This window comes from Paenibacillus paludis, from assembly GCF_042610515.1.
Lineage (GTDB): Bacteria > Bacillota > Bacilli > Paenibacillales > Paenibacillaceae > Paenibacillus_AQ.
Map to the genome: position 1 here is coordinate 346029 of NZ_JBGJZP010000006.1, position 96437 is coordinate 442465.

Sequence of the window (96437 nt, forward strand, 5' to 3'; positions counted from 1 at the left end):
CGTTGCACGTTTGCTTGCTGCACAGGAACTGCAACCGCATAAAGTTCGGAACTACTTAGAACGTCGTGATGCCAAACGAGCGGATGTCCTATGTGTTTTATCTACGATGTAATAATGCTTGGAAATAAGAGTAACACCTAACAAAATTATAACAAATTCAAAAGAGCTGCATTTGCGCAGCTCTTTTGTTGTTCATAAGGCATTCTAGGATTGAGTCGTGTGTATTATAGAGGTTTTAAGAAATACATACTTTTTTAGAACAATCTTCAAACGTTTCGCGTGCGTAATTAAGATATGATCATAGTGTAAGAAAATTGGATAGGGAGGTAGGGCATCATTGCATATTGTACTTTTAGGAATCAAACCTGAACTTAGTGATCCGCGTTTCAGATTTCATGAGTGCGGAACGTGCGAGGAAGCACAAGAAGTATCATCTATTATTAAGCCCAAAATAATCCTGGTGGTTGAAGATTTGGCCCAGGAATTCCTACCGTTCGCCCTGAGTTTAGCTGTGAAGATGGTGGTGATTAGTGAGGCTTATCCGTTGTCACTGACAGCGGTGCGGAGCTGGACTGCACTCGGAGCTGCCGATGTGTGGGCNGTTGAAGATTTGGCCCAGGAATTCCTACCGTTCGCCCTGAGTTTAGCTGTGAAGATGGTGGTGATTAGTGAGGCTTATCCGTTGTCACTGACAGCGGTGCGGAGCTGGACTGCACTCGGAGCTGCCGATGTGTGGGCAAACCGGGAATGGCCAGTGCGGCTCCGGGATTCCCTGGATGAGCAGAAGATCAGCGCTGCTGGGATGACGATTCATGAACACCACGAAATGAATAGAGCTGGAGAACGAACAGTGATTGCGGTAGGAAGTGTCTTTGAAGGTGCTGGAAGCACCCACACCGCCTTGCTTATTGCGGAGTACCTGGCACGGGTCTCCAAAACGAAAGTGGCCGTGTGGGAAGGCGGAAGCCATCCTTGCTTTTCTTTTTTGGAGTATATTAGGCAAGGTGAATTTTCGAATAGCCCCCGTTATGAAGTCAACTCGTTATCCCTGTTCAAGGGAGAGTTGTCTGAGCACTGGGTACACTCACTGATGAATGAGTATCGGTATACGGTTCTGGATTTAGGGAGTTTGCACACCAGCTCACAAGCGGAGTTATTCGTACAGTCCCGGTTGCCGGTGCTTGTCGGCTCAGGCAGTGAGTGGCGGACGAAGGAACTGATCTCCTTTTGCCGGGAGCATCAGCGAGTACCTCAAGATTACTGGAGGATTGCTCTGCCACTGGCGAGTGAAGAGAATCAGGAAATCATAGCCGGATGCTTAAGCGGCAGACCAGTCTTTGCCATTCCGTATCACCCAGACCCGTTCAAATCAGACCCTAACACGGATGAATTACTGGAAGGATTACTCTCTCCGATCCTGGATAAGCCCAAGAAGAGAGGACTCGCCCGTTTCTTCTGAGTAACAAGTCATAACGAAGGCCGCACTGCTTCAGCACCTGAAGCGGTTATTTGTCGTTTCGGAAGGAGGTGATGAAAAAAATGAATAAAAAGGGACATGTAGCTGTAGCTGTGCTAACCGGATCGGCTCTCGCTGCACACCTCACCGAGCTGAGGGTCACGCCAGTCTTACTCTTAGTAGTCGCTGCAGGTGTGGCGGGTTTGCTGCCGGATTTAGACCACAAAACCAGTACAGTTAGCAATACCATGCAGTTTTCAGCCAAAACCAGAAAGAAGCTGCGGTGGGCATCAGGAATGGCGGTAGGAGCTGGCGCTATTCTATTTTATTTACAACAGGGTTTTCCACTATTGTGGATCGGTACTGGCTTATGCCTTGCTGTGGCAGCTAGACTTCGGACATTGATTCTTAGTGGAGCTGGACTACTGATGGTTGGAGCGTATCTACATTATCACGAACACTGGCTATTGCTATTAGCGGGGCTGGCGTTATTGATCATGCCCTTTGTGAAGCACCGGGGACTGATTCACAGTCCGGAATTCGCCGTTTTGCTTAGCGCAGCGGTGATTACTTTTACCGAATCACAGTCGCCGCTGGTGTACGCGACGGGGCTGGGTGTTTTAGCCGGTTGGTGGTCACATCTACTCGCTGATTCGGTGACAGCAGAAGGAATCCACTCTGCACTGCTACCCAGGCTGAAAGTTGCGCTAAATGTCATTCGTAACGGCGGTGCCACTGAGCGCTGGGTGGCCAGGATCTGCTGGGCTGCGAGTGTGGTGCTGTGGATCAATCTATTTTATGTGAAGGGATGAATGTAATGAAAAAAACAATAACTGTTTTGATGATGTTCTTTAGTGTGTTCCTCTTGCCAATCATGGCCTACGCCGATGATAATCCGATCACGAAGATCAAGGAGAAAATGAAGTTTAACTGGAAGGTGCTTGACGGACTGGACTTTGTGTTTACGCCGATTGGGTTGTTCATCTCATTACTCACCATTGCAACACTGATTTTTGTGGTGGTCAAAGTCATTGTCAAGCTGGTCAAACTTAGTACGGGTAAAGGAGGCAGCATCAAAGACAAGTGGTTTTGGATTGAGGCCGGTCTGATTGTATTTATTGTATTCCTCTTCATCAGCGGCGCATTCTTCAGCTTTTTGGAGAACATTTATAACTGGACCTCCACGCAGGATCTCGGGGGGAAGACAACGTTCATCCAGTCCATGGATCATAACCATAAGTTGTCATAATGGCCCGGCTGATGATTGACAACGATTATATTTCAAAAATGAAAAAAATGTATAAAGTAGATCCGGATGTGGTGGACGGCATGAACTGGTTTTTGGTCTTGGCCGGAGCTGCTGGGACAATTCTTTGTGTGCTCGCTCTCTCCTATTGGCTAATACGTTTCTTTGGATTTTTGTTATCCGCAAGCCGGGGCGCTAAAAGTATAAAAGATATTCGCTTTTGGCGGAACATGGGTGTGGCGCTCTTGATCATCATTTTGATTATGACCGGATCGGTTTTCACCTTGCTTTCACAGTTTTATGATTACATGGCCTTATGGGGGTGGGGAAGTTGAGAAGGCGTATTTATATGCTGGTCGTCATACTCTTTATGTTTGTGGGGTTGAGTGTCAGTGTGCCAGATATAAAGGTTCAGGCTGCATCTAGTCAGGTCGCCGCCTCATCTGGAGGTAGCATGGTGACACTGGCTTCCGCAGGGCCTACACCTACAGCCTCCCCGCCAGTGGAGCGGGAGACGAGATGGTATATTCCCGATTGGGTAGATGACATGATTCATAAAGTCGATGATATGATTCAGTCGTTTAAAGACCTCATGTCCGGCAAGCTGATCAAAGATGCCATTGAAGGTTTAGTTGTTCTGTTGGTGGACGAGCTCATGTCACCGCTCTATGATGCCTTTGCTAAGAGCTACTTGTTTACTCCGCAGATTGCTGAAATCGATCTGGTACAGTCGGGCTGGTCCATCTTTATGATTGTCGGCCTTGTGTCGCTATTTATCGGGATTTCGTGGTTGGCGTTCAAAATTATTCGAGGCAAAAAAGACCTGAGCAGTTTGCTCAAGGTCTTTCTTCTTTGCTTTGTCGCTACCTACCTTTCGCTCACGGTCCTGAATATCGCCAATGTGGGGATTAACTGGATGGCCAGCAAGATGTTCGAAGGCATTATCGGCACGAGTGGCATCACGTATGAGGGTTTGGATGGTCAACAAATTCTAAAAGCTATGATTGTCGGTGCAGCTGGGATTACGGAGGCCTCTTACGCAGCGCAGACACTGGGAGAACTGACGGTGTCCACGAGTGGGGGGATTTTTAATCTGCTTGGTTATCTGATACTGGTGGTGCTGCCTTTGTATGTGGTAGCGGTGGTAAAAACGTTGGTTCTGATGTTTATGGCCATTCTGGTCAATCTCTGGATTACACAGTCTGCCTATACAGGAAAGTTTGAGACGATGCTCGGGTTTGCCAATTTGTATGTGCGGACTTTAATCGTAGGCTTGATCTGCGGTCTGCATTGGGCCATTTTTGTGAAAATGCAAACGGATTATGGTGAGGGGACTGGATTTTGTGCGGCGATTGGCATACCTCCGATCATTTTCGCCATCCTCAGTGCTGTCGTTTTGATTGTGTTCTTCTTCTTTTTCTGGATCAAACCGCTGATGAGAGCGGCTCAAAATCCAATGACCCTGAATGGAGCCAATGTGGTGGAATCGATGGGGAAATGGGGAGAGAAGACCTCGACTACTTTGGATTCCATGGGGAAACGGATGGGTTCTGAAGGCGTGCAGAAGAAGGCGCTCAGTATGAAAGAGGCCAGTAAACGAATGCAAGGTGCTGCAGATCGCATGCGTACGCAGCGCAGTGTGGGCAAGGATAAACTGGCATCAACGCTCAGCGGGGGACTGTCTGAATCATTTCAAGGGATTGTTTATCAGGAACCCGAGCAGTGGCTTGAAGAAGGCGGGCAGGTCCATGTCGATGTGGACCATGAACTGGCCTTTGGGGAATCGGAAATTAAATCCTCGGCGCTGAACATTTCAGCGGTCTTGGGAGAGGAAGGATTTCGAAGTGTTTCCCTCCTGCAGGCACCTGTTGCCCAGCGGAAAAAACTGACCCAGAAGCTAAGTTCACTCAAGAAAGAATACAAAGAAGATGTTACATGGGACGAGAGTACCGGAGAGCTGATTCTGGCCGGAGAAACACTCGATATGCTGCCGCAGCTGGAGAAGGATGGTTTTGATGTATCAGCTGTACGTGAGGGCATGTACAAGGATGGGGCATTTGTGGATCTAAACCATGCGCCAAAGATTACGCAGCTGAAAGATTCTGCCGAGGCCAAGCAAGCAGTGGAACAAATTAAAGAGGCTCTGCCGCTATATACGCGAGCGAACCTGCCTGAGGCACAAGCCTCTGCTGCGTACCATGCGCTAAAGGACCGTGCGTATGAATACCCATGGGTCAAAGATTTGCTGCTGGAGCAGGGAGCGTTGTGGCTACCGGATGATGATTTAGAAGAAGCCACAGAAGTGCTGGAGGGGATGATGGCCCAAACCACCCGGAAGATCCGGTATAACTTCCCGCGCTACTCTCAGTTTGCTGCCAGCATGCTGGAGGAGTGGGAACGTTCCAGTACATTGGAAGCGCTGGCCAAAGTGTTGGAACTTGCTAACGATGAGTCTCATGTCTATGTCCCCGAGGAATATTTAAACGAATTCCAGAAGGCTTATGACACCTATCGGAAAGACCGCACACCATACTGGCGTGCTAAAGACGGCGCGGTCTATGTCATTAAGGATCGGGTACCGGTCAACTATGGACAGCCACCACTGCATGGACTCGATATGGGGGGCTTTGAAAGACTGCAAAAGGAAATGCTGCATCGACATGAGACGCAGCGAGACAAGCAAAGTCAAGCGACTAAAACAGTGGCGAAAGCTCAAGCGGCGAGAACACCAAAAGACAAAGGGCAGGTGAAAGGAAATGGATAAGGAGAATCAGGACCGGGAAGATGAGCTCTTGCGGGCAAGCTTTATGGGCGATATTCGTGAGGATGTACAATTTTTGGGACTGTCCCTGGGAGATATCGTCTGGATTGTAGGGACGACACTCGTGATCGGGGGATTCCCCTTTCTGCTTCCGTTGCCAGTCGTGTTCAAGATGGCATGGATTGTGGCGATTTTTATACTTAGCACTTTTGGGCATATGCTCAAGTGGCCCTATCGCATGAAGCGTTATGTCCATGATCAACAACAAAAGAAAGACGGTACAGGGGAAGACATTGGGTCTTTTTTGGGCGTGGAGGAGGATGGCTGGCTCTATCGCAGCGGGAAGACCTTACATGTCGTCTCCTCCTTAACGGCAGCTCCTTGGAGAACGGCTGTATTTGCGCAAAAACGATCACGAATTGGGGGATTTGAGCAATTTCTGCGTGCCATCGTGCAGGAAGGCTTTAGTGCCCAAATTTCAGCAGAACAAATTCCGGACGTGCGCCATGAACTCTGGAACGAGAAACGCAGTCGCCTTGCTGCAAGTGAAGGCATTCAGCAGATGAAGCTGAATCGGCTGGAGATGTGGGAGCGGCTGGCCCAGAAGGGTGAGGCGCTGCGCAGTGAGTACACGCTGACGCTCACGACATCCGAATCCAAAATCGATATCAGGGAACGGGAAGATGAACCTGCAAACCTGAATACGGAGGAGATGAAGCGTTTCCGATTACTATGCGAACTCCAGGAGAAAAAAGATCGTGTATTGAACACGCTCACGGCTCATGGAGGGCACACCACAGCGCTCTTATCCGGTTTTTCCCTACCGGAGATCCTGGGACGCTGGTGGGACCGAACATCGTGGGAGGCATGGAAAATGGCTGAAGGAACATGGGCGGAAGAACCCGAAGAGGTGACAGATCCGGAAGAACAGAAAGAGCAAGAAGAGCAAGAAAAGGCTCAATCGATCTTTAGTCCCCTGCTTCTGAAAGTCATCCAAGAGGATGAATACGGAGGGGATGAATCCGGAGGGGATGAAGCAGAGAATACAGAAGACCTGGAGATCGAGGATGAGTCCATCGTGGGGCCATGGATCATTGAGGAAACCGCTGCGGATGCAGGGCGATTTAATAAGTTGAAGCTGAGCAAAGGGCTCATCGGAAATGGATGGCGTAGCTGTAAAAAAGTCATCCCCATTCTCCTAGCGAAGTGGAGGCAATATATCCGTCCTCGTTTTAGTTCGTGGGCGTTGAAATGCCGTTTGGGGTGGCAGAAGTTAAGAACCCGAAAAGATATAGTGCCAGAAGAGGTAGTGGAGCTTACGCATGAGAACAGAACTGGAGAAGAAGGGTTGGAGTTTCCTCATCCTCCCGTTTCCATTGCAGAGTATCAGGAGCAGACACAGGTAAAGACAGGACAACAAAGTCCAAAGGGGTTAAAAGGAATCGTTCTCCTAACCTCGCCAGTACCCAGCGGCAAGTCATTTCTGGCTGCCAATCTTGGGGTGGCTGCAAGTCTGTCTGGAACCACGGTGAGCATTATGGATATATCGCTGGACCAGGGGACGAAGACGGTGCTGAATCCATTGCAACATCCTTTGAAGCTAGAGAATTGGGACACATGGTCCGGCAAGGAAACGGACTGGCTGTTGTTTACACCTTCGTGTTATCCATCGTTGCAGCAGGTGGAGCAGCTGCTCCAGCGCCGATCAGCAGAAGATGGACTGGTCATTGCCGAGATCCCGTGGAACTACCCCGAACGGGAGGCGCTCATGCAGCGACATCGTTCCATTGCTATCATGGACTGTGATTATCATCATTGGCTCCGGTTTACGGACGCTGCCCCCCGCTGGGAAGGAGAGATCTGGCTTAACCAGAGCACACCAGAGTTGGCATCAAAAATGGCCGCACTGCTGAGGGAGCAATATAAACAGTCCTTCGCAGCGGTCTACCCCTATTTTCCTACGGCAGGGTATTGCTTGTTCCAGGGAAGGCCTCTGGCTCTTGATCCGCTGCTGCGTACACCGCTGATTGCCCAGTTGCATGGAGAGGAGGATGCTGATGAGCCTGTTAAAGCATACGAATCGGTTAGTTAAGCGGTGGATGAAACATCCACGACATATCGTAGTCAATACGTTGGATGGGAAAGACGGAAAAACGGGACATTTTGTCCGGGTGCTCATGGTGCAGGAGTATCCCCCGGAGATTATTGCCGGGTATCTCGATCAATTGGATGGGGTCGTTACCGATGCCGGAGCCACCTTGCGCAAGACGATACGTTATGCGCAAAGCGACATCAAGTTTAACACCCGAATGAAATATAAGTTGAATCGGCTGACGGCCAGCATCAACGATCAGAGCGAAACTGATCCAGCCCGTAATGCAGAGATCGCGGCGAAGGAAACCATTCTCGCCTTAAGAGATTCGACGCTGTCAAATGACCATAAGCTGGTGGAAGTTCAAACCTTCTTGACGCTATCCGCGCCCAAACTGCATCAAATTGAAGCGGCTGAGGCGGGGCTGAAGCTTTGGTTTGATAACATGTCCGGGAAATTAAATGAATTGAAACGTGAGCAGCGAGAAGCGATGAGGCAAACGGCCCCTGCCTCTGATCCTTACGTGAATCATAGTGAGTTTTTTAACAAAATGCATTATGGGCGTGTCACGACAGACTCTGTTGCAGCGCGCACCTACCCGATGACACGAGGCTCGTTTTCGGATGCAGAGGGAGCATATTTTGGTCGCCGGACCGAGGACGGCGGCTTTTGTTTTGTCAATCTTTGTGATCCGGATGATCCCCGGGCGCAAAACGTCACTGTGTTCGGTAAAACCGGAGAAGGGAAAAGTTACTTTCTCAAGGCGCTTGTGGTGTCACTTTTGGAAGAAGGCGTGCATGTTTTTGTATTTGACCTGGACGGAGAGTGGCGTGATCTTTGTGAGTATGTGGGTGGCGTATACATTGATCACACCACAGAAGAAGGACGTTATTTTGAACCGCTGACCATCATGCCTGCAATCACCGAGATCGATGAGGACTGTGTGCAGTATAATCGCTCACGGTACAAGATGGCTGAAAAAAGTGGTGTACGAACCTTTTCCTTACTTGGTGAGAACTTAACCCGCACGGAAATTTTTGAAGTAGGTGAAGCAATCCGTAGAGTGTACCGAGCTGCAGGAATTGATAAGAAAAAGCCGGAAACCTGGAATGCTCCCACGGGTCCCAAGCCGACGATCCACGCCGCCTTCGCAGAAATTGAAGAGGCTTCTCGCAGTAATGCCGATGCCAAGAGCTTGTACGACAAAATCAAAATTTATTTTATAGGCATTTACGATGATATTTTTCAAATCGAGGAAGCTACTAGCTTTGAACATAAAGCTCCCCTTGTAGTGTACCGGGTAGGTTCCGGTGAGGAGGATGAGTCCAAAAAGGATGAGTCGGCCAAACAAGCGCAGATCAAGATGTCGATGGCCTTTGAACAGGTTAATGCCAACATCCATCTACTGAAAATTGCTGGAGCTCACTTTTCTGCTGTGCTAGTGGACGAAGGTCAACGGCAATTGCAGAATCCGGAGCTGCGCAGTTATGTATTTGGCTGGTACACGGCCATTCGGAAACAGAACGGGATGATGATTCTGGCAGGGAATTCCCCGGCGATTATGCTGGATACCGCCAAAGGTGTGGGGATGTGGGAGAACACGAGTGTACGTGTGTATTTTTATATGGAGCAATCTGCTGTACGTTTACTCTCCTCTCATGCGGATCTGCCAATTGAGATTCAGGAACTCATTACTCAAAATGAAGGTACGCAGCGTTACATTTTGGAAAATCACAAAAGGTACGATGAACTGATCATGCATGTCCCTCCTGAAGAACATGTTCTGTATAAAACGCGGGGACTGAAAACCGCAGGGTAGGGGGGATTCTGTTGGAAGTCGTCAAAAAGGCCAAGGATCTCAAGAAAATGATTGCACTGATTTCGGCACTGAGCTCCCCGGGAATCGGGTTGGTGTTGATCCTTTTTGGACTCGTGGCATTAATTGTTTTGTTTGTGTTTTTGCCGTTCATGATTTTTTCGGATGCTGATAGCTATAAGCCACAAGCATCAGGGGAATATGCATGGATGGCTCCTGTACAACTGGATGTGGATGGCACGGCATACGTGTGGCCAGTGCCTACGATTAGCCGAGTATCCTCCCCTTTTGCCTTGCGGGATTTGTTTGGAACGACTCGAATGCACAAGGGCATTGATATTGCGAATGGAGCCGCCAACACAGAGCTGCAGCCGGTTTATGCAATGGCTGAAGGCACGGTGACTTTGGCGGGAGCAGCCAGTGGTTATGGTCAAGCGATTATTATAAATCACGGGAACGGACTGGTCACTACCTACGGACATCTTTCTGCTCAGATGCATGTCTCTGTGGGTGACAGGGTGAGCAAAGGACAGTTGATTGGACAAATCGGACAAGGGATTGTTGGGCGATCTACCGGTTCACATTTACATTTTCAGGTGGAGCTGAACGGAGCAGCCGTTGATCCACTCAATTATGTATTCGCCCCAGGCTCAGAACTGCCAAGTTTGCCAAGTGAGCTAGGGTATCAGCCCTTAAATGTGGATTACGTCTTGCAGTTTTTAAATAAACGAAAATCCGCGCTGGCTGATCGCAGCCTGCTGCAGATGATCGATGACGCGGGACGGACTAAAAATGTATCCCCCTATCTCCTGATCGCCATTACTGGTCAAGAACAATCTTTCGTACCGAGAAACAATAACCATGCTTCGGAGATTATCCGAAATCCGTGGAATGTATTTGGATGCTGGTGCAAGGGGAAAGGAGCGCAACTAACGACCGGAGAATCGGCCCAGATTGCGGCCAATACCATTATCAAGTTATCACAGGATCTTCCTGCTGGTCGAGATCCGATTCAATGGCTGTCGGCCAAAGATAACCCTCGTGGTTACTATGCAGAACATAACGGTTGGTGGATTGGCGTATCCAAATACTTCAAATTGTTATTAAGAGGGGGCGGTTAAGTGAATTTAACGGTTGTCATTATTGCGATCATCCTGTGGGTCTTTTACAAGAAAGGCAGCAACGGATTACCGACCTGGCTGGTCAAAGCTTTAGGTGTATTTTTAGTAGTTATGCTGCTTCGCAATTTAAATGAGGTCTATCATTTCATATTCGATGAATCAGATGCTTGGTGGCCACTGGTGAAAGAAAATGCCGCACGTTTTAATCAGCAATTGCGAGATTTAATCCGGACCATGATGAAGGGAGGGTGAAGGCGGTGAGCCTGCCGGAACCACAATCAAAAGAGAGCTTTTCACAATTTGTGAATCGAATCACCCTCATTGCTGCAGCAGGAAGTGCTGGTGTCCGGATGCTGAATCTATTTCCGGAACTAAATGATCTGGCAGGGACGATCTTAAGATATTCAATCATCCTTTGGTTATCGTTGGTGGCCGTACCTACTGCAGTACGATTGGGATGGAAGCATAAGTTGAAAATGATGGCGGGATTGGTCATTGTTAGGCAAATCGTGCGTGAAAGAGAGTGGAAATGGAGTTTGCCTTCTGCTGATTTATCTCAAGGGAAACTCGAAGCGGGAGGTGCGATTGGATCAATACCGGAAGTACCGGATGGAAAAAGGAATGGGATCATAAACATGACGAGTCCGGACATATGTCTTTCAGCAGAAAGAGGCCCATATGCTTTATTTCCGATCAATCCCCGGCCTCACTCCTCTTCTGTACTGTCACCTGCCCAGGCATCGGAGCTCATCTTCAACACGGTGCAATTAGCTGGAATGAAAATGGATGAACCACCTGAAATTTTGTCCATCGATGCGGGTCCAACATTACAAACCATTTCATTTCGACTACCGGCCCGGCTGCAGCTGAGTGACCTTGTAAAGAAGAGGGATGATCTAGCTAACCATATCGGGCATGACCGGAGTTTCGCGGTGACATCTTCCCCTTTTTCAAGTGCAGCCGCTTTTATACTGCCCCATGCAGAACGAGCATTTGTGTATATGAGAGACATGGCACAGGAACTGATGGTGTTTGCTCAAAAAGCTCAATTACCAATGGTGTTCGGGAAGGATATGGAGGGCAAACCGATTCTTGTGGACTTGGCGAAATTACCGCATTTGCTCGTGGCAGGGGCAACCGGCTCAGGAAAGTCTGTTTTTATAAATGGGCTGCTGACCTCATTAGCTTCTACACGTTCACCGGAACAAGTTCAGTTTCTGCTTATTGATCCTAAGATGGTCGAATTTACGATGTATACCGGTTTGCCGCATTTAATCTCCCCGCCAGTCACTGATCCGAAGCGGGCAGCACTGACGCTCAAAAAGCTTGTAGTGGAGATGGAAAAGCGATATACGCTTTTTGCTGAAGCGGGTGTACGCAACTTACTGCAGTATAACCGGAATTACCCGAAGGATCAGATGCCTTCTATCGTCGCGGTCATTGATGAATATGCCGACCTGATGGTTATTGCTCGGGATGATGTGGAGGACACGGTGCAACGATTGACGCAAATGGGACGAGCCGCTGGAATCCATTTGATTTTGGGTACTCAGCGGCCTAGCGTGGATGTTGTAACCGGCGTTATCAAATCGAATCTTCCGTCCCGGGTGGCCTTCCATTTACTCAGTGTCTATGATTTTAAAACAGTCATGGATACAGGTGGTCCACATTTGCTCGGTGGTGGAGACGGAATCTGCATGCTGAACGGAGGAGGGCAGAAGAGATTCCAGTCTGCTGCAATCAGTGCGGATGACGATGAAACTACTCGTTATATTGAGGAACTGAAACGATATTGGAGGAATGAAGAGAGCCTTCGGAAAGAGAATAAGAAGGCAAACGAGGATTTTTCTTCGCTCAGTGAATTACCCGATGAGGAAGAGAATGAGCCTATGGAAGTGGAATCTGATTTAACCGGGCAGACATCGATCAGTGTGTTCCATTCACAGGAGTGGATGGATCTGGAGGAAGAGGGAGATCCGGCTATAGACGAAAGTATGTATGACCAGGTGATTCGCTTGGCGCGCGAGCATAACGGTGTATCCGGTAGGCTGCTCCAGCATGAGCTTAACATTGATTATGTAACAGCGGCAACTTATGTAGAACAACTGAGTAGAGAAGGGAAAGTCGCACCTGATTATGATCCGAAAACAGGTCTTAAGCCTTGGCTTGCAGATGTACGGGAGAGTGATGAAGAACTGCTGCTACGAGTGCAGAGGATGATTTGCGAGACAGGCTCAGCTAGATCTGCTGAGCTTCAGCAAGAACTTGGTATACGTAAAGTAAAGGTTTTAAAGCTGATGAGCCAACTGGTGGAAGTGGGCTTCTTGTCAGCGCCAACCAGTTCTAAAGCAGGGTACACCATTGCCTGGAGCGAGGAGCAGATTGATGATTTTATGAAGCATCAAACTGAACGCTAATTTATAATTCTCATTACGGTTCCCATTCAGGATTCCGTTTGAGAGCTGGAAATCCTTGTGTTTATGGGCTTTTTTGTTTTCTTTACGAGTATTCTAACAGGGAACTAAAGGTGGGAACTGTAACGGGAACCATAAACCAATCAGGGAGGACGTATAACCTCTTGTAAGAACGTGTGTTTAAATATGTATTATATACTGAAGAAACACACGTTCTTACTATCTGATTGAGATTTCTCGTTACTCTTATAGGTCTGTATTAAGCATTTGGAAAAACAAAACAACGGATGAATCAGCGTAAAAGCGTGTGCCGATTAATTCCACTTCATAATAATTAAACTTCGGCTTTTTTATTAATTTAAAACTAATCTTGTTGGTAATTATGTTCTCAAAAAGGCTCTTCAATCCGTTTAGAATAATATTCACAAACCAGTCGATCTCTAAGATATCTGGGTCTACAGTAAATTCAATGTGACCTATTTCGACTTTAGGCTGCGCAATAATCGTAAACTTGTCCTCTGACATAGGAAGTAATTTGAAATTTTGAAATTCTACAAATGAACTTTGTAGCTCTACTTTTACGGAAACACTGTGTTTATACCTATCTTCACCTAGAACTTTTTGTGCCACATATGCACTTCCACCAGCACTAATAGTACCTAAATCACAGTAAAATCCATTGTCTGTTATTTTGAAATTACTTAATCTTAGATTAACCCAGTAATCAGCTTCAGCTCGAATTCCTAATCCTTTCTTTTGAAAAGGTGTTTCATGTATTACTATATCTATATATGGTTTAATAATTTCTGACATTGCCCCCTGAGTTATTCCGATTGCAGCCCATCTTCTTGTATCAAGGGATGCGATTGTTTCTGACCCCATAATGTTTTCAGATAAACATTCGGGTGTTAAGTTCGAGCTTTGCACAGTGAATACTATAAATATACATCCTCTTTCCATTCCATTAATCTGTACATCTCTATAATAAAATTGCATAAAATTGAAAGTGACTCCTTCTATATATCGCCAATCATCAGGTAAATCAATGATGTTAACAATGCCAGGTATTATATCGTTTAACTCCGATGAGTTCTGATTTCTTCCGTCCATCGGTTGAATAATATCTGTATCAACATAATTTTTGAAAAGATCTGTTCCTCCATATTCCTCGTCAATTATATTTTGGTTTTGTATTTCAAAATTCCCAACAGTTATTTGAATTTGGAAATTAATGAACTCCAAATAATCAGCATTCAAATTAGGTTTACTGTTTACGGAAAAAGTAGCTTCACAAGTTGCAAACTTTGTATCTTTATAAAAGCTTAGGCGGATAACTCCCTTAAACTGAATCAACTCTGTTACAGGATCAATTTTGACTGTCACTGGTGTTGGAGAGTTGAAAACATCATCAATGATGTAACCTTCTTCGATTTGCATGTATATCTGTCTTTCTTCATCTAAATTATATGTGTGTTTATAACGTAAAGATATTGAAAAATAGCTTAGCAATGTATCGGTGAGCGCTACACAAATTGAATTTTCTAGTTGAAGTTCGTCTAAAAGTTCTCGACACTTACATTCCAAATCATTCCCATCAGTAAATATACAGTTATCAACGTTAAGATTCATTTCATCATCTCCTGAAATTTGTTTCGTATAGTATTTCCAATTACACTGAAATATTCAATAGAAATTGAATTATTAATCAGGCCATTAATACGAGAAAATTGAGTTCGATGGAATCCTGAAGAAGTATAGTCGGGCGAAAAAGAGCCATTTAACTATGATGAGGCAGCGTTTATTAGAAAGTGAAAACACATACTTTTTCCGTACTTTTTGAGTACGTTTGAGTAGATAATTTCAGGTAATCTTATATCATGCAAGAAAACAAAAAAGACCGCTTCCGTGTACATGCCGGAGCGGTCTTTGTATTTCAAGGAGGGAGTGTTGTGCAGGAAGTAGGGTTTAAAGAAGCGGGGGAAATGTTGAATACACCGGTAAGCACTTTGCGGCGCTGGGTCGTTCTCTTGGAGGAGCAAGGTTATACCTTTAACCGGGACGGCAAACGCCGACAGCTGGATTGGCAGGATGTTGGCGTGCTGCGGGAAGTCAAACTTAGGCTCCAAGAAGGAACGCTGGGAGAAGCGTTTCTTCATGCCATTTCTGTATTAGTGGCTCCACAGGAAGTATCTAAACTGGTATCACAGTCTGTGATCGACACGAAAGAATGGGAAGCCTTTGAATCCGAAATCAACAGCCTGTCAGAAAACTTGTTTTGGAACGGCCAGGCTCAGGCTGTGAGCACTTTGCTTACGGCTTGGACAGGATTAAAGAACTCGATGGGGAGGGAATAGAGATGGCGAAAACGTACTCACTTGGTGAGTTAAAGGCACTGCCTACTTTGCGTCAATCGCATACTGATGAACTTAAAGTGGAGATTGGCAATGAACGAATCTGGTTGTCCAGAATGACAGTGAGTGATGGCATGCTGTACAACAATCAGGTCACTGTGGAAGTTTACACAAACGGGAAGTGGAACACAATTGATACCTATCAAGCTCGATAGAGGAGGAGTCATGTCATGGTGAAAACCTATGAAAACTGGAAAGGGAATCTAAAAGATTACCTTCAACCCGGGGATGTAGTGGATGAGGAAATATCGGAGCACTTCTTGAATGTCATGCCTCCGGCATTTTGGAGAGCGAATCTCATCCAAATGGGTGAATCCCCTGTTGATTATGTAGAGGGCAAAGGAACCTATCACACCTTAGAAAAAACACTGGAGGGTTGGGTGTACCGTGGAACCTGTCACAAAGGAGAAACCAGGCACCGTAGCAACTAAGAAAGGGGCGATCCACATGAATATGAAAACCAAGGCGCAGGTCATTGCCTTTGCCAATATCGGCGGTGGTGACGCGATTCAGGGCGTGTTGAAGTTGATCCGCACCTATCCGAAGGAGCAACGGATTGTCGTAGTAGAATTGCCTTGTGTCGGCTTGCCGCGCATGGCCTATACATTTGATCAACAAATTGCGGATCTTAGTAAAGAACGTACCGTCGATCAGTTTCTACTGGATCTGGATCGCAAGGAGCTAAAACCGATGCAATCCTACATGGTGCAGCGTAGTGGGATAGATTATGTACTCGTTAATCCGCGCTCTCAGCCGGAGGCACCGGTTATTCGCAAACTCTCGTCCAACCAGACGCTTATTTCAGCACCTACTGTGCTGCGGCAACAGTTGGAGGACTCGTATGATGTGATCATTCTAGTGCTACAAGGTTCACTCATTCAACCCACCACGCACTTTGCACTCCGGACTTCAGATGCCATGGTGCTGTATAGTGCCGATGCGATTGATTTTGTCGGTAACTATACCCATTATCGTCGATTGATCGAAGTGTTCGGTGTAGAACGGGAACGGCTATTTCTGTTTACAGCCGAGTCCAACTTCAAAATAGAGGAAGCGCCTGTTTACTCCAAATTCGGCGATTTGCTCAAGCGCTGGAAGGAGCTTGCGCCGAATGCGTTCCCTGTACGTGAGGGAAGCGAATCTTCTGTCAGGGAGGGGGAGACGGTGGGCATCATTGAACCCCTTGAATACCTGGATGTACACGTATCCATACAGCCCGTGGGCACCGAATACTCGGAAGGAGATTTCAAGAAGCTCGAATCCCTGAAGAACTATGTACGCTATCGTCTGCAAGAGGTTCACCTGGACGAATATGTACAGTCTCTAACCCATGAACCATCCCGACAAAAGATACGCTATTACATTTCCGATCTCGTGCGGGAACAGACCGAATATGCCCTCTCTATACCGGTGAATGAAGCGGTGGAATGGGTACAGAAGGAAATTACGGAGCTGGGCGTGCTACAGGGGATTTTGGATGATCCGAGTATCAGTTCGATTGAAATCAATGGACTGGACCAAGTGATCGTGGAGCAAGGGGGGCAGGACAAGCATTTGCCGGAGATCCGGTTTCAAAGCATCACCCATCTCTATGAAGTGATCAACAAGATGCTCATGCCAATTGGGAAACCCATATCCAGTACCGATCCGATTGTGGATGCGAACTACCGTGGATTCCGGATTTGCGTGGTGGCGGATACGAAAGAATTTCAAGGTGTAAGTGCGAATGCGCCCTTGATTAGTATCCGAAAGTTTCCTCCTGATGTGTTCACGGATGCGCAGTGTATTCAGTACGGAAACATCTCAACCGAGATTTCCGACTTCCTGAAATTTATTGTACCCAAGGGAGCCAACATTGTAATTGGTGGCGGGACGAACAGTGGAAAGACCACGCAACTGATCCGTCTACCCATGTATATGGAGCCGATTACTCGGATCATTTCCATAGAGGATTCCGAGGAAATGCTACTGGCCAGCAAGACGCAATATCAGCATTATCCGAACCTGCCGTCCCTGCTTGTGAAAGAGCTGGAGGACGAGAAGAAAAGTTATGGCATCGCTAAGCTGATCAAAGCCTGCCTGCGGCTGCGGCCTACTGTCATGGGCATCGGAGAGATCCGGGATGAACCGGCAGCACAGCAAAGTCTGATCGGGATGAATACCGGACACACCGTCTGGACGACGATCCATGCGAATAGTGCCCGGGAAGCAGCCACGCGGTTTTTACAGCTGAATGGAAATACAGCGGCAGCGGCCAGTCAGATTTCGGGATCGATTGACCTGATACTCTTCCAGAAGAAACTGCGCAGTGGGGTGCGGGTCGTGACAGAAATCTGTGAGCTCATTGGGTATAGAGGCACAGAGGAACCGATCCTGAATCCGATTTTCAAATATGAGCATCACTTGAAAAAGCAGGTGAAGGTAGGCCGGATCAAATCTGAGGCGTTGTTGGAGAAGATTTACCTGCAGGAGCCGGGGCCGGAAGAATTGCGGCGCTGGTGTGAGGTCAAGGAGTTGAAAGCTGCTTTATGATGCTGAGTTATTGGATCGTGGCGGGGCTGTTGATTTCCTTCGGACTTTTTTCACTGGCACCTATACCTGTCAACCGTTCGAAACGGATGAGGTTGGCTTTCGGCTTTGAACAGACAGAAGCAGAGGCGAAGGCAGCTGGAATTCGGCTAAATGGCAAGCGATTGATCCAGGTGTTGTTGGTGGCCGTCGTGATCGGTGTGGCGATTGCTTACTTTACACGAAATATCTGGTTTGTCGGAGTCGGCGGGGCGATGGGGATTATTGTGCCTAAGATGATCATCTCAGCAGTCACGTTCAAACGCCGAATGGAGATCTTAATGAACCTGCCGGGTAATTTGCGGCTACTGTCCTCCAAGTTTCGGGACTGTAAATCCCTCGAGAAATCACTGGAAATGTCGCTATCCATGATGAGCGGTGTCACCGTCCCATTATTTGAGCAATTATACGCTTCGCTGCGAATCGGTCTGGATGTGCCAACGGCACTAGAGAACATGAAGCGGGAGATTCGTTTCAAGAAATTTGATGATTTCTGTGAAAAGGTGATCGCCGGAAACAAGGATGGCTTTCACCTGCGGTCTGTGGAAGGGATTCGGGAAAGCATTGCCGATTTGTCATCCGATATGAATTTGCTGCAGGAGATTGATCTGGAGAATGAAAAGAAACGGATCGAGCCTTTTGTGGTGTTCGGATTCAGTTTGGTGTTTCCGTTCCTCTTTGGATACTTGGAGAGTCAATTGGTCCAGGAGTTCAAGCTGGCGACGACGCTGCAGACTGGCCTTGGCAAGCTGCTGCTCGCGAGTATGATCGTTTCCATACTGATCGGGCTATGGAAGAAGGATAAACTGCTGCGGCTGAATCTGGATGATCTATGAACACAGACGTTAGCAAGAAGGGAGGTGGTGAAATATGCTTACGTCCATTTTATTTTTCCTGGCGGCGGGTTGCATCACTGTTCCCATCCTTAGGTTAGTTCTCCCAGGATTCCAGAGGCAGAAGCAATTGGTGCGTTTGGCTGCGCTGGTCAATCAGACCGAAGCGCAGCGCGTACGAAACGGGCAAAATGCCATTGTGCGATCCTTTGCGGATCGGATGGCTAAAGGAAACGGGGAGCGGCCCCTGAGTAAGCGGCGACAGATGTATCAGGTGCTGGCTCATGCTGAAAGTTATGAAATGTATATGGCCAAAGTGGTCGTACAGTCGCTATTGCCCGGCCTATTCGCATTAGCGCTGGCCGGGATGGTTCAGCATTTCTTTTTTCTGCTCGTGGCCCCCGTTCTTTCCGGACTATTCTTCTGGATGTCCTTACGGCGGATTCCCCAGGCATACCAAAAACGGCAAGATCGGCTGATCGCGGACTTGCCGTTTTTAATTAGCAAAATGATTACGGCACTTGAAGTGGGCAAACCGCTGAACGTGATCTTTCAAGAGGTCAGCGCCCGGTGCGGTCCAACTCTTTCGGCACTACTCAAGCGTCTGGTCGCTAACATGGGGACGACGTCGCAAAAGGATGCCCTGCAATTGTTTGCTCAAGAAGTGAATGTCCCGGTAGTATTTGACTTTATCTCTGTCGTCAATATCGTCGCAGAGAAGGGTTTCCATGAGGCCGAGGATGATTTGAATCATATCAAAAATGATCTGCGCACTCTAAGTAAGTTGGCTTTGAAAGAGCGCACCCGAGGCAATCCGGCGAAGATGAATCTGTATTACGGAATCGTCATTGCCCATGTAGCCGTGTTCTTTTTTTTAATGCTCATCAAGATGTTTGCTGCCTTTAATGCCTTGTAGTACCCAAATCATTTAATTTGAGAGGATGTATTTATTAATGAAAAAGCTGCTGAACAAAGTGAAACGTGAAAGTCAACAAACGATGCTTCTTGCCACCTCTGTCTTTTATAACCGGTTGGATCGATTTCGAAAAGAAGAACGTGGGGATGCGATGCAGTGGGTCATTGGTATCTTGATTACATTGCTGCTGTTTATTGCGGTGTACATTCTGTTCAAGGCTCAAATCGATGTCTTTGTCAAAGATAAAATCTTCGGCAAAATGAATTCCTTAACCTAAGGCTGTCTATGAAGCACAGGCTGAACACCTTTAGGAAATCGGAGAAAGGGGACGCGCTTATTGGCGTCTTCTTTTTTCTGATGATTACACTGATCGTTGCACTACTCGCTGTAACCATTGTGCAGTATGTCATGATTCGCTCTAACCTTCGCACCGCCTCGAATGAAGTGCTGCAGGTGATGAAAGTAGAGAATGGTGCAGATGCCATAACCCGGCAGCGTTTTGATGGCTTGCTTCGGAGCATGGAGATGGACCCGGGAAAAGTCAGTTTTACGGCCACGCCCAAGCCGGTGCAGCGCGGAGATGTACTTGAAGTAACGGCGGTCAGGGAATATGAAGTTTTTGCGCTCAAGGCGGTTGGTGTGTACTACACGGTGCCGATCAAGGTACATGTATCCGGCCTGGCACATAAGTTTTACCGAACGGGGGACTAGCCGATGTGGGTCAAGGTATGCGGGTCTATTTTGTTTGGTCTAATTCTGATCGTACTGATCATGGATTTGCTGGTCATAGACAGTGTGTATGATTCTACCGGCCGGGCCATTGAGCACTCCATTGATGCAGGGATTGTGCGCTCAGGGATTGTGACGGATGCGCAGCAAGGTAAAGTACAGCTCGAAGAAAGCGCATTGCGCTCAAGTACACGTGAAGCTTTTCGGTACGCGCTAAGTCTGAACAGTGCCCTTGAGAATCCAGTCATGAAGAATAGTCAATTTGAACTGCAGCTACGGTATGATACCGATGAGGTGCCGTGGATTGATGTGGTGTTCCGTACTCATGTTTCTTTTGCTCTTCCGGGGGTACAATATCCGGTTACGATTCACCGTAATATACCGTATGAGAGTGTCTTTAAGTAAGCAGGGAGGGAAATCAATCATTGAAAAAGTTTTGGAATAAATATACCCGTAGCGCACTCATCGTCCTCCTCGGACTGGTGATTGCGCTTGTTGCATTTAACCTGAATAACAATCAGATTGCCAAGCAGGTGAAGACTAAGAAAATTATTGTGGTCAAAACAGATATTGCACCTTACGCAGCCATCACCAAAGATATGCTCAAATATCGGGAGGTCGTACTTAGTGAGGTGCCGGAGGATGCACTGGAGTCCCCAGATGAACTGGATTTCAAGGATGCTTATGCTTCGAAGTACGGTTTCTTGGAAGAAGCGCCTTTGCGCAAATCGTTGATCACGACAGCGGCGACTTCAGGGATGGGCGCAGCAGTTTCGCTGAAACCGGGGATGCGCCAAATCGGGGTTAAGACCGACTTGACGATGTCTGCTGGGGATGAAGTCAAGCCCGGCATTGTGATCGATGCCTATGCCTTTGTCACCGATACGGCTACAGGGCAGTCCGAACGCATCGTTCTTCCGGAATTAGCTGGACTTAAGGTTGTGAAACGCCTGAATGCGGAAGGCAAGGTCCCCGATCCAGTGGACGGCGGGAGCTTAATTCCTGCAGTCGTTGTCCTTGAGGTCACGCCAAAGCAGGCGGAGCTGCTCATGGAATATCAAGAATCCGGGAAGGTGTACCTGCTGCCTGCAGGAACGCTGAAGCCGTAAAGGAGGGATACCATGAAGCGGTATTTCTTTCTGGCCGCGATGCTCATCCTTCTGGGAACCGTACAATCTCCGGTTACACATGCGGAGCTGGGTGATTCTGAAGGAGATGCTTCGAAAACGGTAGTTTCAGCCACCTATGCGGTTTATTCTGCGCAACCACTTGGTGCAATGCGTATAGCTGGTGAATCCACGCCGATAACACTGAATACTTCCGGAAACCTACAGTTCTCCAAGCATCTGAAGCTGGAGGTTGAACATGAGGGAGACACGGGATGGCAATATGCCGTGCGATTGGATGAATTCACGGTCCGGCATACGCTTGCGCAAGGCAATATTCGGGCGAAGATTCCTGCAGGATATGCTTCATATCAAGTATCGGGAATTACCTCGGAGAACGAGACAAACGGGATGATAACCGGGGCGGGGGTATTTGCCTCGGGAAGTTCTCAAGTGGTGCTAGAAGTTGCTGATGGTTCCGGACATGGTCGTTTTAGTGCGGATCTGATCCTGCAGGTGGATCTTCCCGATCTTCTGGAGGTGGCTGAAGTGAATGACACGGATCGGTTTACCCCTGGAGAAAGGGTGGGCTTACTGGCCGGAGAGTACCGCGCAAGCTTAACCTATACCCTGGTTACCGGGCTATAAGAATAGAATAGAGGTTATGACATGGAGAGAAAAAAGGTTAGAAAGACCCTAACCCAGTTCAGTTTGTTGTTGCTTTGCTGTCTTGGGCTGTCTGGCGTGGCCAGTGCAGATAGTTCCTTTGTATTGTCTCCAGTCAAGGCAGTAGAAGAGGGCCGAGGGTATTATAAAGATCAGGTGAAGCCGGGTGATTCCAGAGAATACACCTTCTTTGTGCGGAACACGAAAAACGAACCTGTAGAGATTAAACTGTACCCAGCTGACGCACTACCGGCTCAGAATGGAGGGCGAAGTTTCTCGGAGAAAGAACAGAAGCTTTCTCATGTCGGGGCATGGCTGGACCCGCAAGGGGTCCAGCGCTTCACACTGAAGCCGAAGGAGGAACGCAGCTTTAAGTACCAGGTCTCTGTTCCGGAAGAGATCACGCCCGGACAGTATGTAGGTGTGATTGCTGCCGAGGAACTGATCCAGGCAGAAAATAATGAATCGAATGTGCAAGGTCAGCAGGCTTCGGTGGCCATTGATGTGGTCAATCGTAGCGGTGTGCAGATGGTACTGGAATACAAGCCTGAACAGGCGGTGCATGCGATGAGCATCGACGACTTCCATCACGATTATATCAGCACCGGATATTCCAGACTGACCCTTAAATTAAGAGATCGGGGGACCATTTTAGAGAAACCCACTGGAAATATCACAGTAAAGGACAGCAAAGGCCAGGTCATGTATCAGCAGGCCTATCGTGCGGATTCCATTTATGCGGGTACAACCGCAGATATGGTCTATATCTTGGATAACAAGTTACTGGTGCCGGATACATACGAGGTTACTTATAATGCAACGTTCTCTGGGCAGACCATTAGCAGAACCTTTTCGTTTTCAGTCACTCCTGAACAGTCCAGAGCTTCCCAGGCGTCATTAACAGAGGCAGGGAAGATTGAAGTGACTCAGACCTTCTGGGATTGGCTAGAGCTGCACGTATGGGTTGTGGTGATCGTGTTAGTAGTCATTATTTTCATTTTCGTCTTCTTGTTCTGGCTCCTGCTCCTGCTGTGGAAACGTAAAAAAGAAAAGGAAGAGCAGAAGACACCCCCTGTACCATCCAGCGCAGATCCGGGTGGCAACGAGGTCAACCTATAGAGAGCAAATTCCAATCCTGGAGTTTGCTTTTTTGTTTCTTATTTTCAGAACGTTTGAAGGGAGGTGGTTGTCCAGAACCTGTTCACTTGGTTGATTGACTCAGAACAATAAATAAGGAGGAATAGCAAAACATGAAAAAATGGATAATGTCGATGCTGATGGCCATGCTCGTAACGCTCCCGTTCTCCTCTGCCTTTGCTGCAGATGAATCGGAGGTTGTGGTCACTGGTGCAGGTCTGCAAATGACTCAGACGAAGCCGATCTTTACCGATATCACACTGGACTTAAAGCAAAACCAAACGTCAGCAGCGACCAGTAATTTGAACGTATTGGATGCGAGAGGGACTGCAGCGGGTTGGGGGATTGTGCTACGGGCCACCGATTTTAAACTGACGAAGATGGTTAGTGGAAAAGCGATTGACTTTGTCATTCCGGCATCTTCGGTATCCTTCTCTACCCAGTACAAGAATGCTGTTGTTGGAACACCTATTGATTTTAAGGCCGCAAAGGGAGAACTAGCAAGTCACCAGGTACTCTCTGGAGAAGACAGTCGGATCGTAGGGGTGATCCCTTCGGAGGGGGCAGGAACGCATCAGTTCGGGGTGTCGTACGTGCTTAACGTACCCAAAATTATTGAGGGCAGTAACGGCCAGAACGTGGGTCTACTCCAGGGTACGTATACATCAACATTTACCTATACGGCAACGGTAGGATTATAAGGAGGCGAAAGCATGACTACGAGATCGACTCAAGCGTCAACTAAAAAGCACAAACGATGGGGAGCGTTGGCATTATCTTTGGTTCTGCTAGTTCCCGGATTATTCATTTCCGGCGAGACAACCAAAGTCGAAGGTGCTGCGTACAATGAAATTGTAAAGGTGGAAAACTTCTCAAGTAATAGTACTGCTTATGAGGCTGCATACAACACTAACATAACCGCATTTTACAATAAAGTAACTCTTAGCAACGGAAGTGTCTACTACCTCGACGGAGATTCCATCTTCGTGAAGTTCGAGCCTGGAGAAACTCCACTGTTTCCTACGTATGCGAGTAGAACAGAGATTAACTCTTATCCTTTTATAGGTGCGGATGGATACATCTACAGGAGCAAAGGATACCCAACAACTAAAATATTTGAAACAAAAGTTAAAAATGCAGTAATTGCAGCTAACCCTACTAATTATCAGTCAGGCACCAGTTATTTTGCAATTGGGGAAGATGGTATGACATGGGCTTGGGGAACAGGATCAGGAGGTCAGTTAGGTAGTGGAGAGAAGCTGGATAGAGCTATTCCCATAGAGGTCGTTGATCCAGCTACAGGCGATCCTATCTTAGGCGTCAAGAAAATAATTCCAGCACCGGAGCAAGGTGTGGTACTTCTTACTAACACTAAGGCTTATCTTGTGGGCTCTTCTTTTGGATTATCGTCTCTGGACTCAGCTAAGCCGGTTGCGATTGATAATTTCCCAGCGTATAGTGACCCTTTGAACGTTGATGTTTCTTATCTTGGTGATACTTCAGAGGCTGGCGCTAATTTTGCCAAACAGCATATAGTAAACACGAATCCACCCGTTAAGTACGACTGGTATAGAGGTAATTTCAGACGTTACGTGTTAAAGGTTGATGACAAATCATACACCTTCTCATCCATTGACACAGCAATTGCAAATGACAAACAAATAACAGCATTGTCTGGATTAACTGCTCTTCCTCTAGACAAATCAAAGGCTAGATTCTATCCAAATAAAAATACGGAGCTGAACACTTACACAGGATTGTATTTGGATAATGGAGCACTGTCTACCTGGGATACTTTAGGGACCAATATTCCTGTATGGAATGCATCTGCTAATGCTAAAACATTTGCAACAAAAATTAAAATAGCAACTGGTGTTACTAAAGCTATGTTTAGTAGCAAAGAAAACACATACTGGTTTATACAAGATGATAAGTTGTACGCCGTTGGAGCGAATAACAAAGGAATATCTGGTACCGGTTCTGCAGTATTAACGACTCCATCCCGTATCCGTGGTGCTTCCGACCAAGTTGCTGCAGTTAAGGATATTGCGATAGCAGACGGTGGTACTATTTCCAACCAACCCTCAATCTTAGCAATAAATACAAATGGTCAGCTTTATAGTTGGACTAACGGTCCTAACATGACAGAACAAAAAAGTTCCTTTGGTGACAAGTTCATAGGCTTTGTGGAAGTTCCTACAGTGGGTACTTTAGGTAGATACAGCACCTATGTAATAGATGACAAAGGTCGCATGTTCTGGGTAAATCATCAGTTAAATGGAGTAATGTATCTCGTGCAGGTGGCAGGGATACCAGCTGTTGCACCTACAGGATATGTAGCCCCAGTCGTCCTTGAAAAACCTACAAGCACCGTAACCACGAATAAATTAAATCAACAAGTAGTCAAAGTTGACTTCGGAAGTGAAACAGCTATTACAACGCGAGAGTTTTCAGTGGACGGTGGCACGACTTGGTCTCCGTACACGACTCCTGTAACATTGGAAAAAGCAGGTACAGTTTTGTTTAAGGCTCGTTCGGGCGCAAACGGTGGAGTACTCAGCCCTCTGCTAGAGATGGAACTTATAAATGATCCAATTACAATAACTCCAGGCTATCCCAAAATCATCGATCAAGCAGATGGCACTTTCAGCGTCGAAAGTGGAACATCACAATCCAGTGTGAAAACCGAAGTGAGAATTGCTAATGGCGCATGGTCTACCTATACTGGACCTGTTACCTTGAATACGGGTAGCCATAACATTGATGTCAGAGTAGTAAATGCAAGCGGTGAAGAGTTGGCAGATGCAAGTGCAACGTTGAATGGTCCGACACCAATACCAACGGTAGAGCCAACGCCCACACCGACGGTAGAGCCAACGCCAGTACCAACGGTAGAGCCAACGCCAGTACCAACGGTAGAGCCAACGCCGGTACCAACGCCGGTACCAACGGTAGAGCCAACACCTACACCTACGGTGACACCAACGCCGTCAGCGAGTCCACAACCTACGTTGGACCCGAGCTGGGGAAGTCCGATAGGGTCAGAGGATGTCACGTTCACTGTATTGTCCGGGGGCTTCTCCTCGCACTTTAGTGGATTATTGCTGGACACGGTAACCATCAGTACGACGAATCAATATCAAGTCATTAATTCAGTGACGAATTCAGTGATTGAAGACAGTCGGGGAACTGGCGCGGGGTGGAACTACAGTCTGAAGATCACCGATTTTGTGAGCGATCCTGTAGTTGACAATAGCAAGGGCACGAGTGACTTGGTTGTAAAAATGCCAGCTAGTTCACTCAGTGTAGATATTACCGATTCAAAGACACTGGCCGGGCAGGAGGTAAGTCTCAGCCAAAACGGGAAATATGTCTTCAATGCCGAGCCGGTGGTGATCGCCAAAGCCGGAGAGTTTGAGGGCATGGGACAATACCAGATTCCAATGAGTTATATGCTTTCCGTGCCGGATAAGGTAGAGGTGGTTTCAGCGGGGGCTAACAGTACGTATCAAGCAGGTGCAAAGACAGGGCTTCGTGTAGGGACGTATCGTTCGCAGTTTACCTTTACGCTGGCATCGGGGATTTAATGAGAATACAATGAATTTCAGCCGCCTGGTGTAATAACCGGACGGCTTTTTTTATTATCTTTGTATGAGGAGGAATGGCTGCAAACGTTAACGAAGTTTTGCCAGAGGGTGGCTGGAATTATAATTGGAAAGGAAGTACATGTGGGGTATCACTCCCGTGATTCAGAAGAAATGGTACTCAGAGTTGCGAAAGAGCTTGGAGTTGAACAAATCAAAAAATAATATTTAGATGACTTAGATTATCCGTCTATGTATAATGTCCAAAATCCATACTTTTTTAATACGTTTGGATTGGAAAATTGGGATATGCTTGTCTTGTGAGAAATGAATAGGAAGGAGGGGAGAACATGCTAGACATGCGCTTCACACCTTAGACAGTGTGTTATAATAGATACACATGCAGACAATAAGGTATAAAATCTTGATCTAACAGCATACTCATAATCTCTACAAAGATTGGAGGTATGTTGAATGAATGAGGAGGAGAACGATTTGATTATGAATAGTCCTAACCCATTGAAAGAAGCAAATCGTAAAGTGGATAAAATGCGCCCGGAATTGTGGGCAGCTGCTGAAGCGAACCTTCAAAAAGCTGAAGCAGATTTTAAACGTGAAAAAGGAGAGAAATAGGCTAATATACCATATTAGTTTAGCTGCTGATGAATCATAACCGTGGAGACGTGTATCTTGTCATGTACCCTTTTGATGATGGAGAGATTGAGAAATTGCGGCCCGGCATTGTGCTGGATACCCGGGAGAATCAATCCATCGTCATTAAGGTGACATCGCATGCTGAGCGGGCAGGTGATCCGAAGGATTTAGTACTTAAGTATTGGCAAAGGGCCGGGCTTAGTCAACCATCCGTCGCACGCTGCTCGCAGTTTGTTCCTTTGCATCACGATAAAATTGGCAAATATCTGGGAACGCTGCATGATGAAGATTTATTAAATGTATTGGGGAAGTTTTACGAATAAGCAAGTTCACAAGCGCCGAGATGGGGCTTTTTATTTTGTCTTTTTTTCGGTAGGGGAGGAGAGGTGAGAGTGGGGGAGAGGGATTTGGAAAATATTTCTTTACTTTTAATATACATAACAGTATATTTGATGTATAAACAAAAGTCGGAGGCGATCTCTTTGCAATCTTCTTCTACATCGGATCACAAACAGATGGGACGTCCCAAATCCCTTAATCCCAAAAGTAAACCCATTCCCACACGACTGGATGAAACGACAGAAGATATCCTGGAGCGTTATTGCGAGAAGCATAAGACCAGCAGGTCGGAGGCGATCCGCGAGGCGATTCATCGGTTGGATCAGGACGAGCATCAGTATTTCTGGAGTCCGGAGTGGCGGCAGCTGCTACTCGATAATGAGCAAGGTCTCCGCAATGGCGAAGCAGAGATTCACCGGATCGTACAGGATTTATTGCAATTAATTCAAGGTATGTCCGCAAGAATGAATTCGAAAACGGGGAGTGATCAGAATGAAACGGAGTCATAAAGTGTTAAGTAGTGTGCTCACAGCAGTGATCATGCTCGGCATAGTGGCCAGTGTAGGTAGTGCGGCTCAAATGGCTGTATCGGTCCAGGTGAACGGTAAAACCGTTCAATTTCCGGATGCCCGTCCATATGATGAAGGCAACCGGGTAATGATCCCGATTCGCTTTGTGAGTGAGGCGCTGGGAGCTACTGTAGGGTACAGTAATCGGATCGTGACCATTAAGCAAGACAGCAAAAACATTGTAATGAAAGTGAACAGTGATACTGTGACCGTGGATACGGTCATTCATAAGCTGGATGTACCAGCAAGAGCACAGCAGAATCGGACCTATGTTCCTTTGCGGTTTGTCTCCGAGGCTCTGGGGGCGGCTGTGGATTGGAACCAGCAGACGAAGATTGTGACTATTACGACAGCAAGCGGCGGCACGGTCTCTCCTTCACCTAGTCCATCACCTACTCCGGGGACGGCAAACGGGAATAACATGTACAGTACTGATTTTGCTTGGAAGCCGGGCTATATTAAGCTGGCCAAGACCTTGTTTGTGAACAATATGAAGGTAGAGAACGGGAAACTTTCCTTTACCCTGCCGAAGGAAGCCTATGGTCAGTATTATGAAGCTGATGGTTCTTCCGTTGATCTCGTTGCTGGCAAAACCTATACTTATGCGATTGGCAAGGGTAGAGGGTTTCTCTCTATTGATCAAATATATCCGGGTCGTGATGAACAGGAAGGGTATGTAGTGGCTTTAGATAGTAATGGTAACAAGGATCTGGGACAATTGTTTGGAGATGTAACCAATGATGCTATTGTTATTGGCCCAGTAAATAATTCGTCAGCTACTTTATCGGAGATACAAAAGTTAGCACTGGGGTTGGACTGATCAGGATAAAATCACGTTAGACAACAAAAAGAGTCTGCATGTGCAGGCTCTTTTTGTTGTCCATAATATGAAAGGAGAGGAATAAATGAGGAGGAAAATGTGGTCAACGGTACTTTGTTTTGGTTTATCACTTCTGCTGGCAGTAGTTGCAGCAGCAGATTCAAGCCAACCGATGTTAAACAAATATGTTAATTGGGATTACGGAAAAGAAGGGGGGAAATTTAATGGCTATGTCCCGGCTCTAGAGAAGAATGTATTAGGGAATCCATGGAAGTTACATCAATGGGCCGGGTTGTACACATTTTCAAACGGACAGACTCGGATTGTTTCTAACTACGATGCTTTCAGCGTTAAGCAGACTCCTGCTGACGAGGATTTCAATAAGGAGAATGGGTTTGGTTTAGTTTATAAAAGCAAGGAATCATTGGGAGGATTATTCGATGCCGTGTGGGGTGGTCAATCTCTTACGGCTGGCCAGAGAGCCTTTTTCAAAGAACGCTTTAGTGATAATGCTAACGATCCTGTGTTCAAAATAGGGCATGAATTTTTTTACCTATTGGAGCAGTGGCATCCCTTCCTGCGGACTTCGGGGATTGTTCCGCGTATGGGCATCAAGTTCGACAAGACCCAGAAGGTCAGTGAGGGTGTGAACCGTGCGATGTATGTGGTCAGCGCCTGGCCGGAACTTAAGGTCACGAATGGACAGAACCTCACGATTTCATATACCGGTTATGGATACACAGACAGGGATATCCGCCTGATCGCTGCGCCCAAAGGCGCTTTTCCCGATCTGAGCCGTGTTGTCAGTCTGACCGATGGGAAATATATCCGGGCGAACGCGTCTCAGGAGAAAGAGGCGGGATCGATCTCTGTTAGCGCCAAAGAAATTGCCGATGTGCTTGGGGAGAACGTGGACATTATCATGGATGATGGCTATGGACGGACAGCGATCCAACCCGTTAAGCTTGCCGTGGATGAGCCAATGGATTATGTTCCTACGAAGCTGACGCTGACCGAAGCTGGGCAGTTGTGGATGAGGTTCCGTTATGACGGTGCTGACGGATTTACATCGGATTATACAAACAACCGGGGAATGCCAATGACGGCGAGCGTGAAGATCGGCGGACCACTGACGGCTGAGTTTGCGTTGCCCTCTATGTTCACGAACTTACCGTCAAATCTTAAGAATGGCCAAGAATATAATTACATGCTGGGTAAAATAGAGATTGGACAAGCTCCGGGTAAGTACTATATCAAAGTGGACGGTATCGTCAACAATCCGAATCATCCAGACCGCGCACTTGAATCGCCGTCTGCAGCGTACCATAACAATACCATTCAGGGTTATTGGACCGTTGAACGCAAAGCTCCGGAAGCGGATTTGATCGCGGTATCGATCACGGCTTCCCCATCGGCGATTCAGAAGGGTGGACAGAGCAGTATTACAGCTGCAGTAAAGAATAATAGTGCGGATGGTCAGAGTAATGTGCTCATTCGTTTTTTTGATAATGCGAACAAAATCTATGAAACGAGAAAATCTTTTGCCGCTGGCCAGAGCTTGACCGTTGGACCTTTTCAGTGGACAGGCCATTCAACAGGAGCGCATAATCTTACCGTTTCTGTAGATCCAGAAAAGGAGAAGGTTGATCAGAACCGGAGTAATAATGTGGCGACTACCGGCTGCACCGTGACCTCCAGCGCATCCGGAAACGGCAGCGAATGCAACCAGCCCGAAGCAGCAGCTGATTGGAACGTAACTTATCCGGTCATTACAGGCTATCCCACTAAATCGTACACTGCAAGCTACACCAGAGCAGATGGACTCACTCAGTTCTATACGGAGTATTACACAGATTACAGCGATCCCATCTGGGAGAATAAACTTGTCACTTACAATGAGAAGCTAACCATATCAGCGGAAGTAAACACGAAGCAAGGTATTGCTACAGATCTGAAGAGGGCAAAGGAATCAGATCGGGAGAGCCGGGGGTCTTGGGAGATCATTCCTTATGCGAATAGAACAGGGAAGAATGCAAATGGAATTACTCGGGCCGGTTACGGGATTGAGCTAAAAGTGAAGACTGTGTATAACACGAATTGGGAAACCAAAGTCCCAGATGGTTTGGAAGGGACGGCCTATCCGATTGGAGGACAGTATTACGGTCCAGCAGAGGTCTATGCCACATTCTACGACCCGAACTGGAAGATGGAACGCAAAATCAAATTGGAGAAAACCAGTGGGAATCGTAACACAGCTACCTGGGAATTACCCCTGCAGACGATCACATCCGATTCTGGAAAGACTTATCAAGGTCGAAAGTATATGACCTCGGTCAATGCTACCGATGGATTCTATCGGATTAAGATTTCCACCGATCCGTCTGGCATGAATAACCTGGTCACTTGCATCACCAAGCAAGTAGAAATTTTCGGCAGTATGTATGATGATGTGCAGAATTTGAGACGGACAGATTAGAATAAAGTAGCTAACCCCATCGTTCGCGGTGGGGTTTTGCTTATGAGCACCGTGAGGGCTCTGATAAAGGAGGAAATTATGATATCTAACTTATTCACGCTATTGGAAGCGATAATTCTCTGTGGCTTGCAACTGATGTTTCCTGAGCTAGGGGTATAAAGGATGGCCATAGTAAACATGCTACTGACAACAAGTCTACTCATCCTTTGTTGCTGGTTCAGTTACACCGATATTACGGAGCGTCGGATTTCTAATAAACTAACTTATCCTGCTATTTTATTTTTGTTTGTATTCAGGACTCTGTGTAGTTCAGAATATTTATGGGGGTTAATCCCAGGGATAGTGTTATTCCTGATCTTTATGATCAGCCCCCGATCACTGGGAGCCGGTGATGTCAAACTGGTAGCGCTGATTGGATTGGGTATGGGTATAGAACGAGCGGTAGTAGTACTATTTTTGATGTGTATTTTTGTGTTTCTATACCTGGGGGGAAGAAGGCTGCTGTCTCTAGCGGTTCACCGTTCAGTGCCGTTGGCACCGTTTCTAAGCCTGGGGTTAATTGTTGTTATCCTGTGACCTACTCAAAAACTAATCAGAAAGCCCGTCAACCATAGCTGGTCGGCGGGCTTTTTTCGTTATAGTATAAATTCTGTGAAAACTGGACTACGCAGCCGGGGCTCCAGGTGTACAAAGTCTTTATCCTCACCGGACAAAACCTGTCGGGCTACGCCCCGGAATGCTTGTGCAGCGGGGTGACCGAACTCAATAATCGACTAGTCATGAAATTGATTTTTTTATGGAATCGAAAGACTGTCTTGTTCCTATTAACTCAAAGTTTTTTTAGTAAGCATAAAAATTCCCGTCTTTATAAAAGTACGCATAGTAATTTGTAGAGTAATTTAATGAAAATATCGCAGTAAAAGCCATACTTCCAGCTTCTAGACCACCGCCAATACTAAATGTTCCCGTGTCATAGAAATCACCATTCACAATCCAAAAGATTGATGATGGATTTATTATTTTTGCTGAATTTAGCATTACTACAGAAGATCCGTACCCTGCCAGCACTGGCGGGGTATTTCTTTGCGCTTAGGATAATTTTCCCTTACCAGTGATATAGAGTGTATATACATAATGTGGAAATGAATTATATTTAGGTTATGCGGAAGCACCGTGGGGCATTTTAGCTGATACAATTTTGAATTAGAAGGGAGTTTATAATGAGGGAAATAATAATTATTCAACATTGCCAGTCAGAGCATCATATTAATAATATGTCAGGTGGTTGGACTGATACCCCATTAACTATAAATTAAAACAAGAAGAATATGCTGTCTACTCTTCAGATTTACTTCGTGCAAAACAAACGGCGGAAATAGTAGCGGCGCAGCTAAATCTAAAAGTGAATGAAGATAGTGATCTTAGGGAAATCAATACAGGGATCGCAGCAGGGAAAACAAAGGATTGGGCCAGAGAAAACAGAAATCCTCGTACAGGCAGTTGTTTTGACTTAGATTATCAGGAATTTCAAAATGGAGAGACTTGGCGGCAAATTTATGTTCGTGTGTGCAATGTCATGGAAAGAATCTTAGAAACAGAAAAGAAAAATTTGGTGCTTGTAACTCATGGCGGGACATTAGCTTATATAGTCGCATGGTGGTTAAAATTTCAACCTGAGATGTTAAGTGCATCATATTTTTCGGCGTCAGTAGGTAGTATTTCTATACTAAATCAAAATGGCTTTCAGCAAAATAACTTATGTCTATTGAACGATACTTCTCATCTACATATGTTGAAAAGGGAAGAATATAGGGAGTGATTGCTTGAACACTACATACAAAGTCCTGGAGAGTGATAATCATGTACAATCTGAAGCGAGATCGAGAACCTGCAAATAAGATTAATAAATGGGTAATTATACATACTGTACTCTTATTGTCTTTTGTTATTGTTGTGAGTGTTATTCAGTTAATAGTTGAAAAGTAATCAAACACTCCACCGACCAAATGAGGTTAGTGGGGTGTTTTATACTATAGACTCTGTAAATACCGGACTCCGCAACATTCCTGATTTGGTCCATTTCTTATAAGGAAAATTTTTCTCACCTGTACTAGAGAGTGCATATACATAATGTTCCAAATATAATACACTTGCCTTATAAGAATCGGAAGCATCGGTACCCTGCCTTTGGTGGGGTATTTTAGGGCGCTGGGGAAATCACGGACATTCAACCGGACAAGACCTTCGAGGCCCCCGTCAAAAAAGAGATGCCCGACAGCCTGAAAGCCTACTCCGGCTTATATGGGACGGTAGGCTCCACACTAAGCATCACGGTCGAGAATGGTGAAATAAACCTACCCGGCATGATGAATGGTCTCATCCCGGAGCAAACCTATCTCTATACCGGCGATCAAGCCTTTACAGGAAAGGATGGGCGTACCATCATCAGCTTTGATGAGCAAAGCAACGGACATACCTATGTTCGCGTCAAAAGCATCATGGAATTTGCCGGCATTGGACAGTTACCCATCGATTATTATGAGCTGCAGAAGCTGGATGGCAATACGCTGGACGATTCCGCCAAGCGGGCATGGAATGAGCGCAACGGAAAAACATATTATGCGGTAAACGAAAAAATCAATTCGCTGTTATATTTGGCGCCTCAAGCTCTATCGAAAACGATTCAGCTAGACGAGGGAAGTGGTTATGCCAACGGAACCATAATCACGGATGACAACCATGCGGTGAACATCGCTGAAATTCCCGTCATGAATGGTCGTGATACATATGACCTGACCTTCTATCAAGAGAAAGGTATTGAATATTTGCAATCTGGTGGTCGGACCTTGATCAGCGAGGAGGCCGTGACGTCGATCTACAACGGAAGAGCCTCCGTCACAACCATCCCTGCGTCGGGCCATGCGCGCTGGTTCCAAATCGGCGAGGGAGCAGGCGGCCGGACCATGACGGTTGACCTCCCGGAGTCTAGCGGATTTGCCGTCTACGATGCCAAGGGGATGCCGGTTCATATTTCAGCGGCTAACAGCAGCCGTACCGCGATTTTGCCGGAGAGCGGCTTGATCGTCTTCGGCGGCGAAGCGGGCGATGTATTCAAGATTACGCTGGAGCGCAAGTGATTGGAAGCCTGGTCAGCCGTTGAGTTGTAAGGCTGACCAGTAATGTATCGGTTGATAAGCAAGCCGTATTTAGTAATCGAGTATGTAATTTATTTTCAAAAAAAGTAATAAGGTCAAAAATTTTATACGCTGCAGGTCCATCAACGCATTATGCTACAACATGCTGCCTACCCATAAGGGACTTTTGCCGGTCTTCGGTGGGTCTTTAGTATGGTCGAAAAAGCGGCCGGCTGAGACTATGCGACGATTATTGCTGATATGGTGGTTCGGATGTTGTCATGGCGGAAACGGCTGGGTAATAGAAATGAATAGAACTTTTGAATTGGCTGGATTCGGAATGGGGCTAAGGAAACGGAGGGACAGATCATGGCGGCACAGACAGTATCAGGCATCAGCCCGGTACAGGCCATTGCGGCTTATGGCGGCACACAGAGCGATGTCGGTTCTCTGGAGAAGCAACGGAACCGGTTGCTGATGGAGCTGGACAAGGTAAATGCAGCGCAGGGCGGAGAGAGGCAGACTCCTTATCTGCGGGAGCAACTGCAGCGGAAAATCCGACTGCTGGAGGCCCAACTGGTGCAGAAAAGTGGGAGTAGCGTCTCGGTCGATTTTGTACCTGCTCCTCCGCTTCAAGACCATCCCCCGCTTTGGTGGACTGAAGAAAAGGGAGGCCTTAGGGGCGTCGGTCTGACCGATCCCCGGTCGGCGACAGTGAACTCGGAGGGTCATTTCAACGCGTTGATTTAGACAAGAGAATGAAGGTGCGAAAACCCGGTAATGAACGGGCTTTTCGCACCTTTTTTTGAAGAGGCGGCGGCGATACACCAAGTTTGCGGCTTCAGCCAGAATATCGTTAGGGAAGCCGGCTAAAGATTCGCGTGCTATACTAAACAATCCTGGGTGATCTTCCAACGGATCATGAAGAAAAGAGGGGGCGTGTTTGCCATGTTTACGGAATCAAGCAAAGAGAGAGAGCTTTCGTTCGATATTCGCAGGACGATCATCCTAGGTGCCTTTATCAAAGAATGGTCGATGCCAGAGTACCGGGTCATCCTGAACCAACCCGAAAAAGCGGTCAACGTGGAAATCTATTATTTTCCGGCAGTAAGCGAGAACGATGTGGCGAGATTTTCGACCGTCGGGTTATCCGGTACCCTCCGCTCCAATGGACAACCGATCGGTACGGAATGGATGATGGCTTTGACATATGATTTAGGTGGGGAGTCCGTCGATCGGATACTTTCGTATGTATGCGATCTAATCGCGCATCATATTGAAACATCCCAGGATTCCCGGATACCAAGAGTGATGGAGGAAAGCGGGCTTGCTCCGGCAAACTGGTCGACGAAGGCCTTTTTCCTTGACGAGCTGAGGGGAGAAAGCGAAGATCTGGAGGAGATTCAGATAGGCAACGAGGTTGTCCGAGTCATATGGGCGGTACCTGTCACTGCGCAAGAAGCCACCCTGATTTTGCGGGAGGGAGTAGAAGCCTTCGACTCCTACATGGCAGGAACCGAACATTCCATTATCGATCCCCGTCGGCCGTAGGCAATTGCAGCAAAAATAAAGCCTGTCTGGGTAAAGGGGCATGATGGTATGGACTGTCTGAACCGCAGACTGGTCAAATGGGCAATGTGCAAATACAAGAGGTTCAGGGGACATCGCAGTCGAGCAGAAAAATGGCTGAAAGAACTTGCAAAAAGAGAACCCAATATGTTTCCACATTGGGTTCTAGGAATGATACCATAACTGGCTGAATGATAAGAGCCGTATGAATCGAGAGGTTCACTTACGGTTCTGTGAGAGCCTGAAGGTGAAGTTCCTTCGGGCTACTCGACTGAGAGGTCGGCCTCAACTAATGGGTAGCCCCCTACTCGATTGGAAATAACTCACATGTACCCCGTCTCGATGGCGATTGCATAATCCTCTCGCCCATTGATTCGAGCTAGCAGTGCAGCTTCAGTCCAGTTGTAAGGCACCTGGATATGTGACACTGTCCAGTGACTCTCCATCCCTTCCAATAGCAAGTAGCGAGCATGTGGGGAACCCGATTCCATTTGATGAGGATAGGGCAACTCGTCATCATAAGCAGGGAGGCCAACGCTGCCAGCATTGACGATAAACTTTCCGTCTGGCAGATACATGCTTCGTCCCATATGACTGTGCCCACATACGATTAAACGACTAGAGCATTCCGTAAGCTCCTTTTGAAGTTTAGCTGGGTTTTTAAGTTTGACTCCTGTTGCTGTTACTTCCTCCAACAGATAATGGTGATTGGAATAAGGTGTACCGTGGCAGAACAACAAATCCTTATAAGTCCATGTGGGGAGGAATGTACTTAGCCATGTTTCATGCACAGTTGTCAGCAGCGGCTTGACAAAGTCAAACGTACGTTGTCCGGTGGCTGCAGTCAGTAAAATTTGATCGCAATTGCCCATAATGTGTATCATATTGGGATAACTCATTAGCAGCTCAGTTGTTCCAAGCGGATCAAGTGGGCCGTAGATTGCATCCCCAAGCTGAACGATATGTTGAACACCTCGGCTTTTGATATCCGCTAACACGGCTTCCAGCGCGAGGCGGTTGCTGTGAATATCCGAAATTATTGCAATTTTATCCATTAAAAAACCTCCTCATATTATTAATATTATTCCATTTAATAATAATAAACTCAACTTTCGGTGCGACCAAGCATAGGTTGTGAAGTTTAGCAGGTGGAAATCCTGCTTGGAAAGGCTAAAGCCAAGCCACCAATAGCGAGTCTTGGACGGCTGGAGGTAATTTCAGACGTTAAGCGTAGACAGTCAGATAGTAGGCCTGAAAGTGATAGAGCCTCGAAAAGAGTAAACCGGAGAGGTCGACGTTGTCGAAAGTACGGAAGACCATACTCATTCATGCGCTAAAGGCAAGTAGGAATGAGCTCTCCCGGGGTCGTAGAGCCAGGCATGCTATACAATGACTCCACTGCAACTTGGGAGACCCTGTCTGTTCTCCCGGTGGGGGAGTATGACAAACAACCGATCAAAAGGAAGAATGTCAAATGACGAACAGGGAGTCGGATCACTGCATACTACCGATGAAACCGAGTAATGTCGGCAGAGGGAAGGCAGTGACATATCATCGATCTTATTTTGCCGATTATTTTATCTCTAATGCTAGTTTTCGGATTTGTTTCGAGTATCAAAGCAGAAACGATTGATGAACAGGCCAGCGCAATTCCAGTAATGACTTCTAACACTGTTCCATCTGGCAAGGCATCATCAAGCTCTTCATATTCTGGCACGCCAGCCTGGAAGGCATTTGACGGAATGAAATACTATTCTGACAGTGCCGGTTGGAAAGCATGGGGTACAAATTCGACAAGTGGTTGGTTGTCCTATGTATTTCCTCAAAAGATCATCATCAATAAGTACACAATTTATTATAGCGACTCTAAGTATACTGTTATTGATGGTTTAGAAACATTTACACCCAAAACCTGGACCTTTGAAGGTTCAAATGATGATACTAATTGGGTAATTCTTGATTCCCAAACAGGTATTACGGATTGGGCTGGAGGGGTGAATAAGGAATTTAGTTTTGAAAATAACGTGGCATATAAGACATATCGATTAAATATATCGGCTAATAACGGTTCAACAAAAAATACCGTAAATCTTACAATCCATGAGCTTGGTATGTTCGAGAAATCCGCAGCCACACCAACAGCATCACCGACAGTTGAACCTTCACCAACGCCAGAGCCAACACCAGAACCAACAGTAACTCCGTCTCCAACTCCAGAACAGCCGACAGGTGAGCGGGCAATCCTAGTCGTGACGATGAACACCGGTCTTGAAAAAGAATTCGATCTTCCTATGTCCGAAATCAATGCCTTTTTAAACTGGTACGACACAGCATCAGGATCTGCCCGTTATGGAATAGACAAGCACAACAATAACAAGGGTCCGTTTACAAGCCGCAAAGATTATGTGATCTTCGATAAGATTCTTACGTTCAGTGTAGATGAATATTCTGCTGAATAGCATCTACACATTGTTCCAGTAGCGATAAGATAGTTGTAATGGAGTGTACCCTGCCAAGTTTTGGCGGGGTATTTCTTTACTTTAAGGAAAGTTTTCCTTACCAAGGATGTAGAGTGTATATACATAATGTTCCAAATCTATTATATTTAGATTGCATGGTTCGGAAGCACCGACAGTGTAATCCGAAAGAAGCATCAAGGGCCACGCGGATATAATCGCAGGGTCTATTTTTTTAGGGGGAATAGTATTGCTGAAGTTTGTAGTCCTTGTAATAGTACTTGTGGTTGTATCTGCAGTTGCGGTATCTGTTTTTCTAACTAAGAGACAAAAAGGATATCCCAAGGAATCTGTTATTGATCCACTCAAAATTACAATTCAGGATATAGACCGAATGGAAGATGGTTCGGAGTTTGAGGAATATCTATATCGTTTATTTTTAGCCTTGGGATACAAAGATACTTATAAGACTCCGAGAAGTAGAGACTTTGGGACGGATTTAGTTTTTACGGATCGGGACGGATATCGGAATGTAGTTCAGGCGAAGCGATATTCGTACTCAGTAGGCTTAGGGGCTGTTCAAGAGGTATATAGCTCAATGAGATACTACCGAGCCAAGAGGTCTATGGTGATAGCCTCAAATCAATATACCACTGCTTGCGAAGAACTTGCGGGACATAACGCTGTAAAACTACATAGCAGAAATGATCTTATAGAAATAATGGATTTGTTCAAGGCGGGACAGATCGAGAAGGCGAAGGACATTATAGAAGGAGACCCACATATGATATTTGATTCCTGGGATAACTACATGAATGGAGATAAAGTAATAAAGAAAGATTACAAGGCAGAGAAGCGAATTTTATTTGAGCAGCAGGGGAAGTAACACATGAATAATACATATAAAGTCCTGGAGAACGATACAGACTTTCTGACTGCTGCCCTTGCGCAATCCAGAGTGTCAGTCTGGTACCGGGAAGATCCGGACCCAATCGGTCATTTAATGGATTATGGTGGGTTGGTGGAGGAGTTTACCCCGGATGACATCAAGTTGTCCGGCTCATACTTCGTTCGGGAACGATTTGAATTTAGAGCATACATGCCAAATGTAAGGAGCTAATACGATGAATATGAGAGAGGCGACCGAAGAGGAATTCATCCTTTTACTGCAGCAGATCAATGAGGAGTCGATACTCCGTTATGGTAGTTTAAAAAAAGCATTGCATGTTGCTGGCTTAAAAAGTAGCCCTAATCAAGTATATACTAACGATGAAATCTATGCTCAAATAAAAAAGGTTGAGTCAGAGAAGGGATTTGTGAACCAGGCTGTATACAATAAATCAAAATCTAAACCAACATCTGATGCAATTGTTTCTAGATTCGGATCGTTTGAGACTGCTTGTAATTTAGCGGGAGTTATGTTTTTGGCTAATCCCAGCAAAAATAAGGAAGGTGGGAATAAAAGAGGAAAAGTTGCGTATACAGACGAAGAAATCATAAGAGTGTTACAAAAAGCATCCAGAATGTACGGAGATTCTCTGACAATACAACAATATAAAGAGAGTAAACTAAAGCCATCGTACATGACCATTTTAAAGAGGTATCAGTCTTTTCAAGCTGCTTGTCAGGCGGCTGGTATTGAGTATAGACGATACAATCCGAAAGAATTACAGGTCGATCAAATGATATATTCCCTACGTCAAACCTTTATTTCAGCCGGAAAAATGTTGACCACAACTGAATATAGCCGAGCAGGCTATTCCCCGACTGCCGCGACTATTTACAAACACGGCATATCGTGGCCAGAGGCGGTAGAATTAGCTGGGTTCGATTATCATCAAAGCAAATTGACGGGCGAACTTATTCATAAACCTTCAAACGATACCCCCGATTGAAATCTAAAATAACCCGTCAACCTTAAGCCTGACGGGTTATTGTTGTTATAAGATAAACTCTGTAAAAACCAGACTCCGCAGCATGCCGGATTTGGTCCAGTTACGCATTCTTACCTTGGCACGTAGCCGAGGCTCCAGATGTACAAACTCCTTATCCTCACCAGTTACCTTGTTTGTAGGCGAGTTTTTAAAAGGTTGGCATCCGTAAGCCTTCGCACGGATTGCAAATATCATATGCAGAACTCATGTCTATTCCCCAAAGTTTTACATATTTGTCCGTCATGCTGGTAGATGAATGACCCAAAATCCTAGATAGAGCTATAGTGTTTCCTCCCTTAACGACCCACATCTTGGCGAATGTATGTCGGAATGTGTGCGGGCTTAAACGGACTCGATCAATCCCCAAAGAAGTGCCGATGTATTTTTTAATGGTTGTTAACGTTCCCCTGAATGAAGATTGAGTCATTGGCTTTCCGGTGTATGTGGCCCATAAATATGAATCTAATTTCATTCCGTTTTCTTCTATGTATTTTTGGATGAGATAAGACAATTCAAAACCAAATGGAACCTCGCGCTCGCGATCACCTTTTCCGTTAACGGTAATAATACGCCGATGAAAATCGAATTCAGATGGCCTCAATGGTAATGCTTCGCCAACTCGAAGCCCGGTACTTGCAATGAGGTAAATCAAAAGAGCTGTCCTCTCTTGAGCTTTCTTAGTTGAACGCACTTCCTTGACGGCTTGCAGTATAGCATGTAGTTGTTCTTGACTCAAGCTATTGACAACCTTATATCTGGGTTTGGGACGTTTTATGCCTTCTGTGAGATTACAATTAATAATCCCTTGCTCATTTAAAAACCGTGAGAAGGAGGTCAAGAAGTCATAATGCTTTGCTCTGGTCGCGCTGGATAGCGATCCTCCGGTTTGATAATTGGGGCGCTCAAGCAAAAAAATCATGTACTTCCTAGAAATAGCCACATTCAAATCAATAAATTCAATTCTTTCTGTCCGACAATATTTTGCGAACTCCCGAAATCGAGAAGACCAGTAAGGGAGTGTACTAGCAGCTGCATTTTCTGAACGAAGCCATTGTATGAAGTCTTCTTCTAGTTCCAAAGTAATTCTCCTTTACTCAATCTAAACACCGCCAGCATAACGCCAGCGGTGTTTTGGTTACATAAGATTTAGTTCCAGCGCTCCTTTAACCATAGTGGCCGCCCCTCTTCAACCGCATCTGGACGCGGGAATCGCTTTTCCTTACCACGATAACCCGGAGCCAGCATTGCCTTTGCGGTCTTGGTTACGTTTTGCTGCGTAGTATTGCCCAGGTAGCGAGCAATCCACGCAGCACCTACGTATTCAAGGGGCGGTACTACTTTCCCGTGACAACAACCCGATCAACACTTTCCCACTCCAAACCGTCCAGATCTTCTAGTGTTTCTCCGTTGTCATCCTTGATGTTCAGAACCCAGTAAACAGTTGCTTCATTGCCATCAGCGTCATTGGCTGGAGCGGAGAACTCTTCGAATCCTTCTTCTTGTTGCCATTCAAGGAGTTGGCGTCCAGTGAATTCTGCTTGCGCCTTCAGGTTGTATGTAGTGCCCTCAAATGTTACTGTTCCGAAATCTTCCATGTTGATCATCCTTTCGTCCTCATCCGGTGTATCCGGCTTATTGGTTTCCGTTATCCCTTGCTGTGAATTAAATATATCATAAATGGTTGTGTGACACAACCGAACAAATACGAGAACATAAGATTAATTTTCCATTGCTTAAAAATTCTTAGTGCGGTTATAATACAAACAAACGTTCTTATTTTTTTGGAGGCGATGACATGAAAATGAGTATCGGCCAGACCATCGAAATTATATACCTGGACAAAGCGGGGAAGATAACACAGCGAAAAATTGAGGTGGGCGGTATCCGTGACGGCCGTATCCGGGCTACATGCCTGACCACGGGTGCGCCTCGCGTATTTCTGGAAGTCAGTATCTTGTCGTGGCATCCTGTGCAGGATCGGCGGCATGCTTGATGATACTCCGCGTAAGCTGCTGCGAATAATATCGCAGTTCCGCTATCACTTCAAGAGGATGCCGAAAATCCAAGAGTTGCGACGATTGAGCGGGCGGCGGCCTGCGGAGATAATTAAAGGTTTTAAAGTGCTGGCTGCAGAGAAGCGGGCAAGGCCATTGAGACGGCTGCAATTATCGAGGGCTGGGAACGTAACACGCCGTATGATACAGCGCCGCAGGGAGGCGCACAGAGCGCCAGGCGTGGAACTAACATAGATTACTGGTTTTATCATTGAGGGGGGACATATCGTGAGCAAATTAGATGGTAACGAGCGATGGAAAACAAAAATGTTAATGACTGAACATGTAGAAGAGCATGAGCGAAAAGAAGAGGAGAAGACCACTGGCAGTAAGATGCTCACTAATGATGAGCGCGAGATGATCAGGGATCTCATTTTACTGCCACATATTGAAACAATGGTGAGCAAGAGCCTGAAGGAGATCGAGCATTCTGGCAACGTACTTAAACGAGCCTATTTGATGGCCGGGCAGGCTATACAGCACCGAATCATGCGGGATACCTATCAACTGCAAAAAGAGTTGAAGCATCGGAATATTAAATTTTTCGCGGATGAGCAAGATGAATTTACCTCTTATCACAAAATATTTTGCCGGGGATACCATGAACGATTTGGACTTACCCGTGATGTTATGCGTACAGAGATAAGCTTAAGATTAACCAAGTATACCGCCGACCTTGGGGCAGCATTAAAAGAGCTACAAAAATAAAACGAAACCCCGTCAGTGATTAAACTGACAGGGTATTTTTTATTCGCATCCGATTCCATCGCCGTCTCTATCTAGCTTTCTGGAGTAACCAGGATCGCCAGCGTAGATTGGATCTGCTCCAGCTGCTCTAACTGCAGAACAATTTTTGTAATACACATCTTCAGTCGGTTTCTGTGTTGCTGCTGGCTTTTTGGTGGCCGATGGCTTTGTTGTTGCTTTTGGTTTAGTTGTTGCCTTTGGCTTAGTTGTCGGTTTTGGCGTAGCTTTTGGTTTATCAGTTGCGTAATCTTCAAGACTCCAAATCCCCAATTTCGCAGCTTGTGCTTTTTTCTGGATGGCTCTGAACTCATCTACATATTTAACATTTGGTTGATAAATTACGACTCTTGCATAGCCCTTTTCCAAAAGCATTTCATTTAGCATTTTGTCGCCTATGTACACGTATGCTAGCAGACGGCCATATTTGTCTCTTTCCGCGACATCAAATTCAAGTTCAACGGTCTTATCCTTGAGGATCTTTGCAGTATAAGCACTCGCCTCAGGGCCGTACGGCTGAACCGGTTTGTCAGGGTGCTTAGTCTCGGGAGTATCAACGAGCAGCAGTCGGATTTTTTCCTTTTTACCATCGGGCATTTTAACGGTAAAGGTGTCACCATCCGTCACCGCAGTGACTTCTGCTTCAATCTTCGTTCCCTCGGCTGTTACGTTTCTGAAGGGTATTGAAGATAGGAAAAAAACAACAACCAGCAAAAAGAGTAATCTCTTAGTTTTGAACATGTCTTCGTATTGCTCCTTTGTTAGATTATGAGAATATATTAACAGGATTAGGAAAATGATACTATATATTTGTTAAATGGCGACAAATAACCCCGTCAGTAAAAGTTTGGTTAGCGGGCTTTGTTATGACAGATGGGACCCATTAGAAGAAAATTATCCCCGTTTTCCAGATCATCCCACGTTATCTTCTGCTATCATTTTGGTTGATATCTCGGCTGGAATCTTCCGAAGTATAGCCATACCATATGCGCCAGATAGACCTTCAACTCGTTCCAAGGTGAATAATTTACTTGCAGTTGATCCAGGTTTAAAGCTTTTTTCAATATGAGTATAGGTGGAAGACTCACAATAATAATGGAGCTTCAATCCAAAATAAAGGCGATGCCGATTTTTTCTCTGCTTTTTCTTTTGTTTTTCTGGAGCATCAATGATAACAATCCCATCAGAAGAGAGTAAATCATAAAAGAGTTTAAGCGCAGGCAGCAGTTTTTTTTCTTTACCAAAAGTGAACCAAAGGATGCCTTTAGGATCATAGATGATATCTTGCAACTCCTTAATCTTATCGGTAAGCTCGAAAGCATCGCTTTGCTCGTAAGTGAATTCAACTGCTGAAGTATTCACCGATTTTTGGTGTCTCATCGGAGTACTGTCACTGGTTCGCATCCGAATTTTACGTTGAAGTAGCTCAGTGAGTGATTCAGCAATCTCTAATTCTTCCGTTCCGTTGTTGGCAGCTGGGGCCAGGATCTGCAAAGTTGAACGATTCGCTGCTAAAGGCTTTATTATAGGAGTTAATTGTGATGCAACAATCGGCACCCAATTCAGTTTCCTTTTATATTCCCTAGTTTTTGTTCCCCACTGAGATAAACTGCCAAATCGTTCGTACTGGATTTTATGAGTCACTTTATGGATATGCATAACCAAATGAAAAGATATTCCATGAAGACCTAATTCCAGAAGAAGAAAGTATAAATAGATTTTCGTAACGAAAGTATAAGCGAGTGTAAAGGTGTCGTTCGGCAAATCAAAAAACATAGCCGCAATCATGTAACCAATAATAACAATTACATATAGAACAAACAGATAACCAAGGACAGGTATGAACATAGTTGTTATTCGATGACCTAACCGAAAAAGAGCTCTCACTGAAGAAAAGCGGTTAATAGTTGGCAAAAAGATAAGGAACAATATTAGTGAGATTCCCAGCGTAACTAAAACACCTTTTAGTAGGACTTGTAAAAGTTCAATAATGGACATGATTTCTCTCCTTACAGTTTTTATTGATTGTCAGGGAACTCATATAATGAAAGATTCATAATTTATAAAATAATACATACATGTCCTCTTTAGATATATCGAGGTAATCGAGAATCACACGAGACGACTGCATTTGACTGGCATTAAAATCCCTACCTTAGATTTCATCAGATAAATCGGAGGGGAGCCAATATCGATTCTAAGGGACTCATTTCATTGTGCCTTAGGGTTATCTGTTATTCAGACCTTAAGGAAATGCGATCAATCTCATCACGTGAACTAAATCATCGTAAGGTATGTATGTTACTCCTGTCTCATTCCTCAATTTCACCTTTGATAGCATAGATGTTTTCTCTGGAGTCCCCATCACTACTGTACCGTTCTTTGTATGTATACTCACAACCTGACACTTTTCAATTGCTATTTTTAGTTCTTTAAGCATGGAATAACCTCCGATAAATTAGTTAAGTCCCGGATGTTTAAAAAATGTGGGCCATATTGACTATTTCGGTTATTAAACCGATAATTTAATAGAAAGGAAAAAAAAGTTAATAGGAGGATTTTTATGAAATTGAAAAAAGTAGGAATAATCGCTATTGCTTCATTGATGTTAGGAAGTACAGTTGCATTTGCAGCCTCAAACGAAGTGAAAGGCACAATTTCTACCCTGAAGTACAAGCTAAATGGAATAGATTGGGCTCCTAGTGCAAACGCAGCTAAACCTGTCGTTATTAACGGACAACAATACATACCGGTAAGTGTAGTTACAGAAGCCACAAAAATAAACATAACCGTAGATAAATCAACAAACACAATCCAGATTGGTGAGAAAGCTAAGTCAGTTCCTTTGTTTAAGGAAAAATCGTTATTCAAACATAATATAGGCTTTTCTAAGAATGTAGCTTATTCAAACTTCCAAGGTAAGGATTACAAAGAAGTCATTGCTGCTTCGAAACTATATGGATCAGCAAATGCTGTTCTGTATCCGAATAAGAAATATCAAACCTTAGTTGTAGATGCTTTTGCATTAGGATATAAGGCTGAAATTCATTTTGTGAACAAGAATACAAAAGAAGAGTTGAAGGGGATTCTGCTAGAGCCTGATACCGGAGTGACAACTACTGAGATAAATGTTGCTGGAGTAAATGAAATCGAAGTCGAAGTGGTCTCACTCGAGAGTTTTTCAGATAAAAAGGGAGCAGATGTAGTAATATTGCCGACATCGTACTATAAATAGAAAAATCTCCGCCGGTCGGATTTCATACTATTTAAACAATAAATACCGTAAATCCTAAGCGGTGAGAGGGATCCGGAAGTGTTGGATATAGAACACACCCCGCCGACCATTATAAGGTTGACGGGGCTTGATTTGTTTATTCTGCTGCTATGTACTCACTTACTTCATAGGTAAGTATTTTATCAAATACGACATAATCTTTACGCTTTTTGAAGGGGCCTTTGTTGTTGCTATGTTTATTAATTGCAAGCATCCCAGGGCCTCTACCTGCATCACGGGCATCATACCAGGTTAAGAATGCATCTACTTCAGTAATCGGAAGATCATATTCTTTCTCTGTTCCGTTGACTAAGGTAATTGTAAGTAGTTGGTTAGAGTTGCCTGAACAGTGAATAAACCCTGGATTTCTCCAGGATTTATTGGTCACATATTTGGTCACGAACTCTTTATAATCCAATTTACCTTGTAGTCCCGAACCCCAATAAAACCAACCATTCGCGAACAGAGTTTAAGGCATTTATCCCTTTCCTCTATATCAGTTGGTTAGAGCGGTCGGCTCATAACCGATTGGTCACAGGTTCGAGTCCTGTAGGGCCCACTTCACTAAACCCCTTGCCTAGCAAGGGGTTTTTGCTATATGTAGGCTCGTCGGAGCGAATATGCTTGAGTGGGGAAAGGCCATTTTTTTAAGCTTGCTAACGGATTTGCTAACGGAGACTTTTATTCCACAGGTTCAAGCTGCTTTTCTGCGAATTTATTGAGTTCATTTTCAATTCTGTCAACGGCCTCTTCCTGCATGATTGGGAGAAGATGTGAGTACCTCTCATTGAACATTGCCGGAGTCATGCCCAGTCGTTCGGCGGCAACCTTCGGATTTATTCCAATCGCTAGTAAAAATGATGCATGGGTATGACGCTGATCATGGAACCGGATCTTCTTGACCCCGGCTTTGCGAACAAGAACATCCATACCCTCTGTGATTCGTTTCGGCTTAATATAACCTCCCCCGGGATAACAGCACACTAGGTCATTGTCCTCGTAAGCTTCTCCATATTCATTCCTGTAAGCTTCGATTTGTAAATAGCGCTCCTGAAGATCATCAATAATATTCTGAAAGAGCTTAACCCGCCGAATCGAATCATTCGTCTTGGGCCGCTGAATCACCAATCCATCCCGTGTCCAATTTGCTGTCTGAACAACCTTTAACTCTTTCTTTTCAAAGTCGATATCTTTCCACCGCAGCCCCAGAATTTCGCCTTCGCCGCATTCACGTATAAACCGCTAATGAAAAAGCAATGCAATGAACATGATGCTTTGAGGATTGCAGAAATTTAGTGAATTCTTCAATTGTCCAGAACTGCATTTCTTTCTGCTCGTTTGCATTTACTTTGCTACGCATAGATACCTTACTCATGATGTCTTCAGCCAGTAATCCCGATTCAGTGTATGCAAGCCGAAGGGCGCGTTTCAGCACACCGTGAACGTTCTTCACGTAATCCTTGGAATATTTCTTCCGAAGTTCAGCATAAAAGCCTTTGATGGTACGTGGGGTAAGTGCCTGCAATTTCACTTTACCAAGCACCGGAATAACTCTGGCTTCGATAATAGTTTTTTCAGTGTCGTAGGATGTTGTGAAGTTAGGCTTTGCGTGAGTCTCCAGATATTCGTTCAGATACTTTTCCAGGGTAATTTTTGTTGTCTTAACATCTAATCCTTTCTCGGCATCGGTCATTGTCTTTCTGCAGGCTGACCAAGCTAAAGCCTCAGTTTTGAATCCTCCTTTTGTTTTTTGGTTTCGTTCACCTGTTAATGTGTCCGGGGGGGAGATCGAAAACATACGTGTACGTTTTTCCTCTTGGATAAACATGGCCTTTCATAATTATCGCAGGAAAGAAACAATACTTTTTGCCATGCTACAGGGCATATCGTACGTTTTATAATTTCGATTCACTGGTACATTGAGATAACCATTCCAGTCGAACTCTAAATGTGGCTCAATTATTAATCCATGAGGGCGTTCGAAGTCTTCTTCACATCTGTAATGAGCTCGGATGCGGGCTTCAGCTTGATCACTTCCAGTAAATATACCTCGATCTGTTTCGGGTTGAATAAGCTCAGAAGAAGTTGATACTGCGGCATCTAGTGCGAATAACAGTTTGTTTTGTGTGATTCTTTCTTCAATTTGCTCAAATCTCTTTTTAGCGAAATATAACGGCACCCTGAAAGTATGTGCTATATAACCGATTGATTCACCCCTACGCTCGGGAAGTGTAATTGATTTGAGGATAAAGAAAGGAAGGGCTGAATAGAGAGCAAAACGATCTGCATCATATTCTTGGGCCTCTTTAAAGAGTGAGGGCATCCATCGTTGATCTCCTGAGTGACGTATAACGTGGCATAACTCGTGAAAAAAAATCAATCGCTGAGAAACCTTTTCTTCGTGGCGGTTTAAAAATACAACACGTTCCTCATTATCACTAAAGGGGCTGTTGTCATAATAAATAAGGTCTACTTCGAAAATTTTGGCTATCTTCTCTATTTGAAGATTTTGAGCTGTCCAAATGTTGTGCTCCTTGTACTTCTCTTCGATCCATTGTTCGAGTGGAGTTTTAAAATATTGATGAAAATCCATATGTGCCCTCCTGGATACGTACGTATGTTCTATTTTGAGGTAAAAATAAAAGCCATTGCTGGCTTTTTTAATATTTTTCATTCGCCCTTTAGTTTGAATACACCATCTGAATATGTACCTAATTCGTAATTTTGTATGCTGACGGTATGGGAAAGGCTTTTCCATTCAGGTAGGTAATCTATATAAATTTCACGAATTGATTCAAAATAAGTTTCTGTATCCTTCAATAAATCCTCAATCATTACTTTTAATTCTCTATCCGTTAAATCAAAATGCCCTTGCCCCTCATACTTCGCATCAATTAATGGTTGGGTTGATAAGTCAATATCAGATCCGCTGGTACCCATAGCTGAAAGAGTCTTCCGGAAAGTTATTTTATTGATTACAAAATTATCAGTAACGACACCATCTTCCATATCATGTTGGAGAGCGTTAAAAACTAGCGCATTAATAAATTGTTTATTTGTTATATCTTGTGATTGAAAAGCTTGATTTTGGGTCTTAAATTCACTATTGGCTAATTCAAACTTGTTTGATAGTTCAGTAAATTTTTCTTCTATAGAACGACTTTTCATAAAAGAGAAAATCGAAAAGGTGACAGAAGCTACAGTTATTAGAAGAAGCGTTGAAATGAGAAAAATCTTTGTTCCATTAGTAACTTGGCGTGGTTGTTGTATCTGTAATAAAACGGGTTCGTTGGGTTCTTCCATAAAATTCTTCCTTAAATTATCCTCATCGGCTGAGGGATTTGCTTATTTTTTTGTGTCTTCTATTTCCTTAAGCATTCTTTCTTTATTCTTTCTATACTGCTTCAAAGCATCTTCCATTACTTCGATTTCAGCTTGAGAGTATTTTTCTGGTCCACCATAAAAGGACATGTTTGTCTCAATAGAAGTTTTTTTGTCCGAACGTCCCAGAATATAGTCTCCTGAAACTTCAAAAAAATCTGCAAATGCATTAATTTCAGTATCTTCAACAGGTCTCTTTCCAGATTCGATTCTAGAGAGAACACTGTTATTTATTCCGATCCTATCGGCAAGCTCAATTTGGCTTATTCCTCGAGCTTCTCTAAGTTTCTTAATTCGATCACCTGAAATAGACAAATTCTCATACCGCCCTTCTTTCTGTTTCAGCAATATGATAGTAACACTTTTTTAAAACAGAAAAAACAATTTTGCTAAAACAACAAAAACCATTCTATGTATTTTACTAAGAACAAAATAATGGACTCCCAATAATCAAGGAGTCCGTTTCGGCCGGTTCTAATCCGGCCATCTTCAGGCGATTGTTGTATATAGTGTAATACAATGTTATGCCATATTTTAATCCAGTTTTAAAGGCAACGGTATTACTATTTTAACTTTTCTGTTCCAGTTCTTCTCGGAGTGCGCGTTGCAAAACCTGAGAAAAATTCAACCCAGCAATTTCGGCCGCTTCGCTCAGGTCTTGCGGCAATGTTAGATTCTTTTTAACATAAGTGATCTTTTCATTCAGGACCGCCGTTGCAATAATGGTACGCTGGTTACCAGTAAGTTCAAGATCATTCAGCGGGGTAGCAGCTGGAATGGATTCTTTGTCCTCAAGGCGACTTTCAATAGTAAGTTTCAGTACCTCATTCGCCCGTCTAACAGCCTCGTCAATGTTCTCAGCTTGGGACAAAGCTTCCTCCAAATCGGGAAATGAAATTTCAATGTGTTTATCTGTGAAGTTCAAAATGGCCGGGTACGTATAACTTTTTTTCAATGCTTACACCTTCCTTTTTTTGAGATTCGTTTCTCAATATTATATTGAAAGGGAAGAAGGGAGGGGCTAAAACTTTAGCCCCGTCTTCTTCTCTATATCCTTTAGGATATGTATTGCAACGTCTTTGACTGGATGGGTTATGGTAACCTTCCCCTTTATAGTCGGGTGTTTATATTGGTAGTGATCGCCAACGGTGTGTACTTTGTACCATCCGTTTGCTTTCAGTATCGCCAACACCTCTCTTGAAGAATAACTCTTCATCCTCTCTCTCACCTCCTATTAATATTATAACGCGCATTGATGCGCATTGCAAATTAATGTACGCAGAAATAATGCTAACAAATTTGTAAACGAACAAATGAAAATAGAGTTAAACACATTGGTCAAAAAACCAGTATTCTTCATATATAAGAAACAGAATTAAACCTATTTTAACCTTTCCCCAAGCTCAGTTGGTTAGAGCGGTCGGCTCATAACCGATTGGTCACAGGTTCGAGTCCTGTAGGGCCCACTTCACTAAGAGGCTGTCTCAAAAGTAGATTTTTTATGAGCGGAGACAGGCCACCTTCAATTTTAAAAGCATAAAAGTCAATAGAGCAGCGCTCCTCCTGTTATTGGAGGAGCGCTGCTCTATGTTTTTGGTCCATGGCTGCTCGCTTCAGTAGATTGTGGGCAAGCGAAAGCCAACCGACCTCTAGCGTCACTTTTTCTATCCCGCGAAGCAGAAAACGCCGGAAGCCCCGGTTATTTTTTAGTTGTCCAAATACACTTTCTGGCTCCGTCATTCGACGTACAACTAAGGCGTAGCCCTCTTCACTCCGCAACCGTTCCCGCGCTTGGTTCTGGTATCGCAGCCGTTCCAGACTGACGACCACCTCCCGATTTCCTGCCGCTTTCGTGCAACGCTCCTTTAGGGGGCAGCCGTCACAGGAGCTGCTTCGGTAATGACGTCTACGAATTTCATAGCCGCTCTCTAAGGTCTCCTTGCTTTCCCTGTGGAAATGCAGCATTTTCCCACATGGGCACGTCCAGTTATCTTCGGCTGCATCGTATGTCCAGTTCTCGATTTTACCAACATTCGTTTTCCAGGCCTTGCTCTTTTCCTTGTGGTAGCTGCCGTACTTCACCACCGCCTGAATCTCTTTCTTTTCCAGATAGGCGTAGTTTTCTTCGCTGCCGTAGCCTGCATCCGCAATGACTGTCTTTGGCAGTTTTCCGAGGATCTGCTGCGCTTTTTCCATATGCGGCTCTAAACAGCGGGTGTCGGTCGGTCTTTGGTGTAAACTGTAGGCTAAAATAAATTGGTTTTCGGTCCCGATTTGCACATTGTATCCCGGTTTCAGCTGGCCATTTCGCATGTGGTCTTCTTTCATCCGCATAAACGTTGCATCTGGATCTGTCTTGCTGAAACTGTTCCGGTCACCAAGCAGCTTTTGGTATTGTTCGTACTTCAGCAGTCGGGGAAGCAAATCCTTGCGCAGCTTCCGAACAGCCTTTTTCAAGGGCTTGTCTTTCGGTTTTTGGGCCAGCTGAGCTTCGAGCTTTTGCACCACCTGTTCAAGTTTCACGCTGCTCACTTCGGAATCTGTGCCGAGTTCAGCCAGATCTTTACCTGGATTCTCTTGTTCTTCCTGCTCTTCTGCCGTTTCAATGTCAGCGAACAGGGCATGTACCTTATCCTGCAGTGTGGCTTTGTGTTTACTGACGGCTTTCCCCCAAACAAACGTGTAGCGATTGGCGTTCGCCTCGATTTTGGTTCCGTCCACAAAGTAATGCTCGAGGGAAACGTATTTTTCGTCAGCCAGAAACTGAAGCACGGCGGTAAATACGGTTTCGAGAACGTTCTTCATCCGCTGGGAACGAAATCGATTCAACGTCCGAAAGTCTGGCCGCTGCCGACCGGCGAGCCACATGAAGGGGATGTTCTCCCGAATGGATTTGGCGATTTGGCGAGAGGAATAGATGCGCTGCGTGTAGGCGTAAATAATGACTTTGGTCAGCATTTTAGGATGGTAGCTGTCACGGCCACCACCCGGGTAGGCCGCGTCAAAAATGCCGTCGTCCAGCCGGTTAACGGCGGCGTTGACGATACGAACGAGGTGATGTTCTGGAATATCTTCCTCCAGATCCATTGGCAAGCAAAGTTGGTCCATGGTATATTGAATGTACAAAAGAAACCTCTCCTTTGAAATGGTTGTGTGGTAACTCCATTTTACCAAAGGATGGTTTCTTTTTTTTGCGTTTTTTAAAGATTGTAGGTCCAATTCCCGCTTAAACAGCGGAGAGGACGGAACGATTGTGGAAAAGCGGAAGCGGTCGCCTTTGTCCCCGGATTTTCACCGCTAAGGAGAATAAATAAAATCTGGGGACAACAGCGATTGGAACAACGGTCCGTTCGCGGAGCGTCCACCCAAAAAGCTTACGTATCTCCTACGTTAAAAAAGGGCTGACCCAAGCAGCCATTTCATGGCTTTTGGGTCAGCCCCTTTTGCTATGTTGTGGTTTTTTTTTGAATCCAGAAAAGACCTGACAATGGCTGTGCACCTATCCGAGTTTGCCTTAATAAGATGTTGTGAAGCTGCATAATTTTAGGGAGGTAGACAACGGATGAAGAAGAAACGGCCTACAATAAAGAAGACAAGAACAGGCTCAACTCAGGCACAGAGACACGTACATGAATTTGAAGGGAGCACTAAACTGGCTGAAGAAGGTGCAGATCGGCACAACCACCGGTTCGCAGGTGTTACAGGGCAAGCGATTCGGGCAGGAGCAAGTCATGTCCACGAGATTGATTTGGAAAGAACTGATTTCTTGAATCATTTTCATAATTTGAAGAAGATTAGAACAGGGCCAGCTATTTCAGTAGGTAACGGCAAACACGTCCATTTTGTTACGGGTCAAACTACTTTAAGTGATGGTCACGTACACAAGTTCAATTTCGCAACATTGATTCAAGCGCCTCTCGTATAAATCGGATTAATATGGAATTATGTAGTCTAAATGGAAAAGGATAGGCTCTTAGAGCTTGTCCTTTTTTGGTTTACGGCTGCCGGACAAACTTCCTCCGTTGCTAGCGAGACTGGATTGTGAGATTATAGGGAAGTATAAATTTGAGATGGAATAGAGGCAGGCGAAAAATGCTTAAAACGATCTTTAAAAATTATCCTTTGTGGTTCATGATTATTTGGGGTTGTGTAATGATTGGGTTTGTTGTGTTGTTTATAACGGGCATTAACCTGTCGCTAATGATGGCAGGGCTCATGATCCTATATATTGCAAACACAATTCGTGCCTGGAAAAATGAACGGATTATGGGCGTTATTTCTTTGGTGCTGGTTGTTGTATTTGCAGCAGCAACATACGTAACATTCATGGCGGATAAATAAACCAGACCGGCTGAATGCACAATAACACATTTCCATTTCACCCAAGCAGTGAAGGGCATTCTGCATATTCTATGCTGTACTCACTTTTGAAGGAGGAATGGGAAATGGGTTCATGTGGATGCGGAGAAAATCAAGGTTATGTTGGCGGTATGGGCACATCGACTGCGGCAATTCTGGTATTGTTCATTTTGCTCGTAATTATTACCAAATCATTCTGGCTGTAACTTCTGCTTATCCAGCTTCCTAAGTTACACACACACACAAATGCAGCGGCTGCCAAGAGTATTGTTTCTGCTCAGGCTTCCGCTGCTTTATTGTTTACCGGTTTATCCGCCGGATCTCTCATAGGGCAGGTTCAAGGTATCGAAACTGTAGGTTACCTGCTGGGACTTTACTTCCGTAGCCTTATGAAAAGTAAAGGTGCTTTCACACACCACGCAGGCCAGTACTACAGCTTCCGCGGTATCTGCAACTAATTTAAGCTGGAACTTCTTTTTTTTGAACTCCTGATTGAACAGCCGGTCTACATACAGCAGGCTTTCTTCATAATGAATTGTAAAATGCCAGCCCATTGGCGGAAAGCAGTACACCCCCGCGAAGTGTCTATATTGTTCATAGTCCGCGGTGTCCGCAAGTTCCGGTTTGACTATTATGGAGGTCGCCCCAGTGTACAGAATGCTTCTCAGGCCCTTTACAAGGCGGGCTACAGGGCTGGCATCGTTGTTGCTGAGTACAATTACGGTGAAATCTCCGGATATGTATCGCTGCAGGGTACAGGTGTATCCATAAATATTCCCGTCCATAAACATTTCTTCTACAGGCTCGCCCTTTACACAACAGCCATATCCCGCCGAAGCCTCCAGGTACCACAAATATCCGTAAGGAGTAAGCATACGGTCATAGGCTTCCTTGCTTATTACTGTGCCGCTGCCCAGCGCCTGGATCCATGTGAACAAATCGGCCGCAGTGGAATAGAGAAATCCGCTTCCAAAGGCACCAGACATATCGTAATATTCTGCACAGACTACGCCTTCACCCGAGCAGGAATACCCGTATGCCTTATTGGTGAGAATCTCCTCATTGCAGCTTATTCCGGTATGCTTAAGTCCGAGCGGAGCAAATAAAAATTTCTCGTAATAAGCGCCGATCTCCATGCCCGACACAATCTCAACGATTCTGGCGAGGAAGACAAAATTCGAGTTGCTCTTCTGCGCTTGCTGTCCAGGTTCACCTTGCAAGAGTTCGTGGTTTAACCACTCCCGAATGCTTTCAGCAGAAAGCCGGTCTCTTGGACTATATTGGCTCAGCTCTGTGTAATCCGGTATCCCCGAGGTGGAGGACAGTAAATGATGAATGGTGATGCGGTCTCCGTGTCTATAGCCGGGAAAATAAGTTTCCATGGGCTCGTTCAGGCGAAGCTTCTGCCGGTCATACAGCTGCATTACAGCCGCTGCCGTGAACAGCTTAGTGATGCTGCCTATATTATAAATAGTGGAGGGTGTATTCGGCATGGCATACTCATGATTTCCGTATCCATATCCCTTCTCCAATAAAATATGATCTCCCTGGGCAACCAGCACGGTTCCGCTAAAACGTTCCGCATCCTCCCAGGTTTGCATGTATTGTTCGAGCCTGAACTGAATGTTGGTCATGTCTAGCCTCCTAATTCCTGTATTGCTCTATTGTATAAGACATGACAATAGCTGAATTGTAAAAAACGGACAGGCTTAGTTCAAGCTTTTGATATATTCGCTGGGAAGCAGCCCGCAGATGCTTTGAAATTCATGTATGAAATGAGCCTGATCATAATATCCGGTCTGCAGTGCTGCATCGGTCAATTTTCTGCCTTCCATCCTGTTCAGCATCCCGAGAACGCTTTGAAAGCGCATGATGCGCGTAAAGGTTTTGGTGCTTACGCCGGTGCGTTCATAGAAGATTCTCCTCAGCTGCCGTTCACTGATGCATTCTCTTCGGGCGAGCTCCTTGACCGTGAGAATCCCCTGAGCCTGCCAGATATGGACAAGGGCGTTCTGAAAAAGATCATCCCCGGCCGGAGAGTCATTTAATCTGGAAAGAAGACTGCGGTCGGTCAGAAGTATGAAGTGTTCCATGGAAGCGGCAGTCTGCAAATGGCCGGTCAACTCCGTCTGGAGTTGTTTCCATATCTCGCTTAGGTCAAGGATTTGGTTCGTGAATAAATCGGCCGGTTCTCTCAAGAAAGCCTGCAGCCCTCCCGGATAAAATCGGATTCCAAAAGTGTGCAAGCGGTCATACGCCAGATCCACATAAAGTGACCGGTCCAACGTGCCAACGATCATGCCATGAAGGGTTGCCCTATCTTTTCCTATCTGGAATACGATATCGATGCAGCCGTCGGGGGCAATCATTTCCTTCCTGCCGGATATGGAAATTGGGCTTTGGGAGTCTTGGGAACTGCGGATGGTAGACAGCCAGTAACAGTATACATATTTATGTAATTTAACACTTGGCCTCCATTCGTTATATTTACCGGGCAAGTTAAGAACGGAGGAGCGGGCTTGAACTGGGACAAAGGGGGAGCTCATCAAATGTCCTCCTAATCTGAAAGATCATAAAAGGTATATGTTTGTCAGGGTCTGATCGCCAGCCCCCAAAGAGTTACAAAGACAAAATTATAGAACTTGTATATGTTCAACTTTATATTATAGCAAATATAATCTCCAGCCTATAAAGAAAGAGGCGGCAGCGAATCGTTTGGTGAGTAATTGACATTCAGGGTACATGGATCGCATTTTACCTTGGTGTATTAGTGATTGAAGAATATATTGGGATAAAGGAGGAAGTCCGATGTTTTATGACCAGGCACCGTATAAAGTCAAAGTGGAATGGGGGCAAAGAGGAGCGCGGGCCGCGTCTGAACGCGGGGACATTGTGATCATAGTTGATGTGCTCAGCTTCTCTTCTACGGTAGTGACTGCGGTTCAGCACAAGGCTAATGTCTTTCCGTATCCCCCGCCAATCAATGAGAATGCCAAAGCATATGCCAGAGCCAACAGTGCGGAAATCGTCTGGGGAAGAGCGGAGGCGATCAGAGAAGGAGGGCATTCCCTGTCTCCATTGTCGTTTAGTTCTGCTGATTTTGGCCGTGACTTTGTATTATGTTCATTAAATGGTGCTGCTTGTACGTGGATTGCTTCACAGGTGCCGGCGCTGCTCATCGGATGTTTCCTTAATGCGTCTGCCGTGGCTGAGGTTGCTAACCGTTTAATGCAGCAACTGCAGGCAAATATCACTGTGGTCCCCTGCGGCGAAAGGTGGTCCGATGTTAGGGAGGGTGAAAATAATTTGCGTCCAGGCATTGAAGATTATTTAGGTGCAGGTCTGATTCTTTCCCAATTAACCGGCAGCAAATCTCCTGAGGCTGAGGTCTGTATTGGAGCTTTGAAGTACTCCAGCAAAACCATCAGGGAGCTTATATGGGATTGTGCGAGTGCCCGTGAACTCCGTGAGCGCGGGTATGAAGACGATGTGACCTATTGCTGCCAGGTGAATATTAGCAGTGCTGTGCCCATCCTTCAAGACACCCGTTTTATAAATGCTAAGGATCTTATTTCATAGACCAGATTTCCCCATTGGATGAAGTCCAAGTTCTATCGCCGATAGTAATATTCCATGAGTAGCTTGCGGATTTCTGATCCAAGGAGGCCTTCCAGGATAAACCGTTCCATTCTCCCTCAGGTCTATCCATGATGGGGGTCCAATGACGTCCATTGTCTTGCGTTGCATAGAAGAGTAGAGAGGTTTCAGTCTGGCCTTCCTCGTTCAGCAGCCCGATTTCATTCAGTAGGACGATTCCATAATTTGTAGAGGTGAAAAATATAGGAGATGCAGGGTTAAACTGAACGGCAGCGTATTTGGGAGGCACTTCAAGCTGCTCTTTGGCCCAGTGAATTCCGCCATCGGTTGTCTTATATAGTCCAATATCGCCTTGTCGTGGAGAATGGATCGTAATCCAGCCGGTGTCCTTCGTCTTAAACTTGAGGTCTCCAATGGGGCCGCTTGGCAAAGTGCCGCTTAAGGAATCGCTCAGCTTATGCCAGGATATGCCTCTGTCATTGCTCATATAGATACGGTTATCTGCCTGATACATTCCTGAACCTGCTGAAGTTGCCTTCCAGCTGTACCCAGCTTCCAAAGTATATTGGAATGTACGGATGTTATTATCTTCATCTATGTTACCGGCTTGCGGACTGTATGCGAACATAAGCTGGATTACGGACATAAGAACCCAGAGTGTTTTCATGGAAATCCCCTCCTCCTCCCATAGTAAAGGAATAAATTGGGAGATAGGTTACAGAGAGATGAAAGAAAGGTTAATTTCCTTTTATGAAACTTTTTGGATTTGGAAGCGTTTTATTGAGTATACACAGAAAAAGGAGATGGAGAATATGTCTGAGCAAAAGAAAATTCAGGAGCTTGAGCGCCGGATAGCTACGCTGGAGAATCAAGGCGGGCATCCACCCGGCAATGACCCCGGAAAAATATTGCGCAGGGTAATATGGGGGATTCTGATCGTGTTTTTCCTGCTGACGGCAATAGGCGTAATGCAGTTTGTGAGCGCAGGCTAGCCAGAGTGTTCATTCGTTCTTCTCATGAACGAGCAGTGTAGTGCAGACAAGCGCTATCAGGATGAAGAAGGATACATGCTGCAGCAGATAGATGGTAGTGCCGGAAAAGATTCAGTTCATCTTCAGCGGGATTTCATAAGGGCTTAAGCTAACGGGATTATAGTAAACACATACCCCCCTTATTAATAGATATGGACCCTGCCGGACGCCGGCGGGGTCACTTTTTTGTTCATGGGTTCCCCTAATCTTCTTCCTTCGGTTCTTGCAGCAGAATGGAGAAGGTCTGGGTTTCATGATCGACCTCAATGGTCTCAATGCCAACGAAATCCGGGATATCAGGATGCACGGCATCCACGCTGTAATCCGGATGGGTCATTAATAACTGGATGACTTGAATGGCGTCCATTTCGCTCCCCCTTGCGGGTAAATTCACCCTATACATAAGGTCTCTGCATTTCATTATGCATAGGTTTATTATCCCCGCAGCGTTTACCGAATATGTCGGTGGATTAAATTTCTGTCTTCGTTCCTTTCCATCACAGCCATCAATTGCCCCTGGAACACTCGTCTCTGAATTTGGTCAATCCGCTGCATGGCCAGCTCAGCAGGAACCTGAAAGGTTGAAGCGATATATTGGACGGCATCTTCACGGAGTTCAGGCAACATTCTGGCGGAAATCATGGAGTAGGGCATCGCCGCATAAAGGATAAAACGCTCGGATTCATCCTCCTGTGCCTGTGTGAACTGTTCGGGCATCAGCGTGTGGTTACCGGCATGGCGAAGCAAATGGCAGAGCTCATGGAGGAACTCGAGACGCTGCAGTTCGGGTGGAAGGCGGCTGTCAATAAACATGCTGTACATGCCTGCAGAGGCTTCAATGCTCTTGCTTCTTACATCCAGATAATGAATCCAGATATTCAGCCGCTCCGATATGTACTCAATGGAGATTTGCGACGGCTGTTGCACGTTCAACCGCTGATATAAATCTTCAGTCCATTTCTCCAGGGCGGTCATTTGATAGTAGGATTGCATGGGAATCACCTCGATATAGGATCGTATGTTCGTATTAATGGCCAAAAGAAAAGCCCAAAGGGCTCAAGGATAACCGGAACTCATGTTCTTATGTATGTAAGCATAAATCAATCAAACTACAATATCAAGTGTTTTTCCCAAATTGGGGTGTGGGCTCTGCTGGAGCATTTGGACCAGATTCTGGCTTTCGATCTCAGTCGTTTTTGTGGCAATATTCATGACTTGCAGCCCTGCAGCCTGGTGTAGGGACGCCTGACTCATCGCCATTGATAATGCAGCAATGTCCATGTTGCACCTCCTGAAAGTTTTTTGAAGCTTTACTACTTTAGATGCTGCGTCACAAAAAACTCGCTTCGGAAGCATGCGCTAAGTTTTGTGAGCAATGCTTCCTGAAAGTTCTTCGTACAAAACTCACATCGAAAGCATACGCTAAGTTTTTTGAAGCTTCACAGCTTTGAATTTACATACTGTATATCGACAATGACGGGCCGATACTTTAGGTGAATGACATTTCTTTGCCGTTTGGCCCATACGGTAAATCAGGCTTTGACATATTCTGTGCTGTATTCAATATTCACGAGGAGGAATTAATTAATGGGTGTAGATTATGGTTGCGGTTGCGGTAATAACGTTGGTGGAGTAAACCAAGGTCCTCCGGCAGTTATGCCGGTAGTAAGTCCATGGACATCGACAACCTCCATTCTGGTTCTCTTTATTCTTCTGGTAATTATTACAAAAGCCTGTATATTCTAAATCAGACTCAATCGAATGCTGCCCCGTCAGGCATATGCCAGATGGGGCTATTTCTTTTTTTTACGGGCTGTGGGTCCAATCTGACGTTTGATTCTTCCCGTGGTTTCGTCGACTTCAATGATATAAAGTTCTTTTACCGTGCCTGCAAGTGCAAACCATTCCTTGAAGGCTTCTTCCTCAGACATGGGCCCGTAAAGCCTTTTTCCCCGATAACAAATATAGAACACCTTGGCTCTCCGCGCGTGGAATATTATCCCACTTTATATTACGCCTAATTCACGGAAGATTGCATAAAGAACATTTGTTCGCATATAATACATACAAATATTCCTGGGCTTTCTAAAGGAGGCGGTTTACATGAGTGCAAAAGAATTGGAGAAGCTGATCGGGCAGGTTATTGAGATCATATATGAGGACAAGTCGGGGAACATCACCCAGCGCAGAATTGAGGTTCATGGGATTAAAGGCGGGCTGCTCCGGGCCACTTGTCTGACCACGGGCGGTCCAAGGGTATTCCGGACAGCAAACATCCTTGCCTGGCGTCAGGCAAAGGCCCGTTATGCTGGATGATACAGCGCGCAAGCTGTTGAGGATCATGTACCATTTCAGCAACCACTTCCGGAGGATGCCTACACTGCCTGAGCTTGCAAGGCTCAGCGGGCGGACACCGGCGGGAATCTATTCCGGATTTCGCGAGCTGGTGCTGGAGGGTCATATCCAATGGCAGCTGCCACAGCCTATAGAATCGGCGGTTATTTTGGTGGCCTGGGAAACTCCCGAGCCTGGGGCGCATACTTCGATCAGCGGCCACTGGAAGGACTGAGGGAATCTGCGTAGCGCTATGTACACAAAGAAACGGATACCTTCCGGGAGGACGGTATCCGTTTCTTTGTTATTTGAACATGAATTCTACCTTTGTTCCATCGGCAAAATCCTCCAGCTGATTGCCTACCCAGCTTCCTGCCCCGCGGTTATCGCTTGGCGTTATGTATTCAATGTCGGCTCCGGCGCCGCCTTCGTCACACATGGCCATCGGCCATTCATCACGGTCGTAGCCTTTTTTGGTCGGCACCCCTTTTAAGGATTCCTTGCGGTTCGCTTCGGCTTCCCCACGGTTGATGGTGCAGATCGCCGATTCCCCGCTGCTGATTGCCTCCTGGATATGTCCGGCTGTCTCCGGGTAACGATCCGCCGGGAATTCGAGCTGGACCACCTCGGAGGCTTCCGAAGAAGGCGTCGTGACGTTCTGGCCAATATCTTCAAACCAGTAAGCCGCCAGGACCAACAGTGCAATGATGATAAGACTGGGGATGAATTTCTTCTTTTTCACATCTGCTCCTCCTAAAAGTTTTGTGAGCATAGCTTCATGGATTCGGTTCGTACAAAACTGGCATCGGAAGCATAGGCTTAAGTTTTGTGAGCATAGCTTCATGATTCAGGTTCGTACAAAACTAGTATCACAAGCATAGGCTTAATTAGTATAGCGTAAATTCAGTGTCCTTTAGTATACTAAGTTAGGAAAATAAAGGGGGGACAGGGAGATGGGAAAAGAGATTTCAATTGAAGACCAGACGCTTATCGCCTCTGCGGTGGAGATTATCAAGAAACGGTATGAGTGGGAGCGGCATCATGTCAGTGCGGCCCTGCGCACCAAGACGGGAGAGATCTTCACGGCGGTTCACCTCGAGGCCAGCCTCTCCCGTGTTACTGTGTGCGCGGAAGCGATGGTGATCGGCAAGGCAATTTCCGAGGGGTACAAGGAGTTCGATACCATCGTTGCGGTGAGGCACCCGGACCCGGACAGCGAGGACAGAGAGATCAAGGTTGTCTCACCTTGCGGCATGTGCCGGGAGCTGATCGCTGACTATGGCAAGGATTGCAAGGTCATTCTAATCGAGGATGACAATCTGACCAAGGTCGATATTATTGATTTGCTGCCTTTGCGGTATGCAAGGTAGGAGGCAGCCGTCCCGGCATTATACATACGTCTAGAGTCGATGAGATCGGCAGGCCATGCAATGGGGATATTAACCCAGGTTGGAGACAAAAACCAAGAGCCTTCGGGCTCTTTTTTTGCTAGCAGATGCAGCATGCGGCTATATGGTGAAATGAGAAGTAAAAGTGCATTTGAATTCGCCGCATGCGGGCTATATGGTGAAATGAGAAGTAAAAGTGCATTTGAATTCGCTGTATGTGGTCAATTTGGTGAAATGTGAGGTAAAAGTGCATTTGACTGCACCACATGTATGGCTACATGAGAGGCAGTACACCAATCTGACTGCTGCCGCGTCAATTGGCGGAACTCCTAATAAAGTATCATACTTTATTTCGTCCTGATCTTTCCGCATAAATGGCTCCGTCCCTGGAAACGGAGAGCGGAGCCGTTTCTTTGTGGGAACCGATAATTTTGTCCGTTTGTTGTCCATCCGCCGCCACTTTGTCCCAAACCTTGTCATAACATGGTATAAAACCAAGGGAGGGTGAACAAGGATGGAACAGCGTATACTCCGGGATATGCTCGATTCGGCTTCAAGGCTGGTGAATGACGCCCAGTGGCAGGCAGCATTCAGCAGTCTGCTTAGAACTCCGGCGGACACCGAACTGGCTCTTCCGGCCTTGAAGGTGCTGAATACGTTATATTCGCTGCAAGGCACAGCAATCCTCAGCGGGCAGCATGATTATCTGGAGAGTCCGGATGAATTCAGCAACAAGCTGAAGAATACCTGCGGACAATATGCCGCGCTCCACGGCTATGAGCTGGGTGCGATTAACAATCAGACAGAGACAGTTATAGAGAGCCAGCGTCAGGCGGTGGTGGACAGTGCAGTGCGCTGGCATAAGGCGGGCGGAATTGTGACGATGAGCTACCATGCCCATTTACCGGGTACGGCTCCGGCCTGGTCCAATGTCTCTATGAGTCTTAGCGAAGGTGATTTTGCCAAATACCTCACTCCCGGCACCGCTCAATACAATGCGTTAATGAAGGATCTGGACAAGACGGCCCTTTCTTTAAAAAAACTGAGGGATGCCGGTGTGCCTGTGTTGTGGAGACCGTACCATGAAATGAACGGCGGATGGTTCTGGTGGGGGCAAAAACGCCGCTTTACCGAGCTTTGGAACCTTATGTTCGAACGGTATACGGTTTATAATAAGCTGCATAATCTGCTCTGGGTGTGGAGCCCGAATGCCAAAAATCAGTGGTGTGACGAGCCTGCGGGTTATTATCCCGGTGCGGGAAGAGTGGATGTGCTGGCGCTGGATATTTATGAGGGTGATTTCAAAAAGAGTCACCACGACACCCTTTGGGATCTGGGGCGGGGCAAGCTGATAGCCATTGGGGAGAACGGGCAGCTGCCGTCCCCGGCCCTGCTGGCAGGTTCGCAGAATAAATGGTCGTACCAGATGACCTGGGGCAAATTGCTGTACGAGAATAACAGCGATGTGGTTATTAAGTCTTTTATGAAGGACAGCTTTGTACTCACGCGGTCAGAGTATACGGTCAAGGCTGCGGAACCAGTCTCGGCGCCTCCGGCAACTTCGTTGCCAGGACTTCGGGGAGAGTATTACAATAATGCGTCACTTAGCGGCACTCCGGCGCTGGTCCGCACCGATGCCAATATTAATTTCATCTGGAAGCAGGGTGCTCCCGATCCGGCGGTTCCGGCCAATTTATTCTCAGTGCGCTGGAGCGGCAGGCTGAAGGCGGGTTACAGCGAGGGCTATACGATTTACACTTCCTCGGACGACGGCATCCGGGTGTGGATTGACGGAGTGCTGGTGATTGACAGCTGGATGAAGCAAAGCGGACAGGAGCGCAAGGGCAGCATCGGCCTGATTGCCAGCAAGCTGCATGAGCTGAAGGTGGAGTATTATGAGAACCAGGGCGATGCGAAGGCGGTGTTAATGTGGGAAAGCTCCAGCCAGCCTAAAGGTGTTATTCCGGCCGGAGCGTTGTATCTTCCGTAACGGGCTGCCGCAACAACTTAGATTTGCTCGCGGTAGCTGATGTTGTTGGCAATTTTTTCGTTGCGGACAGCGCCTCGGAGCACATCCTTCACAGACTGCACCTTGCGGATTTTCCGGAACAAAAGCTGTGGTGATGAAGGGTCATCGGAGAACACAGTAAGCGTTCCGATTCCAAGCAGACGGTCCGGAATGGACTGGGCTACAGAGAAATCATTTACCCGCAGCAGTTCAACTTCTTCGAGATCCTTGCCGATAAGTCCGGTCTTGACCATAATCCGCTGACTGGTGATCGTGTAGGTAGTTGTGTTAAGGCCTATGAGGCCTTTGAGGCGGTCGGAAATGCCGGCGGGTTTGCCCTCCCACAGCTCGACTTCCGGACCTGAGCCGGAGCCGGACATTCCTTTAGCTGACGTTTGGTGCGGTGCCGCTGGAACCGTTCCATCGACAGGCGCTCCGCATTTTCCGCAAAATTTGGCACTCTGCTTGTTTTCCGCGCCACAGGCTGTGCAATAAGCCATAAGGGATCTTCCTCTCTTATTCTGGATGAAATGATTATAGTATACCATTAGATTTCCGGTCACGGCCGGAGATCTTTTACCCATGAATACGCTTAATTTTAGGAAAATGTTTCATTCGGGGTCATTTTACAATATTTTCATTTGCACTTTGCAAAAGCCGCCATTATTCTGTTAAGTGGAGGGATTCAAAAATGAGAAAAGCTTTACTGACAGGATTACTTATGGTGGTGGTTATCCTCAGCGCCTGCAGCAATAATAGTTCAGCCCCTGCTTCAGAGGAAGAAGCGCAGGAGACCGTACAAAACTTCTACGATAAGATGTCAAAATTCGATGAAAAGGGCAAGTCTTCCCTGGATAATTTCAACACTACTTTAACCTCTTATTCGACAGGAAAAGCCTCGGACAAGGAGCTGGAGAAAGCGGTTGATCAATTCCAGGATGCGACATCGGAAATTGCCGATGAGGTGGGGGATGTGAAGATTTCCAAAAGCCTGCCTGAAGAGGTTCAAAAACTACTGAGTGAATCAATGATCGCTTTTAAAAGCGCGTACTCCATTAAAGAGCAAGCCTCGAAAAGCGCCGTTTCTCCCGACGTTACGGCCGATGAGTTCAATGCAATGAACCAGCAGGCGGATGTGGCGATGCTGTATGGCATTTCCAAGCTGAACGAAGCAAGGGCTGCCGTAGGGCTGATCGAAGACGAGATCGGTACAGAAGCTGCGGGGACTGCGGATGCGGAGTCTGGTACAGCAGTGGGCAGTACGGACGTAAAGCTGGCTCCGACGACAGAGAATAGCACAAATTCCGGGACATCCACCGTTACCGGGGGCAAATAAGGAATACCCACAATTAAAGTTGAGGTCCGTCCTTACACAAAATGGTAAAAGGCGCTTCACAGCTGCAGGCTGTGTGCGCCTTTTTGTTTGTTATTTGGAACGGAGCAGCCGTTTTTTCCATTTACGATATATAGAATTATACACCTATTTTGTGGAAAACAGGCACTTCCCTCTGTCATTTATTTCTGGTTGATTAATAAGCGGAACTGCGGATATAATACAAACATACGTTCGTGTTATGAAAAGTATAAGTAATGCATTAACATCGGGAAGGGGAATGGCAATGACACTCGGCAAGAAGCTGAAAGGCAATGGCCTGTGGGAGAGCAGCCGGATGATGCTACCGGAGCATAAGAGCCGGATTATAAGAGATGAACGGGAAACGTTGCGCACGATTAAGCCGATTCTGGATGAACAGAAGCTGGAGGAGATCGAGTGTACGCTGGCTCTGTCGCTGCGGGCGCATGTCCGTGTGACGGTTGTTCTGTTTGATCCTTTTGAGCGCAAGCTGCTGAGCGGCTTTGTGACCTCCATTCACACCCACTCGCGCGAATTCAAGCTGCAGTGGGCGGAGGAATGGAAATGGGTCAACGTGGACGATATTTTGGAGGTATACATCGTTTGATGATCGGTTGCCGGAATGCATGCGGATTATATTTTTTTGTAGGAGAAGACCATCATCAAGACCTCTATCTTTTGAATGATGCCCATATACCACATCAACATGTACAGGACATTGAACAGATTAGGGGGAACAACAACGGTGAGGCTGGCGGATGCAACGGCAAACGTAATTCCCACAATGAGCGAAAGTATCCCGGCGTACTGAGCGTGTACGAATAAATTGAACAAGGTCCCGGAGAAAAATAAGGCAAGCAGCAGCATATACATGATTATTTTACTGAAATAGTATTTATTCTTATAGGCTACAGTGGCGTAAATATTGGCCTCTTGCTTGTGAAACCCGCTGCTTGACAGAATAAACAGAGGCATTAGGAGGCCAGCCGGAATCCTATCGCATGCAAGCTGTCTGTGGACGGGAAATACTGGGCAGCAAGCAAAGGGAGCACCAGCAGCATTAGCTTTTCAGATCCCCTGAAGGCAATCCTCAGTTCGTAAGGGATGATGCTGATGAATTGGGCCTTAAAAGGTTTTGGGCCGGGGCCGTATAGGCTGGATTCACCGGTACTAGAGATTTCGCCAGTTTCCGGGCTGAGATGCGTTTGGCTTTTGCCGGTTTGACCCGGGCACGGGAGGTTCCGAAGATCCTTTCATAGCTTGTTAAGGCAACGAGCAGATGCATAAATATAAACGCAACCAGCACGATAACGATCCGGCTGATCACAATTTTGATCTCCCAAGTCATGGTGTACATCTGAAAAGTGTTGTTATAATCGCCGATCGTCTCAAAAAAGGAAATGGAAGGATCATTTGGACGGGTCAGTGCAAAGTACTGCCTGAACTGGCTGAATACATTCTTAACGATAAACTGCAGACCGGTAACATCGAAGTACGGATTGATCTCTGTTTTGTTCGCACCGGCGAATACGATGGAGAGATAGGTATAGGACAGGATAAACAACATCAGATTGCCGAGATTTCTGCGCAACGGGGGGAGTAGCTCCATGCAAACCGTCACGCTGGATAATACATAGATAAAGGGTAAAATCAGCAGTACAAAAGGCATTATATAGGAAAGAGGCTCAATCGCATAACTTTCCCCCCCTGCTGAGCTGCATGATCAGAGCCATGACTTCAACGGCCAGGGCAACCAGCGCAAGGTAGAGGGAATTTGCCAAACGTTTGGATTCCGCATATTGATGCACATTTAGGGGAGAGGTAGTATAGTACATCTCCAGTTGCAGCGTAACATCTCTTCCGATGGAGTTTCGGATCAGGAAGATACCCCCGAATAGCAGCAGACAGTTAAAAAACAACACCACCAGCAGACCCATCCATACGGAGTTATAGGTCCCTCTGTAGTGCCCGTCAAGGAGACTGTTTTTAATAACGGTGGTTAGGCTGCCGGTAGTATCATTCGCCGGAAAGTAATAATAGTACAGCACGCAAACACTACGATTGTCCACAGAAAGCTTGCTCTTCGTATGCGTTCCTTCACCAGGACCAGAGATACAGACAGGAGATTTAAGGCGGAGGCGGTTCTTGTCATGCTGGTGATTCTCCTTTGATCTTATCCTGGTGAATGAGATAGAGGTAGACATCCTCAAGGGTGGGATAGACCGGCTCGGCCCCGGCGCTTGGCGGTGTTGACGAAAGGACACGGGCCTCAATTCCGTCGCTTGATCTACTGCTGCTGCTGCATATGTATTTGTCCTGAAGGGTAGCAAGCCCGCTGTAATCCACGTTCATCTTCCATACCAGGCCTTCTACAGGTTCTGTTAATTGGTTCACGGCTCCAGCCGCCAGTATTCTGCCTTGCTTCATGATAATAATGCTTCTTGCCACTGCTTCAATATCGGACACAATATGGGTGGAGTAGATCACGGTTGCGTCTTGCGCGGCCTTGGTAATGAGATTCTTCAAATTTACCCGTTCGTCGGGATCGAGTCCCACCGAGGGTTCATCCAGCAGCAGAAACTTGGGATTGTTAAGCAAGCCTGGGCAATGCCGATCCGCTGCCTCATTCCGCCGGAGTAGCTGGCGATATGCTGGTCACCGACCTCATTCAAGTTAAGCACACTTAACAGCTCTTGTATTCTGCCCGCTGCATGCCTCTTGGATAATCCTTTTAGAGCGGCAACATACATCAGGAATTCTCGGCCTGACAAGGCCGGGAACAGTCCAAAGGTTTGCGGCAAATAGCCGATCCTGCTTTTATACTCGTTCTGAATCGTGTTGATATCCACACCGTTGCAGTAGACAGTTCCGCTTGTCGGCTTTTTGGCCATGGTCAGAATATTCATCAAGGTGGACTTGCCTGCTCCGTTTCGTCCCAGCAGACCGTAAACCCCTTCGTGAAATTCCAAATGTACCGGATACAGTGCATGACTGTTATTCCGGTACACTTGTTCTACATTATGAATAGTGATGTTCACATTTGCCCCCAAACCCAGTTCGAGTTTTCAAAATACAAAAGGCACTCCTCGTGGAAGTGCCCTGTAAGGTCATGGAAATAATCCCCCTGTGAAGAGTTTCACAAATGGATTTTACCATGTGAATCTATTATTTTCCACATCTGATATGAACTGCTCATCCCGGTGTTTCATTTCAATTTACGCCGGTTGCCTCCGTCTTCTCATAAGCGATCAGGGTAACGGCCTTGTTGCCTGTAATTTGGGCAATTGCCGCTTCGGCCTGGCGGATCACCTCCACGGCATCTTCCTGATCGGCAAGTGCAGCCACCTTGTAGCTATCGCTGTGAATCTCCATTGTGTTATCCCACCCTTCATTGTTATTTTAGCCTTTTTCTGCGGAAATCATCCACCCGGGAGCTTGATCAAGACAGGTATACAAGCAATGCAGCATGAGAAGGCATTTACTATACCAGGGGGTGATTATATGCTGACATTGGATCAGGTTAAGAGTAAATCTGCCGGATCGCTGGGCAAACTTCATCCCGTGCTGCAAGCTGCTGCGGATGAGTTGATCCAGCGGAGCTATGCCAAGGGTGTCCCCATTATCATTACTCAGGGGATGCGCACAATTGCAGAACAGAATGCGCTTTATGCGCAGGGCAGAACCAAGAAGGGACCGATTGTTACGAATGCCCGGGGAGGCAGCAGTTATCATAATTACGGATTGGCCATTGATTTTGCGCTGCTGCTGCCGGATGGCAACAACGTGTCCTGGGATATGAACCGGGACGGAGACAGCGATAAGGTCCCAGATTGGCAGGAAGTGGCTGAGGTAGCTAAACAGCTGGGGTTTGAATGGGGCGGCGATTGGACTTCCTTTAAAGACTATCCCCATCTGCAGATGACCTTCGGACTTACAACCGCTCAGCTACTGGCCGGAAAGCGTCCGACCGAACAACAGGTGCAAGAGGCTTTGGCTAAGATCAGCGCAAACGAACCGGCAGAGGAACAAGGGATCACCATCATGCTGAACGGGCGTAAGCTCACAACCGGGCTTGTAGAGAACGGGACAACGTATGCGCCTGTGCGGGCAGTTGCGGAAGCGCTTGGCGCCAAGGTAACTTATGATGCCGCAAGCAAGACCGTCAACCTCGTTAAGGAATAACTTGTATGAATAGATGCCGCACCTTGTGGGGAAATTATCAGCGACAAACCATGAAGGGGGCATAACAACTTGAAGAAGCTGATCACAAGCCTTGCATGCGGTACAGTATTATCGATGAGTTTGCTTGGAGCCGGTAACGCAGCGAATGCTGCAGGAACGGCCGGGATGGGCTCGGCCGTTCCTGATACGGGAATGAACGGACTGAAGACAGAGAACAGAACAGAGAATAGAACAGGCAACACCATGGGCAACATGGGGACCAGAACCGGAGCCCCTATGCTTAACCAGGAAGACAATACCCTGATGAACCGGACTACAGGAACGACACACAGGAACGATTCGATCATGAACGATAGGATCCGTACAGGAACAAACGACACCTTGACACAATATCCGGATACCTCGCGTGGCACCAAATACCGGGCGACCAGCACCACTACAGCTGCCACAACCAACGGCAGAGGCTCCAACTGGGGCTGGCTAGGACTCATAGGACTGCTGGGGCTGGCCGGTATGCGCAGCAGAAGCGGTGAACGTGATCGCCAATAGCATCCGTACGCTTGAACTTGACCCGTCCCGGCTCCGGCCGGGATGTTTTTTTGCAAATAAAATTTTTGGGATTTTGATTGCGTGTTTGCGGGATACGTGATATTATATTTCTTGTCGCGTTACAACGCACATTTCATGCCGGGGTGGCGGAACAGGCAGACGCACAGGACTTAAAATCCTGCGGTACGTGAGTACCGTACGGGTTCGACCCCCGTCCTCGGCATCAATAGCAACAGTGAAAGGCGCATTCAAGTGAATGCGCCTTTTCTTTGCACGTAAGTTAGAAAAAGTAATGTAATTAAAGAATCGAATTAAGCATGTGTTGAAATCTGTAGTTCATGCAAATAGATGGAGCGCTCAAGAATGGCTTGAAGCGACAACTGAGTGTCCTCATACAGGAAATCAGCTTTCTGCTGTTCCTCGGGCAGAGCGTTCCTAAGTTGCTGAAAGCACTGATCGCTTTCCAGTAAAAGCACTTTATAGTTAGAATCGGTGTCCAACAGTTCACGGTACATCGCTTCAACCCGTATGCGAATCAATGGATCAGATAAAGCTTCTAAAGATTCAAACAAACAGGACACCTCCAAGTTTTTTAACCTCGTGGAGTTAATTGCGAAGCTAAATTTTAACTCTATAAGGTCAATTGGCTGTCTGCAATTATCATACATAAAAGTTGGAGGGGAACATTTTGTTGAAAAGCAATTTAAGAGTTCTAATGGCTAAACATCGCATAGACGACATCACCGAATTAATGGAGAAATCGGGTCTTAGCCGAAATTCAATTAATAAGCTGTACAGAGAAGCCCACCTGGAGACTATTAAGCTGGAGACGCTATTTAAACTTTGTGATATGTTTCAATGCAAGCTGTCAGACTTAATTGAGTATGTGCCAGAAGAATAGATGGTTATTGAAGGAGCACTCGGGAGAGTGCTTTTATTTTTGTCGGATAAATGTTCTTCAAATAGATCTTATATTGATAAATTCAAGAAACTGCATTTGAAGTCGTGCCAAACGTAAGCGTCTAATAAATAACCAACGGCTGTTCCTGCACCGGGGAATATTGCTGTGCCAAGTGCTGCTCCTCCTCCTCCAATTAGTGCACCCGCTGTGGTCAGCACTGACTTCCCGGTAGTTTAAATTACTGTATCCATGTTCCTCACCTCCTTTCAGGGACTAACGCATAAACGGGAAGAGCTGCCGCTCTCCCCGTTGTACTGGTAACTCTATTTTGTTTGCTTTTCAGTATTTTGAAGATGCATTAAACAGTCGAACTAACTTAAAGAGATACCCGATCAAGTAAAACGGAGTTACCGCCAACCAATAAATAGAGACAAAGATGATTTTGTAAACGATATAATTAGAGATTGTTGTAAACACAGTGATGTTATGTTGGAAGCATCAATTTTCTGGAAGCGTTCTTTCATAATGATAATAAGATGTATCTAGTATTCTACCTATTTATATTCACCAGCCCAGAAAACCTTACATACAAGGTAGTTGATAAGGAATTTTATACCATTTGCATACAAAACAGCCTAATAATGATCAAATATTCTAAAATAGATTTTGTAAGCATCAACAGTCTTTGTTTTGTGACAAAATTCACTTTGTTTCATCTAATCTTGATAATGATCTTATGGTTCCTAAGGACCATTAGTACATTATAAAAAAATTAAGAGGAGATGCTAGTATGTTGGAACTTATGAATCGCGTTGTATTAGAGAAATCGGTTAGCTGTACTCTTATTGACTTTGAAGAGTGTCAATTCTGTGACGGCGAGAAAAATGACAATGATCTCTGCAACGTTTGCGATGGCCAATGGTATGACGTCGTAGACTAAATCCTTTGAAACGCTCCTTTATTTGATAATAGAGGAGCGTTCTCTCTATGTATATCACCTGAAGGAGGATGAGATGAAGATGAGTATGATTGCCCCTGAACGGATTTTACATTTTGTAGATCACAAAATTTACAAAGAAGGCGAATCAACGTACATTTATGTATGCAGCAATAACAGATTGTATAGGGCTGATAACATGGTGATGCAACTGTTGAGTTATAAGGGTAAATCGGTGGCCGAGGCTAAACGGAGTCTGGAGGGAGTACTGTCGGAAGACCAGATGAATACACTTATTGAAACTCTGGCTCAGGATGGATCTATTGAAGAGAAGTCTAGTGAACCGGTGACAACAGCCCGGGCGGAAGGTAACCTGCGCATGATTTCTCTTTTGCTTGTACAAGGCTGTAACCTGAGATGCACATATTGCTACGGTGAGGATGGCCAGTATAGTGACAGCGGTATCATGGAGTTGGAAACTGCAAAGCGTTCCGTAGATTTAATGATGCAGGAGACTCAGGCAGATGAGGTTACCGTTTGCTTCTTCGGCGGCGAACCGCTGTTGAATTTCAAGCTGATAAAGGAAGTTGTGGAATATTGCCGGGAAGTAGAGAAGAGAACGAATAAGATTATCAGGTTTACGATGACAACAAATGGTACCTTGATCAGCCCGAAAATCGAAGAATTCATTATCAACAATCGAATTAGTGTTCAACTGAGTGTTGATGGGGACAAGGAAACCCAGAATGCCAACAGATTCTACAGTAACAGGCGGGGTACATATGATGTAATTATAAAAAGAACTCAGAAGCTGCGCGAAAAAGGGCTGTTAAGCGTGCGTGCGACTGTTACCCCGTTTAATTTTGACCTGATCTCTATTTTTAATCATTTGGACTCGCTTAATTTCCGGCAAATCGTATTGTCGCCTGCATTCAATATGTTGTCGCCGGAGGATTACGTACGCTTAGCGGATGCTTATATTGCATTCTTCCTCTACCTGGAGAAGAAACTTAAAGAAGGGGACTACCGGCAGGTGCTGAAGAACAAGCTGTTCAAACAAGAACTGGCCAAGATCAATAATTCTACGATGAGAACAAAGGCGTGCGGGGTTGCAAGAAATCTGGCCGCTATTGATATACACGGCAGTCTCTATCCTTGCCAACGTTTTGTATCCAGGAAGGAAAGCGTTCTGGGTGATGTGCAGCACGGGTATCAGACCAAAGAAGATTTTTTGCGTAGCCTAAGCGCCGCAAACAATAATAAATGCAGTAATTGTTTCGCCAGAAACCTGTGTGTTACGGGTTGTCCGCACAGCAATGTAGAAGAAACAGGCGATATGAATACTCCCAGCGAGGATTATTGTGAATACACGCGGAGGATTCAAGATACGATGATTCATATCTATCTGCGGTTAAGTGACACCGATAAGCAAGTGTTGTTTCCTTCTGAGCAGACTATTAATTAAGCGGCTGCAGGCCGGTTGTATGACCATAGGTTGTCTTTCGTTAAGCGTGGATCCGTGTAATCCCTTTTACACAATGGGTCCACCTATTTACTTTTTAAGGGATGATGATAAATAATGGGCTACTCAACCGCCGAGTTCAGAATGTTTTACCGGAAGACGGTCAAGCCTTTTTTGAAAGAAAATATTCTTTGCACCTTGCTGCTGCTCGTTAATTCCTTGCTGAATTTGTGTTTTCCCTATTTTATCAAGCTGATCATTGATGAAGGGATAGGTAAACAGAATATTCAATTAATTATTCTCTTCTCTGCAGTAATGACCGTTACGACAGCATTAAATGTGATTACCGGATATTGGATGCGGATCAGCTTTTTGAAATTGGGCCAAAAAATAACCTATAGCATTAAGAAAACCATCAACGATTGCTTTGACCGATATTCGCAGCTCTTGTTCAATAAATATAAGAACGGGGAAATGGTGTCAATTCTTGAGAACGATGTGAAAAATGTTGAAGTGCTCACCACCTATATTGTTTCCGATGTCCTCTCCAATGCGGTAACGGCGGTAGGATTATTTGTTCTTCTCTTGTCAATGAACGCTGAGATTGCCGTGGGGTCGCTATGTTTCATCTTGCTCTTCACGGTGATCCAAAAAAAGTTCGGAACCCAGACGAAGAGCAAGGCGAAGGAGGTAAGTGTCGCCAAAGGCAACATGCAATCTTTCACGCAAGAATACCTCGAAGGAATTATGGATGCGCGTATGCTGAATGCAAGCCGTGAATTCCAGACAAAGTATTTGGACACTCAGAGAGAGCTTTTCCGCAAGGAAATCGGGATGGCAAGAGTCAAGGTTCTGTCCGGATTATCAGGGAGCTTGTTTCAGAACATTTCGCTGATCCTTGTGCTGGGTTACGGGGCTGTAATGGTGTTAACCGGTCACTTGACGATCGGTAGTCTGTTTACATTAACAATCTACGTACAAAAAATGCATAGCCCCATTCTCTCATTATTCAATCTGTATATCGATGTAAAAAAAACACAGGCTTCTTTATCGCGGGTGATGGAGCTTATCGACGTACAGGAGTATGTAATCCAAAGTGGAAAGTGGACGATGAACGACAACCTGCATGGTGACGTAGATATTTCAGGTCTTTCCTTCAAATATAGCGATAATCCCGTTCTAAACAGTGTGAATATATCCATACAATCCGGGGATTCCATCGCGATTACCGGTGAGAACGGATCAGGTAAAACGACATTAATCAAGCTACTCCTCCGGCTGATGGATAACTATGAAGGGAGTATTTGTATTGACGGCAAAGATATGCGTGAATATGATCTATTCTATTTGCGCAGTCAAATCATCTGCATCAGTCAAACCCCCTTTATTTTTAATGGAACTATATTTGAGAATATTACCATGCTTAAGCAGGATATCCCTGCAGCAACGGTGAAGGAAGCGCTGAGAATGGTATGTCTGGAGGAGGATTTATCCAAAATGCCGCGAGGGCTTGATACACCAGTCGGAGCTCAGGGCGTGAGGCTCTCCGGTGGTCAGGCACAAAAGGTGGCACTTGCCAGGGCTTATTTATCGAACCCCAGTCTTATCATTCTGGATGAGCCGACTTCGGCACTGGATATTGCGGGTGAACAAATCGTTTGCCGCAATCTGTTTGCACATTTTAAGGATACGACCATAATCGCCATAACACATCGGGCAGAGCTGTTGAAATATTGTGACGCGATTTACGATATCAGGCAGTTGGGTATGTCATCCAATAAACTAACGGAGGCCAGGGATGTTGAACTACAAAGAAGTGTTCTTTTCAACGCAGGAACAAAGCAGGCTGCGGGATTACTTAGCTCTTCATAGTAATCCGGTTGTTTTAGCTCAGGAAAGTAAGGATTTATCGTTGCTTAGCCATAATGAGTCCGGGCCAAGGGTTTATTTGGTCGGGGAAAATCATGGGATAGCCGATAATGCACGTCTTAAGCTATACCTGCTGAAATATTTAGTGCGGAACGATAACGTAAAATATTTACTGCTCGAAGCGGGGTATTATGATTCACTTCGCTTCAACCGGTTTCTTGAGTCTGGACACATTGAATTGCTTGATGAAATATTTGCCTCTTATCAGGGGTATTACAGTGGAATGGAGGAGGAATATAATTTCTGGAAGCACTTATATGAATTCAGTGCTGGTCTTCCGGCCGAGCGGAAGATCAAAGTGATCGGCATCGACTCCATCAGCGGAGTTCGAAAATCTCTCGATTATATTGTGGGCTTGATCCGTGAATGCGGAGATCCACCAGAAGATATTAAAAATGTAATTGATTGTGTGGTTCAACTTCAGTCAATATATAGAGAAGAGCATATTAGTACCGAGAGTGATATTACCGGAATATGGCTTGCTTTCATGTCTAGCCTGAGGACTTGCCAGGGACAGTATGCCGGGTATTTAGGAGTTCATTTTTCTGATTTTTTAAAAGTGAGCAGTGATATGTTTACAAGAATCAAGCGCGGGATGAGCGTTACAAAATCGCGCGAAATACGGGAGAATTATATGTTTACACGGACTGCCGAGGAGATAAGGGCCAACGACAGCCGGTATAATTACTTTGGCCAATTCGGAAATTCTCATGTCGGAAGTCCATTTAACATTATTGAACCGTTTGCGAACCGCTTGAATGATTCTGATGTATCCCCAGTCCGAAATTCCGTCGTTAGAATTTGCTGTATTTATAATGATTGCGACGAACTGCTTGAGTCCGGAAACCGTTTTAAAATCAAAAAAATCAGTTATCCCGTGCCGCTGCAAGCGTTGTTTGAAGGAATATTTCCTGACGGAGCGACGGTTGTAAAACTGGACCATGAGGGATCGCCCTTTACGATGCTGAGCGGGAAAGAAGATGCCTTTCTTCGCGATTTTTATCCCGGTAACATTCAGTATTGCATTGTCATCAATGGATCGGCTGCAAGCCACCCGCTATGAGTCCGGAGGCACCTGGGAATTCTGCATGAAGAGGTGGTTAGCAATGAAGATTATGATTGTGGAAGATGATGAGACCATTCGTGAAGAATTATCAATACTGGTGTCGTTTAACGGTTACTCGGTATGCGCACCGGTCCATTTCTCCAATATCCTTGAAGAAGTCGCGTTGGAGAATCCGAATCTGATTCTGTTGGATATCAACTTACCTGGTATTGACGGTTTTAAGCTTTGCTCACTAATACGCGAGGAATCGGGCATTCCGATTATTTTTGTAACGAGCCGGAATACAGATATGGATGAATTAAACGGCATTATGAGAGGCGGAGATGATTTTATTACCAAGCCTTATAATGCTTCTATTTTGCTTGCCCGTATTACGGCATTACTCAGACGTGCGTTCCCGAACGAGAATAAAGATTATCTGTCCTGCAGGGATGTCTACTTCTATTCGGACACAGGTAAAGTCCACTATCATGGCGAGAGTGTGGAGTTGACGAAAAATGAAAGCAAGATACTAGCTTATCTGTTCAAGCATCAGGGACAAATGGTCTCCAGAGCAGATCTGGTGGAATATTTATGGGACAATCAATTGTATATTGATGACAATGCTTTAAGTGTTCATGTCACAAGGCTCCGCAGCAAGCTCAGCCAGATTGGCATCGATAACTTGATTCAGACTAAATATGGGCAAGGATACAAAGTATGAAGAAAAGCCAATATCTTAAGGATCAGCTGTTAGTGGGTGTACTGAATGTCTTTGGCATGCTGACTTTAACCTTGCTCCTGCTCACGCTCAATATTCAGTTTGAAGAGGTACTATTAATTATTCTGGTGTGGCTTGCAGGTGCAGTAATGTATAGCTTTCTTGATTACCGTGGCAAGAACAAAAGAATTAGCCGGACGGTTGCTCTTCTGGAGAAACTTGAACATAAGTATTTGTTGTCGGAAGTTATGGATGTTCCGGATACAGGTGAAGGCTTAGCTTATTTCAAAATATTGAAGGCGTGCAACAAATCTATGCTGGAAAAAGTATCGGCAACGAAACGTGAACGGAAAGAGTACAAGGATTACATTGAGCAATGGATTCATGAGGTGAAAACACCGATCGCCGCCATTCAGATTATGTGTGCCAATAATAAGTCGGAACTCTCATCGAAAGTACTTTCCGAACTGCAAAAAATCGATCTGTATGCCGAGCAGGCCCTGTACTATGCCCGCAGCGACGAAGCAGAACGCGATTTTCTGGTAAAAGAGATTTCGGTTACCGATATGGTTCATCAAGCCATCGCCGACAATAAACAGATTTTGCTCAGAAATAATGTCCATGTTGACGTAGAGTCCTCACCTCATACTGTTTACACAGACCGTAAATGGGTGGAGTTCATTCTGAAGCAGCTGATTACAAATGCCGTACAGTACCGAAATGTGCACTCTCCGGAAATTCGATTTCAAGTCGTTCCGGCTTCCAGTGGCTTGGCACTCACGGTAAAAGACAATGGTATAGGCATCAATGAGAGCGATTTACCCCGGATTTTCGACAAGGGCTTTACCGGCGAGAACGGAAGGATCCGGAAGAAATCAACGGGGATGGGCTTGTATATATGCAAGCGCTTAGGCGATAAGCTGGGAATACATCTGGAGGCGGAATCTTATCCGGGTGAAGGAACTTCTATTATCTTGGAATTTCCGAAAGGAAGCTTCACCAAAGTGTAGCGGACAGGAACTCGAATCTTTCAAAGATGAAAGATTTTAGAAAGCATTCCGGATACAATGTTTTACCTGCTCAAGGTACACTGTAGTGGAGGTGAAAAACATGAATGAGTTACTGAAAATCGAGCATGTAGAGAAATATTACGGTAATGGCCCTTCCGTTACGAAGGCGATCGATGATCTCAGCTTCGCGGTCAAACAGGGAGAATTTATTGGTATTATGGGTGCATCCGGATCGGGAAAAACAACGCTCCTGAATTGCATCTCTACAATTGATACGGTTAGTGCAGGTCACATTTATCTTTCGGAAACCGATCTGACGGAAATACCGGAAAGCGAGCTCGCGCGTTTTCGCCGGAGGAACCTCGGTTTTATATTTCAACATTTCAATTTGCTGGATACCTTGACCATTGGTGAGAACATTGCTCTTGCGCTTACGATTAACAAGACTCCCCCCCATGAAATCGATGTGCGTGTCCGGCAAATCGCCGTTCAGTTAGGCATCCATGATATTCTGCATAAATTTCCTTATCAAACATCGGGAGGGCAGCAGCAGCGCTGTGCCTGTGCGCGGGCGATGGTGAACGATCCCAAGCTTATCCTTGCCGATGAGCCGACCGGAGCGCTGGACAGCAGATCATCACAAATGCTGCTGGATACCATACAAAGCATGAACGAGCAGCTGGATGCCACAATTCTGATGGTAACCCATGACGCTTTCTCTGCGAGTTATACCAAGAGAGTGCTCTTTCTCAAAGATGGGCGGATATTTAATGAAATCTATCGCGGTAGTAAATCCAGGAAGCAGTTTTTCAATGAGATACTGGATGTGATGGCTCTGCTCGGGGGGGACCTGTTCGATGTACGCTAAAATGATCCTGCGGAATATCAAGCGCTCCAGAAAAGATTATTTGATCTATATGGTCACACTGATTTTCTGTGTCGGGCTGTTCTATGCATTTATGGCTTTATCAAGCCGTTACTATAATCCCTCACTGGGAGAAGAATTCACCTTCTCCTCGGTCCGCGGGGATATGACATTGCCTATACTGGCGATTACAGCCATTCTCTTATTTTTGATTAAATACGTAAATGACTACATGATTAAGCGGAAGCAAAAAGAATTTGCAATTCAGACCATTCTGGGCATGGAGCAAAAGACTACAGCGAAGCTTTTTTTTGTAGAGACGCTTGCCATGGGGGGAATTGCGGTTAGCCTTGGAATCATTATGGGATGTTTTCTCTCTCAATTGATTACGGCTATGCTGCTAAGCACCTATGACCAGCCCTTCAAATTCACCTTTCCTCTTTATACCGACACGCTGTTGTTCACTCTATTGTTCTTTGGTTTGGCATTTGGCCTGATCGGATGCCTGAACATCAGGTCCATTCGGAGAATCAAGATTATTGATATGCTGCATGCCGATAAGAAAACGGAAACGGATTACAAGAGCAGCGCATGGATGTCCGTCTGGGTTATTCTGGCCGCCGCCACGGCAGCATTAATGCTGTTCCGGGGGATTTATATCTTCCGGAAATTCTATTCGGACAGCTTGCCCGAAAGCCTCCAAATATCTCTGTACGGCAGCGTAATATCTCCGGCAATTATGGTCTTGTCTGTAATATATTTTGGACTCGGAAGATGCTTTTCCAAGCGGTTGGGCTTCAATGGCCTGTTGGGAACTCTGATGACTCTTGGTATTTTTAACGTGGTATTTTCTTTTCGGGTATCCCGAAGCTCTCATGTAACCGTAAGTTCAAATGTTGAGATTGCAGCCGCTTTTTTTTTCGTGGCGCTCAATGTTTGCGGCTTCTTCTACTTCCTGAACCGCTGGATAGCCTATTTGAAAGAGAAATCCCCCGGACTTACATATAACGGTGAGAATCTGTTTCTCTTTGGACAGATAATGGCCAAATTAAAAACGACATCCAAAACCATGTCCATCATTTGTCTTATACTGGCGCTGTCTCTATTTCTGTTTGCCTTGGAGCCGGTCATGACGGGGTGGATGAGCGGTCATTTGGAGAAAAAAAGCAAGTATGACGTCCAAGTGTTCAGCCAGTACAACAATATCCGATACGAGAAGAACATAGCTCAGGCCGACTATGGCTTTGTGGCCGAATTCTTAAAGCACAGGAATGTCCAGGTTGCCGGGATCCTTGAATTCACCAGCTATTTCGTTAACCGTGAGAATTTCAATAAGAGAAATAAATATCAGTTCCCCGTGTTGGCACTCTCGCTATCCGACTATAACTTTCTGCGAAGCTTGAATAATCTGGAGCCTATCCGGCTGAGCGAAGAGGAATTTACGACTCAGTGGAATGCGTTAGCAGATCCAAAAGTGATCAACGGATTCTTGAACGAGCATCGGCAGCTCCGTGCAGAGACGGCGGACCTTGTCATATCCTCAACGCCTTTTTATCAGGATGATCTGGGACCGTATTTGTATAACACCTACACTGAGGCATTATATGTGTTTCCGGATAAAGTCTGTGCGGAGCTTATGCCTGCTAATCAATTGCTCTTCATTAATACTGCAGATCCGCTGCCCTATAAGGATGCAGAACAATTGAGAACACTCTTTGATCAAACTGTTCGTACTGCTGATACTACAACAGGAAATTCAAGTGAGATCAGGCTAAGCACTCTGCAGATCAATGACAGTACGGCAGGAGGATTCACAACAAAGGCAATGCTGAACTATACAGGCGTAGTACTGCTGATTATCTGCTTCACTGTTTTGTCTTTGCAGCAGCTTTCAGACTCTTCAGATTTTAAATACAGGTTCAGCATCTTAAGAAATATGGGAATATCCGAGCGACAATTAAACCGTATTATTTTGAAGCAAATGGGGATCTGGTTCGGTACACCCGTTCTGATGGCCTTTATTATTAACATCCTTTTAATATTCTTCATGATTGACAGCTTTTACGCAGAACTGTCCGCTTATATCGGAATACAGAGTGTATTGACGAGCAGTTTTGCAGCGCTGTCTGCCGTTATAGTGCTATTGGGTTGCTATTTTATAAGTACGTGGATATTGTTTAAACGCAATATCGCATAATGATTAATGGTTGCTATGCTTTCCTAGTCGAGTTATTGTTCATCCGAAGCAGCGGTTTGTTAACTAAATTCGAAAATGAGAAGGGGAAAAGACATTGATCAGAGTAGCAATATGTGACGATGAAATCCGGATTCACGAAAGGTTGCAGCGGTACTTCTCACAGCTGCAAATCGAGACCTCTTACGATTTCAAAATCCACTTTTTCGAAGCAGCTGAAGAATTGCTTGCTTATTATAAGGATGCCGGACCATACGCTTTTCATATTGTAATTATGGATATGGAGATGAACGGGATGAGCGGTTTGGAAGCTGCAAAGACCATCCGTTCCTTTCCGGATTACGATGTCCAATTTATTTTTATCACCCATTATCCAAAGTATATGTTGAGCAGCTTTGAGGTCCAGCCATTTCAATTCTTAGTGAAGCCAATGGATTATGATCTGTTTAAGTATACATTCACTCGATTGTGCAGCTATCTGTTTGCGAACGATAGCCGCTTCGTGACCATGAAGTCGGAGAATGGCTATATTGTCTTGCGTAAGCCCGAGATCATAGCCTTAGCTAAGATCAAGCACAGCCTGCTTCAGAATAAAATCAAAGTCGTGACCATCCATCATAACTTTTGCGTGACAGGGACACTGACGGAGTGCCTGGCGAGAATCAATGAACCGTTCAAGCTGATTCACCGGTCGGTTGTCATTAATTTGGAGCATGTGCGGAGATTTACAGCCACTTCAGTCATTATGTCCAACGATGAAGAATTTCCTATAGGCCGTACCCAGGCCGGCACTGTCAAAAATGCTTTCGCTGAATTTATTGTGGGAAGTTCCAGAATATGAGCAGCCTCTTTTTATACAGCATGTTGTGGTCGACTGGAATAATAGTTGTGCAATTAGTATTGACGCATCAATATTTTAAGATAGTGTCAAATAACTGTTCAACTGGGAAATGGTTAAAGTTCACGCCTTGTTCCATTTGTGGAATATTTATTTATTTGCTGTGCTATTTCTTGTCATTTGGATATGAGACATCACTGCTGTTCTATCTCAGTATCTTTCTTATTGCGCATGCCTATATTGATTCCCTCGGACTGAGAATGTCTTATAGCGCGATTTATATTTTTGTGTGCCTAATCTTGGAGTTTGCTTCTGCATGTTGGGTTTCGGAACAGCAAATACCGGAACTGGGCATTTCGTCCGGCATAAATTATCGTCAACTCGTTTTCATCTATGCTTCACTGCCTAAACTTCTCCTGGTGCTGCTGCTCAGGATTTATAGGCATAGCCAAAGCTGCCGTATTAACAAAAGTGACTATCTGATTATGCCGGTAATTATTGTTATCAATATGTATGTAATACATCGTCTCTGTCTAGATCAGCCGCAAAGAATATCTATCTCTGTCACTGTAACTTGCATATTTCTGATTACTGTTTTCTTAATCCTGATAATCGAGCGGTTAATGAGGAATTACACATTGGAGGGCGAAAATCATCTGTTGCAGCAACACAAAGAATACTATGATGTAATTTCGAATGAATCTACCAGTTCTATTGAAGAGATCAAACGAATTGTACACGATACCAACAAGCAGTTGCTATACATACAGACATGTATTCAGGAAAAGGAGTACCACGAAGCCCTTGTGCACACGAATAAAATGCTAAGAGAGCTCAACGAATCTGATAAAAGAATTTTTACGGGGAATCTAGTAATTGACGCTTTAGTGAGCAACATGCTTAACATTGCCCAAGAAAACCATATTAACGTACAGCATGAAATCTATATTGGCGCATCAGATATCAAGATTGATCCTTATGACTTATGTATTTCTCTTGGAAATGTTCTTGATAATGCACTGGAAGCAGTGAGCCTTGTTCCTGAACAAGAAAAGAGATTCATCCGTCTGCAAATCAATTCTGCCAATCAGGTTCTGCTCATTCATGTCTCCAACTCCAGGCCAGATTGTACATGCAGCAAGAAGCACCTTACCTATAAGAATGCTAAATTCCACGGATTGGGTTTAGGTAATGTCCAGAATGTGACTTCCAAGTACGGCGGATATTTGAGGAAAATTACAAACTACAAGCAATTTGAAGTCTTTGTTGTCCTTCCGCTTAGCAGATAACAATATTTTATGAACAGCCTCCGACCGGAGGGCTAATACATACTTTTGCTTGAAAAAGAACCTAATCCAAAAGGTGGGAGACCCCCTAAAGACAATTGAAAGATGCTCAATGCCATGCTTTGGGTAGCTCGTACAGGTGCACCGTGGCGTGATATGCCAGAAAATTACGGCTCCTGGTCTTCCGTGTATACTCGGTTTCGCCGATGGCAAAAGGCCGCAGTATGGAATCGAATATTAGAAAAAGTTTCGATAGAATCTGACTTCGAGAGCGTAATGATTGATGCAACGATTGTTCGCATCCATCAGCACGGAGCTGGAGCAAAAGGGGGCAACAATTCCAGGCTATGGGACGATTAATTGCCATCATAAGCAGAGGTATTAAAAACCCGCAATACTCTTTTGCAAAAGAGTATCGCGGGTTTTTATTTTCCCCTTTATTTTTTGAACATGACTACTGTGCATCAAAAATATTAATAAATTTTTGTGTAGCTGTTGACAGAGGCATTCCTTTTTTTGTAGCTATTCCCAGACTTCTTGAGGGTATCTTTTCCGCAATCACTAACTCATATAACTGTTTGCTTTTCAATTCTTTTTGAACATAATCCTTCATAATGCAAGCAATCCCTAATCCCTTAATGGCGAATTCTACCATCAAATCCATGTTGCTTAGTTCGATTTGTGGGTCTATAGCGATTCCGTGAGAACGAAAATATTCATCAATATATTCTCGTGTACTCCCACCCTGTTGAAGGAGGATAATCGGGTAGTTTTCTGTAAGCTTTTGGATGGATAAAGATTCATCACAAAGATGTTTATACTTTTCGCCTACAACGAAACAGTCCTTCATTTGTAAGGTTTTGATAATATCAAGGTTACTTTCATCCGTATTGTAGAGATTCAAAATACCGATATCAATTTCGCCTACGTTTAATAGCCTCGCTATTTCATGACTCGAATCATCTTTTATATACATTTTGATATTTGGGTATTCACGATTATATTGGCTGATATATTGTAATAAATCGTATTTGCATACCGCACTGCATACTGATATCCGTAATTGTCCCGCCTGCATCTGCTTTAGTTCAGAAAACTTCCGCTCGGCTGTCAGCATCAGACCGTAACCCTGCTCGATGTACTGAAACATAATTTCTCCCTCAACGGTCAGTGAAACACCTTTTGCATTTCTATAAAATAACCGCCCCCCAAGTTTCTCCTCTAACTGCTTTATGGATTGACTTATTGCGGGCTGAGAGCTAAATAACTCCTTCGCAGCTTTAGAGATACTTCCCAATTTTGCAGTCGTATAAAAAATTTTATAAAGCTCTAAATTAATAGACATATAAGAATTCAGTATACCTCCTATCCAAAAATCGTATTTCACTTATATCTATTTATTCAATATAATGAGCTGAAAGAATGTAGTCAATGACTTATCCGCAAGGGAGGCGACAAATATGTCACTACTGTATTATCTGCTTTCATTTTTATCGGGGATTTCTCTAACCTTACAGGTTGGAATAAATGGACAGCTTCGCTCAAAAGTCGGAAGTCCAATTCTTTCCTCTTTCATTAGTTTTGCTGTAGGGGCATTGGGTCTTGCTCTTGTATTTTGCTATACTTTAGCAAACGGTACCTATACAATGTCGGGTGAAAATACGATTAAGGGTGTCCGTTGGTGGATGTTAACAGGTGGTCTATTTGGTGCGTTTTATATATTCACAACCATATTTGCTTCTCCTAAAATCGGATTTGCCAATATGTTCAGCCTGGTAATCTGTGGTCAAATCATTCTTGCCATTTTATTTGACCATTTCGGTCTTTTAGGAAATGATGTTCACCTAATCAACCCTTATAGAATTGTGGGTGTAGTTTTACTTGTGTCGGGCGTGTACATCATACAAAAGCATTGAATGAATTGTATCTTACATATTGGAGGGTCATCATTGGACATTACTGATTTTCAAGAGTGGGTAAAACAGTATTATCAAGACAGAGGCTGGTCGGATTTGGATATATTCATTCGTATTGGCTTTTTAGCTGAAGAAACGGGTGAGGTTGCAAGAGCTATCCGGGCACTGGAAATCGGCAGAGATCGGCCTGATGAGAGCAGAGGATCATTTGAAGAAAATAAAAGCCAATTAACGGAAGAACTTGGGGATGTGCTTGGAAATCTTATTGTTATCGCAAACAAGTATGATATTTCATTAGAGGAAATATTCCACTCCCATAAGAAAAAGCTAGCCCAAAGGTATTCATGAGCATCGTCGATAGATAAAGAAAGCTCCGAGGCTTTAGGCCATGAGCTTGCTGAACGTAACATTACCTTGATTACAGCCTGGGGGAGAACTAAGAGAAGATCGAATGACTCTCTGCAGTATTGAGGGCGTGCGATCTTTTTTTATTAAAAGATCAGAACATCGCTCATTGTTCAGATTTGCAGGTTTTTCTTCCTCAAAGAAAGCAGTCAAAAAGCCTGCACAATTGCAGGCTTTCTTAAATTGGGCAACATATATGGGCAGTCCCAGAACCATGAGAATTTATGTTAGAATTCAACTTTGGAATCCAGGCATTAATGTTTACCGGCTTCGGCCATCTATTCTATTAATGGTATGCCAGCCACCTTATACATCGTGAGTTGGTAGACATTTTCCGGGTGGTTTGAATCTCCACATTGGGGTCACAAAGCCGATCAAACCAGAAATTAACTGATGCTGCACCATAATGATGCGTCATTCTGAGGCTCAAATGGACTCTTTTAATTCCGCTGAACCACGGACTGGACAGCCCGCTGCCAGCCTGTGTAATTATTTTGGCGGGTGGCTTCATCTAGCTTGGGTTCGTATGTCTCGTACAGCGTAAGCTGGGCTGCAAGCTGCTCGGGGTCGGACCAAACACCTGTGCCGAGCCCGCCGAGATATACCGAGCCCATGGCTGACAGTTCAGCGCAGGTCGACCGAGTCACCACTTTGCCCAGGATATCGGCTTGAAATTGCATGAGCCAGACATTGGATGAAGCTCCGCCGTCGGTCCGCAGACCGAGCAGTTGAATGCCGGACTGCTGCTCCATGAATTCCACCGCGTCCCTAACTTGATAGGCAATGCTCTCCAGAGCAGCCCGGACAATATGGGCTTTGGTGGTTCCGCGGTTCATGCCAGTAATAGCCGCCCTGGCGTAAGGATCCCAATAGGGTGCACCCATTCCGACAAAAGCAGGCACAAGATAAACGCCGTCGTTCGCGGGAACACTTTCGACCAATTCCTGCATTTCCTCTAAGGTAGAGAAAAGCCCTAAATTATCCTGCGTCCATTTGATGCTATCACCTGTTGTCCGGATGATGGCTTCAAGCGCGTACGTCACCTTTCCCCCCGCCCCCCAGGCGATAGCAGTTACAAGACCGTTACCGCCATCGAGCGGGGTGTCGCCTATATTCATCAACACAGAGGTGCCGGTACCAAAGGTGGCCTTGGCACTTCCGGGCTTAAAGCAGAGATGGCCATACAATGCGCCCTGGGAATCCCCGATCACACCTGAGATCGGGACTCTTTCATTAAAAAGGCTACTGTCCGCCGTATATCCAAATATGGCATCGGACGGCTTAACCTCAGGCAGCAGGGAAGGGGGGACATCGAAAATCCGGAGAAGCTCTTCGTCCCATTCCAAGGTACGGATATTGAACAGCGAGGTGCGGCTGGCGTTCGTATAGTCGGTAGCATGTGTGCTGCCGCCGGTCAACTTCCAGATCAGCCAGCTGTCTATGGTTCCTGCGAGCAGCTTTCCTTCGGCCAGCAGTTCCGCTGCTCCTTTTGCATGCCTAATGATCCAGCTCCATTTGGTGGCGGAGAAATAAGGGTCGAGCATAAGTCCTGTTTTGGCACGGATGTTGCTTTCGTGACCCGCTTGCTTCAGCCCGGCGCATAGGTCCGCAGTACGCTGGCATTGCCAGACGATGGCATTATATACCGGCTGACCGGTTGTCTTATCCCACATCAGCGCAGTTTCCCGCTGGTTCGTGAGGGTCAGGGCAGCCAGCTCCGCTGGGTGGATGCCGGTTTGCTCCAGCACGCTGCGGGCCACCTTTATGACATTATTATAAATTTCGAGCGGGTCATGCTCTACCCAGCCGGGCTGGGGGAAATGCTGTTTATGCGCCATTCCGCTGCGGGCGATGACTGCTCCTTCAGAGTTTACCAAGAGTGCTTTGGTGCCTGAAGTGCTCTGGTCAATGGCCAAGATATATTTCTGATTGTGGTCCATATGCTTCGCCCTTTACTTGTTGATCAATTCGAGTGCGATTTGCTTGATATTGTCGCCCGTAAGGCCGTAGTGGCGGAAGACCTCCGCTGTTTTGCCGGCAATGGCCGGCTCATCCGGGATGCCGAGCACCTTCATCGGAACGGGATGATGCTGTACGACAACCTCCGCCACGGCAGCGCCAAGACCGCCGTAAATGCTGTGCTCTTCAACTGTAATAATGCGTCCGGTCTCCCGTGCCGCAGCAATTATGGCCTCTTCATCCAATGGTTTAATTGTATGCATGTTGATGACCCGTGCGGATACGCCATTTTCGGAAAGCGCCTTGGCAGCATCGAGGGCAACACGTACGGTTTCACCGGCGGCAATGATCGTAATATCGGAACCTTCCTGTACAATTACAGCCTTACCTATTTCAAACGGGTAATCGTCGGATTCGTATACGTCCTCGACCGGGTTGCGTCCGATCCGCACATATACGCCGCCGTCATATTTAACCAGCGCTTCGGTCAGCTTCTTCGTTTCGTGGCGGTCGGCGGGAAGCACAATCGCCAGTCCCGGAATGGCGCGGGCCACCGCGATGTCCTGTACGGAGTGATGGGACATGCCAAGCGCACCATAGCTTACACCGCCGCTGATCCCGATCAGCTTCACATTGGTCCGCGAATAAGCGACGTCAACCTTGATTTGCTCAATGCTGCGCATGCTCAGGAAGCAGGCGGGTGAAGTGACAAAAGGTTTCTTGCCGCTGTGGGCCAAGCCGGCGGACATGCCTACAATGTTCTGTTCTGCAATACCCACCTCGACGAATTGCTCCGGAAATGTATTGGCGAAAGGAGCCATCGCGGCAGAACCGCGTGAATCACTGGCTAGTACCATAATATCCCGGTCCCATTTGGCCAATTCCAGCAGTGTGTCACAGATGACTTGGCGGTTAGGAATCTTGTTCATTGTTATTACACCTGCCCTTTCTGTGTCAATTCCTCAATGGACGCGCTCAGCTCAGTCAGGGCCAGCGCCAGTTCCTCATCGTTTGGCACATGGTGGTGCCAGGCGGGAACATTCTCGGCGAAGGATACACCCTTTCCCTTGGTCGTATTGGCCATAATCAGCGTTGGTTTGCCGGGTACTTCCGGTACGGCGCGGAATGCCTGCAGCAGTTCTTCCATATCGTTGCCGTTGATGGAAACAACGTTCCAGCCGAAGGCAGCCCATTTCTCGTCCAGCGGGTCGAGGCCCATAACCTCTTCGGTAGTTCCGCTGATTTGAAGCCGGTTGCGGTCGATAATGCCGACCAGATTATCCAGTTTATAATGGGCGCCTGCCATGGCGGCTTCCCAGTTGGAGCCTTCGGCCTGCTCGCCGTCTCCCATCAGACAGAACACACGGTAAGACCGCCCGTCCCGCTTGGCCGCCAGTGCCATGCCGACGGAGATGGGCAGACCATGGCCGAGCGCGCCGGTATTCATCTCGATGCCGGGAACCTTGTTGTTCGGGTGGCCGATGAGGCGGGTGCCGAACTGGCTGTAGGTTTCCAGTTCTTCTCTGGGGAAGAAACCGCGGTCAGCCAGAACACACCATAGTGATTCTACAGAATGGCCTTTGCTGGCAATGAAGCGGTCACGGTCTTCCCATTTCGAATTAGCGGGATCAATATTCATAATTTCATAATATAAAGCCGTTAAAATGTCCGTGTTACTCAAAGATCCCCCAGTATGACCCGTTTTGGCGCGGTGAATAATAGTCAGCAGATCCATCCGGATTTGTGCGGCCTTGACTTTCAGTTCCTGGATTTCCATAATATCCTCCTCTTATAGATGTTAATAGAGCAGATCTTTTCTTTACACGTGAAGATTTGACTGTTTAGTGCGGGCAAGATCCGAACCCCTGAGCCAGCTTTGGATTTCCTGTTCTGTAGGGTCTACAGGGTCCGGCGTCAGGCCGGGGATATAATTGCAGGCCTCGTATATGGCCGGAATAACATTGGCATGGATGCCTACGGAATGATGAACATAAGGACCTTTGACGAGCTTTTCTTCCCACAGTGGCCAGTCATTCACTTCCACCCATACATAGGAGCCGCGGGTATAAGGGCCTTCGATGCCACGGGCTTTGCCCAGGAACATCGAGTATTCACCCTGGTCGCCGTCGAACCGGGCAATGGTCATGCCGCCGCCGCGGATTTCACCTTCATGGGTTCCTGGAGCATGGTCGTCAAAGAGGAAATGCTTACGCAGCTTCGGCTTCTGCTCCACAGAAAGCGAGACGGGGAAGTTGCCGCAATGGAAAAGCAGCTCCCCGTTGTCGTTTTCGGGGTGTCGGATGGTAATGTCCGCAAAAAAGGTTGGCAATTCATTCATGGCGGCAGCCTGCACCATAATGGAAGTAATGGCTCCATGGATGTCCGTTTCACAGGTGACTGGAATTTGTTCATCCGTCAGGATTGCATTGGCCAGACAGGGCATGATCGACAGGGCCTCCTGCAGCGAAGACCAGCACTGGATAGCGATAGCACTGCTTCCCGTCTCGCGGGCAAAGGACTTCATGGCAACCTTTAAAGCGGCGATTCGCCTTACATCATCCTCGGTCACTTCGCTGTAATCGAGCTTTTCTTTAATGTAATCCATCGTATCCAGCAGCTCGGCGCTGTTGCCGGCCGCAATTTTTCGGGTGCGGAGCTGAATATCAACAAGGGTAATCGGATGAATTTCAATGCCGAAGCGTTCAAGCAGCTCGCCCTCATTGCACATCATGGTCCAGAATGAAGCAGGACGCGGACCAATCTGGAGAATGCGCAGGCTCTTGAACTGGCGCACAACATTGGCTGCTGCGACGAAGTTGGTGAAGCCCCGCTCGAATACTGGATCATTCACCCAGCTGTTGGTTACATAAGTGAAGGGGACGTTGAATCTGCGCAGTACTTTACCTGTGGCGAAAATACCGCATTGAGTATCGCGCAGGCGCATGCCGTCTGCAAGCGGCGCTTCATCCCGCGGCCCCCAGAGCAGAACGGGCTTGCCAAGCGCTTTGCCAACGCGGGCTACAGTGTCTTCGGTGCCGAAGTTACAATGCGGAAAAAATACGGCATCGACTTCTTCCTCTTTGAACCGCTTGGCAATCAGATCGGCATTAATATGGTCGTCGTACAGCAGCCCTTCCTCGTTTAGGCCTTCCAGGTCCACAATGTCAATATCCATTCCAAAGCTCTCAATTTGCTTGCGGATTTCTACTTTGTACTTGAATGCATCCTCAGCACTGAACGTAAAACGTCGTGTTGGGGCATAACCCAACTTTAACTTCTTCATCATCATTTCTCCTCGGTATGGAATATTTCGATCCTGCTGAAATGAAAACGACAACTAAACAATATTATTTAGTTTAGTTATTTTAACTTAATTTAATATATTTTTTTATTACGACGCCATGTTAACATTGGAATTAAGCGGTGTCAATGAATAATTTAGTTTTGTTTAGTGATAATATCTAAACTTATAACTAAACAAAATGAACTTAATTCAGCTAAACATTGCATCGAATTCAGTTTCGGTGTACACTTCACGTATCACATTGTTGTGTTTGTTAACTTATTAGGAAATGGAGAATCAAGGCATGAAGATGGAAGATATCGCTAAACTGGCCAATGTATCCAAAGCAGCCGTTTCGTTGGCCTTCAGTGGCAAGCCGGGAATTGGCCCGGATACGCGAGAACGCATTCTCCAAGTAGCCTATGAAGCTGGATACAGCCCCAAGAGCAGGGAACTAGCCGTTACAAAAGCAGATAAATCGTTGCTTTTTCTTGTATGTACAAATTCAGGGATTATCCTTGAAGAATATTATCAGCAGCCATTTTTTAAAGAATTGATTCATTTTATTGAAGAACGCTGCCGGCAGAAAGGATATGCCCTGATTTTTTCAACGTTAGATGTAGAATTTTTTCAGAGGGATATCCAGGTGGTAGCCGATGAGAAACGCAGTGTCGGAACCATAGTGCTGGGCACCAATTTGACCCGTGAACAAATCAGGGATATTCATGCCAAACTGCCGAATCTGATTGTGCTCGATACCTGCTTTGAGACGTTGCCTGTACAATTCATACAAATTAATAATGTAATGGGTGCATATCAGGCCGGGGTCTATTTGTGCAACATTGGACATACCTCGATTGGCTATATCGCTTCTAATTTGCGAATTCACAATTTTGAGGAACGTAAGCGCGGCTTTATGGCGGCGCTTTCTGAGCGGGGTCTGAGGGTACCCGAGGCAGCATATTTGTCCGTAGCGCCAACTATTCTTACTTCTCAGGATGAGCTGAAACGGCAGTTGACCACCTATCTGGAGAACGGGAACAGTATGCCTACGGCCTGGTTCTGCGAATGTGACTATATAGCTATCAGCGCCATGAAGACGATGAACGAGTTGGGCATCCGGGTACCGCAGCATACTTCGGTCATTGGCTTTGATAATATTAATGAATCGCTGGTTGTCACTCCGGAGTTGACAACTATTCACGTAGATAAAGAAAGAATGGCCAGTCTGGCAGTTGATCTGCTGACTGATGCACTGTCGCAGGGCTCGCAGGGGACAAGCAAAATTATAGTGGACACCATTTTGGTGGAACGGAATTCCTGCGCGGCTCCTGCCGGTTCCGGGCTTGCGGGACAAATGCCGGACAGCTCCGGGCTGGACTAAAATCGTATTGCATTTATAAGAACAGGGGGACCTTGAATGAATTCACGCATGGTTTCGATTTTACAGTATCTGCTGGCTGCGGACATTCCTGTCAAAAGCGAGCATCTGGCAAAATTGATCCAGGTTACTTCACGCACCGTACGCAGTGACATCAGAGAGCTGGATGAGTTCCTGGCCAAGCATGGAGCATCGGTTCAACCTGTTCGCTCAAGAGGGTATGAACTGAAGATTACAGACGACAGCAGCTTTCGTATGCTGCTGCAGCAATTGTTTATGAACAATGAACCGGAAGATTCGGGATCACCTGAATACCGGCAGCTTTATTTAATCAGGCGTCTCCTGCTTGCCGGAGCGTATTTGAAGCTTGAAGAGCTGGCAGATGAGCTCTATGTCAGCAAGTCCACTGTTCAGAACGATTTCAAAGAGGTCAAGCAGACGTTGCTTGCTTATGGGATTGGTATCGACAAGCGCCCGAACTATGGCATAAAGCTGAGAGGCGATGAAGTACGGTTGCGTTTGTGCATATCTGAATTTGTGGTGAACCGCTCGGATGAAGAGCGCGCCGGAGGAATACAGGATGCGGCTCGCATTGTCTCTCCCCGCGAGATGACGCTGATACGCAGCATTATTCTGGAACAGATTCAGAAGCTTGGCGTGAGCCTGTCGGATGTTGCCTTCAGCAATCTGTCTATTCATATTGCGATCGCCTGTAAGCGGATTCGTGACGGGAACCGGGTCGCGATGCTTGTGGATGAGAAGGAAGAATTCCGGGCCGCTGAGGAATTCCAGGCCGCTGAGCAGATTGTTGCGCTGATTGAACGAGAGCTGGACTTATCTTTTCCCGAAGATGAGGTTGCCTATATAGCCATGCATCTGGCCGGCAATAAGTGGTTTGCGGGGGTCACCGGGGAAGAGAAGGAAGATGCCGGTCCCGAGAAGCTGTTGGATCGCAGGATTTATGAGCTGGGGAAGGAAATCCTTGCTGAAATTGACAGGGACCTTAACTTGAGAATCAGCAGGGATCAAGAGCTGTTGATGGGCATTTGCCTTCATTTGAAGCCGGCACTGAACCGTGTCAGATACGGGATGAGCATCCGCAATCCGATGCTTGAGCATGTGAAGAGCAACTATCCCCTGGCTTTTCAGGCAGGTGTCATCGGAGCCAAGCTAATTGAAAGTAAGCTCAATATGTTGATTCCCGAGACGGAAATGGGGTACCTGGCTATTCATATCGGTGCAGCCATGGAAAGACAGCAGATGGATATCAGGCCCAAACGTTGCCTGGTCGTATGCACTTCGGGTTTAGGCAGCGCGCGTCTGCTTTATTACAAGCTAAGGAGCAAATTCGGCGAGAGACTGGAGGTTGTGGGGACGACCGAGTTTTACAAGCTGCAGCAGGTCCCTTTGCACAACATTGATTTTGTAGTAAGCACAGTCCCCATCCCACAGCCGTTTTCTGTTCCGGTGGTTGTCGTGCAGACACTCCTGGGGGGTGGGGATATGGATAACATTAATGCTTTGCTGAATGGCGAGAAGCCGTATTCCTTCCGCTACATTATGGAGGAACTCGTGTTTCTGAGACAGAGCTTTACCACGAAGGAAGAGATCATTACTTTCCTCGGGGACAAAATGTCTGAATTCGGGCTGATCCGCTCTTCCGAAGGTTTCATCGGCCTGGTTCTGGAACGGGAAAATGCCGCACCGACAGCCTATGGGAATTTGGTGGCCATTCCCCATCCCATCATTCCGCAAAGCAACCGCACGGTATGGGCCATCTGTACACTTAAGTCTCCGATTGACTGGTCCGGCCGGCCGGTGCAATTTATCTGCCTGCTCAGTATTGACAAGAGCGGCGAAGAACCCCAGGCGAAAATGTATCAGCATCTGATGGGGCTGGTCGACGATACCGAGATTATCCAGCAAATGCTGAAATGCAAAACGTATGCGGAGTTTGCCAGAATTATTGTCAAACATAAACTGTATTGATGGACCAAGGATCTGTATGGTGTTTGACCGGGTTTTCGGTCAGGTTGCGGTGCAGATCCTTTTTATTTTTTTGGCTATGTTAAACTTTGTTGTTGATATTTGATAATTACGAACAAGTGTTCTATAATAAGGGCAATATAACTGTTCGGAGATGATTTGCCCATGGATTTAAAGGAACTGAAAAAGCTTGCTGATACGTTGGACGATAATGGTAAGCGAGAACCTATCTACTTTTTGCAGTCCCGAACCAAGGGAGTGGCACTTCCAGTTCGAGCGATTGATGAAATTCAAGAGCAGAAGCATAAAGATGGACTTGTTTGCCCGCATTACAAAAACCATTCTGTTGTTCGATTTGGAAAGTACGCTGTAAGAACACGCACTGGAGAGGTTAAACGTCAACGTTACCGTTGTAAGTCCTGTCGCCAAACATTCAATGACCTTACGAACACCCCTCTGCAACGAATGAGGCGACCTCATATGTGGGTTCGTTTTATCGAATGCATGATTGAGGGCTTTTCTCTGAGAAAATGTGCAGAGCAGTTAAACGATGAAGTCACGCATGTCACCTTGTTTTACTGGCGGCATAAGATTCTTTCCGCTCTGAAGCAGATTCCAACCGAAGCATTTCAAGATATTGTTGAAATGGACGAGACCTACTTTCTTTACTCGGAAAAGGGCAAGCGGAATATTGCCGAACGCAAGCCACGTAAACGTGGCGGCAAAGCGAAATATCGTGGTATAAGCCACGATCAAGTGTGCGTGCTGGTTGCCCGTGACCGTCAGAAAATGACTTACTCTGGCGTACTTGGGCGTGGACGTATTCGGATTACAAAATTAGACGAAGCGATTGGTGGTCATCTATCTGACTCAAACGTGTTATGCACTGATTCATGGAGGGCATTTAGCTCCTATGCGAATTCAAAAGGCATGACTCATTACCGATTCAAGTCCGACGGAAAACAACGTGTGAAAGGCGTGTACCATATCCAAATAACAAAGTATTTGCAGAATTACTTGGCGTGGTTTCGTTACTTAGACAGCAAGGAATATGAGAATACCGCATCGAATAAGAAAAATATGTTGGTCAAATCGTGCCTGTTTACTGTGACCGACACGAACACCAAACTTCGGCTTTCTGCTTATTCTTGTTAAGCTCCCTCGAAATGATTCAGTTTCCTCACCCAGACTCATGAATTCGCAGGATTTCATCCTGTAGTTAAAGTGATGAAGAGGATGATGAAGGAGCCGGTGGCA

107 protein-coding genes, 2 tRNA genes and 1 pseudogene are annotated in these 96437 nt (G+C 45.9%); 72 read left to right on the forward strand and 38 right to left on the reverse strand.

Features of this window, described 5'->3' with window-relative positions:
• The first annotated feature begins 1530 nt into the window (after positions 1 to 1530).
• From ACAN56_RS14440 to ACAN56_RS14480, 9 genes are read left to right on the forward strand one after another with little or no spacing between them, the layout of a single operon-like run.
• Entirely contained in the window at positions 1531 to 2268 is a 738-nt protein-coding gene (locus ACAN56_RS14440) for a metal-dependent hydrolase (RefSeq protein WP_379143622.1), read from the forward strand.
• A 5-nt stretch (positions 2269 to 2273) separates the two neighbouring features.
• Positions 2274 to 2705 carry a hypothetical protein gene (locus ACAN56_RS14445; protein WP_379143624.1) on the forward strand — a complete coding sequence of 144 codons (432 nt, stop codon included), beginning with the start codon at positions 2274 to 2276 and terminating at the stop codon, positions 2703 to 2705.
• The gene (locus tag ACAN56_RS14450) at positions 2705 to 3037 is read left to right on the forward strand and encodes a hypothetical protein (protein WP_379143626.1); all 333 of its coding nucleotides are present in this window, start codon (positions 2705 to 2707) and stop codon (positions 3035 to 3037) included. Before ACAN56_RS14445 ends, ACAN56_RS14450 begins: the two co-directional genes overlap by 1 nt.
• Complete coding sequence (locus ACAN56_RS14455; protein WP_379143628.1) at positions 3034 to 5466, forward strand: hypothetical protein; 2433 nt, start codon at positions 3034 to 3036, stop codon at positions 5464 to 5466. Before ACAN56_RS14450 ends, ACAN56_RS14455 begins: the two co-directional genes overlap by 4 nt.
• The gene (locus ACAN56_RS14460; RefSeq protein WP_379143630.1) at positions 5459 to 7555 is read left to right on the forward strand and encodes a hypothetical protein; all 2097 of its coding nucleotides are present in this window, start codon (positions 5459 to 5461) and stop codon (positions 7553 to 7555) included. Before ACAN56_RS14455 ends, ACAN56_RS14460 begins: the two co-directional genes overlap by 8 nt.
• Positions 7521 to 9374, forward strand: coding sequence for a TraG/VirB4 family ATPase (locus ACAN56_RS14465; RefSeq protein WP_379143632.1), 1854 nt, complete (start codon positions 7521 to 7523; stop codon positions 9372 to 9374). The genes ACAN56_RS14460 and ACAN56_RS14465 overlap by 35 nt, the downstream gene beginning before the upstream one ends.
• 11 nt (positions 9375 to 9385) lie before the next feature.
• Positions 9386 to 10492: a M23 family metallopeptidase gene (locus ACAN56_RS14470; RefSeq protein WP_379143634.1), complete on the forward strand. Its 1107-nt coding sequence runs from the start codon at positions 9386 to 9388 to the stop codon at positions 10490 to 10492.
• On the forward strand, positions 10493 to 10744 hold the full coding sequence (locus ACAN56_RS14475; protein ID WP_379143636.1) for a hypothetical protein: 252 nt from the start codon (positions 10493 to 10495) through the stop codon (positions 10742 to 10744).
• Positions 10745 to 10749: 5 nt separating this feature from the next.
• The gene (locus tag ACAN56_RS14480) at positions 10750 to 12909 is read left to right on the forward strand and encodes an FtsK/SpoIIIE domain-containing protein (RefSeq protein ID WP_379143638.1); all 2160 of its coding nucleotides are present in this window, start codon (positions 10750 to 10752) and stop codon (positions 12907 to 12909) included.
• A 243-nt stretch (positions 12910 to 13152) separates the two neighbouring features.
• Here ACAN56_RS14480 and ACAN56_RS14485 read toward each other — a convergent pair whose 3' ends face one another.
• Entirely contained in the window at positions 13153 to 14535 is a 1383-nt protein-coding gene (locus ACAN56_RS14485; RefSeq protein WP_379143640.1) for a hypothetical protein, read from the reverse strand.
• A gap of 248 nt (positions 14536 to 14783) precedes the next feature.
• Between ACAN56_RS14485 and ACAN56_RS14490 the strand changes: the two genes are divergently transcribed.
• From ACAN56_RS14490 to ACAN56_RS14605, 24 genes are all read left to right on the forward strand, one after another.
• Positions 14784 to 15260, forward strand: a complete 477-nt coding sequence (locus ACAN56_RS14490; RefSeq protein WP_379143642.1) for a hypothetical protein — start codon at positions 14784 to 14786, stop codon at positions 15258 to 15260.
• A gap of 2 nt (positions 15261 to 15262) precedes the next feature.
• Positions 15263 to 15472, forward strand: coding sequence for a hypothetical protein (locus ACAN56_RS14495; RefSeq protein ID WP_379143644.1), 210 nt, complete (start codon positions 15263 to 15265; stop codon positions 15470 to 15472).
• A 15-nt stretch (positions 15473 to 15487) separates the two neighbouring features.
• Positions 15488 to 15748: a hypothetical protein gene (locus ACAN56_RS14500; RefSeq protein WP_379143646.1), complete on the forward strand. Its 261-nt coding sequence runs from the start codon at positions 15488 to 15490 to the stop codon at positions 15746 to 15748.
• Between the two features lie 16 nt (positions 15749 to 15764).
• On the forward strand, positions 15765 to 17849 hold the full coding sequence (locus tag ACAN56_RS14505; RefSeq protein ID WP_379143648.1) for a TadA family conjugal transfer-associated ATPase: 2085 nt from the start codon (positions 15765 to 15767) through the stop codon (positions 17847 to 17849).
• Positions 17846 to 18721, forward strand: a complete 876-nt coding sequence (locus tag ACAN56_RS14510) for a type II secretion system F family protein (protein ID WP_379143650.1) — start codon at positions 17846 to 17848, stop codon at positions 18719 to 18721. Before ACAN56_RS14505 ends, ACAN56_RS14510 begins: the two co-directional genes overlap by 4 nt.
• A 34-nt stretch (positions 18722 to 18755) precedes the next feature.
• Positions 18756 to 19634 (forward strand): hypothetical protein, encoded by an 879-nt coding sequence (locus ACAN56_RS14515; RefSeq protein WP_379143652.1) that lies wholly within the window; start codon positions 18756 to 18758, stop codon positions 19632 to 19634.
• Positions 19635 to 19671: 37 nt separating this feature from the next.
• Positions 19672 to 19911 (forward strand): hypothetical protein, encoded by a 240-nt coding sequence (locus ACAN56_RS14520; protein WP_379143654.1) that lies wholly within the window; start codon positions 19672 to 19674, stop codon positions 19909 to 19911.
• Positions 19912 to 19919: 8 nt separating this feature from the next.
• Positions 19920 to 20345 (forward strand): DUF4320 family protein, encoded by a 426-nt coding sequence (locus tag ACAN56_RS14525; protein ID WP_379143656.1) that lies wholly within the window; start codon positions 19920 to 19922, stop codon positions 20343 to 20345.
• Positions 20346 to 20348: 3 nt separating this feature from the next.
• The gene (locus ACAN56_RS14530; RefSeq protein ID WP_379143658.1) at positions 20349 to 20768 is read left to right on the forward strand and encodes a hypothetical protein; all 420 of its coding nucleotides are present in this window, start codon (positions 20349 to 20351) and stop codon (positions 20766 to 20768) included.
• A gap of 20 nt (positions 20769 to 20788) precedes the next feature.
• Positions 20789 to 21472 (forward strand): Flp pilus assembly protein CpaB, encoded by a 684-nt coding sequence (cpaB, locus tag ACAN56_RS14535; RefSeq protein ID WP_379143660.1) that lies wholly within the window; start codon positions 20789 to 20791, stop codon positions 21470 to 21472.
• Between the two features lie 12 nt (positions 21473 to 21484).
• Positions 21485 to 22117, forward strand: coding sequence for a hypothetical protein (locus ACAN56_RS14540; RefSeq protein ID WP_379143662.1), 633 nt, complete (start codon positions 21485 to 21487; stop codon positions 22115 to 22117).
• 21 nt (positions 22118 to 22138) lie between these two features.
• On the forward strand, positions 22139 to 23254 hold the full coding sequence (locus tag ACAN56_RS14545; protein WP_379143664.1) for a WxL protein peptidoglycan domain-containing protein: 1116 nt from the start codon (positions 22139 to 22141) through the stop codon (positions 23252 to 23254).
• 131 nt (positions 23255 to 23385) lie between these two features.
• Entirely contained in the window at positions 23386 to 23973 is a 588-nt protein-coding gene (locus ACAN56_RS14550) for a hypothetical protein (RefSeq protein WP_379143666.1), read from the forward strand.
• Positions 23974 to 23985: 12 nt separating this feature from the next.
• Complete coding sequence (locus ACAN56_RS14555) at positions 23986 to 26859, forward strand: hypothetical protein (RefSeq protein ID WP_379143668.1); 2874 nt, start codon at positions 23986 to 23988, stop codon at positions 26857 to 26859.
• A 471-nt stretch (positions 26860 to 27330) separates the two neighbouring features.
• Positions 27331 to 27489 (forward strand): hypothetical protein, encoded by a 159-nt coding sequence (locus ACAN56_RS14560; RefSeq protein ID WP_342436704.1) that lies wholly within the window; start codon positions 27331 to 27333, stop codon positions 27487 to 27489.
• Positions 27490 to 27518: 29 nt separating this feature from the next.
• Entirely contained in the window at positions 27519 to 27833 is a 315-nt protein-coding gene (locus ACAN56_RS14565; RefSeq protein ID WP_379143670.1) for a type II toxin-antitoxin system PemK/MazF family toxin, read from the forward strand.
• Between the two features lie 159 nt (positions 27834 to 27992).
• Positions 27993 to 28358: a ribbon-helix-helix domain-containing protein gene (locus ACAN56_RS14570; RefSeq protein WP_379143672.1), complete on the forward strand. Its 366-nt coding sequence runs from the start codon at positions 27993 to 27995 to the stop codon at positions 28356 to 28358.
• On the forward strand, positions 28342 to 29238 hold the full coding sequence (locus ACAN56_RS14575; RefSeq protein ID WP_379143674.1) for a copper amine oxidase N-terminal domain-containing protein: 897 nt from the start codon (positions 28342 to 28344) through the stop codon (positions 29236 to 29238). Before ACAN56_RS14570 ends, ACAN56_RS14575 begins: the two co-directional genes overlap by 17 nt.
• A gap of 85 nt (positions 29239 to 29323) precedes the next feature.
• The gene (locus ACAN56_RS14580) at positions 29324 to 31714 is read left to right on the forward strand and encodes a CARDB domain-containing protein (protein ID WP_379143676.1); all 2391 of its coding nucleotides are present in this window, start codon (positions 29324 to 29326) and stop codon (positions 31712 to 31714) included.
• A gap of 177 nt (positions 31715 to 31891) precedes the next feature.
• A complete protein-coding gene (locus ACAN56_RS14585; protein WP_379143805.1) occupies positions 31892 to 32290 on the forward strand; it encodes a prepilin peptidase in 399 nt (132 codons plus the stop codon).
• 724 nt (positions 32291 to 33014) lie between these two features.
• Positions 33015 to 33533, forward strand: coding sequence for a histidine phosphatase family protein (locus ACAN56_RS14590; RefSeq protein WP_379143807.1), 519 nt, complete (start codon positions 33015 to 33017; stop codon positions 33531 to 33533).
• 448 nt (positions 33534 to 33981) lie between these two features.
• Positions 33982 to 34851, forward strand: a complete 870-nt coding sequence (locus ACAN56_RS14595) for a hypothetical protein (RefSeq protein WP_379143678.1) — start codon at positions 33982 to 33984, stop codon at positions 34849 to 34851.
• A 366-nt stretch (positions 34852 to 35217) separates the two neighbouring features.
• Positions 35218 to 35598: a hypothetical protein gene (locus tag ACAN56_RS14600; RefSeq protein ID WP_379143680.1), complete on the forward strand. Its 381-nt coding sequence runs from the start codon at positions 35218 to 35220 to the stop codon at positions 35596 to 35598.
• Positions 35599 to 35796: 198 nt separating this feature from the next.
• On the forward strand, positions 35797 to 36399 hold the full coding sequence (locus ACAN56_RS14605; RefSeq protein WP_379143682.1) for a suppressor of fused domain protein: 603 nt from the start codon (positions 35797 to 35799) through the stop codon (positions 36397 to 36399).
• Positions 36400 to 36740: 341 nt separating this feature from the next.
• On the opposite strand, the gene ACAN56_RS14610 is transcribed toward ACAN56_RS14605, so the two are convergent.
• Positions 36741 to 37472 carry a metallophosphoesterase family protein gene (locus tag ACAN56_RS14610; RefSeq protein ID WP_379143684.1) on the reverse strand — a complete coding sequence of 244 codons (732 nt, stop codon included), beginning with the start codon at positions 37470 to 37472 and terminating at the stop codon, positions 36741 to 36743.
• Between the two features lie 510 nt (positions 37473 to 37982).
• Here ACAN56_RS14610 and ACAN56_RS14615 point away from each other — a divergent pair.
• The 4 genes from ACAN56_RS14615 (at position 37983) to ACAN56_RS14630 (ending at position 40768) form a co-directional block, all read left to right on the forward strand.
• Positions 37983 to 38876: a ran-binding protein 10 gene (locus ACAN56_RS14615; RefSeq protein WP_379143686.1), complete on the forward strand. Its 894-nt coding sequence runs from the start codon at positions 37983 to 37985 to the stop codon at positions 38874 to 38876.
• Positions 38877 to 39126: 250 nt separating this feature from the next.
• Positions 39127 to 39759, forward strand: coding sequence for a restriction endonuclease (locus ACAN56_RS14620; RefSeq protein ID WP_379143809.1), 633 nt, complete (start codon positions 39127 to 39129; stop codon positions 39757 to 39759).
• Positions 39760 to 39762: 3 nt separating this feature from the next.
• Entirely contained in the window at positions 39763 to 39993 is a 231-nt protein-coding gene (locus ACAN56_RS14625) for a hypothetical protein (protein ID WP_379143688.1), read from the forward strand.
• A gap of 4 nt (positions 39994 to 39997) precedes the next feature.
• Positions 39998 to 40768, forward strand: coding sequence for a homing endonuclease associated repeat-containing protein (locus ACAN56_RS14630; RefSeq protein ID WP_379143690.1), 771 nt, complete (start codon positions 39998 to 40000; stop codon positions 40766 to 40768).
• A 45-nt stretch (positions 40769 to 40813) separates the two neighbouring features.
• On the opposite strand, the pseudogene ACAN56_RS14635 reads toward ACAN56_RS14630, so the two are convergent.
• The 3 genes and pseudogenes from ACAN56_RS14635 to ACAN56_RS14645 form a co-directional block, all read right to left on the reverse strand.
• Positions 40814 to 40933, reverse strand: a pseudogene (locus tag ACAN56_RS14635) (ATP-dependent DNA ligase); the annotation flags it as partial.
• A 22-nt stretch (positions 40934 to 40955) separates the two neighbouring features.
• Complete coding sequence (locus ACAN56_RS14640) at positions 40956 to 41885, reverse strand: tyrosine-type recombinase/integrase (protein WP_379143692.1); 930 nt, start codon at positions 41883 to 41885, stop codon at positions 40956 to 40958.
• Positions 41886 to 42141: 256 nt separating this feature from the next.
• A complete protein-coding gene (locus tag ACAN56_RS14645) occupies positions 42142 to 42411 on the reverse strand; it encodes a hypothetical protein (RefSeq protein WP_379143694.1) in 270 nt (89 codons plus the stop codon).
• A gap of 191 nt (positions 42412 to 42602) precedes the next feature.
• On the opposite strand from ACAN56_RS14645, the gene ACAN56_RS14650 reads away from it, so the two are divergent.
• Both ACAN56_RS14650 and ACAN56_RS14655 read left to right on the forward strand, forming a co-directional pair.
• Complete coding sequence (locus ACAN56_RS14650) at positions 42603 to 42800, forward strand: hypothetical protein (protein ID WP_379143696.1); 198 nt, start codon at positions 42603 to 42605, stop codon at positions 42798 to 42800.
• A 289-nt stretch (positions 42801 to 43089) separates the two neighbouring features.
• Positions 43090 to 43569: a YhjD family protein gene (locus tag ACAN56_RS14655; protein WP_379143698.1), complete on the forward strand. Its 480-nt coding sequence runs from the start codon at positions 43090 to 43092 to the stop codon at positions 43567 to 43569.
• A 39-nt stretch (positions 43570 to 43608) separates the two neighbouring features.
• Here the strand turns inward: ACAN56_RS14655 and ACAN56_RS14660 are convergent, their stop codons facing one another.
• The 3 genes from ACAN56_RS14660 to ACAN56_RS14670 form a co-directional block, all read right to left on the reverse strand.
• Positions 43609 to 44346, reverse strand: coding sequence for a thermonuclease family protein (locus ACAN56_RS14660; protein WP_379143700.1), 738 nt, complete (start codon positions 44344 to 44346; stop codon positions 43609 to 43611).
• A gap of 171 nt (positions 44347 to 44517) precedes the next feature.
• The gene (locus tag ACAN56_RS14665; RefSeq protein WP_379143702.1) at positions 44518 to 45603 is read right to left on the reverse strand and encodes a hypothetical protein; all 1086 of its coding nucleotides are present in this window, start codon (positions 45601 to 45603) and stop codon (positions 44518 to 44520) included.
• Between the two features lie 247 nt (positions 45604 to 45850).
• A complete protein-coding gene (locus ACAN56_RS14670; RefSeq protein ID WP_379143704.1) occupies positions 45851 to 46045 on the reverse strand; it encodes a hypothetical protein in 195 nt (64 codons plus the stop codon).
• 123 nt (positions 46046 to 46168) lie between these two features.
• On the opposite strand from ACAN56_RS14670, the gene ACAN56_RS14675 reads away from it, so the two are divergent.
• On the forward strand, positions 46169 to 46840 hold the full coding sequence (locus tag ACAN56_RS14675) for a stalk domain-containing protein (protein WP_379143706.1): 672 nt from the start codon (positions 46169 to 46171) through the stop codon (positions 46838 to 46840).
• Positions 46841 to 46976: 136 nt separating this feature from the next.
• On the opposite strand, the gene ACAN56_RS14680 is transcribed toward ACAN56_RS14675, so the two are convergent.
• The 8 genes from ACAN56_RS14680 to ACAN56_RS14715 all read right to left on the reverse strand — a co-directional run bounded on the left by ACAN56_RS14680 (position 46977) and on the right by ACAN56_RS14715 (position 51476).
• On the reverse strand, positions 46977 to 47297 hold the full coding sequence (locus ACAN56_RS14680) for a hypothetical protein (protein ID WP_379143708.1): 321 nt from the start codon (positions 47295 to 47297) through the stop codon (positions 46977 to 46979).
• 263 nt (positions 47298 to 47560) lie between these two features.
• A complete protein-coding gene (locus tag ACAN56_RS14685; protein WP_379143811.1) occupies positions 47561 to 48115 on the reverse strand; it encodes a site-specific integrase in 555 nt (184 codons plus the stop codon).
• Positions 48108 to 48677: a tyrosine-type recombinase/integrase gene (locus tag ACAN56_RS14690; RefSeq protein ID WP_379143710.1), complete on the reverse strand. Its 570-nt coding sequence runs from the start codon at positions 48675 to 48677 to the stop codon at positions 48108 to 48110. Before ACAN56_RS14690 ends, ACAN56_RS14685 begins: the two co-directional genes overlap by 8 nt.
• Positions 48678 to 48719: 42 nt before the next feature.
• Positions 48720 to 49472: an ImmA/IrrE family metallo-endopeptidase gene (locus ACAN56_RS14695; RefSeq protein WP_379143712.1), complete on the reverse strand. Its 753-nt coding sequence runs from the start codon at positions 49470 to 49472 to the stop codon at positions 48720 to 48722.
• 77 nt (positions 49473 to 49549) lie between these two features.
• A complete protein-coding gene (locus ACAN56_RS14700; RefSeq protein WP_379143714.1) occupies positions 49550 to 50182 on the reverse strand; it encodes a hypothetical protein in 633 nt (210 codons plus the stop codon).
• A 42-nt stretch (positions 50183 to 50224) separates the two neighbouring features.
• Complete coding sequence (locus ACAN56_RS14705; protein ID WP_342436665.1) at positions 50225 to 50575, reverse strand: helix-turn-helix domain-containing protein; 351 nt, start codon at positions 50573 to 50575, stop codon at positions 50225 to 50227.
• A gap of 253 nt (positions 50576 to 50828) precedes the next feature.
• The gene (locus ACAN56_RS14710) at positions 50829 to 51215 is read right to left on the reverse strand and encodes a type II toxin-antitoxin system HicB family antitoxin (protein WP_379143717.1); all 387 of its coding nucleotides are present in this window, start codon (positions 51213 to 51215) and stop codon (positions 50829 to 50831) included.
• A gap of 66 nt (positions 51216 to 51281) precedes the next feature.
• Entirely contained in the window at positions 51282 to 51476 is a 195-nt protein-coding gene (locus ACAN56_RS14715) for a type II toxin-antitoxin system HicA family toxin (RefSeq protein WP_340896986.1), read from the reverse strand.
• A 184-nt stretch (positions 51477 to 51660) separates the two neighbouring features.
• Here ACAN56_RS14715 and ACAN56_RS14720 point away from each other — a divergent pair.
• A tRNA-Met gene (locus ACAN56_RS14720) sits at positions 51661 to 51726 on the forward strand.
• A 100-nt stretch (positions 51727 to 51826) separates the two neighbouring features.
• Here the strand turns inward: ACAN56_RS14720 and ACAN56_RS14725 are convergent.
• Complete coding sequence (locus tag ACAN56_RS14725) at positions 51827 to 53386, reverse strand: IS1182 family transposase (protein ID WP_379143720.1); 1560 nt, start codon at positions 53384 to 53386, stop codon at positions 51827 to 51829.
• Between the two features lie 436 nt (positions 53387 to 53822).
• On the opposite strand from ACAN56_RS14725, the gene ACAN56_RS14730 reads away from it, so the two are divergent.
• From ACAN56_RS14730 to ACAN56_RS14740, 3 genes are all read left to right on the forward strand, one after another.
• Positions 53823 to 54185, forward strand: coding sequence for a YmaF family protein (locus ACAN56_RS14730; protein WP_038595322.1), 363 nt, complete (start codon positions 53823 to 53825; stop codon positions 54183 to 54185).
• Between the two features lie 167 nt (positions 54186 to 54352).
• Positions 54353 to 54601: a hypothetical protein gene (locus ACAN56_RS14735; protein ID WP_038595321.1), complete on the forward strand. Its 249-nt coding sequence runs from the start codon at positions 54353 to 54355 to the stop codon at positions 54599 to 54601.
• A 104-nt stretch (positions 54602 to 54705) separates the two neighbouring features.
• Positions 54706 to 54825, forward strand: coding sequence for a YjcZ family sporulation protein (locus tag ACAN56_RS14740; protein ID WP_081965922.1), 120 nt, complete (start codon positions 54706 to 54708; stop codon positions 54823 to 54825).
• A gap of 102 nt (positions 54826 to 54927) precedes the next feature.
• On the opposite strand, the gene ACAN56_RS14745 is transcribed toward ACAN56_RS14740, so the two are convergent.
• Both ACAN56_RS14745 and ACAN56_RS14750 read right to left on the reverse strand, forming a co-directional pair.
• Complete coding sequence (locus ACAN56_RS14745) at positions 54928 to 56253, reverse strand: serine hydrolase domain-containing protein (protein WP_379143723.1); 1326 nt, start codon at positions 56251 to 56253, stop codon at positions 54928 to 54930.
• Positions 56254 to 56328: 75 nt separating this feature from the next.
• The gene (locus ACAN56_RS14750; protein ID WP_379143725.1) at positions 56329 to 57165 is read right to left on the reverse strand and encodes a DUF6597 domain-containing transcriptional factor; all 837 of its coding nucleotides are present in this window, start codon (positions 57163 to 57165) and stop codon (positions 56329 to 56331) included.
• Between the two features lie 262 nt (positions 57166 to 57427).
• On the opposite strand from ACAN56_RS14750, the gene ACAN56_RS14755 reads away from it, so the two are divergent.
• The gene (locus ACAN56_RS14755; RefSeq protein WP_379143727.1) at positions 57428 to 58198 is read left to right on the forward strand and encodes a 2-phosphosulfolactate phosphatase; all 771 of its coding nucleotides are present in this window, start codon (positions 57428 to 57430) and stop codon (positions 58196 to 58198) included.
• Here the strand turns inward: ACAN56_RS14755 and ACAN56_RS14760 are convergent.
• Positions 58188 to 58883, reverse strand: a complete 696-nt coding sequence (locus ACAN56_RS14760; protein WP_379143729.1) for a WD40/YVTN/BNR-like repeat-containing protein — start codon at positions 58881 to 58883, stop codon at positions 58188 to 58190. The two genes, ACAN56_RS14755 and ACAN56_RS14760, sit on opposite strands and share 11 nt — an antisense overlap.
• Positions 58884 to 59028: 145 nt before the next feature.
• Here ACAN56_RS14760 and ACAN56_RS14765 point away from each other — a divergent pair, with 145 nt between their 5' ends.
• On the forward strand, positions 59029 to 59208 hold the full coding sequence (locus ACAN56_RS14765; RefSeq protein WP_144024223.1) for a hypothetical protein: 180 nt from the start codon (positions 59029 to 59031) through the stop codon (positions 59206 to 59208).
• Between the two features lie 241 nt (positions 59209 to 59449).
• Here the strand turns inward: ACAN56_RS14765 and ACAN56_RS14770 are convergent, their stop codons facing one another.
• From ACAN56_RS14770 to ACAN56_RS14780, 3 genes are all read right to left on the reverse strand, one after another.
• On the reverse strand, positions 59450 to 59614 hold the full coding sequence (locus ACAN56_RS14770) for a hypothetical protein (protein ID WP_156130946.1): 165 nt from the start codon (positions 59612 to 59614) through the stop codon (positions 59450 to 59452).
• Between the two features lie 83 nt (positions 59615 to 59697).
• Positions 59698 to 60240: an ImmA/IrrE family metallo-endopeptidase gene (locus ACAN56_RS14775; RefSeq protein WP_038595315.1), complete on the reverse strand. Its 543-nt coding sequence runs from the start codon at positions 60238 to 60240 to the stop codon at positions 59698 to 59700.
• 111 nt (positions 60241 to 60351) lie between these two features.
• On the reverse strand, positions 60352 to 60528 hold the full coding sequence (locus ACAN56_RS14780; RefSeq protein ID WP_379143732.1) for a YjfB family protein: 177 nt from the start codon (positions 60526 to 60528) through the stop codon (positions 60352 to 60354).
• 306 nt (positions 60529 to 60834) lie between these two features.
• Between ACAN56_RS14780 and ACAN56_RS14785 the strand changes: the two genes are divergently transcribed.
• A complete protein-coding gene (locus tag ACAN56_RS14785; protein WP_379143734.1) occupies positions 60835 to 60993 on the forward strand; it encodes a YjcZ family sporulation protein in 159 nt (52 codons plus the stop codon).
• A 47-nt stretch (positions 60994 to 61040) separates the two neighbouring features.
• Here ACAN56_RS14785 and ACAN56_RS14790 read toward each other — a convergent pair whose 3' ends face one another.
• Entirely contained in the window at positions 61041 to 61178 is a 138-nt protein-coding gene (locus ACAN56_RS14790; RefSeq protein WP_156130945.1) for a hypothetical protein, read from the reverse strand.
• 172 nt (positions 61179 to 61350) lie between these two features.
• On the opposite strand from ACAN56_RS14790, the gene ACAN56_RS14795 reads away from it, so the two are divergent.
• Positions 61351 to 61563, forward strand: coding sequence for a hypothetical protein (locus ACAN56_RS14795; RefSeq protein ID WP_340896997.1), 213 nt, complete (start codon positions 61351 to 61353; stop codon positions 61561 to 61563).
• Entirely contained in the window at positions 61553 to 61816 is a 264-nt protein-coding gene (locus ACAN56_RS14800) for a hypothetical protein (RefSeq protein WP_038595313.1), read from the forward strand. Before ACAN56_RS14795 ends, ACAN56_RS14800 begins: the two co-directional genes overlap by 11 nt.
• A 69-nt stretch (positions 61817 to 61885) precedes the next feature.
• Here the strand turns inward: ACAN56_RS14800 and ACAN56_RS14805 are convergent, their stop codons facing one another.
• Positions 61886 to 62323 carry a NucA/NucB deoxyribonuclease domain-containing protein gene (locus ACAN56_RS14805; RefSeq protein ID WP_379143737.1) on the reverse strand — a complete coding sequence of 146 codons (438 nt, stop codon included), beginning with the start codon at positions 62321 to 62323 and terminating at the stop codon, positions 61886 to 61888.
• 211 nt (positions 62324 to 62534) lie between these two features.
• Between ACAN56_RS14805 and ACAN56_RS14810 the strand changes: the two genes are divergently transcribed.
• Positions 62535 to 62951: a cytidine deaminase gene (locus ACAN56_RS14810; protein ID WP_038595311.1), complete on the forward strand. Its 417-nt coding sequence runs from the start codon at positions 62535 to 62537 to the stop codon at positions 62949 to 62951.
• Positions 62952 to 63483: 532 nt separating this feature from the next.
• Entirely contained in the window at positions 63484 to 64959 is a 1476-nt protein-coding gene (locus ACAN56_RS14815) for a glycosyl hydrolase (protein WP_038595309.1), read from the forward strand.
• 17 nt (positions 64960 to 64976) lie between these two features.
• On the opposite strand, the gene ACAN56_RS14820 is transcribed toward ACAN56_RS14815, so the two are convergent.
• Complete coding sequence (locus ACAN56_RS14820) at positions 64977 to 65477, reverse strand: PH domain-containing protein (RefSeq protein WP_038595308.1); 501 nt, start codon at positions 65475 to 65477, stop codon at positions 64977 to 64979.
• A gap of 191 nt (positions 65478 to 65668) precedes the next feature.
• On the opposite strand from ACAN56_RS14820, the gene ACAN56_RS14825 reads away from it, so the two are divergent.
• Together ACAN56_RS14825 and ACAN56_RS14830 are read left to right on the forward strand one after the other, a co-directional pair.
• Complete coding sequence (locus ACAN56_RS14825) at positions 65669 to 66313, forward strand: hypothetical protein (RefSeq protein WP_038595307.1); 645 nt, start codon at positions 65669 to 65671, stop codon at positions 66311 to 66313.
• A 283-nt stretch (positions 66314 to 66596) separates the two neighbouring features.
• Positions 66597 to 66938, forward strand: coding sequence for a YolD-like family protein (locus ACAN56_RS14830; RefSeq protein WP_038595306.1), 342 nt, complete (start codon positions 66597 to 66599; stop codon positions 66936 to 66938).
• 26 nt (positions 66939 to 66964) lie between these two features.
• Here ACAN56_RS14830 and ACAN56_RS14835 read toward each other — a convergent pair whose 3' ends face one another.
• The 6 genes from ACAN56_RS14835 to ACAN56_RS14860 all read right to left on the reverse strand — a co-directional run bounded on the left by ACAN56_RS14835 (position 66965) and on the right by ACAN56_RS14860 (position 69703).
• Positions 66965 to 67306, reverse strand: coding sequence for a hypothetical protein (locus tag ACAN56_RS14835; RefSeq protein ID WP_379143741.1), 342 nt, complete (start codon positions 67304 to 67306; stop codon positions 66965 to 66967).
• Between the two features lie 115 nt (positions 67307 to 67421).
• Complete coding sequence (locus ACAN56_RS14840; RefSeq protein ID WP_379143743.1) at positions 67422 to 67922, reverse strand: hypothetical protein; 501 nt, start codon at positions 67920 to 67922, stop codon at positions 67422 to 67424.
• Between the two features lie 94 nt (positions 67923 to 68016).
• Positions 68017 to 68400 (reverse strand): hypothetical protein, encoded by a 384-nt coding sequence (locus tag ACAN56_RS14845; RefSeq protein ID WP_379143745.1) that lies wholly within the window; start codon positions 68398 to 68400, stop codon positions 68017 to 68019.
• A gap of 79 nt (positions 68401 to 68479) precedes the next feature.
• Complete coding sequence (locus ACAN56_RS14850; protein WP_379143747.1) at positions 68480 to 68887, reverse strand: hypothetical protein; 408 nt, start codon at positions 68885 to 68887, stop codon at positions 68480 to 68482.
• A complete protein-coding gene (locus ACAN56_RS14855) occupies positions 68860 to 69369 on the reverse strand; it encodes an ATP-binding cassette domain-containing protein (protein WP_379143749.1) in 510 nt (169 codons plus the stop codon). The genes ACAN56_RS14850 and ACAN56_RS14855 overlap by 28 nt, the downstream gene beginning before the upstream one ends.
• Before the next feature lie 172 nt (positions 69370 to 69541).
• On the reverse strand, positions 69542 to 69703 hold the full coding sequence (locus ACAN56_RS14860) for a hypothetical protein (RefSeq protein ID WP_197073616.1): 162 nt from the start codon (positions 69701 to 69703) through the stop codon (positions 69542 to 69544).
• A gap of 129 nt (positions 69704 to 69832) precedes the next feature.
• Here ACAN56_RS14860 and ACAN56_RS14865 point away from each other — a divergent pair, with 129 nt between their 5' ends.
• The 3 genes from ACAN56_RS14865 (at position 69833) to ACAN56_RS14875 (ending at position 71285) form a co-directional block, all read left to right on the forward strand.
• Positions 69833 to 70513 (forward strand): M15 family metallopeptidase, encoded by a 681-nt coding sequence (locus ACAN56_RS14865; protein WP_379143752.1) that lies wholly within the window; start codon positions 69833 to 69835, stop codon positions 70511 to 70513.
• 69 nt (positions 70514 to 70582) lie between these two features.
• Positions 70583 to 71062: a WGxxGxxG family protein gene (locus tag ACAN56_RS14870; protein WP_379143754.1), complete on the forward strand. Its 480-nt coding sequence runs from the start codon at positions 70583 to 70585 to the stop codon at positions 71060 to 71062.
• A 137-nt stretch (positions 71063 to 71199) separates the two neighbouring features.
• Positions 71200 to 71285, forward strand: a tRNA-Leu gene (locus ACAN56_RS14875).
• A gap of 88 nt (positions 71286 to 71373) precedes the next feature.
• Here the strand turns inward: ACAN56_RS14875 and ACAN56_RS14880 are convergent.
• Positions 71374 to 71634 (reverse strand): hypothetical protein, encoded by a 261-nt coding sequence (locus ACAN56_RS14880; RefSeq protein WP_379143756.1) that lies wholly within the window; start codon positions 71632 to 71634, stop codon positions 71374 to 71376.
• 116 nt (positions 71635 to 71750) lie between these two features.
• Here ACAN56_RS14880 and ACAN56_RS14885 point away from each other — a divergent pair, with 116 nt between their 5' ends.
• From ACAN56_RS14885 to ACAN56_RS14935, 11 genes are all read left to right on the forward strand, one after another.
• Entirely contained in the window at positions 71751 to 71963 is a 213-nt protein-coding gene (locus ACAN56_RS14885) for a helix-turn-helix domain-containing protein (RefSeq protein ID WP_038595298.1), read from the forward strand.
• Positions 71964 to 72976: 1013 nt separating this feature from the next.
• Entirely contained in the window at positions 72977 to 74365 is a 1389-nt protein-coding gene (gene papB, locus ACAN56_RS14890) for a PapB family radical SAM/SPASM ranthipeptide maturase (protein ID WP_379143758.1), read from the forward strand.
• 114 nt (positions 74366 to 74479) lie between these two features.
• Positions 74480 to 76234: an ABC transporter ATP-binding protein gene (locus ACAN56_RS14895; protein ID WP_379143760.1), complete on the forward strand. Its 1755-nt coding sequence runs from the start codon at positions 74480 to 74482 to the stop codon at positions 76232 to 76234.
• Positions 76164 to 77354 carry a hypothetical protein gene (locus ACAN56_RS14900; protein ID WP_379143762.1) on the forward strand — a complete coding sequence of 397 codons (1191 nt, stop codon included), beginning with the start codon at positions 76164 to 76166 and terminating at the stop codon, positions 77352 to 77354. Before ACAN56_RS14895 ends, ACAN56_RS14900 begins: the two co-directional genes overlap by 71 nt.
• A gap of 43 nt (positions 77355 to 77397) precedes the next feature.
• Positions 77398 to 78060, forward strand: coding sequence for a response regulator transcription factor (locus tag ACAN56_RS14905; RefSeq protein ID WP_038595296.1), 663 nt, complete (start codon positions 77398 to 77400; stop codon positions 78058 to 78060).
• Entirely contained in the window at positions 78057 to 79067 is a 1011-nt protein-coding gene (locus tag ACAN56_RS14910) for a sensor histidine kinase (RefSeq protein WP_379143765.1), read from the forward strand. Before ACAN56_RS14905 ends, ACAN56_RS14910 begins: the two co-directional genes overlap by 4 nt.
• A gap of 100 nt (positions 79068 to 79167) precedes the next feature.
• Positions 79168 to 79935 carry an ABC transporter ATP-binding protein gene (locus tag ACAN56_RS14915; protein ID WP_339225686.1) on the forward strand — a complete coding sequence of 256 codons (768 nt, stop codon included), beginning with the start codon at positions 79168 to 79170 and terminating at the stop codon, positions 79933 to 79935.
• Entirely contained in the window at positions 79925 to 82129 is a 2205-nt protein-coding gene (locus tag ACAN56_RS14920; RefSeq protein ID WP_379143767.1) for an FtsX-like permease family protein, read from the forward strand. The genes ACAN56_RS14915 and ACAN56_RS14920 overlap by 11 nt, the downstream gene beginning before the upstream one ends.
• A gap of 94 nt (positions 82130 to 82223) precedes the next feature.
• Entirely contained in the window at positions 82224 to 82967 is a 744-nt protein-coding gene (locus ACAN56_RS14925) for a LytR/AlgR family response regulator transcription factor (protein ID WP_038595291.1), read from the forward strand.
• A 635-nt stretch (positions 82968 to 83602) separates the two neighbouring features.
• Positions 83603 to 84253 carry a sensor histidine kinase gene (locus ACAN56_RS14930; protein WP_179091709.1) on the forward strand — a complete coding sequence of 217 codons (651 nt, stop codon included), beginning with the start codon at positions 83603 to 83605 and terminating at the stop codon, positions 84251 to 84253.
• A gap of 114 nt (positions 84254 to 84367) precedes the next feature.
• Complete coding sequence (locus tag ACAN56_RS14935; RefSeq protein WP_379143813.1) at positions 84368 to 84610, forward strand: transposase; 243 nt, start codon at positions 84368 to 84370, stop codon at positions 84608 to 84610.
• Between the two features lie 94 nt (positions 84611 to 84704).
• On the opposite strand, the gene ACAN56_RS14940 is transcribed toward ACAN56_RS14935, so the two are convergent.
• On the reverse strand, positions 84705 to 85595 hold the full coding sequence (locus ACAN56_RS14940; RefSeq protein ID WP_379143770.1) for a LysR family transcriptional regulator: 891 nt from the start codon (positions 85593 to 85595) through the stop codon (positions 84705 to 84707).
• A 115-nt stretch (positions 85596 to 85710) separates the two neighbouring features.
• Between ACAN56_RS14940 and ACAN56_RS14945 the strand changes: the two genes are divergently transcribed.
• Together ACAN56_RS14945 and ACAN56_RS14950 are read left to right on the forward strand one after the other, a co-directional pair.
• Positions 85711 to 86166 carry a DMT family transporter gene (locus ACAN56_RS14945; protein WP_379143772.1) on the forward strand — a complete coding sequence of 152 codons (456 nt, stop codon included), beginning with the start codon at positions 85711 to 85713 and terminating at the stop codon, positions 86164 to 86166.
• 33 nt (positions 86167 to 86199) lie between these two features.
• Positions 86200 to 86514 (forward strand): MazG nucleotide pyrophosphohydrolase domain-containing protein, encoded by a 315-nt coding sequence (locus ACAN56_RS14950; RefSeq protein ID WP_038595282.1) that lies wholly within the window; start codon positions 86200 to 86202, stop codon positions 86512 to 86514.
• A 497-nt stretch (positions 86515 to 87011) separates the two neighbouring features.
• Here ACAN56_RS14950 and glpK read toward each other — a convergent pair whose 3' ends face one another.
• From glpK to ACAN56_RS14970, 4 genes are read right to left on the reverse strand one after another with little or no spacing between them, the layout of a single operon-like run.
• Positions 87012 to 88511, reverse strand: a complete 1500-nt coding sequence (gene glpK / locus ACAN56_RS14955; protein ID WP_379143774.1) for a glycerol kinase GlpK — start codon at positions 88509 to 88511, stop codon at positions 87012 to 87014.
• Positions 88512 to 88523: 12 nt separating this feature from the next.
• On the reverse strand, positions 88524 to 89459 hold the full coding sequence (locus tag ACAN56_RS14960) for a transketolase family protein (protein ID WP_379143776.1): 936 nt from the start codon (positions 89457 to 89459) through the stop codon (positions 88524 to 88526).
• Positions 89460 to 89464: 5 nt separating this feature from the next.
• Positions 89465 to 90307: a transketolase gene (locus ACAN56_RS14965; protein WP_038595276.1), complete on the reverse strand. Its 843-nt coding sequence runs from the start codon at positions 90305 to 90307 to the stop codon at positions 89465 to 89467.
• A gap of 42 nt (positions 90308 to 90349) precedes the next feature.
• The gene (locus tag ACAN56_RS14970) at positions 90350 to 91813 is read right to left on the reverse strand and encodes an L-fucose/L-arabinose isomerase family protein (RefSeq protein WP_038595274.1); all 1464 of its coding nucleotides are present in this window, start codon (positions 91811 to 91813) and stop codon (positions 90350 to 90352) included.
• 304 nt (positions 91814 to 92117) lie between these two features.
• On the opposite strand from ACAN56_RS14970, the gene ACAN56_RS14975 reads away from it, so the two are divergent.
• The 3 genes from ACAN56_RS14975 (at position 92118) to ACAN56_RS14985 (ending at position 96335) form a co-directional block, all read left to right on the forward strand.
• Positions 92118 to 93197, forward strand: coding sequence for a LacI family DNA-binding transcriptional regulator (locus tag ACAN56_RS14975; protein WP_379143779.1), 1080 nt, complete (start codon positions 92118 to 92120; stop codon positions 93195 to 93197).
• Between the two features lie 36 nt (positions 93198 to 93233).
• Complete coding sequence (locus ACAN56_RS14980; RefSeq protein ID WP_379143781.1) at positions 93234 to 95183, forward strand: BglG family transcription antiterminator; 1950 nt, start codon at positions 93234 to 93236, stop codon at positions 95181 to 95183.
• Positions 95184 to 95345: 162 nt separating this feature from the next.
• Positions 95346 to 96335: an IS1595 family transposase gene (locus tag ACAN56_RS14985; RefSeq protein WP_379143783.1), complete on the forward strand. Its 990-nt coding sequence runs from the start codon at positions 95346 to 95348 to the stop codon at positions 96333 to 96335.
• The last annotated feature ends 102 nt before the right edge of the window (positions 96336 to 96437 follow it).

Coding starts and splice junctions, on each gene's coding strand:
- ACAN56_RS14445 (WP_379143624.1), top strand. CDS start 2,274: ATGAAAAAAACAATAACTGTTTTGATGATGTTCTTTAGTGTGTTCCTC.
- ACAN56_RS14980 (WP_379143781.1), top strand. CDS start 93,234: ATGAATTCACGCATGGTTTCGATTTTACAGTATCTGCTGGCTGCGGAC.
- ACAN56_RS14745 (WP_379143723.1), bottom strand. CDS start 56,253: ATGACCAACATTCAGTTCAGGCTCGAACAATACATGCAAACCTGGGAG.
- ACAN56_RS14985 (WP_379143783.1), top strand. CDS start 95,346: ATGGATTTAAAGGAACTGAAAAAGCTTGCTGATACGTTGGACGATAAT.
- ACAN56_RS14765 (WP_144024223.1), top strand. CDS start 59,029: ATGTCTGAGCAAAAGAAAATTCAGGAGCTTGAGCGCCGGATAGCTACG.
- ACAN56_RS14810 (WP_038595311.1), top strand. CDS start 62,535: ATGGGAAAAGAGATTTCAATTGAAGACCAGACGCTTATCGCCTCTGCG.
- ACAN56_RS14520 (WP_379143654.1), top strand. CDS start 19,672: ATGAAAAAGCTGCTGAACAAAGTGAAACGTGAAAGTCAACAAACGATG.
- ACAN56_RS14450 (WP_379143626.1), top strand. CDS start 2,705: ATGGCCCGGCTGATGATTGACAACGATTATATTTCAAAAATGAAAAAA.
- ACAN56_RS14560 (WP_342436704.1), top strand. CDS start 27,331: ATGAATGAGGAGGAGAACGATTTGATTATGAATAGTCCTAACCCATTG.
- ACAN56_RS14865 (WP_379143752.1), top strand. CDS start 69,833: ATGCTGACATTGGATCAGGTTAAGAGTAAATCTGCCGGATCGCTGGGC.
- ACAN56_RS14975 (WP_379143779.1), top strand. CDS start 92,118: ATGAAGATGGAAGATATCGCTAAACTGGCCAATGTATCCAAAGCAGCC.
- ACAN56_RS14595 (WP_379143678.1), top strand. CDS start 33,982: ATGCCCGACAGCCTGAAAGCCTACTCCGGCTTATATGGGACGGTAGGC.
- ACAN56_RS14965 (WP_038595276.1), bottom strand. CDS start 90,307: ATGGAAATCCAGGAACTGAAAGTCAAGGCCGCACAAATCCGGATGGAT.
- ACAN56_RS14585 (WP_379143805.1), top strand. CDS start 31,892: ATGCTACTGACAACAAGTCTACTCATCCTTTGTTGCTGGTTCAGTTAC.
- ACAN56_RS14530 (WP_379143658.1), top strand. CDS start 20,349: ATGTGGGTCAAGGTATGCGGGTCTATTTTGTTTGGTCTAATTCTGATC.
- papB (WP_379143758.1), top strand. CDS start 72,977: ATGAAGATGAGTATGATTGCCCCTGAACGGATTTTACATTTTGTAGAT.
- ACAN56_RS14630 (WP_379143690.1), top strand. CDS start 39,998: ATGAATATGAGAGAGGCGACCGAAGAGGAATTCATCCTTTTACTGCAG.
- ACAN56_RS14540 (WP_379143662.1), top strand. CDS start 21,485: ATGAAGCGGTATTTCTTTCTGGCCGCGATGCTCATCCTTCTGGGAACC.
- ACAN56_RS14825 (WP_038595307.1), top strand. CDS start 65,669: ATGAGAAAAGCTTTACTGACAGGATTACTTATGGTGGTGGTTATCCTC.
- ACAN56_RS14515 (WP_379143652.1), top strand. CDS start 18,756: ATGCTTACGTCCATTTTATTTTTCCTGGCGGCGGGTTGCATCACTGTT.
- ACAN56_RS14740 (WP_081965922.1), top strand. CDS start 54,706: ATGGGTTCATGTGGATGCGGAGAAAATCAAGGTTATGTTGGCGGTATG.
- ACAN56_RS14440 (WP_379143622.1), top strand. CDS start 1,531: ATGAAAAAAATGAATAAAAAGGGACATGTAGCTGTAGCTGTGCTAACC.
- ACAN56_RS14750 (WP_379143725.1), bottom strand. CDS start 57,165: ATGAGCTCCCCCTTTGTCCCAGTTCAAGCCCGCTCCTCCGTTCTTAAC.
- ACAN56_RS14490 (WP_379143642.1), top strand. CDS start 14,784: ATGCAAGAAAACAAAAAAGACCGCTTCCGTGTACATGCCGGAGCGGTC.
- ACAN56_RS14465 (WP_379143632.1), top strand. CDS start 7,521: ATGAGCCTGTTAAAGCATACGAATCGGTTAGTTAAGCGGTGGATGAAA.
- ACAN56_RS14920 (WP_379143767.1), top strand. CDS start 79,925: ATGTACGCTAAAATGATCCTGCGGAATATCAAGCGCTCCAGAAAAGAT.
- ACAN56_RS14695 (WP_379143712.1), bottom strand. CDS start 49,472: ATGGATTTTCATCAATATTTTAAAACTCCACTCGAACAATGGATCGAA.
- ACAN56_RS14815 (WP_038595309.1), top strand. CDS start 63,484: ATGGAACAGCGTATACTCCGGGATATGCTCGATTCGGCTTCAAGGCTG.
- ACAN56_RS14755 (WP_379143727.1), top strand. CDS start 57,428: ATGTTTTATGACCAGGCACCGTATAAAGTCAAAGTGGAATGGGGGCAA.
- ACAN56_RS14790 (WP_156130945.1), bottom strand. CDS start 61,178: ATGTCTGAGGAAGAAGCCTTCAAGGAATGGTTTGCACTTGCAGGCACG.
- ACAN56_RS14670 (WP_379143704.1), bottom strand. CDS start 46,045: ATGCTTAAAGAACTAAAAATAGCAATTGAAAAGTGTCAGGTTGTGAGT.
- ACAN56_RS14715 (WP_340896986.1), bottom strand. CDS start 51,476: ATGAAGAGTTATTCTTCAAGAGAGGTGTTGGCGATACTGAAAGCAAAC.
- ACAN56_RS14960 (WP_379143776.1), bottom strand. CDS start 89,459: ATGAACAAGATTCCTAACCGCCAAGTCATCTGTGACACACTGCTGGAA.
- ACAN56_RS14795 (WP_340896997.1), top strand. CDS start 61,351: ATGAGTGCAAAAGAATTGGAGAAGCTGATCGGGCAGGTTATTGAGATC.
- ACAN56_RS14915 (WP_339225686.1), top strand. CDS start 79,168: ATGAATGAGTTACTGAAAATCGAGCATGTAGAGAAATATTACGGTAAT.
- ACAN56_RS14970 (WP_038595274.1), bottom strand. CDS start 91,813: ATGAAGAAGTTAAAGTTGGGTTATGCCCCAACACGACGTTTTACGTTC.
- ACAN56_RS14780 (WP_379143732.1), bottom strand. CDS start 60,528: ATGGACATTGCTGCATTATCAATGGCGATGAGTCAGGCGTCCCTACAC.
- ACAN56_RS14910 (WP_379143765.1), top strand. CDS start 78,057: ATGAAGAAAAGCCAATATCTTAAGGATCAGCTGTTAGTGGGTGTACTG.
- ACAN56_RS14700 (WP_379143714.1), bottom strand. CDS start 50,182: ATGGAAGAACCCAACGAACCCGTTTTATTACAGATACAACAACCACGC.
- ACAN56_RS14605 (WP_379143682.1), top strand. CDS start 35,797: ATGTTTACGGAATCAAGCAAAGAGAGAGAGCTTTCGTTCGATATTCGC.
- ACAN56_RS14500 (WP_379143646.1), top strand. CDS start 15,488: ATGGTGAAAACCTATGAAAACTGGAAAGGGAATCTAAAAGATTACCTT.
- ACAN56_RS14495 (WP_379143644.1), top strand. CDS start 15,263: ATGGCGAAAACGTACTCACTTGGTGAGTTAAAGGCACTGCCTACTTTG.
- ACAN56_RS14610 (WP_379143684.1), bottom strand. CDS start 37,472: ATGGATAAAATTGCAATAATTTCGGATATTCACAGCAACCGCCTCGCG.
- ACAN56_RS14735 (WP_038595321.1), top strand. CDS start 54,353: ATGCTTAAAACGATCTTTAAAAATTATCCTTTGTGGTTCATGATTATT.
- ACAN56_RS14645 (WP_379143694.1), bottom strand. CDS start 42,411: ATGATCAACATGGAAGATTTCGGAACAGTAACATTTGAGGGCACTACA.
- ACAN56_RS14785 (WP_379143734.1), top strand. CDS start 60,835: ATGGGTGTAGATTATGGTTGCGGTTGCGGTAATAACGTTGGTGGAGTA.
- ACAN56_RS14675 (WP_379143706.1), top strand. CDS start 46,169: ATGAAATTGAAAAAAGTAGGAATAATCGCTATTGCTTCATTGATGTTA.
- ACAN56_RS14550 (WP_379143666.1), top strand. CDS start 23,386: ATGAAAAAATGGATAATGTCGATGCTGATGGCCATGCTCGTAACGCTC.
- ACAN56_RS14625 (WP_379143688.1), top strand. CDS start 39,763: ATGAATAATACATATAAAGTCCTGGAGAACGATACAGACTTTCTGACT.
- ACAN56_RS14895 (WP_379143760.1), top strand. CDS start 74,480: ATGGGCTACTCAACCGCCGAGTTCAGAATGTTTTACCGGAAGACGGTC.
- ACAN56_RS14660 (WP_379143700.1), bottom strand. CDS start 44,346: ATGTTCAAAACTAAGAGATTACTCTTTTTGCTGGTTGTTGTTTTTTTC.
- ACAN56_RS14945 (WP_379143772.1), top strand. CDS start 85,711: ATGTCACTACTGTATTATCTGCTTTCATTTTTATCGGGGATTTCTCTA.
- ACAN56_RS14860 (WP_197073616.1), bottom strand. CDS start 69,703: ATGGAGATTCACAGCGATAGCTACAAGGTGGCTGCACTTGCCGATCAG.
- ACAN56_RS14485 (WP_379143640.1), bottom strand. CDS start 14,535: ATGAATCTTAACGTTGATAACTGTATATTTACTGATGGGAATGATTTG.
- ACAN56_RS14835 (WP_379143741.1), bottom strand. CDS start 67,306: ATGCCTCTGTTTATTCTGTCAAGCAGCGGGTTTCACAAGCAAGAGGCC.
- ACAN56_RS14730 (WP_038595322.1), top strand. CDS start 53,823: ATGAAGAAGAAACGGCCTACAATAAAGAAGACAAGAACAGGCTCAACT.
- ACAN56_RS14565 (WP_379143670.1), top strand. CDS start 27,519: ATGAATCATAACCGTGGAGACGTGTATCTTGTCATGTACCCTTTTGAT.
- ACAN56_RS14760 (WP_379143729.1), bottom strand. CDS start 58,883: ATGAAAACACTCTGGGTTCTTATGTCCGTAATCCAGCTTATGTTCGCA.
- ACAN56_RS14770 (WP_156130946.1), bottom strand. CDS start 59,614: ATGGACGCCATTCAAGTCATCCAGTTATTAATGACCCATCCGGATTAC.
- ACAN56_RS14800 (WP_038595313.1), top strand. CDS start 61,553: ATGCTGGATGATACAGCGCGCAAGCTGTTGAGGATCATGTACCATTTC.
- ACAN56_RS14525 (WP_379143656.1), top strand. CDS start 19,920: ATGAAGCACAGGCTGAACACCTTTAGGAAATCGGAGAAAGGGGACGCG.
- ACAN56_RS14650 (WP_379143696.1), top strand. CDS start 42,603: ATGAAAATGAGTATCGGCCAGACCATCGAAATTATATACCTGGACAAA.
- ACAN56_RS14510 (WP_379143650.1), top strand. CDS start 17,846: ATGATGCTGAGTTATTGGATCGTGGCGGGGCTGTTGATTTCCTTCGGA.
- ACAN56_RS14555 (WP_379143668.1), top strand. CDS start 23,986: ATGACTACGAGATCGACTCAAGCGTCAACTAAAAAGCACAAACGATGG.
- ACAN56_RS14575 (WP_379143674.1), top strand. CDS start 28,342: ATGAAACGGAGTCATAAAGTGTTAAGTAGTGTGCTCACAGCAGTGATC.
- ACAN56_RS14940 (WP_379143770.1), bottom strand. CDS start 85,595: ATGTCTATTAATTTAGAGCTTTATAAAATTTTTTATACGACTGCAAAA.
- ACAN56_RS14690 (WP_379143710.1), bottom strand. CDS start 48,677: ATGTTTTCGATCTCCCCCCCGGACACATTAACAGGTGAACGAAACCAA.
- glpK (WP_379143774.1), bottom strand. CDS start 88,511: ATGGACCACAATCAGAAATATATCTTGGCCATTGACCAGAGCACTTCA.
- ACAN56_RS14600 (WP_379143680.1), top strand. CDS start 35,218: ATGGCGGCACAGACAGTATCAGGCATCAGCCCGGTACAGGCCATTGCG.
- ACAN56_RS14545 (WP_379143664.1), top strand. CDS start 22,139: ATGGAGAGAAAAAAGGTTAGAAAGACCCTAACCCAGTTCAGTTTGTTG.
- ACAN56_RS14775 (WP_038595315.1), bottom strand. CDS start 60,240: ATGCAATCCTACTATCAAATGACCGCCCTGGAGAAATGGACTGAAGAT.
- ACAN56_RS14935 (WP_379143813.1), top strand. CDS start 84,368: ATGCTTTGGGTAGCTCGTACAGGTGCACCGTGGCGTGATATGCCAGAA.
- ACAN56_RS14665 (WP_379143702.1), bottom strand. CDS start 45,603: ATGTCCATTATTGAACTTTTACAAGTCCTACTAAAAGGTGTTTTAGTT.
- ACAN56_RS14830 (WP_038595306.1), top strand. CDS start 66,597: ATGACACTCGGCAAGAAGCTGAAAGGCAATGGCCTGTGGGAGAGCAGC.
- ACAN56_RS14820 (WP_038595308.1), bottom strand. CDS start 65,477: ATGGCTTATTGCACAGCCTGTGGCGCGGAAAACAAGCAGAGTGCCAAA.
- ACAN56_RS14505 (WP_379143648.1), top strand. CDS start 15,765: ATGAATATGAAAACCAAGGCGCAGGTCATTGCCTTTGCCAATATCGGC.
- ACAN56_RS14905 (WP_038595296.1), top strand. CDS start 77,398: ATGAAGATTATGATTGTGGAAGATGATGAGACCATTCGTGAAGAATTA.
- ACAN56_RS14580 (WP_379143676.1), top strand. CDS start 29,324: ATGAGGAGGAAAATGTGGTCAACGGTACTTTGTTTTGGTTTATCACTT.
- ACAN56_RS14460 (WP_379143630.1), top strand. CDS start 5,459: ATGGATAAGGAGAATCAGGACCGGGAAGATGAGCTCTTGCGGGCAAGC.